At 49.0% G+C, this 115,343-nt stretch carries 95 protein-coding genes and 1 pseudogene (2 of these 96 running past the window's edge); 60 read left to right on the top strand and 36 right to left on the bottom strand.

The features are described from left to right. Positions 1–886, bottom strand: partial view of a M13 family metallopeptidase gene (locus tag BUB30_RS01765; protein ID WP_073130411.1) — the beginning only. The gene continues 1,178 nt to the left of window position 1, outside the view; the window shows 886 of its 2,064 coding nt (coding positions 1–886); the start codon lies at positions 884–886; the stop codon falls past the left edge of the window. Between the two features lie 261 nt (positions 887–1,147). Here BUB30_RS01765 and BUB30_RS01760 point away from each other — a divergent pair, with 261 nt between their 5' ends. The 4 genes from BUB30_RS01760 (at position 1,148) to BUB30_RS01745 (ending at position 5,522) form a co-directional block, all read left to right on the top strand. Beyond that, entirely contained in the window at positions 1,148–1,921 is a 774-nt protein-coding gene (locus tag BUB30_RS01760; protein ID WP_084137843.1) for a M15 family metallopeptidase, read from the top strand. Beyond that, the gene (locus BUB30_RS01755) at positions 1,921–3,123 is read left to right on the top strand and encodes a family 1 glycosylhydrolase (protein WP_073130407.1); all 1,203 of its coding nucleotides are present in this window, start codon (positions 1,921–1,923) and stop codon (positions 3,121–3,123) included. The genes BUB30_RS01760 and BUB30_RS01755 overlap by 1 nt, the downstream gene beginning before the upstream one ends. Before the next feature lie 107 nt (positions 3,124–3,230). Next, on the top strand, positions 3,231–4,373 hold the full coding sequence (locus BUB30_RS01750) for a lactonase family protein (protein WP_073130404.1): 1,143 nt from the start codon (positions 3,231–3,233) through the stop codon (positions 4,371–4,373). A gap of 114 nt (positions 4,374–4,487) precedes the next feature. Beyond that, positions 4,488–5,522 carry an acyltransferase family protein gene (locus tag BUB30_RS01745; protein ID WP_073130401.1) on the top strand — a complete coding sequence of 345 codons (1,035 nt, stop codon included), beginning with the start codon at positions 4,488–4,490 and terminating at the stop codon, positions 5,520–5,522. Between the two features lie 61 nt (positions 5,523–5,583). On the opposite strand, the gene BUB30_RS01740 is transcribed toward BUB30_RS01745, so the two are convergent. From BUB30_RS01740 to BUB30_RS01725, 4 genes are all read right to left on the bottom strand, one after another. Next, positions 5,584–6,252, bottom strand: coding sequence for an OmpA family protein (locus tag BUB30_RS01740; RefSeq protein ID WP_084137841.1), 669 nt, complete (start codon positions 6,250–6,252; stop codon positions 5,584–5,586). Between the two features lie 146 nt (positions 6,253–6,398). Beyond that, positions 6,399–9,293: a DNA gyrase/topoisomerase IV subunit A gene (locus BUB30_RS01735; protein WP_073130397.1), complete on the bottom strand. Its 2,895-nt coding sequence runs from the start codon at positions 9,291–9,293 to the stop codon at positions 6,399–6,401. Positions 9,294–9,339: 46 nt separating this feature from the next. Next, positions 9,340–11,211, bottom strand: coding sequence for a DNA topoisomerase IV subunit B (locus tag BUB30_RS01730; RefSeq protein ID WP_143164729.1), 1,872 nt, complete (start codon positions 11,209–11,211; stop codon positions 9,340–9,342). Between the two features lie 266 nt (positions 11,212–11,477). After that, positions 11,478–11,912 (bottom strand): hypothetical protein, encoded by a 435-nt coding sequence (locus BUB30_RS01725; protein WP_073130392.1) that lies wholly within the window; start codon positions 11,910–11,912, stop codon positions 11,478–11,480. 39 nt (positions 11,913–11,951) lie between these two features. On the opposite strand from BUB30_RS01725, the gene BUB30_RS01720 reads away from it, so the two are divergent. From BUB30_RS01720 to BUB30_RS01690, 7 genes are all read left to right on the top strand, one after another. After that, positions 11,952–13,202, top strand: coding sequence for a sterol desaturase family protein (locus tag BUB30_RS01720; RefSeq protein ID WP_073130390.1), 1,251 nt, complete (start codon positions 11,952–11,954; stop codon positions 13,200–13,202). Further along, positions 13,180–13,554, top strand: a complete 375-nt coding sequence (locus tag BUB30_RS01715; protein ID WP_073130387.1) for a hypothetical protein — start codon at positions 13,180–13,182, stop codon at positions 13,552–13,554. The genes BUB30_RS01720 and BUB30_RS01715 overlap by 23 nt, the downstream gene beginning before the upstream one ends. 64 nt (positions 13,555–13,618) lie before the next feature. After that, on the top strand, positions 13,619–14,512 hold the full coding sequence (locus BUB30_RS01710; protein ID WP_073130384.1) for a 3-hydroxybutyryl-CoA dehydrogenase: 894 nt from the start codon (positions 13,619–13,621) through the stop codon (positions 14,510–14,512). A 209-nt stretch (positions 14,513–14,721) separates the two neighbouring features. Further along, positions 14,722–15,681 carry a FecR family protein gene (locus tag BUB30_RS01705; protein ID WP_073130382.1) on the top strand — a complete coding sequence of 320 codons (960 nt, stop codon included), beginning with the start codon at positions 14,722–14,724 and terminating at the stop codon, positions 15,679–15,681. A 158-nt stretch (positions 15,682–15,839) separates the two neighbouring features. After that, entirely contained in the window at positions 15,840–18,353 is a 2,514-nt protein-coding gene (locus BUB30_RS01700) for an ABC transporter permease (protein ID WP_073130379.1), read from the top strand. Between the two features lie 390 nt (positions 18,354–18,743). Then, on the top strand, positions 18,744–20,240 hold the full coding sequence (locus BUB30_RS01695; RefSeq protein ID WP_073130376.1) for a flavin monoamine oxidase family protein: 1,497 nt from the start codon (positions 18,744–18,746) through the stop codon (positions 20,238–20,240). A 31-nt stretch (positions 20,241–20,271) separates the two neighbouring features. Then, positions 20,272–21,057, top strand: coding sequence for a c-type cytochrome (locus BUB30_RS01690; protein ID WP_073130373.1), 786 nt, complete (start codon positions 20,272–20,274; stop codon positions 21,055–21,057). A gap of 391 nt (positions 21,058–21,448) precedes the next feature. Here the strand turns inward: BUB30_RS01690 and mscL are convergent, their stop codons facing one another. Then, entirely contained in the window at positions 21,449–21,889 is a 441-nt protein-coding gene (gene mscL / locus BUB30_RS01685) for a large conductance mechanosensitive channel protein MscL (RefSeq protein ID WP_073130371.1), read from the bottom strand. Positions 21,890–22,014: 125 nt separating this feature from the next. Between mscL and BUB30_RS01680 the strand changes: the two genes are divergently transcribed. Together BUB30_RS01680 and BUB30_RS01675 are read left to right on the top strand one after the other, a co-directional pair. Next, entirely contained in the window at positions 22,015–25,149 is a 3,135-nt protein-coding gene (locus tag BUB30_RS01680) for a PAS domain S-box protein (RefSeq protein WP_073130367.1), read from the top strand. Continuing rightward, positions 25,139–25,546 carry a response regulator gene (locus BUB30_RS01675; protein ID WP_073130364.1) on the top strand — a complete coding sequence of 136 codons (408 nt, stop codon included), beginning with the start codon at positions 25,139–25,141 and terminating at the stop codon, positions 25,544–25,546. Before BUB30_RS01680 ends, BUB30_RS01675 begins: the two co-directional genes overlap by 11 nt. A gap of 29 nt (positions 25,547–25,575) precedes the next feature. On the opposite strand, the gene BUB30_RS01670 is transcribed toward BUB30_RS01675, so the two are convergent. Then, positions 25,576–26,397 carry a DUF3108 domain-containing protein gene (locus tag BUB30_RS01670; RefSeq protein ID WP_073130363.1) on the bottom strand — a complete coding sequence of 274 codons (822 nt, stop codon included), beginning with the start codon at positions 26,395–26,397 and terminating at the stop codon, positions 25,576–25,578. Between the two features lie 93 nt (positions 26,398–26,490). Next, positions 26,491–27,303: a 2,3,4,5-tetrahydropyridine-2,6-dicarboxylate N-succinyltransferase gene (locus tag BUB30_RS01665; RefSeq protein WP_073130360.1), complete on the bottom strand. Its 813-nt coding sequence runs from the start codon at positions 27,301–27,303 to the stop codon at positions 26,491–26,493. A gap of 29 nt (positions 27,304–27,332) precedes the next feature. On the opposite strand from BUB30_RS01665, the gene BUB30_RS01660 reads away from it, so the two are divergent. The 5 genes from BUB30_RS01660 (at position 27,333) to BUB30_RS01640 (ending at position 33,241) form a co-directional block, all read left to right on the top strand. Further along, on the top strand, positions 27,333–28,454 hold the full coding sequence (locus BUB30_RS01660) for a glycosyltransferase family protein (RefSeq protein ID WP_073130358.1): 1,122 nt from the start codon (positions 27,333–27,335) through the stop codon (positions 28,452–28,454). Between the two features lie 95 nt (positions 28,455–28,549). Next, on the top strand, positions 28,550–29,203 hold the full coding sequence (locus BUB30_RS01655) for a metal-dependent transcriptional regulator (protein WP_073130356.1): 654 nt from the start codon (positions 28,550–28,552) through the stop codon (positions 29,201–29,203). A gap of 9 nt (positions 29,204–29,212) precedes the next feature. Then, entirely contained in the window at positions 29,213–31,102 is a 1,890-nt protein-coding gene (locus BUB30_RS01650) for an Nramp family divalent metal transporter (protein WP_073130354.1), read from the top strand. A gap of 47 nt (positions 31,103–31,149) precedes the next feature. Beyond that, positions 31,150–32,517: a tRNA uridine-5-carboxymethylaminomethyl(34) synthesis GTPase MnmE gene (gene mnmE / locus BUB30_RS01645; protein ID WP_073130351.1), complete on the top strand. Its 1,368-nt coding sequence runs from the start codon at positions 31,150–31,152 to the stop codon at positions 32,515–32,517. 133 nt (positions 32,518–32,650) lie between these two features. After that, positions 32,651–33,241, top strand: coding sequence for a hypothetical protein (locus BUB30_RS01640; protein ID WP_143164728.1), 591 nt, complete (start codon positions 32,651–32,653; stop codon positions 33,239–33,241). A gap of 253 nt (positions 33,242–33,494) precedes the next feature. Here BUB30_RS01640 and BUB30_RS01635 read toward each other — a convergent pair whose 3' ends face one another. Then, positions 33,495–34,016 carry a GNAT family N-acetyltransferase gene (locus tag BUB30_RS01635; protein ID WP_073130346.1) on the bottom strand — a complete coding sequence of 174 codons (522 nt, stop codon included), beginning with the start codon at positions 34,014–34,016 and terminating at the stop codon, positions 33,495–33,497. Positions 34,017–34,421: 405 nt separating this feature from the next. On the opposite strand from BUB30_RS01635, the gene BUB30_RS01630 reads away from it, so the two are divergent. Beyond that, complete coding sequence (locus BUB30_RS01630) at positions 34,422–35,429, top strand: WD40/YVTN/BNR-like repeat-containing protein (protein ID WP_073130343.1); 1,008 nt, start codon at positions 34,422–34,424, stop codon at positions 35,427–35,429. A 69-nt stretch (positions 35,430–35,498) separates the two neighbouring features. Here the strand turns inward: BUB30_RS01630 and BUB30_RS01625 are convergent, their stop codons facing one another. The 4 genes from BUB30_RS01625 to BUB30_RS01610 form a co-directional block, all read right to left on the bottom strand. Beyond that, positions 35,499–37,154: a glutamine--tRNA ligase/YqeY domain fusion protein gene (locus BUB30_RS01625; RefSeq protein ID WP_073130340.1), complete on the bottom strand. Its 1,656-nt coding sequence runs from the start codon at positions 37,152–37,154 to the stop codon at positions 35,499–35,501. A 291-nt stretch (positions 37,155–37,445) separates the two neighbouring features. Continuing rightward, positions 37,446–38,057 (bottom strand): response regulator transcription factor, encoded by a 612-nt coding sequence (locus BUB30_RS01620; RefSeq protein ID WP_073130337.1) that lies wholly within the window; start codon positions 38,055–38,057, stop codon positions 37,446–37,448. Then, positions 38,054–39,916: a sensor histidine kinase gene (locus BUB30_RS01615; protein WP_073130334.1), complete on the bottom strand. Its 1,863-nt coding sequence runs from the start codon at positions 39,914–39,916 to the stop codon at positions 38,054–38,056. The genes BUB30_RS01620 and BUB30_RS01615 overlap by 4 nt, the downstream gene beginning before the upstream one ends. After that, positions 39,916–40,587, bottom strand: coding sequence for a hypothetical protein (locus BUB30_RS01610; protein WP_073130331.1), 672 nt, complete (start codon positions 40,585–40,587; stop codon positions 39,916–39,918). Before BUB30_RS01610 ends, BUB30_RS01615 begins: the two co-directional genes overlap by 1 nt. 403 nt (positions 40,588–40,990) lie before the next feature. On the opposite strand from BUB30_RS01610, the gene BUB30_RS01605 reads away from it, so the two are divergent. From BUB30_RS01605 to BUB30_RS01595, 3 genes are read left to right on the top strand one after another with little or no spacing between them, the layout of a single operon-like run. Continuing rightward, positions 40,991–42,091 (top strand): hypothetical protein, encoded by a 1,101-nt coding sequence (locus BUB30_RS01605; RefSeq protein ID WP_073130328.1) that lies wholly within the window; start codon positions 40,991–40,993, stop codon positions 42,089–42,091. Continuing rightward, entirely contained in the window at positions 42,091–43,170 is a 1,080-nt protein-coding gene (locus tag BUB30_RS01600; RefSeq protein ID WP_073130325.1) for a S8 family peptidase, read from the top strand. Before BUB30_RS01605 ends, BUB30_RS01600 begins: the two co-directional genes overlap by 1 nt. A 45-nt stretch (positions 43,171–43,215) precedes the next feature. Beyond that, a complete protein-coding gene (locus BUB30_RS01595) occupies positions 43,216–44,229 on the top strand; it encodes a hypothetical protein (RefSeq protein WP_143164727.1) in 1,014 nt (337 codons plus the stop codon). 286 nt (positions 44,230–44,515) lie between these two features. Here the strand turns inward: BUB30_RS01595 and BUB30_RS01590 are convergent, their stop codons facing one another. The 6 genes from BUB30_RS01590 to BUB30_RS01565 all read right to left on the bottom strand — a co-directional run bounded on the left by BUB30_RS01590 (position 44,516) and on the right by BUB30_RS01565 (position 52,683). Beyond that, a complete protein-coding gene (locus BUB30_RS01590; protein ID WP_073130319.1) occupies positions 44,516–44,860 on the bottom strand; it encodes a ribose-5-phosphate isomerase in 345 nt (114 codons plus the stop codon). Between the two features lie 5 nt (positions 44,861–44,865). Next, positions 44,866–45,855 (bottom strand): NAD(P)H-dependent flavin oxidoreductase, encoded by a 990-nt coding sequence (locus tag BUB30_RS01585; RefSeq protein WP_073130317.1) that lies wholly within the window; start codon positions 45,853–45,855, stop codon positions 44,866–44,868. Between the two features lie 87 nt (positions 45,856–45,942). Further along, positions 45,943–49,839, bottom strand: a complete 3,897-nt coding sequence (locus tag BUB30_RS01580) for a T9SS type B sorting domain-containing protein (RefSeq protein ID WP_143164726.1) — start codon at positions 49,837–49,839, stop codon at positions 45,943–45,945. 303 nt (positions 49,840–50,142) lie between these two features. Next, positions 50,143–51,468 (bottom strand): polysaccharide deacetylase family protein, encoded by a 1,326-nt coding sequence (locus BUB30_RS01575; protein WP_084137840.1) that lies wholly within the window; start codon positions 51,466–51,468, stop codon positions 50,143–50,145. 191 nt (positions 51,469–51,659) lie between these two features. Continuing rightward, entirely contained in the window at positions 51,660–52,034 is a 375-nt protein-coding gene (locus tag BUB30_RS01570) for a VOC family protein (protein WP_073130309.1), read from the bottom strand. Positions 52,035–52,113: 79 nt separating this feature from the next. Continuing rightward, entirely contained in the window at positions 52,114–52,683 is a 570-nt protein-coding gene (locus tag BUB30_RS01565) for a Crp/Fnr family transcriptional regulator (protein WP_073130306.1), read from the bottom strand. Positions 52,684–53,043: 360 nt separating this feature from the next. Between BUB30_RS01565 and BUB30_RS01560 the strand changes: the two genes are divergently transcribed. From BUB30_RS01560 to BUB30_RS01545, 4 genes are all read left to right on the top strand, one after another. After that, a complete protein-coding gene (locus tag BUB30_RS01560; RefSeq protein ID WP_084137839.1) occupies positions 53,044–53,823 on the top strand; it encodes an alpha/beta hydrolase in 780 nt (259 codons plus the stop codon). Positions 53,824–53,841: 18 nt separating this feature from the next. Further along, positions 53,842–54,657 carry an alpha/beta fold hydrolase gene (locus BUB30_RS01555; RefSeq protein ID WP_073130304.1) on the top strand — a complete coding sequence of 272 codons (816 nt, stop codon included), beginning with the start codon at positions 53,842–53,844 and terminating at the stop codon, positions 54,655–54,657. A gap of 25 nt (positions 54,658–54,682) precedes the next feature. Continuing rightward, complete coding sequence (locus BUB30_RS01550) at positions 54,683–55,480, top strand: alpha/beta fold hydrolase (protein ID WP_073130301.1); 798 nt, start codon at positions 54,683–54,685, stop codon at positions 55,478–55,480. Between the two features lie 147 nt (positions 55,481–55,627). Then, complete coding sequence (locus BUB30_RS01545; RefSeq protein ID WP_073130298.1) at positions 55,628–56,221, top strand: Crp/Fnr family transcriptional regulator; 594 nt, start codon at positions 55,628–55,630, stop codon at positions 56,219–56,221. A 205-nt stretch (positions 56,222–56,426) separates the two neighbouring features. Here the strand turns inward: BUB30_RS01545 and BUB30_RS01540 are convergent, their stop codons facing one another. Further along, positions 56,427–57,860, bottom strand: coding sequence for a thioredoxin-like domain-containing protein (locus tag BUB30_RS01540; protein WP_178376991.1), 1,434 nt, complete (start codon positions 57,858–57,860; stop codon positions 56,427–56,429). 273 nt (positions 57,861–58,133) lie between these two features. On the opposite strand from BUB30_RS01540, the gene BUB30_RS01535 reads away from it, so the two are divergent. Beyond that, a complete protein-coding gene (locus BUB30_RS01535) occupies positions 58,134–59,066 on the top strand; it encodes a hypothetical protein (RefSeq protein ID WP_143164725.1) in 933 nt (310 codons plus the stop codon). 210 nt (positions 59,067–59,276) lie between these two features. Here BUB30_RS01535 and BUB30_RS01530 read toward each other — a convergent pair whose 3' ends face one another. Beyond that, positions 59,277–60,707 (bottom strand): AMP-binding protein, encoded by a 1,431-nt coding sequence (locus tag BUB30_RS01530; RefSeq protein ID WP_084137838.1) that lies wholly within the window; start codon positions 60,705–60,707, stop codon positions 59,277–59,279. Continuing rightward, complete coding sequence (locus tag BUB30_RS01525) at positions 60,701–61,408, bottom strand: SDR family NAD(P)-dependent oxidoreductase (protein WP_245804014.1); 708 nt, start codon at positions 61,406–61,408, stop codon at positions 60,701–60,703. The genes BUB30_RS01530 and BUB30_RS01525 overlap by 7 nt, the downstream gene beginning before the upstream one ends. Positions 61,409–61,430: 22 nt before the next feature. Here BUB30_RS01525 and BUB30_RS01520 point away from each other — a divergent pair, with 22 nt between their 5' ends. The 7 genes from BUB30_RS01520 to BUB30_RS01490 all read left to right on the top strand — a co-directional run bounded on the left by BUB30_RS01520 (position 61,431) and on the right by BUB30_RS01490 (position 70,679). Beyond that, on the top strand, positions 61,431–62,204 hold the full coding sequence (locus tag BUB30_RS01520) for a YdeI/OmpD-associated family protein (RefSeq protein ID WP_245804013.1): 774 nt from the start codon (positions 61,431–61,433) through the stop codon (positions 62,202–62,204). Positions 62,205–62,886: 682 nt separating this feature from the next. Beyond that, positions 62,887–66,987, top strand: a complete 4,101-nt coding sequence (locus BUB30_RS01515) for a CHAT domain-containing protein (RefSeq protein WP_073130287.1) — start codon at positions 62,887–62,889, stop codon at positions 66,985–66,987. 30 nt (positions 66,988–67,017) lie between these two features. After that, entirely contained in the window at positions 67,018–68,196 is a 1,179-nt protein-coding gene (locus BUB30_RS01510; RefSeq protein ID WP_073130283.1) for a hypothetical protein, read from the top strand. A gap of 476 nt (positions 68,197–68,672) precedes the next feature. Then, complete coding sequence (locus tag BUB30_RS01505; RefSeq protein ID WP_073130280.1) at positions 68,673–69,152, top strand: DUF2975 domain-containing protein; 480 nt, start codon at positions 68,673–68,675, stop codon at positions 69,150–69,152. A 3-nt stretch (positions 69,153–69,155) separates the two neighbouring features. Then, on the top strand, positions 69,156–69,383 hold the full coding sequence (locus BUB30_RS01500) for a helix-turn-helix domain-containing protein (RefSeq protein ID WP_073130278.1): 228 nt from the start codon (positions 69,156–69,158) through the stop codon (positions 69,381–69,383). 133 nt (positions 69,384–69,516) lie between these two features. Further along, complete coding sequence (locus BUB30_RS01495) at positions 69,517–70,035, top strand: VOC family protein (RefSeq protein WP_073130276.1); 519 nt, start codon at positions 69,517–69,519, stop codon at positions 70,033–70,035. Positions 70,036–70,253: 218 nt separating this feature from the next. Then, the gene (locus BUB30_RS01490) at positions 70,254–70,679 is read left to right on the top strand and encodes an EthD family reductase (protein WP_073130273.1); all 426 of its coding nucleotides are present in this window, start codon (positions 70,254–70,256) and stop codon (positions 70,677–70,679) included. A gap of 145 nt (positions 70,680–70,824) precedes the next feature. Here BUB30_RS01490 and BUB30_RS01485 read toward each other — a convergent pair whose 3' ends face one another. From BUB30_RS01485 to greB, 5 genes are all read right to left on the bottom strand, one after another. Further along, positions 70,825–71,847, bottom strand: coding sequence for an LLM class flavin-dependent oxidoreductase (locus BUB30_RS01485; RefSeq protein WP_073130271.1), 1,023 nt, complete (start codon positions 71,845–71,847; stop codon positions 70,825–70,827). Positions 71,848–71,997: 150 nt separating this feature from the next. After that, entirely contained in the window at positions 71,998–73,920 is a 1,923-nt protein-coding gene (locus BUB30_RS01480; RefSeq protein ID WP_073130268.1) for a polysaccharide lyase domain-containing protein, read from the bottom strand. A gap of 128 nt (positions 73,921–74,048) precedes the next feature. Beyond that, entirely contained in the window at positions 74,049–74,696 is a 648-nt protein-coding gene (locus tag BUB30_RS01475) for a hypothetical protein (protein WP_073130265.1), read from the bottom strand. A gap of 73 nt (positions 74,697–74,769) precedes the next feature. After that, positions 74,770–75,615 carry a helix-turn-helix domain-containing protein gene (locus BUB30_RS01470; RefSeq protein WP_073130263.1) on the bottom strand — a complete coding sequence of 282 codons (846 nt, stop codon included), beginning with the start codon at positions 75,613–75,615 and terminating at the stop codon, positions 74,770–74,772. Positions 75,616–75,753: 138 nt separating this feature from the next. Continuing rightward, positions 75,754–76,227 (bottom strand): transcription elongation factor GreB, encoded by a 474-nt coding sequence (greB, locus tag BUB30_RS01465; RefSeq protein WP_073130260.1) that lies wholly within the window; start codon positions 76,225–76,227, stop codon positions 75,754–75,756. 234 nt (positions 76,228–76,461) lie between these two features. On the opposite strand from greB, the gene BUB30_RS01460 reads away from it, so the two are divergent. Then, complete coding sequence (locus BUB30_RS01460; protein WP_221408653.1) at positions 76,462–76,884, top strand: hypothetical protein; 423 nt, start codon at positions 76,462–76,464, stop codon at positions 76,882–76,884. A gap of 191 nt (positions 76,885–77,075) precedes the next feature. Here the strand turns inward: BUB30_RS01460 and BUB30_RS35015 are convergent, their stop codons facing one another. Beyond that, entirely contained in the window at positions 77,076–77,438 is a 363-nt protein-coding gene (locus BUB30_RS35015; protein ID WP_178376989.1) for a hypothetical protein, read from the bottom strand. Between the two features lie 398 nt (positions 77,439–77,836). On the opposite strand from BUB30_RS35015, the gene BUB30_RS01450 reads away from it, so the two are divergent. From BUB30_RS01450 to BUB30_RS01400, 12 genes and pseudogenes are all read left to right on the top strand, one after another. After that, entirely contained in the window at positions 77,837–78,874 is a 1,038-nt protein-coding gene (locus BUB30_RS01450; RefSeq protein ID WP_073130254.1) for a sterol desaturase family protein, read from the top strand. Positions 78,875–79,075: 201 nt separating this feature from the next. Then, positions 79,076–79,471 carry a (R)-mandelonitrile lyase gene (locus BUB30_RS01445; RefSeq protein WP_073130251.1) on the top strand — a complete coding sequence of 132 codons (396 nt, stop codon included), beginning with the start codon at positions 79,076–79,078 and terminating at the stop codon, positions 79,469–79,471. A gap of 94 nt (positions 79,472–79,565) precedes the next feature. Continuing rightward, entirely contained in the window at positions 79,566–79,964 is a 399-nt protein-coding gene (locus BUB30_RS01440; protein ID WP_073130248.1) for a putative quinol monooxygenase, read from the top strand. A gap of 157 nt (positions 79,965–80,121) precedes the next feature. Then, complete coding sequence (locus BUB30_RS01435; RefSeq protein ID WP_073130245.1) at positions 80,122–80,913, top strand: HAD family hydrolase; 792 nt, start codon at positions 80,122–80,124, stop codon at positions 80,911–80,913. A 188-nt stretch (positions 80,914–81,101) separates the two neighbouring features. Further along, positions 81,102–81,577, top strand: a pseudogene (locus BUB30_RS35535) (DEAD/DEAH box helicase family protein); the annotation flags it as partial. Next, positions 81,557–82,426: a helicase-related protein gene (locus tag BUB30_RS01430; RefSeq protein WP_394333997.1), complete on the top strand. Its 870-nt coding sequence runs from the start codon at positions 81,557–81,559 to the stop codon at positions 82,424–82,426. The pseudogene BUB30_RS35535 and the gene BUB30_RS01430, both read left to right, overlap by 21 nt. Before the next feature lie 351 nt (positions 82,427–82,777). Then, positions 82,778–84,358, top strand: a complete 1,581-nt coding sequence (locus BUB30_RS01425; protein ID WP_073130242.1) for an Ig-like domain-containing protein — start codon at positions 82,778–82,780, stop codon at positions 84,356–84,358. 286 nt (positions 84,359–84,644) lie between these two features. Next, positions 84,645–85,229: a dihydrofolate reductase family protein gene (locus tag BUB30_RS01420; RefSeq protein ID WP_073130239.1), complete on the top strand. Its 585-nt coding sequence runs from the start codon at positions 84,645–84,647 to the stop codon at positions 85,227–85,229. Between the two features lie 920 nt (positions 85,230–86,149). Continuing rightward, entirely contained in the window at positions 86,150–86,494 is a 345-nt protein-coding gene (locus BUB30_RS01415; RefSeq protein WP_073130238.1) for a PadR family transcriptional regulator, read from the top strand. Positions 86,495–86,511: 17 nt separating this feature from the next. Beyond that, entirely contained in the window at positions 86,512–89,166 is a 2,655-nt protein-coding gene (locus BUB30_RS01410) for an ABC transporter permease (protein WP_073130235.1), read from the top strand. A 186-nt stretch (positions 89,167–89,352) separates the two neighbouring features. Further along, complete coding sequence (locus tag BUB30_RS01405; RefSeq protein ID WP_073130233.1) at positions 89,353–91,164, top strand: ATP-dependent DNA helicase; 1,812 nt, start codon at positions 89,353–89,355, stop codon at positions 91,162–91,164. Positions 91,165–91,251: 87 nt separating this feature from the next. After that, a complete protein-coding gene (locus BUB30_RS01400) occupies positions 91,252–91,704 on the top strand; it encodes a hypothetical protein (protein WP_073134642.1) in 453 nt (150 codons plus the stop codon). A gap of 71 nt (positions 91,705–91,775) precedes the next feature. On the opposite strand, the gene BUB30_RS01395 is transcribed toward BUB30_RS01400, so the two are convergent. Then, positions 91,776–92,669 (bottom strand): LysR family transcriptional regulator, encoded by an 894-nt coding sequence (locus tag BUB30_RS01395; RefSeq protein ID WP_073130230.1) that lies wholly within the window; start codon positions 92,667–92,669, stop codon positions 91,776–91,778. 145 nt (positions 92,670–92,814) lie between these two features. Here BUB30_RS01395 and BUB30_RS01390 point away from each other — a divergent pair, with 145 nt between their 5' ends. The 4 genes from BUB30_RS01390 to BUB30_RS01375 all read left to right on the top strand — a co-directional run bounded on the left by BUB30_RS01390 (position 92,815) and on the right by BUB30_RS01375 (position 94,901). Beyond that, on the top strand, positions 92,815–93,342 hold the full coding sequence (locus BUB30_RS01390; RefSeq protein WP_073130227.1) for a GNAT family N-acetyltransferase: 528 nt from the start codon (positions 92,815–92,817) through the stop codon (positions 93,340–93,342). Positions 93,343–93,379: 37 nt separating this feature from the next. After that, positions 93,380–93,604 carry a YgjV family protein gene (locus BUB30_RS01385; protein WP_073130224.1) on the top strand — a complete coding sequence of 75 codons (225 nt, stop codon included), beginning with the start codon at positions 93,380–93,382 and terminating at the stop codon, positions 93,602–93,604. A gap of 98 nt (positions 93,605–93,702) precedes the next feature. After that, positions 93,703–94,248, top strand: a complete 546-nt coding sequence (locus BUB30_RS01380) for an alpha/beta fold hydrolase (RefSeq protein ID WP_073130221.1) — start codon at positions 93,703–93,705, stop codon at positions 94,246–94,248. Positions 94,249–94,250: 2 nt separating this feature from the next. Further along, positions 94,251–94,901, top strand: a complete 651-nt coding sequence (locus BUB30_RS01375) for a class I SAM-dependent methyltransferase (RefSeq protein WP_073130218.1) — start codon at positions 94,251–94,253, stop codon at positions 94,899–94,901. Positions 94,902–94,913: 12 nt separating this feature from the next. Here BUB30_RS01375 and BUB30_RS01370 read toward each other — a convergent pair whose 3' ends face one another. Both BUB30_RS01370 and BUB30_RS01365 read right to left on the bottom strand, forming a co-directional pair. Beyond that, a complete protein-coding gene (locus BUB30_RS01370) occupies positions 94,914–96,077 on the bottom strand; it encodes an acetyltransferase domain-containing protein (RefSeq protein WP_073130215.1) in 1,164 nt (387 codons plus the stop codon). 398 nt (positions 96,078–96,475) lie between these two features. After that, entirely contained in the window at positions 96,476–97,936 is a 1,461-nt protein-coding gene (locus BUB30_RS01365) for a chitobiase/beta-hexosaminidase C-terminal domain-containing protein (RefSeq protein ID WP_084137837.1), read from the bottom strand. Positions 97,937–98,216: 280 nt separating this feature from the next. Here BUB30_RS01365 and BUB30_RS01360 point away from each other — a divergent pair, with 280 nt between their 5' ends. The 3 genes from BUB30_RS01360 (at position 98,217) to BUB30_RS01350 (ending at position 100,779) form a co-directional block, all read left to right on the top strand. Continuing rightward, a complete protein-coding gene (locus BUB30_RS01360) occupies positions 98,217–99,644 on the top strand; it encodes an amidohydrolase family protein (protein ID WP_073130209.1) in 1,428 nt (475 codons plus the stop codon). An 87-nt stretch (positions 99,645–99,731) separates the two neighbouring features. Continuing rightward, positions 99,732–99,974, top strand: a complete 243-nt coding sequence (locus tag BUB30_RS01355) for a DUF1059 domain-containing protein (protein WP_073130207.1) — start codon at positions 99,732–99,734, stop codon at positions 99,972–99,974. Between the two features lie 169 nt (positions 99,975–100,143). Further along, positions 100,144–100,779, top strand: coding sequence for a hypothetical protein (locus BUB30_RS01350; RefSeq protein ID WP_143164724.1), 636 nt, complete (start codon positions 100,144–100,146; stop codon positions 100,777–100,779). Between the two features lie 51 nt (positions 100,780–100,830). On the opposite strand, the gene BUB30_RS01345 is transcribed toward BUB30_RS01350, so the two are convergent. From BUB30_RS01345 to BUB30_RS01325, 5 genes are all read right to left on the bottom strand, one after another. Next, the gene (locus BUB30_RS01345; RefSeq protein ID WP_073130201.1) at positions 100,831–101,196 is read right to left on the bottom strand and encodes a DUF2200 domain-containing protein; all 366 of its coding nucleotides are present in this window, start codon (positions 101,194–101,196) and stop codon (positions 100,831–100,833) included. Between the two features lie 45 nt (positions 101,197–101,241). Further along, positions 101,242–103,182: a hypothetical protein gene (locus BUB30_RS01340; RefSeq protein ID WP_073130198.1), complete on the bottom strand. Its 1,941-nt coding sequence runs from the start codon at positions 103,180–103,182 to the stop codon at positions 101,242–101,244. Positions 103,183–103,187: 5 nt separating this feature from the next. After that, positions 103,188–104,282, bottom strand: a complete 1,095-nt coding sequence (locus tag BUB30_RS01335; RefSeq protein ID WP_073130195.1) for a S8 family peptidase — start codon at positions 104,280–104,282, stop codon at positions 103,188–103,190. A gap of 6 nt (positions 104,283–104,288) precedes the next feature. Further along, positions 104,289–106,217, bottom strand: coding sequence for a hypothetical protein (locus tag BUB30_RS01330; RefSeq protein ID WP_073130193.1), 1,929 nt, complete (start codon positions 106,215–106,217; stop codon positions 104,289–104,291). 352 nt (positions 106,218–106,569) lie between these two features. Continuing rightward, complete coding sequence (locus tag BUB30_RS01325) at positions 106,570–108,681, bottom strand: PQQ-dependent dehydrogenase, methanol/ethanol family (RefSeq protein ID WP_143164723.1); 2,112 nt, start codon at positions 108,679–108,681, stop codon at positions 106,570–106,572. A 212-nt stretch (positions 108,682–108,893) separates the two neighbouring features. Here BUB30_RS01325 and BUB30_RS01320 point away from each other — a divergent pair, with 212 nt between their 5' ends. The 6 genes from BUB30_RS01320 to BUB30_RS01295 form a co-directional block, all read left to right on the top strand. Beyond that, positions 108,894–109,361 carry a (2Fe-2S)-binding protein gene (locus BUB30_RS01320; protein ID WP_073130190.1) on the top strand — a complete coding sequence of 156 codons (468 nt, stop codon included), beginning with the start codon at positions 108,894–108,896 and terminating at the stop codon, positions 109,359–109,361. Beyond that, positions 109,358–111,622, top strand: coding sequence for a xanthine dehydrogenase family protein molybdopterin-binding subunit (locus BUB30_RS01315; protein ID WP_073130187.1), 2,265 nt, complete (start codon positions 109,358–109,360; stop codon positions 111,620–111,622). The genes BUB30_RS01320 and BUB30_RS01315 overlap by 4 nt, the downstream gene beginning before the upstream one ends. 434 nt (positions 111,623–112,056) lie before the next feature. Then, a complete protein-coding gene (locus BUB30_RS01310) occupies positions 112,057–112,902 on the top strand; it encodes a PAS domain S-box protein (protein WP_143164722.1) in 846 nt (281 codons plus the stop codon). A 125-nt stretch (positions 112,903–113,027) separates the two neighbouring features. Then, entirely contained in the window at positions 113,028–114,110 is a 1,083-nt protein-coding gene (locus BUB30_RS01305) for a Gfo/Idh/MocA family protein (RefSeq protein WP_073130182.1), read from the top strand. Positions 114,111–114,184: 74 nt separating this feature from the next. Further along, positions 114,185–114,991: a heavy metal transporter gene (locus BUB30_RS01300; protein WP_245804010.1), complete on the top strand. Its 807-nt coding sequence runs from the start codon at positions 114,185–114,187 to the stop codon at positions 114,989–114,991. A gap of 72 nt (positions 114,992–115,063) precedes the next feature. Beyond that, a protein-coding gene (locus BUB30_RS01295; RefSeq protein WP_084137835.1) for a toxin-antitoxin system YwqK family antitoxin crosses the window boundary here: on the top strand, positions 115,064–115,343 show its 5' end (the start). It continues 584 nt past the right edge of the window; 280 of the gene's 864 nt are visible here — the first part of the coding sequence; its start codon is at positions 115,064–115,066; its stop codon lies off the right edge, out of view.

Below are 115,343 nucleotides of genomic sequence, written 5' to 3'. Positions count from 1 at the left end.
CCTTCATGAACTCGGGCTCGGTCACGATGATCGTGTCTTCGTGTACGTTCAACCCGTCAAAATAGGCTTTCCAGTTTATGGAGGGTGTTAGCTTGGCCAATTCTGCCAGCGTTCTGGGGTTGTATTGCTTCACGGGGTCGCGGCTGTCTTCTTTGCTGAGCGTGGCCTTTGCCAGGTCCGTTTCCAGGCGCAGCACCAGGGCGGCGTCGGCATTGGCTTTGGCTTCAGGCACCTGGGCCAACGTGAAAAGCTTGGTCAGGTATTCCTTGTATTTTTCGCGCGTCTCCTTTGACTTCGGGTCGTCTTTCAGATAATAATCGCGCTCGGGTAATCCGATACCCCCCGAACCAAGGTACGCCCCCATTTTCTTGCTGTTTTTCAGATCCGGCAAAATGCCCAGGCCGAAAAAAGCCCCGCCGCCGGTCAGCACGTCTTCCACGAGGTAGGACTGAATGTCGTTTTTGGATTTGATGGCGTCGATCTGGGCCATGATGGGTTTGATGGGCGTGATGCCCACGCGCTCGGCGAGGGTAGAGTCCATGCCGATCGAATAGAAATCGGAAGCTTTGCGCTGATCCGTGCCTTCGGGATAGAGCTGCGTATTTTCAGCCGCTTTCTTCAGCACTTTCAAGACCACATCGTTATTGTATTCGCGAAGCTCATTGAAAGAGCCCCAGCGACCCTGGTCGGCAGGAATGTTGGTCTTGGCAATCCAACCGCCGTTCACATACTTGAAGAAGTCATCCTGCGGACGCACGGTCGTGTCTACATAGGAAAGATTAAGCCCCACACCGTCGGGCAGCTTTTCTTCTTCCACTTTCCTTGTAGAACAGGACACCGCAGTGAGGGCAACTCCTGCGAGGACAACATGCACTAGTTTTTTCATAGGTTAAGAGTTTCGCGAATATAATCATAAGCCGTAAAAAGGCTAACGGTTGGATGGGTGAATGGTCGGCGGCAGGTTTGCCCACCGGCAAACAGCATTCCGTCCATCCCCCACGTTGCGTCTCCCCGGATTTAAGAGAAGGGCATTATAACCTTACGCCGGATGTAAATGTTAAAAAATTAACGGTATTCGGGTGATGAAAAATAGGACCCCAATCGTCTAAAAATCATATATTTGCCTGCTAAAATGTAGGATTAGTTGATGCGTACCGTTCTAAAACTCTCTCTTTCAGTAGCTTTTGTAGTGGCTGGTTTCTCTTCCAACGCCCAGATTGGCGACCTTTTAGCCCCCTTCGATTGCCGCAAACACGCCGAATGGTTCCACGAGGAACCTGTTGAGGATAATGTAGTTATACCCTACCGCAGAGGCTTTTCCGCCTCCATTGCCGACGTCATTGAGGCCATCGATACCGCGGAAGCCTGGAAAACCTGGAGCAGCGTTCAGAATTATACGTTCGGCAAGGACCGTGGCGCCATGGCCATGATCACCGATCTCGACGCCCTGCATCCCTATTTCCGTGATAAAATAAAACAACTCGTCATCGACTGCCGCGCCAAAGGCATCGAGCTGGCCATTGTGGAATCCTACCGCACCCATGCCAAGCAAAACGAATACAAGACCATGGGTAAGAAATACACCAACTCCGGCGCCGGCCGCTCCAAGCACCAATATGGTCTGGCGATCGACGTTGTGCCGATCGTGGACTCCGTTGCCGTGTGGGACAATGTGGCCCTCTGGCGCAAAGTGGGCGTGACCGGTGAAAAACTAGGTCTGCGTTGGGGTGGACGCTGGCGCAAGCCTTATGACCCCGGCCATTTCGAATGGACCGGCGGCCTGACCTCCAAGCACCTTACCGCGGGCATCCTGCCTTCTGTTCCCCAAACCGACTACCCCTGCCTCGAAGAGGATCTCCAGATGCTCCGGAAGTATTGGAAAGAATGGGAAGTCACCCAAAGCGCCATGACCCGCCGGTGATGAAGATCCAATTCCCGGACGCCTTCTTCTTCGGCACCAGCACCGCCGCCCCCCAGATTGAAACCGCTTTTGAACACGATTGGCAAGGCGTGAAAGCCCGCCACGGATTTGTCTTCGACCGCACTACCGACCACGAGAAACGCTTCCAGGAAGACGCCGGCATCATCGCCTCGCTGGCGCCAAACTACCGCATGAGCCTGCAGTGGAGCAAGCTGCAACGCGAGCCCTATGGAACATTCCACCGCGAGACCGCACAGGAATACCATGCCTTTATCCAGGATCTGAAAGCAAAGGGTGTCGACATCATGATGGTGCTCCACCATTTCACCAACCCGCTCTGGTTTTCCCGGTTGGGTGGATGGGAAAAAGAAGAGAACATCCCGTATTGGGTGGACTTTGCCCGCAAAGTGGTGGATGAGTTTGGCGAATATGTGTCGTTCTGGAATACCTTCAACGAACCCAACGTGTACGCCAGCTACGGCTGGATCACGGCCTTCTTCCCTCCTTTCAAGATCAATCCGCTCCTGGCCGGTAAAGTGGTGAAGAACATGGGACTGGCCCACGACCAGGTATACGATTACATCAAAGAAAAATTCCCCACACAGCCCGTCGGCATCTCGCACAACGCCACCGTTTTTTCGGCCGAAAATCTGTTGGGTTGGTTTCCCGCGCGCCTCTCCGACTGGTGGTTCATGGAATACGTGCCCAGCCATTTCGAGAAGGCGGATTTCTTTGGCATGAGCTATTATGGAAGGATCCCCCACGACCCGTTGCCCATCACTTTCCTGGAAACACCCGAAAAGATGAAAGCCCTCGGCCGCCGCCACGACGACATCTGGGAATATCACCCCGAAGGATTGCGCACCTGCATCGACCGGTATTGGAACAAATACAAGAAGCCCATCATCATCACCGAGAACGGCGTCTGCGACGAAAGCGACTTCCTGCGTTTGCAAGCGATCCAGGATTATGCGCTCATCCTCCACGAGGCGCTGCAAGACGGCATCGACATCAAGGGTTATTATTTCTGGAGCACGTGGGACAACTTTGAATGGCACCTCGGCCCTTCTATGCGCTTCGGTCTGTATGAATGCGACCCCGTGACCATGCACCGGCGCCGGCGCCCCAGTGGCGACCTGTTTGCTTCCTTGGCCTACACCAAAAAGATCAGGGTTGCCGTTCAAAAAAAGGTGGCCAGCTAACGCCTCGATTCTCCGTATCTTTCCACGCTACAAAACACCGTGTGCCGCGCTTCTGCTTGGCGGTTGTGAAAAGTTAGTTTAGTTTTGAAACGCTACTCCCCAAACTGATGAAAAGACTGATACCCGCACTCCTTTCGCTCTTGGTTTTCTTTACGGTCAGTGCCCAGCAGAAGAAAGAGATCATGTACGTGGGCACCTACTCCGTTCGTGGCAGCCAGGGCATCTACGCCTTTACATTCGACCGCGTCAAACGCACGTTCAAACCCTTGCAGACCGTGCCGGGTTTAGAGAGCCCCAACTTCCTGGCCATCCATCCCAATCATAAATTCTTATATTCTGTCAATAGCGGAAAAGCCGATGTGAACGATAGCGAGAAGGGCTCTGTGAGCGCCTATGGCATCGATCCCAAGACCGGGAGACTGAGCGGCCTCAACAACCGGTCGTCCTATGGCGACGGCCCCTGCCACATCACGGTAGACAAAACCGGCCAGTTTGCCTTCATCTCCAACTATAGCCAAGGCAACCTCATTGTGCTGCCCCTGTTTGACGACGGCCTGCTGGGCACTCCTTCCGATGCCAAACGCTACACGGGCAACAGTGTGAACCCCAAGCGGCAGGAAGGCCCGCACGTGCACTCCACGATGATCTCGCCCGACAACAAATTTCTTTATGTAGCCGACCTCGGCACCGACAAGATCTATGTCTATAACTTCGATGAAACAAATGGCACCCTACAGCCGGCCAATACCCCGGAGGTTAACATCACGCCCGGAGCCGGTCCCCGGCACATGACCTGGCATCCGAATGGCAAATTTGCTTACGTGGCAGAAGAATTGACATCGACGGTAGGTGTCTATGCCGTAGACAAAACCAGTGGCGCCTGGACAGTGGTGGAAGACACGGTCCGTTCCCTCCCCGTCACCTTCAAGGAGCAAAACACCAGCGCCGATATCCACATCGATCCGAAGGGTAAATTCCTGTACATGTCCAATCGCGGGCTCAATGCACTCAGCATCTTCAGCATTTCACCTACGACGGGAAAATTGACGTTCGTCGGCACGCAGGATGTTGGCGGAAAAACGCCGAGAAATTTCATGATGGATCCCAAGGGTGAATTCATCTTCGTAGCCAACATGGATTCCGACAACATTGTTACCTACCGCATCAATCCAAAGACCGGTAAGCTCACCGTGGTGGGGAAACCCCTAAAGGTGCCTTCGCCGGTTTGTTTAAAGATGCTGACACTGTAGTGCCAAAAAAAACGAGTGGATCGTTCTTATGAAGAAGACATTCGCTCGCTGAATAGGCCATCGCTGAATTTTTGCTACCCTTGACCTACAATCCGTTAAAATAGGATCGCCGGCATGAGCCTTGCTTCACACAAAAGAAACAATTTCGATTTTTTGCGTTTCCTTGCGGCATCCGCAGTCATCTACAGTCACACCTACGATCTTTTCGGTTTCCCAACCGTTGAACCTTTTTTTTCCTTTAGCCATCAACAGTTAAAGTTAAGCGAGGTGGGTGTCATGATCTTCTTTTCGATCAGCGGATACCTTGTCTTCGGCAGCGCACAACGGAGCACCAACCTATGGAACTTTGCCTGGAAACGGATGCTCAGGATCTATCCGGGGTTGATCTTTGTCGTTGTGGTGAGTATCGTCCTTCTTGCATTGCTGAGCACGCAAGAACTGGCGACTTACTTTTCGTCGCCAACCACCTACACCTATTTGAAAAATGCCGGCGGTCTTTGGATCCAATATGATTTACCGGGCGTTTTCGAAAATCATAAACACTCTATCGTCAATGGTTCTCTTTGGACCATACCGTATGAGCTTACCATGTATGCTGTATTGGGGGTGCTGTTCTTTACGATCCGGCGCAGGATCGTTACCATTCTCTGGTGCTGTTTTCTAATGCTTCTTCTGCTGCAGCAGGTCTTCCAGGTGGCCGACAATTTTAGTTTTCCTTTTATCTACCTTTCGGTGCATTACTTCATTCTCTTTGGGTATTGCTTTTTTTGTGGCGCTGCCATGAACGGATGGAAGCACCGGTTGTCGTCCTTCCCGCAGATGGGCCTGATCGCGCTGATCGTATTTGGCCTCTCCATTTTCCTATGCACCTATCATATTGTATTCCTGATCCTGCTGCTTCCGGCGGCAACGGTAATTATCGGTGACAGTGATTCTCCTGCGTTTACGGCAAGGTTTGGACGGTACGGCGATTTTTCATACGGCCTTTATCTTTTCGGTTTTCCTGTTCAACAGATTGTCTATGCCGCTATAGGGAATAGATTTTCCATACCGGTCACTTTTTTCATTTGCCTTCTCTGCACATTGCCCATAGCGGTGCTATCCTGGTTCCTGGTTGAGAAACGGTTTTTAAAGCTTAAGCGGGGCTAAGTTTAATTGCTTCTACGTATACGCTTGCACGTGTTGCTGCGTGATCGGGAAAGGCAGATCGTCAGTCTTTCAGAATGCGCATTTCGACTCTCCGGTTCAGGGCGCGGGCTTCCTGGGTCATTTCGTTGGAGAGGGGCTGACTGCCACCAAACGCTTTTGTCTTCACACGGTCTTTGGCGATGCCTTTGTTCACCAGATATTTCTTCACGGCTTCTACGCGTTCTTCCGACAGCGCAAGATTGGCCTTGCTGCTGCCCTGGTTGTCGGTGTGGCCTTCCAATTGGATGACGATCTTGGTGTTTTCCTTCATCATCTGAGCAACCTCATCCAACTCGCCAAACGATTTCGGGTCGATGGTGGATTTGCCTTGCGCGAAGATCAGGTGTGTCAAGCGCATGGTTTGGCCGGTGGGTGTCAGCGAGATGTCGCGAAGCACTTTGCGGTTGGCGTCGATGTCTTTGGGATCGACGATGACGGTGCGGGGATTGTAGCCGGTGGCTTCTGCGGTGATCTGGTATTTGGCGGTGCCAAATATGGGGAACGAGAACGTGCTGTCGTTAAAACGCCCGAAGATGCTTCCGGTGGGGATGCTGCTGTATTTGACATTGGCTTTGATGCCCTTGTTGGTCCGCGAGTCGGTGACCTTGCCTTCGGCGAGGATCTCCGGCTCTTGCGCCATGACGAGGGTGACAACCATAGACAAGCCAAAGGAAATAATGAGAGTCTTCATGCGAGCAAAGGTAGATAACTTTTATAAAGTGAAACGAAACACTCCGGTGAATACCGGAATGCTTCGTTATAAATCAAGATCAATCGTTTCACCTACACCAAAAGCCTTGCCACCTTCACGGTTGCTGCCCTGTTCACCTCTTTCTCTCAGCGTTTTTTCTTCGCTGCTTTCGCCGGTTTCGCCGCTTTCTTCGGTGTCGCTTTTTTGGCTGTCACCTTCTTGGCCGGGGCCTTTTTGGCGGGAGCTTTCTTCGCTGGCGCTTTCTTGGCTGCGGCTTTGGGCTTGGCCGAAGAGGTCTTGCTGCTCGACTTTGACTTTTGGCCGCTGGCTTTCGCCTTGCTGGTTTGCGGGGACTTGGTGTTTCGGCTTTTCGGGCTCGGCGAAGAGGCTGGCTTGCTCCCCTTCTTCGATCCACTGGTTGTGGTCAGGTTCTTCTTTTTTTTTTGGCCGCTTTCCGCTGCCTCCACGAGGTTGTTCTCCTCATCTCCTTCTTCAAAACCTGTTTCTTCCGGTTCGGCCACCAACGTCACATTCGTGACCTTGTTTTGACTGAGGCGGTTGCCCAGCGCCTTCCAGCCTTTTATCTCCACGATCTCCTCCAGGTTCACCGTGTCGGTCACCTTCTCTTTGTCTTTGCCTTTCACTTCGGTCACTTCAACCTCCGGTGTCTCGGACGTGGTGACCACCACCAGGCGCGAGCCGATGCCTTCGGAGATGAAACCGAATTCCTTGTCGGCGGTGCTGGTCTCGATGAGGAAACGCTTCACCATGAATTGCTTGCTCTCGCCGTCGACATATACTGCCGAGATGGGTTTCTCGGGATTGAAGCGCTCGACGAGCAACGTCTTCTCGGGTTCGTAGCGATTGGTGATCTCGTAGCCGGTAATCTTATAAGTGCCATTGCGACCAAAAGCGATGAGTTGGTCGTCGCCTTCGAATTTGCCGAGGTACTTGCCGCGCTTTTCCTTATTGATGCGACCGGCATCGGCATCGTACCAGAGGTCGAGCTTGCTCAGCGTGGAGCCTCCGGCCTTGAGGAAGTCTACTTTCCGCAGGGGGTATTTGGTGAGGATGTTACCCCTCGCCCCGCGGCCTTTCACTTCCAATTCCGCAAAATCAAATTTGAATATCTTCTTCCGGGCGCTGCTGGACTGCGACAACTTCACCTCCACTTGCTCGGCCTCGCCATTGGGGTTGCCTGATACATAGTAGAGCTTCGAGTTCGGGTTGCCCTGTGTGAGGTCATACTCCTTGTCGCGGATCATCCCCGGCAGATTGAAACGTTTCACAAAACCCTGACCGCTCTTTCCATCGGAATAGATCACGTTATAGACCATGCGCTCGTCGCCCTTTTTCCAAATGCCCACGAACAGGATGTCCTTGCCCATGAAGGCTTTCTCCTGGATGCGCGACACGAGCATCTTGCCGTCTTTGCGGATAGCAATGATGTCGTCGAGCTCGGAGCAATCGGCGATGTATTCGTCGCGTTTCAAGCCGTAACCGACAAAGCCATCGGCACGGTTCACGTATAATTTCTGGTTGTTGGCAATTACCTCCACGGCGGTCACCGACTGGAAGCTCTTGATCTCGGTCTTGCGTTCGCGTCCTTTGCCGTATTTGGTTAGCAGGTTTTGGTAGTAAGCGATGGCATAGTCCGTGAGGTTTTTCAGGTTATGCTCGGTCTCCTTCAACTCTTTCTGCAGGTCGCGCAGCATCTCGTCGGCTTTGAACGAGTCGAATTTTGAGATGCGTTTGATGCGGATCTCCGTGAGGCGGATGATGTCGTCGCGGGTGATCTCGCGGTAGAATTTCTTTTTGTGGGGCTTCAGGCCTTTGTCGATCGTCTCGATCACTTCCTCCCAGCTTTCGGCCTCTTCGATGTTGCGGTAGATCCGGTTTTCGATAAAGATCTTCTCGAGCGACGAGAAGAGGATCTTCTCCATCAATTCGCCTTTCCGGATCTCGAGTTCCCTTTTCAGCAACTCGACCGTCTGACGGGTGTTGTATTTGAGGATGTCGCCTACGGTGAGGAAGGTGGGCTTATCTTCGATGATCACGCAGGCGTTGGGCGAGATGCTGATCTCACAATCGGTGAATGCATAGAGGGCATCCATGGCGATCTCGGGTGACTGCCCGGGTTGCAACAGGATCTGGATCTCCACGTCCTTGGCCGTGTTATCGATCACTTGCTTCACCTTGATCTGTCCCTTCTCGCTGGCCTTCACGATGGATTCCATTAAAGAAGTGGTTGTCGTAGAGAATGGTATCTCTTTGATTATCAACGTCTTTTTGTCCATTATTTCGATCTTGGCGCGCACTTTGATCTTGCCGCCGCGAAGCCCTTGGTTATAGTCGGTAAAATCGCCCGTACCGCCTGTGGGGAAGTCGGGGTAGACCTTCGGGTTCTTGCCTTTGAGCACGTCGATCGAGGCCTTGATGAGCTCATTAAAGTTGTGGGGCAGGATCTTGGTGGATAACCCCACGGCTATCCCTTCCACACCTTGTGCGAGCAACAACGGGAACTTCACCGGCAGCGTTACCGGCTCTCTCTTGCGGCCGTCGTACGAGAGTTGCCACTCGGTGGTTTGCGGGTTGTAGACCACATCGAGGGCGAATTTGGAAAGCCGGGCTTCAATGTAACGCGGGGCCGCCGCGCCGTCGCCGGTGCGTACATCGCCCCAGTTGCCCTGGGTTTCTATGAGGATATCTTTCTGGCCGATGTTGACGATGGCCTCCCCGATGGCCGCATCACCGTGGGGGTGATACTGCATCGTGTTACCGATCACGTTGGCGACCTTGTTGAACCGGCCGTCGTCCATTTCCTTCAACGAGTGCATGATGCGGCGCTGCACGGGTTTGAAACCGTCTTCGATCTTGGGGACAGCCCGTTCCAGGATTACGTATGAGGCGTAGTCCAGGAACCAGCTTTCGTATAAACCGTCGATGGCGACCGAGTGCACCTCACCGCCGCCTTCTCCATCCTGTGGCGGCACGGGGGGTCTATAGGGGGGCGCGGCTTTGGGTTTTTCTTTTTTGCTCATGATCTATGGCTTCTTCTCACGTTAATGTCTTTTTTCAATATTCCACTTAAGCTTCTTCTTCCGCAACAACAACCTCTTCCTTGGCCTCCACCTTATCCAATTCGATGCGCAGGTTGTCGATGATGAATCCCTGGCGATCGGGGGTGTTCTTGCCCATATAGAATTCGAGGATCCGGTTGAGGTGTCCTTCCTTGCCCATCAACACGGGTTGCAGGCGGATGTCTTCGCCGATGAAGTTTCCAAACTCATCCGGCGAGATCTCGCCCAAACCTTTGAAGCGGGTGATCTCGGGTTTTGATCCCAACTTCGCTACTGCGGCTTGTTTTTCTTCTTCGCTATAGCAGTAGATGGTTTCCTTCTTGTTGCGTACGCGGAAGAGCGGCGTTTCCAAAATGAACACGTGTCCTGCCTTTACCAACTCGGGGAAGAATTGGAGGAAGAACGTCATCAGCAGCAAGCGGATGTGCATGCCGTCCACGTCGGCATCGGTGGCGACGATCACTTTGTTGTAGCGAAGACCTTCGAGGCCGTCCTCGATGTTGAGGGCGTGTTGGAGGAGGTTGAACTCTTCGTTTTCGTATACTACTTTTTTGGTCAGCGCATAGCAGTTCAAAGGCTTACCCCGCAAACTGAAAACGGCTTGTGTTTCCACGCTGCGCGACTTGGTGATCGATCCGCTGGCCGAGTCGCCCTCGGTGATGAAGATCATGGAGTCTACGCCCTTTTCGTTCTTTTCGTCGAAGTGGTAACGGCAGTCACGGAGCTTCCGGTTGTGGAGGTTGGCTTTCTTGGCGCGGTCGTTGGCCAGCTTCTTAATGCCGGCGATCTCTTTCCGTTCGCGTTCCGATTGCAGGATGCGTTTCGACATCGCATCGGCAGCGATCGGGTTCTTGTGCAAATAGATCTCGAGCTCTTTCGCCACAAAGTCGCCCACGAAGCTTCTAACGGTCGCTCCATCCGGCGCCATGTTGGTCGAGCCCAGCTTGGTCTTGGTCTGCGATTCGAACACCGGCTCCTGCACGCGCACGGCGATGGCCGCCACGATGCTGGCACGGATGTCGGCCGCGTCATAGTCTTTCTTGTAGAAGTCGCGCACGCCTTTTACGATGCCTTCGCGGAAGGCGGCAAGGTGCGTTCCCCCTTGGGTGGTGTTCTGACCGTTCACAAAGGAATAGTATTCTTCACCGTATTGATTGCCATGCGACAAGGCTACTTCGATGTCGTTGCCCTTCAAATGGACGATGGGATAACGAAGATCTTCCGCGTCGGTCTTTTGCTTCAGCAGATCGAGCAGACCGTCTTTCGAGAAATACTTATTGCCGTTATAGAGGACGGTGAGACCGGCATTGAGGAAGGCGTAGTTCCACATGAGGTCGTCCAGGTATTCGGGAATGAAGTGGTAGTTCTTGAACATGCTGTTGTCGGGCTCGAACTCCACCAGGGTGCCGTTCTTCTCGTCGGTCTTGGTGACGCGCGCGTCGTTGGTGAGCACGCCTTTTTTGAATTCGGCCAACTTGGCCTGCCCTTCGCGGAAAGCCTGTACTTTGAAGTAGTTGGAGAGGGCGTTCACCGCCTTGGTACCCACACCGTTCAACCCTACCGACTTCTGGAAGGCGCCGCTGTCGTACTTCGCGCCCGTGTTGATCTTGGACACGACGTCAACGACCTTACCCAGCGGAATACCGCGTCCGTAGTCGCGTACGGTCACTTTTTGGTCGGTTATCTTCACCTCGATGGTCTTGCCATGGCCCATCATGTGCTCGTCGATGGAGTTGTCCATCACTTCTTTTACGAGCACATAGATGCCGTCGTCCTTGGAAGAACCGTCGCCCAGTTTACCGATATACATCCCCGGGCGGAGACGGATGTGCTCGCGCCAGTCGAGCGACTTGATACTCGATTCATTATATTCTAGCATAGCCGAAGGTTTTTCTGCTTTTCCCATAACACGTTTCCGGAATAAGTTAAAGAATGATACAAGCTCAAAAAATCAATTCTTGCGTTTTAAAAAGTCGCGGAAATCATCTTTCCGGGGGCATTCCTGAACGTATTGATCAATTCGCGACGAATAAAACAATTTTTAAAATCAGTTCCAGCGTTTTTCATGTTTCTAATTTTCAAAAATACATTAACTGTATCACTATAAATTAGTGATATTCAAATACTTGAATACCTTGTCTTAATCTAAGATTTAGCCGTAAATTTCCTGTACAAGCTATACACCGGCCACGCCAGGGCCCAGACCACGATCAGGATCACACTTCCATAGATCGCGAAATCGATCCGGCTGTAGTCGAATTTCTCGTTGCTGTTATACAGGGAAATAAAGCTCAATGACATCACAAAAAAGAAGTTCAGCACCACCATAAAGCCATAAAACCAGGTCCGGAAGTCGGGCCGGTGGGCAAATACTTTGCCGATGAGGAAGACCAGGGCGTTGGTGAGGATGATGAAGGAGATGGCGCCGTAGAAGAACGGGTCGCGGCCAATGGCGGTCATGCCGGTCGCTTCCTCCTGAATGACAACGTGTTCCGGAAGGCTTGCATAAACATACAGGACATCTATCACCACTACGATCACCGAAAGAAACCAAATGCCCTTTAAAATCTTTAACCCCATGTTTGTTAAATTTGGGTGCAAATTAAACGATAAATAGCCTTGAACGTAAACCCCATTGTTCTATCCATCCCTATTTTTTTCATCCTGATCGGGATTGAACTGGTGGTGGAAAGATTCACCCATAAGGATCTTTACCGCTTGCCCGATGCTATTGCCAACCTGAGCTGCGGCATCACCTCGCAATTGTCGGGGTTGTTTTTGAAGATCTTCGCCATCGGCATTTACCAGGTCCTGTTCGAGAATTTTGCTTTTTTTTCGTGGAACCTGCAAACGATGCCGGCCAGTGGGAAGGTGTTGTATTGGCTCGTTTTATTCCTTTTGGTGGACCTGGCCTACTATTGGGCCCATCGCATGAGCCACGAGATCAACCTGTTTTGGGGCGGACATGTGGTGCATCATCAAAGCGAAGAATACAATCTGTCGGTAGCGCTGCGGCAAAGCTCGCTACAGGTGGTGTGGACCTTTGCGTTTAGTCTTCCGATTGCTTTTTTGGGGTTCGACACGCTCCATTTCGCCCTTGTAGGCGCCTTAAACACGCTTTACCAGTTTTGGATCCACACCGAGACCATTGGCAAAATGGGTTGGTTTGAGTACGTTTTCAACACGCCCTCCCACCACCGCGTGCACCATGGACGCGACCCGAAATACATCGACAAGAACCACGCAGGCTCGCTCATCATCTGGGACAAGATGTTTGGCACCTTTCAACCCGAAGAAGAGAAACCGACCTATGGCATCACCAAACCCATCAACAGTTGGAACCCGGTCTTTGCCAACGTGAGCCACTATGTAGAGATGGCCCACGACCTGAAGCGCATCCCCAAGTGGTATGACAAATTCCGCTACCTCTTCAAAAAGCCAGGCTGGCTTCCCGACTACCTGGGGGGCTACCGGCCGGCGCCCGCGGTCGATAAGTCGACCTATAAGAAATACGATACCCCCGCTCCTGCCCTGCTCAACTATTATGTGGTCTTCCAGTATGTGCTTTGCCTGGTAGGCACGGCGTTGTTTCTTTTCAATGCTGGGAAGTTTTCGTTGGGCGAAAAGGGCTTTATCAGCCTGTTGGTCTGCGTGGTAGTGGTCAATGCCGGGGTGCTGTTCGAGAACCGGGCCTGGGCCAAGTACCTGGAGTGGGTGCGTATTTTTGTTTTCCCCGGGCTGTTGGCAGTGCTTTGTTTTATGAATGGCTGGGCTTCCTGGTTATATTTGCTGGCCGCTGCCTACTTTTTGATCTCAGCGAGCTGGTTTTACTTTATTCAAAAGCGATATGCGCAGATGGCTTTGGCTTAGTGTGGTGGTTGTGGGAAGTTTGTTGACGTCGTGTGGCAAAGCCCTTCCCACCCTGGACGGTGTTGATCTTGCGGCCTGGAAAGACGATAAGAATGCCTGTGGCGACAAGCGAATGGCCATGGCCGCGTTGATCGAACAACAGAAGGATAAGCTGCTGGCCCTTAGTGAGGACGATATTGTGGCCGTGCTGGGCAAGCCCGATCAGAACGAGCTGTATAAGCGCAACCAGAAATTCTTTTACTATTTTGTTCAGCCCGCACCTGCCTGTGCATCGGCCAACCCGGGGACCAAACGGCTGGCCATCCGGTTCAATGCCATGGGCCTGGCCAAGGAGCTTGCAATCGAGGATTGATTTTTTCCGTTAGCGGCATTTGCCCATATTGCCTCCGTAATCAGGCACCCTAAATCCTTTTTGCATGAAGAACATTGCTGTTATCGGTTCGGGCACCATGGGAAATGGTATCGCCCACGTTTTTGCTCAATATGGCTATAAAGTATCCCTGATCGATGTCTCGGAAGACGCCCTGAAAAAAGCGGTGGCCACCATCGACAAGAACCTGTCGCGCCAGGTGGAAAAGGGCACGTTGACGGCGGAGAACAAGCAACAGGCATTGTCGCTGATCACCACGTTCACCGATCTGAAGGCGGGCATTGCCCAGGCAGAACTGGTGGTGGAAGCCGCCACGGAGAATGTGGATCTGAAATTGAATATCTTCCGGGAGCTTGATGCGCACGCCGCGCCCGATGCTATACTGGCGTCTAATACATCGTCTATCTCTATCACGAAGATCGCGTCCGTTACGAAGCGGCCGGGCAAAGTGATCGGTATGCATTTTATGAATCCTGTTCCGGTCATGAAGCTAGTGGAGGTGATCCGGGGCTACACGACAACCGACGTAGTGACGCAGACGGTGATGGAGCTTTCGCGTGCGTTGGGTAAGGTGCCGGTGGAGGTGAATGATTATCCTGGTTTTGTGGCCAATCGCATACTCATGCCTATGATCAATGAGGCTATCTGCACGTTGCATGAAGGTGTGGCCGGTGTGGAAGAGATCGATACGGTGATGAAGCTGGGTATGGCTCACCCGATGGGGCCGTTGCAATTGGCTGATTTTATTGGACTGGATGTTTGTCTGGCCATTTTGCAAGTGTTGTTCCAGGGTTTTGGCAATCCTAAATATGCGCCTTGTCCTTTGCTTGTGAACATGGTGCAGGCGGGGCATCGTGGGGTGAAATCCGGTGCAGGGTTCTATGCCTACGCCGCGGGTAGCAAGGAATTGGTGGTCGCGCCCCAGTTCAAAAAGGCCTAACCTCGTCGTGGCCATTGCTGCGGTGCATAAGAAAACCAACGGTTGGTCCGTCGTTTTTTTCGTATGAGCGGAGTGCCGTTGGGCTAGTTTGAGTCCGTCGACGCAAATTTTGAAAAAGAGGAATCAAGATTGAAAGGTGATTTTCCAACGCCCTTAAATACGCGATGAAAAAATGTTGTTAGATTATTGGCCTCTCTTCAAGAAAACGAATGGATAGACGTCAGTTGTCAAGGATGATTCAGCGCCTCAAGGCAGGCAGCGCGTCTGACGAAGAAAAACGGAAGCTGGAACAATTTTGGCAAGATGCTTTACAGGCTCCATCGGCTTTGGATGGTTTGTCCGAAGACGAGCGCGCAACGCTGAAGCGCACAATCTACGCCAACATCCAGGCCAGGATCAATCGCACAAACGAACGCAGTAATTCGGCTAAATGGTCGCCCTGGATGTGGGGAGCGGCAGCCGCGTTTTTGATGCTCGCTGTAACGGCTGGCCTGCTTTACTGGAATTTCAATAGGCCAACGGAGATCCGAACCGAATACGGGAAGCGCGAAAAGGTCATACTCCCCGACAATTCCGAAGTGACCCTCAACGGCAATTCAACTATCCGATATCAACACCGATGGAACGATGCGTCTACACGTGAAGTCTGGATAGAAGGTGAGGCTTTTTTCAAGGTGAGACACACCGCGAATAACAGGAAATTCATCGTCCACGTCTCTGATAGTTTTAACGTGGAAGTGCTGGGCACCGAATTCAATGTCAAAAACCGCGCGCATGAGATACAGGTCATGCTGGTAGAAGGCCGGGTGAAATTGAATATTCGAGGCGAAGAGGAGCAAAAAAACCATTTTCTGGCTCCAGGCGAGCTCGCCACGGCAATGGACAAACAACCTCTAGTCCGAAATTTCGTGGAGCACCGGCAATATACTTCGTGGCAAACTGATACATTGGTTTTCAATCATACCGCATTGCGAGAGGTGGCCGTCATGCTTAAAAACGTCTATGGTTTGGAGACAAGCTTCAAAAACGCTGCTCTGCAAGACAGGCAACTAACTGGGGAGCTATATTCTTTCAACGTTGATGAGATTTTATTGGCATTGGCTGAGACGTTCGATTTGGACATTGAGCGTAATGGGAATGAGGTTCGGATTTCAGATAAACTGAAGTGAAGCTTAGCTGGCGTCGTGGGCATGGGCGACCGACTGTGAACATCTATTCCCAAAACCGCGCGACGGGGGTTAAGTTTTTGCATAAATTCCTGCTCTGATTGCCGCTTTTTTTGTCTGGCATGATTTGGGCAAAGTTTTGATTTCAAGACCCATATCCTATGTTACGCTCCTACTTTCTCGTGTCGTGGAGGAATCTCCTTCGGAACAAGACTTTCTCCATCATCAATATTGCTGGGCTCGCCATCGGGATGATGGTGGTGCTGCATATTTATCGCTTTGTGACGGCGGAGCAAAGCTATGACGCGTTTCACAAAGATGTGGAGCGGATCTTCCGCGTTCCGCTCGCCTATACTGAAAATGGAGATATTGTCAGGAGTTCGGCGGCCAATTGTCCTGCCGTGGGCCCGATGCTGAAAGAAGATTTTCCGGAAGTTGAATATTTTACGCGACTCGCAAAATCGGAAATCGCCAGTCCTTCGCTGACGGTTTCATACACCAACCCTGCCGGGCAGTCGGTTGCTTTCAATGAGTTCAATTTCTTTTATGCTGATGAAGGATTCTTTTCGGTATTTAGTTTTCCTTTTGTCGAAGGAGATCCGCTGACCAGTCTGCAAAAGGCCGGATCGATCGTGCTGACGGAGCGAGTGAAGAAAAAATATTTCGCTGATGAGAGCGCGCTGGGGAAGACGATGCGACTGAACCAGTCGGCCTATATCGTTACCGGCGTGATGAAGGACGTGCCGGAGAATTCGCATCTTCAGTTTGATGCGATCTCTTCATTTTCCACCGTTGGAGAAAGGTTTCGTTATGATGACTGGGGATGGCCGGCTTTTTACACGTATGTCAAGCTAGCGCCCGGCGTAGATAAAGCCAACCTTGAAAAGAAATTTCCCGCGTTTGTGAGAAAATATGTGGGCAACCAGGAGAACGACGAAAACAGATATGCGTTCGATCTCCAGCCGGTGACAGAGATCCACCTGCAGTCCAATCTCGCCATTGAACAAAGCGTGAACGGCAGCGCCAGGACGATCCGGTTCATTTCGTTGCTTGGCATTTTTATCCTGGCCATTGCGTGGATCAATTATATCAATCTCTCTACGGCGAAGGCGATTGAACGTGCCAAGGAAGTCGGTCTGCGGAAAGTATCCGGAGCCAGTCGGAAGCAGCTGGTGATACAGTTTATTTTTGATGCCTGTCTTATTAATGCGATGGCGCTCGTGCTGGCCATCGTTTTCCTGACGGCCACTACTCCAGCGTTTGAACAGCTCACCGGAAAACACATTGCCACTATTCTTTTCACTTCAGGTGACTTATATACATTCTCCTTTTGGTTTTGGATCATCGCGACGGTGCTGACGGGAATTCTCGTTGTCGGCTTGTATCCTGCGCTTCTTCTTTCGTCATTCAATCCCGCGCTTGTTTTGAAAGGAAAATTCACAAAATCGAAATCAGGCACTGCGCTTCGCAAAAGCCTCGTGGGTTTTCAATATGTTATTTCCATCTTCCTCATCGCCGGTACGGTGGCCGTATCGCGCCAAATCAATTTTATGCAAAGTCAGGATCTGGGCTACAACAAAGACCAGGTGCTGGTGATGCGCGGGCCGTCTGTTTATGATTCTACCTTTTCTGCCCAAGTGAATTTCTTCAGGAACCAACTCAAAACGATCCCGGCTGTTGAGAACTTTTCTGCGAACAGTGCGCTACCCGGTCACCTGTTGCCCTACCCAAACACCATCCGTCGTGCTGACCAACCAGTGGATAAAAACACGAGCTATTACCCGGTTGGCATAGACGATAACTTTTTTACGACCTATGAGATGCCGCTTGTGGCGGGAAGAAATTTCGCGCCCAACGAGCGTTTTTATTACAGCAGTCTTCCTCGGATGACCTTGATGAATTTTTATCAGGCACCATCGGTCGGTGCGCATGAGGGCTCTGATAAGATCATTATCAACGAGAAGCTTTGCCAGCGACTGGGTTTTAAAACACCGCAAGATGCCATTCATGAGCGTGTGAAATTTCGCACGTGGGAGGAGTTTGAAGGCGAGATCATCGGCGTGGTGAAGAATTACCACCAGGTTTCGCTAAAAGACGGTTATAGTGCGATCGGATATTTTTATCCCAGTTACGATCAATGGAGTTTTTTTTCAGCGCGCATCAATGGTCATGATCTTCCCGGGACGATCGAGCAATTAAGAAAAAGTTATGCATCAGCCTTTCCGGGAAATGCTTTTGAATACTTTTTCCTGGACGATTACTTCAATAACCAGTACAAGGATGATCAGCAGTTCAAGCAGATCTTTACGGTATTGACAGCACTGGCGATCGTGATTGCGTGTCTGGGTTTATTGGGACTTGCGTTATTTTCAGTAAGTCAGCGGTTAAAGGAGATCGGGATCCGTAAAGTGCTTGGCGCTTCGGTGTCGTCCGTTCTTATTTTATTTTCAAAGGACTCGGTCCGGCTGCTGGTCATTTCCTATGCTGTGACGTTGCCGTTCATCTGGTTCGCCGTGGACTCATGGCTGAACAATTTTGCCTTTCATATCGGCATGGAGTGGATCATTTTTTGGGTGCCGCCGGTTTGCCTGTTGGTGGTTTCGCTGAGCACGGTTGTCGTGATCACGTTGAAAACAGCGTTGATGAGTCCGGTGATTTCGTTGAGGAGTGAATGATGTTGTGTCGGCGCCAAGATATGGTGGGGTTGCTGAATGTGAGTTGTTGGTGGGACACCAACAACTGGGCTTGTGGTCTTTTGAATAGAGGCGGTGAAGGATGGACGGACTTGGAATGGATAGCCCGCCCGAACGTACCGTGGGTATATTTCAATAGAGCGCTAGTCACACGTTCGGTACGGGCGGGCTCCGAGGGGGCCGCCAAATAAGGCAGGTTCCATTCTTGCAAAATGCCTGCCTTTTAAACAGGGGAACACCGTCCCCAATATAATTAATTGACCCTCCATCACGTCTTTCCTTATCTTAATCGTTATCCGGCTTGTGGAATGATGAGAAACTGGCCTTGACCCTCTCTAGAAAGAAGAGAAGGGATCACCTAATACTGCAACGATGAGCACTATTGAACGGAGGGAATTTATCAAAATGGCCGTGATGGCGGGAGCGGGAAGTATGGTTTTGAACGACGCCACGGCGCGGGCCTTGGATGGAGCCGGAAAAACTGAGAAACAGCCGATCGATCATGCTGGCGGTGCAAAGAAGAAGGTCATCATTGGCGGAGGTGGAATCAGTGGTCTTTGCTGTGCCTATGAATTGATGAAGGCGGGTCACGAAGTGGTGGTGCTGGAGGCCTCGGGTCGGTTTGGGGGATCGGTGCTTACGGTGCATGACGGACTGGCGGATGGACTTTATGCAGATTTTGGGGCAGAGAACTTCACGAAGCCGGGCTATAAAAACTACTGGAAATACGTAGACGAATTCAAGCTTACGGCCCTTCCCTATCTGCACCGGAAAGACCGGTTGACGAGAATAGACGGGAAATGGTATACGGAAGAACAACAGCTGGAAGCGCTCCTTGTGAAAGCGAAGGAGCTTGGAGGGTTTAGCAAGCGGGAAGTAAAATATCTGTCGTCGACTTCACCGTCCCACATCGAATCAAAATTGCAGTCACTATACCTGCAGCCCTACTTTGAGAAGTTCAAGGACGAATATCAGCCGTTTGGTATAGGTCTCGATCCGCTGGAAAAGATATCGATCCAGGACATCTATAAAAAGGAAGGTGCTTCGGCGGCGGCGCTTAGTCTGCTGGGGGACGGTGACTCGTCGGCGCTGTATGCGATATGGCAGGCTTACATTATGCGGAAGCGTGAGTATGATCTGGATTATGAGCTTTATCGCCTGAAGGGCGGTAATCAGGTGTTGACCAATGAATTTGGTAAACGCCTGGGAACCCGCGTGAAGCTCGATTGCCAGATTCAGGAAATTGAACACGGAGAGAGTGGCGTGACGATAAAGTACCGGGAGTTTGGTGAAGAGAAAACCATTTCCGGCGATTATTTCGCGAGCTGTCTGCGTCCGACGGCATTGCGAAATATTCCATTCAAACCGGAGCTGCCGCCGGAGAAACGTTTTGTTTTTGACAACATCGCGTTTGAGAAAACCACCCGCATTGTCTTCCAGGCCCGATCTGCCTTCTGGCGCAATGATGGTCCGGGTATTAACCTGACCTTTAATCATCCTTCGTTGCGAACCATCTGGCAGGTTGCCGATGAAGTTGAAACAGACCGGGTGTCGCTCATGGCCAAGGCTCCGGGTGGCACCAATCCGATGCGAACATTGGAGGCCTTTAAAGAATTGTATCCGGGAAACAAATCCAGTATTACAATCGAACAAACGCTGGTGAAGGATTGGTCCGCCGGCCCCTTTAGCGCCGGCTGTGAACGCGTGGGCTATTCAGCGCTTGGGAGTCTGTCGCAGTTCTGGCCCCATGTGATCACTCCCCATGGGAGAATCCATTTTGCCGGAGGCCATGCCGATAACCGCTCGTGGGGAATGGAAGCCGCCACCAATTCGGCGAATCGTGTGGCCCAGGAAATCAATAACGCCTGATCAAAATAGAAGATACCTGATTGTATTCCGTATGAAATTCACTTCTGTTTTCATCTTCTTTGCCGTGGTGCAATTCCTTTGTTTCATCGAGCCCTGGGCGAATGCTGGTAGCCCGTCCGTGGCAGCTGACACTGTTGCACCGGAAATGCCAGAGGAAACAATAATCAAGTCCGTCGAGGTGCATCAACCTTCTGAACCCAGGGTAGAAATTCTGACGCCCCATGAAAATGAATCCTTCACCTGGGGAAGTCAGGTCCGCTACGCGATCGCTGTTGCCGATGCCGTGGATGGCGCGTCAAAGTACGGCGAAATAACCGCTACTGAATGTCTGCTGGAAATAGAATACCTCCCGGCAACTATCGCGACAGACGTAAAAGCGATCGTGGCGAAAGCCGCATCAAGACCAGAGCCCCCGGGGCTCTCGCGGATGAAGATGTCCACTTGTTTTGGGTGTCATGCCGACAAGATCACACTGGCAGGACCGTCGTTTGCGGAAATTGCCCAACGCTATGGAAATCAAACCGGAAGCAGCAGGCTTCTTGGAAAACGTATTATCGAAGGATCCTCTGGTGTGTGGGGCGCGTCGGAGATGCCATCGCACCCCGATATCACAACGGAAGCGGCAGAGCAGATTGCAACCTACATCCTGGAACAAGGCGCTAAAAAAAACAGCTGGATTTATCCGGGATTTGAAGGTACGTTTCGCATCATCGACAAACCTGCAACGGATGCCAAAGGTGTCTATCGCCTAACGGCAAGCTATACGTCGAAAGCGCAGCGACGTGGTCAGCATTCCGTGGTGTTTAAAGTCGAATAGTGGGCACTTATCGGTGAGGATCTTTTAAGGCAAATCATTTCTTATTGTAAATTTTATCGTGACGATATACTCCCGGTCCCCGGTGTGTACACTTTTTTACGTCATTTGGTTAGACTACTCTTTCCATTTCCAATGCACTAAACTTGCCTGGCGCCCGCCGGAACGCACCGTGGGTATATTTCAATCGAGAGCTATTCATACGTTCGGTACGGGCGGGCCCGGCCAGGGATAGCAGTGGAAAGCCCACAGCGACGGGTGGGCCGGTGCGCGGGGCGAGGACTTGGAACGGATAGCCCGGCCCCGAGGCCTCCGAGGGGGGCCGCCCGGTAATACACCAGGACGGGGAATCCGCGTTCATCACGAACGATCCTCGAGGAGGTGTTTAAGGTTCCTAGGCTTTCGTCTTCAATAAATCCCGGATTTCAGTGAGCAGTATCACGTCTGCGGGGGGTGCGGGAGGAGGTGCGGGAGTTGTGGTCGCGTCTTTCCGCTTGATGGCGTTCATGCCCTTCACCATCAGGAAAATAATGAAGGCCAGGATCATGAAGTTGATCGCTACGGTGAGGAAGTTGCCCCAGGCGAAAACAGGCCCAAGCTCTTTTGCCTTGGCCAGCGACAGCTGGGGCTCGGCGGCTTTGGCGGCGATCACTTTTTCGCTAAGCGCGATGTAGAGGTTGCTGAAGTCAGCCTTGAAGACAATGCCCACCAGGGGCATGATGAGATCGTTTACAACGGAATTGACGATGGTTCCGAACGCTGCGCCGATGATGACACCAACGGCCAGGTCCATGACATTTCCGCGAAGGGCAAATTCTTTGAATTCTTTCAGCATGTGTGGCGAGGGTTAGGTTAAAGTGAAATTAAGCCTTAATGGCCTAACAACAAAATGATCGTTTCGTTACCACCTTTTTTGGGCCTCCGAATTTTGGTATCTTTTAGGCCGCGAAAGCAAACTATATGTCGAAGAAAAAGGGCGCTCGAAAAAAAGGCGGACAAGGTTCCGCTCTCCCCGGCAAGGCGCTGAAGAAAAAGAAGACGGCCCCTTCGCTGAAAAATACGGATAAAGCCCTGAGAAAGAGCCAGCAGCAATTGAGCCTGGCGCTGAAGGCCGCGAAGATGGGCCTCTGGGAATGGGACCTGCGCAAGGAAAAGATCCACTGGTCCCAGGACGTGCACCGGATCTTCTCTGTTTCCCAAAAAGCCTTCGACGGCTCCTTTGAAGGCTATCTCAAACTGATCCACCCCGACGACAAGGCGTTCCTGCTGGCCACGATAAAAGAAACCTTGTCGGAGCGCAAGAACTACTACGTCCGCCATCGCATTGTGCACAAAGACGGCACCGTGCGCTGGGTGGAAGCCCAAGGCGATGTGGTGCTGAACAAGAAAGGCAAGCCCGTGAAGCTTACTGGAACAGTACAAGACATCACCGACAAAAAGACGGACGAACTGGAAAAGGAGGACTGGAAAACGCGCTACGAACTGGTGGCGGCTTCTACCGGCCAGGTGATCTATGACTACGATACGGCTACGGGCCGGATTGCCTGGAGCAACAATATGCGGGCGGTGTTTGGCTATACGGGAAAAGAACTGAAGGACATAAAAAAGTGGGAGAGCCTCATCCATCCCCACGACCGCGAGCATGCCTCCCGCGAACTGGACCGGGCGGAAGCTTCGCTAAAACCTTTTGACATCCAATACCGCTTCAAAGTGAAAAGCGGCGAGTATAGGTTTGTTCACGACCGCGGTTTTTTCATCACCCTCCCCACGGGCAAAGTGCACCGGATGTTGGGCGCTATGGAGGACATTACGGACGATGTGAAAACAGAGGAGAGCCTTGTGCAGAGCAATCGCTTTAAGGAAAGCCTCGAAAGCGCCTTGCCCGGCATGCTCTATGTTTACGACCTGCAGGCCCAGAAAAATGTCTATCTCAACCGGAACGTATTCTCCCTTTTAGGCTACACGCCTGAGGAGATCCAGCGCATGGGTTCAAGCTTCGTGTCGCGCCTGATGCATCCCGACGACCTGTCGGCAGCACCCGTGTGGACGAATGAGCCTTTTGGTGTGGTGAAGGAAATCGAGTATCGTTTGCTCTCCAAGAAGGGAGAATGGAAATGGTTCATGGGGCGCGACACGCCCTTTCAACACGACAAGAACGGGAGGGTGACGCAGATCATTGGCATTGCCCAGGACATCACGGCCAAGAAGGAGAATGAGAACCTCATCCACGAAAGTGAAAAAAGCTACCGCGAGCTCTTCAACCTCCTGGGCCAGGAGATCTATGTGCTCACGGCCGAAGGCACATTCATCGATGTGAACGAGGGGGCGTGCCGTGAGTCCGGATACGAGAAAGACGAACTCATCGGCCAGACACCTGCCTTTCTGGGTGTGGACGACAAGAATAACAGCGCCTTTGCCGACGAAGTGTTGCGGCTGGCCAACGTGGGCATCCCGCAGGTGACCGATTGGTCGGGCAAGAAAAAGAATGGAGAAGCCTTTTTGAAAGAGGTGAGGATCGTGAAAGGGTCTTATTTTGGAAAAGAAGTGCTCATTGCGGCCGCATGGGACATCACCGAGCGGAAGCGCACCGAAGACGCCCTGCGCTACAGCGAGCACCGGTTCCGGAACCTGATCCGAAACCTGAACGTGGGCGTGTTGCTGCGCGGGCCCGAAGCCGAGGTGCTGATCGGCAACAAGTCGGCCTTGCAACTGCTGGGCATTTCGGAAGACCAGCTGATCGGCAAGACCTCCTTTGACCCCGAGTGGAACGTGATCCTCGAAGATGGGACCGACTTTCCCAATGCAGAGCATCCGATCCATGCCGTGATCCGAAACCACAAACCGGTGTTGGGCGTGGTGATGGGCGTGTATCATCCGAAAAAGAAATCCCGGGTGTGGCTCTATGTTAACGCAGAGCCTATCCTAAATGTGGATGGAGAGTTAAAGGAGGTGGTCTGCACCTTCACGGACATCACGGAGCGCAAAAAAATCGAAGAAGAGCTCATCGAAAGCGAGCAACGGTTCCGCACCATGCAACAGGCATCGTTTGGCGGTATCGGCCTGCACAACAAGGGGATGATCATCGACTGCAACCAGGGGTTGTGCGACATCACCGGCTATACACGCGAGGAGTTGGTGGGGATGAACGGCTTATTGCTCGTCGCGGCCGAATACCGGCAGGAGGTGATGGAAAAGATCGTGTCGGGTTTTGAGAAGTCCTATGACGTGGAGGGTGTGCACAAAGACGGCACGCGCTATGCGTTGGAAATACAGGCCAAGAACATTCCCTACCATGGCGAGATGATCCGCGTGACCGAGTTTCGCGACATCACTGACCGCAAGCTGGCCGCCGAAAAGATCCTGGAGCAAAACGCCCGGCTGGTCAACATCACCGAGGACATGAAACGGAAAAACGAGCAACTGGAAGAGTTCACCCAGATCGTGTCACACAACCTTCGTTCGCCGGTGGGCAACATCCTCACGCTGCTGAGTTTTTTCGAATCGTCGGCGAAGGAAGAAGAGCGCGAGGAGTACCTGGGACTGCTTAAAGAGTCGGGGGCCACCACCCTGCGGACGCTGCATGAGTTGAACGAGGTGCTCAAGATCAAACAAAACAAAAGCCTGGAGCGGCAGAAAGTGTCGTTCGAGGATGTGCTGCAGAACAGCAAGAGCATGCTCAGCGCCAAGATCGCCGAGGTGGGCGCCTTGATCCACAGCGACTTCGCCGGGGCGCCGATGATCTCCTACCCCAACATCTACCTGGAGAGCATTTTCCTGAACCTGCTCAGCAACTCGTTGAAATATATACGGCCCAACCTAAAACCGGAGGTGTGGTTGAAAACCTATTATAAAGACGGGAACATCGTGCTGGAGGTGAGCGACAACGGTTTGGGCATAAACCTGGAGCGCTATGGCCATCAGGTTTTTAAACTGCACAAAACATTTCACCGCCACCCGGAGAGCCGGGGTATAGGATTATTCATGATAAAAAATCAAATTGAGGCCATGGGTGGCGAGATCGCCGTTCAGAGCCAGGTAAACCAAGGCACAACTTTTATTGTTAACTTCGATAAGTACAATTTCAATGACAACTAATACTCCGATCATCGCGCTGGTAGACGACGACAAGGTTTTTCAACTCACCTCGTCGCGCACGCTGCGTGCCGCCAACCTCGCGAACAACATCCTGCAGTTCGAGAACGGAGAAGAAGCCCTGCAATTCCTGAAGGAACACGCCTCGGAAAGCGATGCCCTCCCCGACTATATTTTCCTGGATATCAACATGCCCTATGTGGATGGCTGGATGTTCCTGGAGGACTATGCCACGCTGAAACTCAATCTCAAAAAAGAGATCTCCATCTACATGGTGAGCTCCTCCATCGATCCACGCGATGTGAACCGCGCCAAGCAAGACAAAAATGTGCGGGAGTATATCATCAAGCCCGTGAGTCGCGAGAAATTTATCGAGCTATTGAACCGGGCGGCTGCCTGATCCTTTTTTATCCGACCGAAATTTTCAGATCAATCCTCCGGCACCAGGTTGAGGGGACTCTTCAACCCTGAATAGCCCGTGAGTTCCACTCCGGCGCTGCCGATGAACATGTTGGCATTGATCTTGACCGGGATACGATTCTTGTCGTCGGAGAACCACGCGGTTACGGAATTCTCTCCATCGAAAACTTTGTTGGCGGGCATCACGGGTTTGAAGACCAGCGCGCGCACCTTGCCGATTTTGACCTTGATGGTTTCCTTGCCGCCGTAGATGATCTTGAAATTGTAGAACTCGTCTTCAAAAAAACCCTTCACCGAGACGGTGTCCCCGATCTTGATCTTCGACAGGTCCATGTTGCGCAGAATCAGAAAGCCGGCCGCCATGTCGCGGACCTGGGGTGGGGCGTCGTAGTATTTAGGTTCTTTGAATTTTCCGGTCTCGTTGTCGAGCGTTTTTACTTCGATCTTTTTGTTGACCTGGTCGAAGTTGGTCCATTCGTCTTTTTTGTAGCGTCCTTCGCGAATGCGCCGGTAGAATTGGTGTGGTATGAGGGCCACGGTGTCGATGTAGGCACCCCACCGGTCGTCAACATCCGCGACCCAGTCGACCATGCCCACGGTTTTGCCGTAGACGTCGATCTTGAAGCAGTCGCGGTTGTTGATCCGGAAGTATTTGGGATGGATGTTGACGCTGCCTTTGCCGACGGTGAAGATGCCATAGGTCATCTTAAATTCGATGACCTCGCCACGCTTAAAGCTCTGGTTTTTTATTGGGGGGTATGTATCATTCTGCTCCGCGACAAAGCCGGACAGAAGGGCGACAATAAAAAAACTAAATGCTCCTCTCTTCATCGTTTATCAAACCAAATTTACACAATTACATCGTACGGTGATGTAAACGATTTATGAAATCCAAAGCGTGTGCCAACTCCTCTTCAGAGACGGCTAGACCGACACATTATTTTCGCGGAGCGCATCGTTCAGGGACGTTTTTTTGTCGGTGCTTTCTTTGCGCTTGCCGATGATGAGCGCGCAAGGCACCTGGAACTCGCCCGCGGGAAAGGTCTTGGCATAGGTGCCGGGAATGACCACGGATCGGTCGGGAACGAATCCCTTGTATTCAATTGGTTTTGAGCCAGTTACATCAATCACTTTCGAGCTTGCCGTCAACACCACATTGGCGCCCAGCACGGCCTCCTTCCCTACCCTTACACCCTCTACGACGATGCACCGCGAGCCGAGGAATGCGCCATCTTCGATGATAACGGGCGCAGCTTGTACAGGTTCCAACACGCCGCCGATGCCAACACCTCCGCTGAGGTGAACATTTTTCCCAATCTGTGCGCAGCTCCCCACGGTGGCCCAGGTGTCGACCATGGTGCCCTCATCGACGTAGGCGCCGATGTTGACGTAGGAGGGCATGAGGATCACCCCCTTGCTGATATAGGAACCATGACGGGCCACGGCGTGCGGCACCACGCGGACGCCGAGTTCCTTGTAGTTGCGTTTCAGTTTTATCTTATCATGAAATTCAAAAGGACCGACCTCGATCGTCTCCATTTGTTGGATGGGGAAATAGAGGATGACCGCTTTTTTCACCCATTCGTTCACCTGCCAGCCGGTGGCTACGGGCTCGGCCACGCGCAGCTCGCCCTTGTCCAGTTTCTCTACTACGGAGCGAATGAGCTCCTGGCTTTCAGCCTGTTGAAGCAACGTGCGGTCGTCCCAGATCTTTTCAATGCGTTCTTTCAATTCCATTGTGTTAGCTTTAAATGCTTTAAATCGACATGCAAGAAATAAAAAAAAGGAGAATAGTCCTCGCCTCCCTGTTGAAACCCGTGAACGACACGCGCATGTTTGAGAAGTTGGGGGTAAGCCTCGCCCGGGAATATGATGTGCATGTTATCGGGTACGAAGGGCAGGTGCCTGGCGGGGTGAGTTCGATCTCCCTGCATTCCCTGAAACCATTCCGAAGAATCGGGATCGCCCGCGTGCTTCGCGTCTTCACCGTGCTGGGCATCGTGTTGCGTTTGCGGCCGCACGTATTGATCATTTGTACGCATGAACTGTTGTGGATCTCGCTCGTGGCAAAAGGGCTCACGGGCTGTCGGGTGATCTATGATGTGCAGGAGAATTACGCGTTGAATATTTTGCATAGTCCAACGTTCCCCCCCCTGTTGCGTGCCTTTGTCGCGGGCCTTGTCCGCACAAAAGAACGATTGTCGAAGGGGTGGGTCTCCCTTTATTTCCTGGCTGAAGCGGGATATGAAAAAGAGCTTCATTTCCCGGGGAAACGCAAAATGGTGTTGGAGAACAAAGTACGCTCACCACAGACCAGCACACGTCGCCCGGCGCCGAACCGGGAAAGCGATACGATCCAGCTGTTATTCAGCGGCACCCTGGCAGAGACCACCGGCGTTTTCGTTGCGTTGGATATAGCGTCCAGGCTTCACGCGGTGGACAACCGGATCAGGCTGCTCATTATTGGGTATTGCTCGCACGCCGGTACATTCCAGAAATTACAGGGCTTGCTGAAGGACAAGCCCTTCGTGACGTTGCAAGGCGGCGACCGGCTGGTGCCCCACACGGCCATCCTGGACGCCATTCAAACGGCAGACTTCGGCATCGTGTCCTACCCTCCCAATCCCTCTACCGCGCACAGCACGCCAACCAAACTCTACGAATACCTCGCCTACCGATTGCCCATGTTGCTCATTGACCACCCGGACTGGGTAGCACGTTGTGCTCCGTATCGTGCGGCCGTGGCTTTCAACCCTGAAGACTTCAATGCCGGGAGCATCCTGCAGGCGTTGAAAACCGGTCCTTTCTATACCGTTCCACCCCATAACGTCTACTGGGAGGACGAAGAAAACAAGCTTTTCAAGGCCATTGTCCACGTTTTGATCTGACAGCCCATGCTTCCCGGCCCGCTCAAAACAATTTTGCCTGAATTATTTTTTAGACCAGTCTAAATTTTTACTTTTGTAAATCGATACCTTATGTCATGCCCAGCTTCACGGAAGAAAACTATCTGAAAGCCATCTATCACCTCTCCGGCAGCGGATCACAGGCCGTGCTTACCAATGAAATTGCTGAGGTGATGCACACCAAAGCAGCCTCGGTGACCGACATGATCAAGAAGCTGTCGGCCAAGAATTTCATTTCCTACGAAAAGTACTATGGTGTGAAGATCACCAAACAGGGCAAGAGCGAAGCGCTGATGGTGATCCGCAAGCACCGGCTGTGGGAGACCTTCCTGGTGGAGAAGCTTCGCTTCAACTGGGACGAGGTGCACGAGATCGCTGAGCAACTGGAGCACATCCAGTCGGCCGTGCTCATCCAGAAGCTGGACGAATTCCTGGGCTTCCCCACCACCGATCCGCATGGCGAGCCCATTCCCGACAAACACGGCAAGATCGCCGTGCCCTTACGCCAGCCGCTGCATGGCCTGGCCGCGGGCTACACCGGAACCATCGAGGCGGTGCACGATTCGGATTCGAATTTATTGAAGTACCTCAACCGCATTGGTGCGGTGCCTGGCAAAACGATCAAACTCATCGGCAAGGAAGAATACGACGAAAGCCTGGAAGTGGAAGTGGATGGCAAGCGCCTGACCATCAGCAAGACCGTGGCCGAGAACATTTTAGTAACTGCGTAACAAAAGAAAATGGAAACCGATACTTTACAACAGCGTAAATCACTTAGCGAGGTCCACGCCACCGTGGACACCCAACGGAAAGGCTGGCGTAAGATGCTGGCCTTTATGGGGCCGGCCTACCTGGTGAGTGTGGGCTATATGGATCCGGGCAACTGGGCCACCGACATCGCGGGCGGGAGCAAGTTTGGCTACTCGCTGCTCTGGGTGTTGCTGATGTCGAACATGATGGCGTTGCTGCTTCAAAGCCTGAGCGCCCGCCTGGGCATCGTGCGCCAATTGGACCTGGCGCAGGCATCGCGTACGGCGTATAGCCGTCCCGTAAATTTTTCTTTGTGGATACTGGCTGAAATCGCCATCGCCGCCTGCGATCTCGCGGAAGTGCTGGGAATGGCCATCGGCCTTCAGCTTCTCTTCGGGTTGCCGCTGATCTGGGGGGTGAGTTTGACCGTGCTGGACACGCTGCTCTTGCTCGTCCTGCAAAGCTATGGCATGCGCCGCATCGAGACTTTTATTATTGCGCTGGTCGCCATTATCGGCGGCGCCTTCCTGGTGGAGATGATCCTGGCCAAACCGCCCGTGACGGACCTGGTTCGCGGCTTTGTACCCTCCCTGCCAAACGAACAAGCCCTTTATATCGCCATCGGCATTATCGGCGCCACGGTGATGCCGCACAACCTATACCTGCATTCATCGCTCGTGCAAACCCGGCGCTACAACACCAGCGAGAAAGGGATTTGGTCGGCCATTAAATATAACTTTATCGACTCGGCCGTGGCCTTGAATGCGGCGTTCTTTGTGAACGCTGCCATTCTCGTTTTGGCGGCCGCCACATTCTTTAAAGCCGGATTAAATGACGTCGAGCAAATACAAGACGCTTATAAATTCCTCGCTCCCCTGCTGGGCACGAAGTGGGCTTCTCTCCTCTTCGGCATCGCCCTGGTGGCCGCAGGACAAAGCTCGACAATCACGGGCACGCTGGCCGGCCAGATCGTGATGGAAGGCTATCTCAACCTGCGCATCGCTCCCTGGCTGCGCCGGCTCATCACGCGGTTGATCGCCATCGTACCCGCCCTGCTCGTTATCATCATTTATGGAGAACAGGAAACCGGTGCGTTGCTCATTTTCAGCCAGGTGATCCTGAGTTTGCAACTGGGTTTTGCTGTGATCCCGCTCATCCATTTCAACAGCGACAAAAGCAAGATGGGCATCTTCGTGATCAAACCCTGGCTGAAAGTGACCGCCTGGGTCATTGCCGCCGTCATTGTGGGATTGAATGTGAAGCTCGTCATCCAGGAAATTACGGGTTGGCTGGCGGTGGCCGGCGATTCGGCATGGATCATTTGGATCACGGCCGTACCGGTTTGCGTGGCCGCCGCCGGTTTGCTGCTTTACATCACCCTGAAACCCCTCATCGAACGGCGCGCCGCCGAACGGGATGCCCGCGGACCGCATGGCCAAGCCGTTACGCTGGACGTGAACCACGACCTGGTCTACAACCGCATTGCCATCACGCTCGACTTCAGTGACATCGACAGCCTGACCATCCGCAGTGCCCTGGCCCAGGGCGGCAAAAACGCCCGCTATGTTTTGCTGCACGTGGTGGAAACGGCCGGAGCCATGGTCTATGGCGCCGACATTGCCGACCATGAGTCGCACACGGATGCCGCGTCGCTGGAAAATTATCGCGCACAACTGCTGGAGCGAGGCTACAGCGTCGAGATCAAAGTGGGCTATGGCAACCCGCGCCGTTGCATTCCCGAGATGGTGGGTGAATTCCAGGCGGATCTGCTGGTGATGGGGGCTCACGGTCACAAGTTCTTCAAGGACCTGGTGTTTGGCACCACGGTGGATACGGTGCGGCACCGGGTGCATATTCCCGTGCTGATCGTCCGGGCTTGAGGAACGGAAAGCCTTGCGTCGTCGTTGACAAGCCGTAACTTGCGCCCATGTCCGTGCACACCGAAGATACCATTGTAGCGTTGGCCACCGCCCCCGGCATTGCCGCCATTTCCGTGATCCGCTTGTCGGGGAAGGAAGCCATTGGCATTACCCAGAAATGTTTTAAGGGGAAAGACCTGCTATCACAGGCCACCCATACCCTGCACTTTGGGACGTTGCACGATAACGGCAGGACCATTGACGAGGTGCTGGTGGCTTTGTTCCGCGAGCCGAATTCGTTTACGAAGGAGAATTCGGTGGAGATCTCGTGTCATGGATCCCCTTTCATTGTTAAAGAGATCATCAAGACGTTGTTGAAAAATGGCGCACGTCTCGCCGAACCCGGTGAGTTTACGAAACGTGCATTCTTTCATGGTCGCTTTGATCTGGCGCAAGCTGAAGCGGTTGCCGATCTGATCCATGCCGAAACCGATAATGCACGCCAGGCGGCGCTCAACCAAATGCGCGGGGGGTTTTCGAAAGAGATCGACCGGTTGCGGGAGGAGCTGATTCATTTTGCCTCACTGATAGAACTTGAGTTGGATTTTGGAGAGGAAGATGTGGAGTTTGCACAGCGCGATGATTTGAGGAATTTGATTACGCGTATCCGATCCGTTTTGCGGGCCTTGATCGATTCCTTTGACCAGGGGAATGTGATCAAAAATGGTGTGCCCACCGTGATCGCTGGAAAGCCGAATGCCGGTAAGTCCACGTTGCTGAATACATTGTTGAATGAAGAGCGAGCCATTGTGTCGGACATTCCCGGCACTACGCGCGACGCCATTGAAGACGAGATCGTTTTGGGCGGTATCAACTTTCGTTTTATCGACACCGCCGGATTGCGCGAAACCAACGATGTGATCGAGGCTATTGGTGTGGAACGTACCCGCGACCGGATGAAGAAGGCTTCGTTGATCATTTATCTCTTTGATCTGGCCAACACCACGCTGGAGGAAATTGAGACGCAACGCCAGGAGCTGGCTGCGCTCGGCATTCCGCACATTAACGTGGGCAACAAGTTGGATAAGGCTGATCCCCTATTGCTGGAAAAATTGAAGACAGAAGATTTTACATTCATATCGGCTGCCGCGCATACGAACGTGGGCGTGCTCAAGGAAAAGTTGTTGGCGAAAGTACAAGTGCGGGAAGTGAAGACTGGGGATGTGATGGTGACCAACCTGCGGCACTATCAAAACCTTTTGCAGACATATGATTCCCTGGGGCGCGTGCTGGATGGGATGAGTCAGGGCGTTACCGGGGATTTTTTGGCGATGGATATCCGGCAATCGTTGCACTATCTCGGCGAGATCACTGGGGCGATTACCACGGATGATTTGTTGGATAATATTTTTAGTAAGTTTTGTATCGGGAAGTGACCACATATGTTGTATTATATGTTTGCAACTCCGTTTTGTCTGTGCGTTACAGAAATTACAAAAGACAAACAGCCAGCGCAAAGCAAAAGCCAACACAACGACAACAGAAAACAAAAATATTAAAAAGACAAAAATGAAAACAACACTAATCGCACTTTCGACATTACTTTTTTCTTTCACCACTATTTCCGACAACCCCGTTGACAGGCTTGGTGTGAAAGGACCTTTGGAGTTCAATAAAATAAATTTCAAGTTGGCATGGACAGACAAGCCCAACGACAATTATTATATCCAAGAATATTTACCCGATGGTGAAAAGCCAGAAAGTTTTAACCAAATGTTGACTATCCACCTTTTTGATACTGACATTAAAACCGAGAATGCCGTAGGACAAAAAGTAAAGGAATTGACTGCAAGGAAAAAAACGGATGCTGTTTGTAATTATCAAGTTACCGAAAGCCCTGACGGCAAAGAGTTTATTGTTGACTTTTTACTCGGAGAAAGTAAGGGCGACAAAATGACTATCGTCGAATTCAATTTTTATCGCTACAAACAAATAGAGGTTTCGAAAAAGAAGAAGGCACTTGTTGTATATGCATATTCAAGGCGAAGCTATGGTGACGACATTACAACCTTTTTCAAAACCCTCAAAGACGACAGGACAAACTATTTAAATCAGATGATTTCGGCAGACATTCCTACAGTGACAATTGAAAGCAAATAATTCATAACGGGATAAAACGCCCTATAACAGCACCTCGCCAAAATCGGGGCTGGAGTGCGAATATTAACAGTAAAGCAGTTGACAAACATTGGTGCTCCGAAAGCCCCGCCTTCGGCAAGGTGAAAAACGTTATCATACTGTTTTCCAAGTTTCATTCAGTTCGCCACAGCCTTCAATGTGCTTCGTTTCTCAATTGAAAGAACTTGCATGTATCCACTGCTCTTCGATCATCAGGCTTCAAATCCCTCTCAAGTTAACGAATCAAATTTGAGACATCATGCCACACATACCGGCAGGCAACGGCACTAGAACCGTCTTCAAGCTTCTTTTCAATATTTTCTACATGAATACCACCTAGTCGTTCATAAAAAGATTTCGCCTTTTCATTTTTCTCAAATACCCAGAGATACAATTTCGATGTGTTGCTGCTCAATAGTTGACGGGCGCATGTTTCGATCAAGGATCTACCAATACCTAAACCATGATGCGAAGCGACGACGTGCAGGTTGTCGAGCAAAGATCCAAAAACCGGATCGTCGTTTAAAAATAAACAAGCAAAACCTACCAGCGCATTGTCGTGTATAGCGACTGTAACGCGTTGATTTTCAAGCGGAACGCTCATCCGTCGATGCCATAGTACCCATCGATTCCGCTCGACTTGGTTATTCAAAAAATATTTCGAAAAAATTCCACGATAATGCTGCTGCCAACTGATGGTATGAAGGTTAGCAATAGCAGGATAATCATCGAAGATAGCCGGTCTCATTTCGAGCATCTCTCAAGCAGTTATTTTCATCTTTGGACAATTTATTTTGAGTGCGGTGAATTCTATAACGGTGATCGATCAACGACTGAATTATCCTTTAGAATTCTTCGCGCGGGCGCCGATTTCAAAAATCGCATTGGAGATCATTTACTTACATCGCCGTTGCAAATGAAATAACCTTTAAAACCGATTTTTTCGACTTCTTTGTTTTCCCATGTGCTCGTTATGGATTCGACATTGCAATTTTTACATTTCGTTAACATTCTTTTACAAGCCTTTAACTCATGGACGCGTAGGAAGCTCTAGCTTTGGGTACTTCACGAATAAAAATAACGCACGATATCGCGTGATGGGCGTGCGCTGTAGTGAAGGCAAATATTTTTACGTTAATATTTCACCAATCCAGTTAAAGTCATGAAAACATACAGCCTTGTTTTTTTCGCATTCTCTCTATTTCTCGTGGTATTCAATCAGGCATCCGAACTTATGCCATCCGATTCAGTCATTCGTGTCAAACAGAATTCTACTCGCATGAAGTCGGTGACTGCAAAAATCGTTTTCAAATCGGTTGATGGCGGACGGACATGGCAGGACATTACCGAAGGACTTCCCGACGATTCGGGTCAAGAAGGTTTCATGATCGGTGGAGGCTTTGCTACTAACCATGGCTTCTATTTACGCGCTGGAGATGGGTTGTTCTTCAACAAACAAAATTCCGCAGTTCCTCATTGGAGCAAAGAGATTTTATCCGACAATCGAGTCGGTATGTTCCCTAGCAAGACAGGGATATTGGCATTCAATTATAATGACGGGCAAATTTTGCAGACGATAGACGGAAAAGATTGGTTGCCGATATATCGGAATTTTCAGCCTAAAGACGTACTTACGTTTTTTGAAACTGACAACAGCACAATTTTCATCGGAACAAACACAGGCTTGTTTAAATTAGTTGACGCTGGGAAAGCTTGGAAGCAGGTCTTTTCCACATCCAAGGGGGTCAGGAAATTGGCAGAATCAGGGGGTGTACTCATGGGGGTAACTCAGAAAGGCATAATACGGTCTACAGATAATGGCGACCACTGGAATTTGGTAACAAGTGAAGGTGACCGCGGTGTGGATGCACAACGAATCAATGGCGGGTTTGCCGCTATAATTGAGTCTACGGAAAGAAGATATCGGGTACGAACATCGCATGACGGCGGAAACACCTGGCAATCTATTGATGCCGGACTTCCTGTTCAAGTTTTTAGTATTGTTGAGGTTGGTGAAAATTTATTTTGCAGCCACCAGAACGGCATCTCAGGTTCATCAGACCATGGAAAGACATGGAAGCTCTTGCTTCCTTCCGTTGACCATGACATTTTCAACTTATCGGTTTCTGGCAATGTGATTTATGCGACGCGTAATGTAGGTGGGTGCTAAGGTTAATGTCGTTAAGCTTGAAGACGTTTGTAGTCAATCGTCTAGTACGAATCATTAGCAGGGGGGAAATTATTTCCCCCCTTCCTTCGTCCAGGTGTCCCTCAACGTCACTGTACGGTTAAAGATCAATTTATCCGAAGTAGCATCAGCATCGAGGCAGAAATATCCCATGCGCAAAAACTGGAAATGCTCGCCTATTTTCGATTTGGCAAGTTCGGGTTCAGCATAAACCGTTTTCAGAATCTGCAAGGAATTAGGATTAAGGTGATTTTTAAAATCATCCTCGATGGCATTCATATCTTCCGTTACAAAGAGGCGATCATACAAGCGAATTTCCGCGGGTATTGCATGTTGCGCACTCACCCAATGAATGACGCCCTTCACATGAATTCCTGATGTATCGGAACCGCTACGACTTTCGGGCACGTAAGTACAACGCAGCTCTGTTACCGTTCCAGTCGCGTCTTTGATGAACTCTTCGCACTTGACAATGAACGCGCTCTTCAAACGCACCATTTGGCCTGGCGCAAGGCGGAAATATTTCTTCGCCGGAACCTCCATAAAGTCATCGCGTTCAATCCAGAGTTCTCGCCCAAAGGGAAGCTCGCGGGTCGAATCTCCTTCAGGCAGATTCTCGCTTCTGAGCAATTCAGATTTGCCGTCGGGGTAATTGGTGATTACCACTTTCAATGGATCGAACACCACCATTCGTCGCTCAGCGATCTTGTTCAGGTGTTCTCGCAAACAGAACTCAAGCAGACCGATATCAATCAGATTGTCGCGTTTGGCCACTCCAATTCGATCGCAAAACTCGCGAATAGCCTCGGGCGTGTAGCCTCTCCTGCGTGCAGCACTTAACGTCGGCATGCGAGGATCATCCCAACCCGTTACATGCTTCTCATTCACCAATTGCAAAAGCTTGCGCTTACTCATCATGGTATAGGTCATGTTGAGTCTGGCGAACTCATACTGATGCGAAGGGTATATGTCGAGTTTCTCTATAAGCCAGTCATACAATTCGCGGTGCGGAACAAACTCAAGCGTGCAAATGCTGTGCGTAATCTGCTCGATAGAATCACTTTGGCCGTGGGCAAAATCGTACATGGGATAAATGCACCACTTGTCGCCTGTTCGGTGATGATGGGCGTGTTTGACGCGGTAGATCACCGGGTCGCGCATGAGCATGTTGGTGTGAGACATGTCTATTTTGGCGCGAAGGACTTTTGACCCATCCGGGTACTTACCATCCTTCATCTCTGTGAAAAGCCTCTTGTTTTCCTCAATCGATCGACTACGATAAGGGCTATCTGTTCCTGGCTGAGTAGGCGTTCCTTTTTTAGCTGCCATCTCTTCGCTTGTGCTGTCATCTACGTAGGCCAGTCCCTTATCTATTAAAATGTGAGCATAGGTATACAGCTGGTCGAAGTAATCGGAAGCGTAGAGTTCTTCGGACCAATGAAATCCCAACCACTTCACGTCCCCTTTAATACTCTCCACATACTCGGTTTCTTCCGTCACCGGGTTAGTATCATCAAAACGCAGGTTTGTTTTGCCTCCATATTTCAAGGCTAGCCCAAAGTTCAGGCAAATGCTCTTGGCATGGCCCAAATGCAGGTAGCCATTGGGCTCCGGCGGAAATCGCGTAGCGATGTTCTTGTATTTTCCATTCTTCAAGTCGGACTCTATGATCTCTTCCAGGAAGTTCAAACTCTTTTCTTCGGCCATATTGAATTCTAAAAGGTCGCTAAGATAGAATATTGTACCTTAATTAAACAGACTGGGGGCCACGGAACTTGGTTTTTTTCCGTCTTTTTCGGGTTTGTTTATGTCCTTCCAACGATGCCTAGGCAATTTTTGGTGGTCGTTTGTTGCGCGACCTACCTAACGTGTTGACGTTCTGTATTGAGCAGATTTTGTATTGGGATGTAACGAACCGCGACATCTAACCAACGAGTATGTCAATGACAGTCGTGACGCGCACATCATAAGGGAACGTATCTAATTTCCAGATGGGATCTAAAACTTGTACTTGCTTTCTAAGGCGTAGCGAAGCAATTCCCCGGCGCCTTTAAGATTGAGAATTCGGATCATATTTTTCCGGTGCGTCTCCACCGTGGTCTTTCCAATGAATAACTGATCGCCGATTTCCTGATTTGTTTTGCCGAGGGCGATCAATTTCAGAATCTCAATCTGCCGCTTTGTGAGAAGGGCCTTTTCTTTTTTTTCGCCCCCTGAAACCGTAATGCCGGCGTCGTAGTAGTAATTGTTCATGTACACCGTCCGGATGGCAAACAACAGCTCACTTAAATTTGAATTCTTCAAAATGTATCCTCTCGCTCCGGCCTCCAACATTTGCTGAACGGCGTCGTCCTGATCAAACATCGTAAAAGCAATCACTTTTGTATTGGGATCGGTCTTCAGAATAAGTCGGGTCGCTGTGATGCCGTCCATAATGGGCATGCGGATATCGGTAATGACAACGTCCGGCTTTTTAAGCTTTACCAGATCGCACAATTCGCGACCGTTGTTCGCATACCCCACAAATTGAATATCCTGCTCGTGCTCCAAAAGGAGTTTGACCCCATCGATAAGGGCATTGTGATCTTCGGCAATGACGAGTCGGATCATGTGGTTAGCGGGACATCAATGATGACGGCAGTTCCTTTTTCGGCGATGGAATCGATCGTTACCTGCCCTCCCAAATTTTCGATTCTTCTTTGGATGGAGTACAAGCCCATACTTTCTCCAGGCTTTATCAAGCCGATGTCAAAACCGATTCCATTGTCTTCCACCATGATATTGATCAGGTCTTCGTGTTGCGTTAAATGAATAATGGCCTCGGTCGCCTGCGCATGCTTGATGATGTTGGTGACCAATTCCTGTATGATTCTGAACATGGTGATCTCCAGTGAGCTCTCCAGTCGTCCTTCCATTCCATGTTCTTCGACCTCGATGACTAATTCATTGCTAATAGAAATCTTTGCGGCAAAGGTCTTCACCGCCGGCAGCAGTCCTTCCTGGGCATTGACTCCCACGTTCTTGCTGTGGGCCATGGCGCGCACTTTTTGATAGGCCTCATCAATGAGTTCGTTCGTTTTCTGCAGCAGGTGATCCTGGTCGGGTTCCAAACGGTCTTTCTTCGTTTTCAGGCTCTGAAAATGAAGCTTCACCGTAGCCAGAAGGCTTCCCAGATTGTCGTGTAAGTCGTTGGCTATGCGTTGTCTTTCCTTTTCCTGACCTTCAATCATGGCATCGATGCCAAACAATTCCTGATCTTTCAGCACCTTCGCGAGTTTCATCGCTTGCACTTCTTTTTCTTTTCGTTGTACCTTGTTTTTAGATTTTTGATTTGTGTAGGCCAAATAACTCATCAAACAAAGAATAACCGCTCCACCCAGAGCGAAAATTAGCGTCGTCCTGCTTTCGCGTAATTTCAGGTTGGCATTTTCCTTTTCCTGGGTCTCCAACTCCACCGTCAGCCTGTTTATGTCGAGTGTGTTCCTTCTGAAATCGAGTTGAAAATCCTGTTCATACGCTTTCTTCAACAATCGATAGGCACTGTCATTCTTGCTTTCAGCATGCAATAACAGAGATCCATTGATGTTCATATAATAATTGGACCTCAGCGTATCGGCTTGGTTTACCTCGAGGCTTGCCTGGTTTAGATAATTCCTTGCATCCTGCAGATTCCCTTGTTTAATGGCAATCTGCATCAACTTCATCAACGACAGAAATCGTTCAGTGTTCAGAAAGGGATGCTGTGCCGACTGTGTAACCGTTTTCTGATAATAGCTTTTCGCGTTGTCGAGGTCATTGCTTAAATAGAATTTAAGCGCCTTTTCATAAAATAGGCAAGCTAAAAGTGGGCTATCTTTGTCGACACTGCTTTCGTACTGATCCAAATTCAAGGTGAAGTACGCTCTGTCCAAACCATTTATTGACTTGGAGTAGAAAATCATCCTATAGAGGGTGAGCCAAAGATCATCAATGCGGTCACTTCGGAGACGCTCCAAAGATTTCACGTATACCAGACAAGAATTGCTATTCTGAGCGATCTCAAATCCATAGTACTTTAAGAACGCGTAGACACTTGCCTTGACCAATGCTGAATCATCCAGTTTCTGCGCCTGATGATTTGCCTCGTAAAAACTCTTGTAGGCATTTCCCTTGAGCTGATCGTAAAACAAGCTGTAGTATCCCCGATTCAGGTTCCTAAAAATCAATATCCGCTCCTTGTTCACACCTGATGGGGCGCTCTCCGATGGCACAAAATATTTCTTGTCTCTCTGCCCCGCATAAAAGAGCAAGTCTGCAAGCTGAATCATCTCTATCCGCAGCGCGCTATCCTCTTCCAGCAGCGCGACGTGTTTTGCCTCGTTGAATTTCAGTTGTTTGAGAGCGGAGAAATAGGGCTCGAGATCATTACCACGGGCGATCGTCAGACCCGAGAACACCAGGAGCGCTATCCATCCCGCTCGGCGATCCATCAGATGTATAGCTTCACAACACTTTGGCTACAACGCGGCGAACCGAGTCGATTATTTTTATCTCTTAGATTCTCCAAGGTCACTTTTTCATAACCAGCCATGCCCGGCCGCAATGGATTCAGAAAATAATCCACGCCGCTTCTTCCATGAAACTCAGGGTCAAAAAACATTCCATCTGGAGTGGTCACATTAGACGGCTTCCTGTATATTTCTCCATCATTTGTGTTGCCAGGTGGCGGCGCGTTAAACCCTGGAAGGGCATAAAGTATACGGCAGAATGTAATTGTACAACGCGTTCCTTTCACAACGGGCAAGTATGGTTCGATGGGCGCACGTGCCTCGCGCAGACTACTCATTGCCGTGACACCAAAATAAATTCTAGCCTCCTCGCCCGATTCTTTATTGATCGTCGAATAGACGGGCTCTTCCCCCGTAAATCCGATGTTTATAACACCCTGGTAATTCAGAAGTTTAAGATTTACTGCCTTGAGCAAATAGTTGTCTCCATCCTTAGTGGTTTCAAATCGCCCATAGATTGCGAAAAGGACGCTGCCGTACAATTGAGAAGCGTATACAAATTGATACACTGGATGCTGTTCTGTTCCCGGATTGTTAAGATCGAAACCTGTTACAAGCTCAGGAATAACGTCGGTGGTGGTGTAGGTGTTCATTTTGAAATAATTTGGTTTGTTAAATGATATACATCAAAATTATCGATATCGCCCAGCGTAAACCATACCCATGGGAGGGTATTTATCCAGAATGAAATTCTCTTATCAATTTATAAAGAAGAACGCTAAGTTCAAACTAATCATGAACAGGATTCACGAATTGGGATGACGTGTGAGTAACCCTCTCCCTGAAGAAAGCACAGCCATCGCGTGAAAATCCCCACGCATGGGTATTCCCGTGTCCATCCATGGGCAATACATTTGACCCAGGTAAACGCAGCGACAGACCTTTTAAGTTTTCTAAAATCAGTAGTGCTCCATGTTCAGACTATTCCAGTCTGATTGAGCTGCCATCGTTTACCTCTCGACGGTCTTATTTTACTATCGACTAACACTAACCTTTATGACAGGATCAGTTGCATTAGATATCGTGATCAGCTTGGTTTTCATCTACCTGCTGTATAGCCTGCTGGCAACCATATTACAAGAAATCTTGGCTGCCCAAATTATCCGCCTCCGGGCTGGCATGCTTAAAAAGGCTTTGACGCGGATGCTCGACGACGACACCGGCACCGCGCTGTTGAGCAAGCAATTCTTTAAGGCGCCCTTAATAAAATACCTGCAGGAACAAGCGGACAAATTCCCTTCTTACCTGAGTTCAAAAAATTTCAGCGAAGTGGTCATCGACATCCTTCGGGGTGAATCTCCGAAACCAGGCGAGGATTTCAGATCCAAAATCAATTCAACATTAAACGGCGACATCGCACTTAAAGGAGAGAGCCTGGATGACACGAAGAAGTTGTCGGACGGAGAAACGTTCCAATATTTAAGATCCCTTTGGGCGACTTCACAAGGAGACATTGAAAAATTCAAGCTCGGTCTTGAACAATGGTTTGACGATACCATGGAGCGCCTGTCCGGATGGTATAAAAAGAAAACACAGATACTGTTAATGGCGGTCGGCCTTTTGCTGGCGGTTATTTTCAATGTCGACACCATCGTCATTGTCAGCAAGCTCTCCAGCAATCCAACGCTCACGGCACAAGTGGTTCAGCAGGCAGCCAATTTCCTGAAAGCTCATCCCGATCTTAAACGTGAACTCGAAGAGCAGCAAAACGAAATCGACAAGCTGATAAAGACAGATTCAACAAAATTAAAGGAAAAGGCTTCGCTGGAGAAAGCCGCTACAGACGCCAACAAAGCTCTTAAAGAGCAGCAGGAACTACTCATAGCGGAAGCCAACGAGCTGAATTCGCTGCTCGGCATGGGGATTCAGAATTACGAATGGAGAGGCGACGACTTCCTTTGTAGGGTGGGTTATTTCCTTCTGTCAGTGCTGGGTTGGTGTATCACGGCTCTTGCCATTTCCCTTGGCGCACCTTTTTGGTTCGACCTACTGAATAAGCTCATGAAATTGCGCACCTCCATTGCGCCTGCACCCGCGGAAGACACCGGCGCCAAAAAGAAGGCAGATGACAAAAAACAGATTAACCCCAAAGGCTGATGAAGGTAACCGTAAAAGACTATTTGAATGTCAGGGTAGGTAAGCCCAGCGTAAATGCACCGACTTATCAATATCTGGCACCGGGGAGCGAACTGGAGGTTGAAGAGCAACTACACCAGGGCGACAAATTTGAGGGCGTCACTACCTGGCTCAAGGATGCTGCCGGCAACTACTATTGGAGCGGAGCTACCAGCAGATCCGAAACCACCGGCAATCAATGGTGGATTGGAGACTATGGTATAGACCTGGTCTGGCCACATTCCAAGGGCGAAGGGGTTACCGTGATACTGTTGGATTCTGGAATCAGGGAAGATTCACCGGATCTTTTTGGCAAGACTATGACCAAGCGCTCCGTCATTGGAGACGATGGCACCGATACTTTTGGACACGGAACGTTGATGAGTTCCATCATTCTTGGCAGCGGACGGTCAATTCACGGCGTCGCCCCAGGGGTCGAATTGATTTCCATAAAAATAACAAATGATGGAGGTATTCGAGGCCAGGATTTTTTAGAAGGTCTGAACGAAACGGAAAAAATCTTAGACGCGGACAACAACAAACAATTTGTTATCAATTGCAGTCTTGTTTCGTTTGGCTTGGGCCAGCAGTTTGAATTGGACGCCGTTGCCTCCATTAAACGGATTTTATCACACGAAAATGTCGTGCTCTGTGCTGCCGCAGGAAACAATTCCTTCAGAAATCCTCACTTCGAAATTATACCCGCTACCGTCGCCGGAGTTATTGCAGCGGATGGACTGATAAAAGTTAACGGAAATTACGAACGTCTCTTGTCATCCAATTACTGGCCGGCTGTGAATGTAACTGCGCCGGGCGAATATCCTATCGAGGCTCTTAAAGATCTTTTTCCCCATGTCGACCCTCAAGGCACCTCCCACGCATGCGCTTACACCACAGGACTTGTAGCCTTATTTGCATCGATGGCCACGGCTAAAGGAAAGAAATATAATCATCTCGACGCAGCCTCACTTTTAGCTCGAATTACATTCAGGGATACCGGCTTTCCCCCTTCAACCCAATTAATCCGGGAAAAGATTATAAATACCTCAAGTGATTCCTAGTTTCCTTATTCACAGCAAAAGAAATCCTCCAAAACACAAATCCATATGAAAACAATCGCATTACAGCTATCACTCCTTTTATTGATCTGCCTTTCCTCGAAAGCACAAATAGTTTTCGACCTAAGCGATAAAACGGTTACCACAGAAACGATCGACCTTAAGACAAGTCCTTTTTTACTCGTAAAGAGTATGCTCACGCCCGACAAGCAAGATTACAAGATCGAAATCATGCTGGAGGAAGAAGAAATTCCGAAGCTTTCATTTAGTGGCCTTCAGGGTCAACCTTGTTCTCAGGATGACGAAACCAAGCCCCTAATAGAGGCGGTAACCGGCCTGATCGCTCTAACCGACGAGACCAACGTGCCGAAAACAATAAAAGCCATCGAAAACGCGCGCGATAAACTCGATAAAAAGAAATATGCAGCCTGTATCGCCTGGGCAAACACGAACATTGCATCAACAACTTTTACAAAACAGCTTCTGTTCAGCCTCCGGCCCAACCAGACGATCACTGTTCGTATTACGAGGGGAACTAACAAATGGGAGAAGACTTTCAAAACCATTGAAAAGTCCCCCTGGCTGGTTCATTTCGGCCTCACCTACCAACCGAATGTGATCAGCAAGTATGACCAATACTATTCACAACAAATCGGCAAGTCGGATTCATTCTATGTGGCCAAGAAACACACAGACCAATCCAAGTTCTGGGACAACCTGAGCCCCACTGCCATGTTTAATTATCCGTTCACGAAGCCAGGACCCGTCCAACTCGCGTTCACCGCAATTGCCTCAACCAATTTCACCACATTCTCCGGTGGTGTTGGACTTTCTGCAATCTTTGGAACGAACATAGCTGTCGGCACGGGAGTTAATTTTAGCCAAAAATATGTGCTACGCGGCGAGTACAAAACAGACGGCACTCAAGTGGTGAAGTCTAACTTGGGATATGAACAGTTGCACGAGAAAAAGTGGGGACCGGAGCTCTTCATCACCATCGGGTTCAGACTTGACAAGAATCCTACAAACGGCGACGCCAATAAAGACGCCAAATCAAAATAATCACCAAAATCAGCGTCTGTAAACTGACGACATCAAGGCCGCCAATGTGCACAGGGTTTTCCTGCCTCTTTCTCAAAATCGTCGTCAACGAAATTAGAGCCGACGTAAGATCGTCTGTCCAACGACATTGCGTCGGCTCTTAGTTTCTAAACACCGAATTTGAGAGCCTTTGCACGCTTAAATAACGAGATTACTACTACGCGACAAAAAGAAATGCTCTGTGAAGAAATCGCGTGCGACGTCTTCTGTATTGAGCACATTTTGTTGGGCAAGTTTCCACCAGCGTTCAGTTAAACCAAACGGCATAGCCCTGTCTCCTCAGGTCCCAGGCAAGTTTTTCTTCCATTGCCAACGCCTCTGCCCTTGTCATCGGCTTTATGTTTATATGCTCGTACAAGCTCGGCCGTAGATACCTCCCGTATTTCAGTACAATGTTGGCGGATAGCTTGTGCCCTTTTTTGTTGACGTATCCGGTTCGATGCTGCATGAATCGCTCCGCTGGAGTCTTACTCGTCATGCCGACATAAAGACATTCCAGTACACCGTTGAATTGTGGATTGGCAGCCCGGAACTTTGCGTTTTCAGTAAAAACTTTTCGCGAGAGCTCAATTACGTAAACCCTATACCTCATAGGCACTAGCTTTTGCGATGCAACACGTTAGGTGCCTCATTCGAAACGTCATCAAATTGTCGTGTGATCGTATTTATAATGTCCGCTATCGGCTGTACACGCTTTACGTGTTCAATGGCAGGGCCAGCGCACCACACCGTTTTATAGGTAGCTCCGAACGCAGCTTTTTCAACCGCTTTCATCCCACGGAAAGCAATGAGCATTTTAGCATACTTCTTTAAGGTCTTGTTGTTATTGAGAATCAACTCCAGAAGATTAGCTTTTGTACCGAGCTGTTGAACGTAGGGTGTGTTAATGACCGTGAGCGGTGAGCCCGAGAGCTTCGTTGTCATGACAATGTCTTTTTCGCCATAATCGATCATCGCCTGTTTGTATTCCGGTGTGATATCCGATTCTTCGCAAGCGATAAAAATAGTTCCGATCGATGCTCCCGCTGCCCCCCAATCGAGCACTTGTTTAAGATCTTTCCCTGTCGCGACACCACCGGCGGAAATTATTGGAATGCTGCAGTTATTCTTTAACAGTGTTACCAGATCATAAGGTGAAATTGCTCCTGCATGTCCTCCTGCCCTGTTGTTTACCGCAATCAAGGCGTCTGCACCCAGCGCCTCAACTTTTTTCGCGTATTTCAAGTCAACGACATCACAAAAGACCTTTATTCCTAACGGCTTGCATTGCTCAATTACTTCCTGGGGGCTACCCAGGGAAGTTATAATGAAATCAATTTTTAACTCCAGCAACGTTTTGAGTTGTGATTTGTACTTAGGGTTGGAGCGGTTTACAATGAGATTCACACCAAACGGTTTATCTGATGCGTGCCTTATCTCACGAATGGCAGCTCTAAGCTCCTCATCCGTTCTATAATTAAGCGCCGGAAATGCCGCCGTGACACCACTCCGCAATGCAGCGATAATCATTCGACTGTTAGAGATGAGGAACATCGGTGCTAAAATGATGGGATACCGGATTCCCAGCAGCTTGTCAAGGGTTGTCATTTGTCAAATATAGCAAAGCCACGCTATGTTAGCGATCTCAATGGGTCTACGATCATGAATTCTTTGTCAGGGCCAGTACAACCAGCCTCATCGGACCAGATGCACCCAGCCTTTCGATTCTTTTTCGCTATCGCATCCTTCATAGAGCAGACGCCAGTAGTACACTCCCGAAGGAGCGTCGCCTCCATCCCATTGCCCGCTGGAAGTCAGGAATATTTGGTCGCCGTAGCGATTGTAGATGACGAGTGAGTTTATGGTTGCTGTTGTCTCTACCCTGAACACTGGATTTTTATCGTCTCCATTAGGTGTAAAAATATTCGGGACGAATAAGGTGTCCTGTGCGAACTGTATGAGGGCCGGAGATGAATCGAACGAGCAAAAGCCGTATTCACCCTTCACTTTATAATAGCCGTCTTCGCTAACGGTTAGTCGGTCTGATGTTTGTCCGTCGAGCACCTGATAGCCATTTCCATCAATCGCCTGGTGTTGCCATGTGTACGTTGTTCCTTCTCTCGCCGACACAACGATGGTGAATTCTTTGGCGTTGCAGATGGGTTTCAATGCATCTGAAAGCTCGTATGACAGATTGGTGCCGAACCCGACTTCAATAATATTGCTTGTCGTTGAACATTCACCGTTGGTAGCCACGGTTTGATAGTATCCCTGGACGTACACCGGGACATCACCGGCCAGCATACTATTAACTGAAGTGAATGTTCCACTCTGCGTTTCTTTATAATACCAGGTGTAGCCCAACGCGCTGTTGGAGGGTGACGACCGGAGCAGCACCGAACCCGTTTCACAAAAATCATTCTCCTGCTGCGTGACCGTGACCGGAGCTACGACGCTTATCTTTATGCTGTCTTTTAATGCCACGCGGCATCCCAACGACGTGGTGATGCGGTACGTCAGCGCATGAAATCCATTGGCGAGCCCCGACGGGTTGAATTGATTGTTACTGACACCGGCTCCCTCCCATACGCCGGTTTTGTTCGAAACCACAAGTGAAACTGCATTCGCGGGGGAGCAGATGATTGGCTGTGGTCCCACGGTGACGGGGAAATTCTCAATGCTGATCCTAAACAAGGGAGATTCCGCCGAGCATTCGGACGACACGACGGCTTTGTACTCACCGGGATTGGTTACCGACAGTTTTTCCGTTCCAGATGTCAGCAACACAAACGTAGTCGCTCCCTCCGGCCTGTAATACCAAGTGAAAATTGCTCCCGGTACCTTTTTAAGCTCAAGTTCAACACTTCCTTCCGAACACATCGTCACATCCGCGGGCGAAAGTTGTTGAATGATAACAGGTGGCTTTACTTCGATTTGGACAGTACCCTGCTTATTGCAGTTGAGTGTTGTGTAGGTCAACGTGAAGACACCAATACCAACGGTCGCAGGATCAAACTTTCCCGACTCGTCGACGCCCTGACCGGACCACTTTCCCCCGAATGGATATCCCTGCAACGAGATTGGACCGGATTGCGCACACACCGGCGGTTGAAGAAAAATAACGGGTGGCGTAGGAACATAGTACACGGCACCGGAGAATTTCCCGGTATCGGTGTTCTCGCTTCTTGCGCCGATATAAAAATATTCCTGATCGAGGGCAACATACGACCCAAAATGATCCCGCTCATTGCTGGCGTAGCGATCGCCCTGAAGATTGAGGTACTGGACAGTATTCACCCAGAAGTAATCACTGGTCTGGATGACATACGTATTACCCGGAATTGTACGCACCTTACTGTCGAAGGTGAGAAACATTCCTGGCGCTCCCACGACAAGTGTATTTCCGATGGCATCGAGTGATGATCCGAAGAATGCTCCTTCAATCGGTATGTCAGGAGCAATCACTGCTGACGGCTGCATGTCAGACCTCCACGATTCTCCCGGGAGCTTTGTATATACCAGCACTTCGCCGGACCGGTAAACGTTATTGTGATCTTTTCCAGGTGCACCAATAAAGAGATGATCACCGAGAAGTTTTATTCCGCCACCCATACCCGAGAAAACGTCGCCGGAAAACGATGCCGTAGCTGCCCACTGCGCTGTTCCAACATTCCGGTTGAAAATCGAAACGCCGCCGCCGAGTGTAAAAAATTCTCCCACGGCAAGTTGTTCGTTCTCCAGACTGAGATTCACGGAAGGCCATGATTTGTCAAGCGGCTTTCCCAAGGTTATCAACTGTTTATACGTCCATTTGCCACCCACCTTCTCAAACACCGCCACAGCGTTGGTATGTGCACCACCAAGATTGTTGTACGCCGATGCGAACAGCAGATGGTCGTTCATAGCGACCGTTGCGCCGACGTGGTTCAGGTCAAGATCGACGGGTACAATCAAGGAGTCGTAGAGCGTTGCCGTTTTCCAGCTCGACGATGTTCGTCTATATAAAAAGATCTTTCCATAATGCCCGGGCGCGTAGAGAAAAGAAGGTGCTCCGACAGCGATCTCGTCGCCGTGTACGGCGATGCTATACCCGAAGGCCGCATCGGACCCTCCGCCTGATCTTCGCGTCCGCCGCGACGGATAAATTGTATGCATCTTTACATAGTCTTCGCCGCTACGCTCATAAATATACACTGCCCCGGCACCAAACCCTGCAGTTCCGTCGTACGGAGCTCCCGCGAACATCACCTCCGGTGTTTTTACAATACTCGTCCCGAAATACATATTGCTGCTCGAATTACGCGGCAGCGAAACATGTTGAAGGCTTCCCCAAAGTCCCCCGCTCTTCGTCATGCTGAGTATGGAATTACGGTTTCCGAACACGGCACTCTTCTCTACTGCCGCCATCATAAGGTCCGAACCATTCCACACCAGATCATTGCTAAACTCTGAAGGAGTCCAGAGCCCTTTTTCTTCGAACAGTGTGGTTACGGAAAGATCCTGCCATGATCCGTCGGTCGTTGTCGCTTCCACCACTTTGCCCGTATAATATTCGCCCTCCTTGATCAGCATCGCTGCCGCGATGGTCTTCGGAGAGGTAAGTGCAATCGAATATGGAAACTTATCCGACCACAGCCCAGAGAGCTGGAACTGTGCGGTCTCATTCATATCCGTCCATTCTCCCGACTTCCGAAAAACGAAGAATCGCTGCGTGATCGAGCCGGAGACGAAGGCAAGTCCGGTGGCGACAATGGTGTTACCCAGCAGGGTAATATGCTCTCCAAAATGACCGAGCTCGGAGGCCGGAAGCGATGTTGCCAATTGTGCGATCTTTGAATAATCGCCACCCATTTTTTTATATACAAAAATGGAAGGATTCCCCTCATTGCTGGTGGTCGCATAAATGTAATCGTCCTGAATCGTCACGTCGGACCCCAGCCAGATACCCTGTTGTCCCTGGCGTTGTTCCAAAGCGTGAGGCTGTTGCGAACTTGACCAGCCCGTGACGGGCTTCTCGAGCACAAACAGCATAGCATGGTTTGTCATGGGATTAGAAACCGCGATGGTTGCGCCATCGTCGCTGATGTCAAGCGCCGAATTAAATTCGAGATATTCCGGAAACTTGATGTTCGCAGTTTCGTGCATAGTTTCCCATCCCGAAGCCGGCATTTCAAAGATGTATGCGCCACCTTTGTTGTAGTTCCGGTTGATGACCACGATGGTATTTCCGGTTGCATCAATGGCTACCCGGTTTCCAAAGAAATCATATTCATCGGGGTCCGACGCCGTCAACATGGCACGGTATGACCAACCCGCAACCGTCTTTTCAAAAACGAAAACTGCGCCTGCGTAAAGTATGCCAAGGGTATCGCTGCTCTCGGCAGCGACGACCATATATTGTCCGTTAGCGGCGAGTGCACTTCCGAGTCTGTCGTCGTTATTGACCGAAGCTTCCGGAAGGAGTTTATTTAGCGTGGTGTTGCATTGCCCGCGGACGTTGAAGTTAGCGGTTAATAAAATCAGCAGGATGCAAGGGATAGATATCCTTAGGATGGAGGAAAGGATAACGGAGGTTTCGGGATGCGGGCGCACTTGGTCAGACAACTTTGATAACAGCTGTGGTCAGCTTCAAAGATATGAATTTCAAGATTTCAAAATCGCAAAATTTTCAAACTAGAAAGATTTTCAAAATCAATCTTATCTGAGGCAAAATATCATTTAGTACTCGAATCAGTAGACACTCTGCCTGTCAAGGAAGGGCACATTTTTGCATTGGGAAATAAGATCCCTGAATCCTAAGAAATCAACTTAACCTATTAGAAATCAGTACATTACTCAAATAAAATCGGACTTGCTCAGCAGGGCAGCATTAGCAATATCTGGACATCGATACATCTAGTCAACCGAAGCTATTTCAATGGCAGTATCTCCAGGCATGGCAGGATATAAAACATAAGCACCTGCTTGATCTGTTTGTGGCTTACGCGTTAAAGATTGATTACCCTGCGTTATTTTCACCTCTTTCCAATCGCTCTTGACATAGGTCTTCAAGGTGAGCGGAACGTTATACAGACTTTTGTCCAGTGAATGAGACAACGTTACCCTAATCTTTTCGTCCTGATTTTCCGCTTTCAAGGAAGCGCTCATACGTTCACGCATATATTTTGTTACATCCTTAAAAGTAGCAATCCAAAGTTTAGTTTCGTGCAGTTTCATGTAGGCAAAATATTCTCTATGCTCCTGGTGAGGTTTTGCCTCCCAACCTATACCATCGACCCCGTGAAATGTAAGTACCAGCCAAACGTTATTATGTGTAAGCAATGTATCCACCCACGATTTCATTTCAGGCACCCCGTGTTTTTTCAATGGACCACGTTGCCATTGAACATATTCTTTTCCATGGTCTATTCCCGGAAGCTCCGTACTTGAGCGATTCAGTTCAACGAGAAAAGGTTCGGGCATACGGTTTCGCAATGCCGGGTGAATTTTATGGGCATACTCCATAACGCGTTCATTTTCAGTTCCGAATGGACACTCTGCCGAGAATGTATGCTCCGGGCCAAGTTGATTGAATATCTCTTCCTTCCCTTTTTCCAACTCATACAACAAGTTGGCTTCAGTCAAAACGGCCAGGCGAGGATGCGAGAGGGTATGATTTCCAAACTCGTGTCCGTTCTTCGCAAAATTCCTGATCTCGTCCCAGGTGATCATTTCCCCGGTTAGTAATACCGGCCGCACTTCACGACCCGAATTTTTCCTTCTCGCTTTCGCGAAAGCCTCGTCAACCACCTTAAAAGCTTCATCTGTTTTTCCTTGTTCAAAGAGCGCGCCGGCACTGTTATGGGCTTCAATTGCATTTTCGATATCGAGAAAACGCAATGCCGAAGCACGTTCAAAAAGGTTATCCAGCGTTGTTGGGGTTTTCGCGCTTTCTTTGATGATATCGATAAGCGGTCTTCCAAAATATTTGGGTGCAAATTGTGAGCCTGGGATATCTGTGGTGTTTATATAGAACGTGGCCTTGAGTCCCAACGAATCCATGATCGGAAGTACTTTTCGAAATTGGTTGATGGTGGCATCATCGTAGGTGATGGAGATGGCTGCGGTTTTATCGTCTTGCCATTTGGTTATCTGCGTTTCTCCGAAAGATCGATCGGTATCTCTTGAGCAAGATGCCAGAGCTAACATTACACCAAGAGAAAAAATAGCAGTGCGGCTCATGGGGGAGTTGATTTTATTATTTGTTAAGGTAATTTAGAACAAGGCATTTTTCAGGCAAGTATATGACCTGCGAAGAAATCAAAAATAATGTTTGTTTCTCTGTGATGCGACGACTTTGGATCGAAAAATTACCGCTTATAAAGAATCTACCCGCCTTCTCTCTTGTACGCGCCCAAATTTCTTTTAAAGATTCACCATTGCTGAATAATGATACACACCTGGTTATCCCTCAATGCAAACTCTTTTGCTCCCCAGGGACGAAGCGTGACTTTACTGAGATTTGGATGCAGAAAATCGGGATGTGATGAACTTATTTTTTTGTATACTTCATCGATATTATTCGTTACGAGTCTGAATTCAGGATTGTGTTCCTTTGCTAGTTCCTTATTTTCGAAAAGATACATTTGCAAGTTGTTCTTTTCGAGCACGCAAAAAGGATTTTTTGATTTCAATTCATCATGTCCGATAGTAAATTCAAGACAGTCAACAAATAGCTTTAATCCGTCTTTAATATCTAAATAATAGACGTTAGGAACTAACTTGGCAAAGTTCATAGTTGATTTCATTTCGACCGATTTTCGTAACAAATCTTTTCACAAAGATGTCTTTTCTTTTTATTTGTCGCACTTGATTACAATCAAGAAATCACTTCATTCGAGCCCTCACTCTACTTAATGTCTCAGGTGTCATTCCCAGGTATGAAGCAATTAGCATTTGCGGAAAGCGATTCACCCATTGGGGGTGCTTCAATAAAAGTTCCTTGTATCTTTCGTCTGGGTTCTTTGAGCTGATGGTTGCTATATACGATGTCGGAATTGTTAAGTCGGACAATAACCCGTTTAGCATCCGAAAACAAGGATGACTGTCCATAAGCATATGAATGTCCCTTAATGTAATAGAAGCAATTTCTGAATCCTCGATGGCTTCTATGTAATTTTTGGAAGGTTGTTGTGTCAACAGGCTTTCAAGGTCTGCCATCCAATTGTTCTCAACAAAAAACTTTATTGTCAATTCCTTATTGTTCGATTTTTTAAACACCCGAAAGCTACCCGTCAGAATAAAAGCGATACCGTCTGACACCTGGTTTTCTTTTATAAGCAGGTCCTTCTTCTTAAGACTATTAAAAATCACTCTGTCAGTAAAGAGACTTAGCTGTTCCTCTGAAAACTGGTGAACACTTAAAAGCGATCTTTTTATCTCGGAAACACCTGTCATATTACTCTGAGTTGCCTATTCATTTTGCAATGGCGACTAACGTTTCACAATTTATTAATATTCAAATAATACTCCAACTCATCTTCGCGAAGAACTGAAGAAATATCATGCTGAAAGAGTGTGCTGCCTATTTCTTCGCGTTGGGTGTTTCATCTTATACTCCGTTTGCCACACCCAACGAATCTGACATTGCAAGCTTCCATGTGTCAAGTGCTCTTGTAAGAGGCAGTCTCCTCTACTTGTATATCCAACAGTCTGGCCGTGGCAGAAAAAAAAGACTCAGGCTCATTACTTGCCATAGGACAAGTGGAGCCAGCTTTATTCCCCCTTCCTTTGCACCGTAGGACCAAATAATATAATATGGAAAACGGCGGAAAAAATAAAGAAGCGGACAAAAGTCCCTTATCATTTAAAGGCACCAACACTGTAGTAATTCTCCACGGAGCGTGGTCGTCTGCAGAGGATTGGAACCATGTGGTCGGACATCTTACCTCCGCCGGAAGTAACGTAATCACCGTAAATCTTCCTGGTCATGGCAGCGATAAAACGCCGGTTTCATCCATTAGTTTACAACTATATGTATTTGAGGTTTTAAAAGCTATTGGCGATAAAACTGACATTACACTGGTCAGCCACAGTTTTGGCGGCATAGTCGCCAGTGAAGTGGCCGAATTGATTGCTCCTCAAATCAAAAAAATAATTTACGTTGCAGCCTTTGTCCCGAAGAACGGGGACAGTTTATTATCTCTGGCAAAAACTGATTCAGAAAGCCTTGTTGGTAAAAATCTTATCGTAGATGAGAAGGCCGGAGTTGCCAGTATAGTAAAAGAAGGCATTGCAGAGACCTTTATGGCTGATGCTCCAACACCAGTTGTCGAACATGTGACCAATAACCTGAGGCCAGAGCCTTTGGCCCCCCTTGCTACGCCGGTTACTTTAACGACCGCTAACTTCGGGCAAATCGCAAAGGTATATGTCCATAGTCAACATGACTGTACCGTAAGCTATTCATTCCAACAACGGATGGTTGCAGATGCGGGTATCACTAGAACGTATTCACTGCCTTCAAGCCATACTCCATTTATAGTCTTTTCCCAGGTATTATCGGCCATCCTATCCTTGGAAGCAAGCAAAAATTAAAATGTAACTAAACCTATCATGAAACATATTAGATTACTCCAGCTTCTTGTTGTTGCCTGTGTCTTTATCTTAACATCCTGTTCAGACGACGACGCGGCGCCACCATCCAAAAATTATGTACTGGTTCATGGCGCATGGCAGGCTCCGTATGTTTGGAATGCGGTAAAAGCTAATCTTGAAAAACAAGGCCAGAAAGTTACCGTTATCGAATTGCCAGGACATGGAAACGATCAGACAGCCCCTGACGAAATAACGTTGGATCGCTATAAAGAAAAGGTAATTGAGGCCCTTTCGACAATCGACGGCAAAGTTATTTTAGTAGGTCACAGCCTTGGGGGCATGATCATTTCCTCCGTAGCGGAAGCGGTACCTGAAAAAACCGAGAAACTGGTTTATGTTGCCGCCTATTTACCCGCCACTGGCCAGACATTGAATGAATTGGCACATACCGATCCCGACTCCCAACTTGGTGGCGATGGTATCCTGATCTTCAACAATGACGGCGTCACGGTAGATGTAAAGCAAGATCAAATTGTCAATCTTTTTATCCAGGATGGCACTTCGGAGGTTCAAGACCTTGTATTGAAAAACTACCGTTCGGAACCCTTAATTCCATTTATAAATCCTGTGTTGCTCACTGCCGAGAATTTCGGATCGGTCGAAAAAGTCTTCATCAAGACGCTAAAAGACCATGTGGTGTCTCCGTCCTTACAAGATCGGATGATTACGTCCGGTGGTGTTAAATCCATATACAAGATCAATACAGGCCATAGCCCCTTCCTTTCCCAGCCTGATTCACTGACAGCACTTTTAATCAAAATATCCCATAACTAATTATCAATTTTTAATCTATAGAATAATGAAGAATCTAGTTTTATCAATAGCAGTGCTATTGACAACAACGTTTACTGCTTTTTCACAGGTTAATAAAGCCCAGAGCACAAGTACCATTGCCATTATTCACGGTGCCTGGTCATCGGCGAGTGACTGGAAACAGGTTACCGAAGATTTAATGGCCGCTGGCCACCAGGTGATTTCCATTAATCTTCCCGGACACGGAAGCGACAATACCGCTATTACCGGGATCAGCTTAAAACTTTATGTTGACGAAGTTAAAAAAGCCATTGGCGTCAAACAAAATGTTGTATTGGTAGTCCATAGTTTCGGAGGTATTGTAGGAAGCCAGGTAGCGGAACAAATTGCACCACAGATAAAGAAGATCATCTATATCGCAGCTTACGTCCCCAAGAATGGAGAGAGCCTGCTATCCCTTGCGCAAACGGACGCAGAGAGTCACATTGGAAAAAGTCTTATCGTGGATGAAAAGGCAGGGATTGCCACCGTACGTAAAGAAGGCGTTGCAGATGTTTTCATGGCCGACGCTCCCGCACAGGTGGCCGACTATGTCAGCAATACTATAAAACCTGAACCGCTGGCTCCACTGGCAACGCCAGTCACGCTGACCGACGGGAAGTTCGGAAAAATCAATAAAGTTTTTGTTCACAGTCTAAATGATCATACCATCGGATACTCCCTACAACAGAAAATGGTCAAAGATGCCGGTATACAGAGATTGTATTCCCTTCCTTCAAGTCATACGCCTTTTATTATGTTTCCACATGTACTGGCGCAAATCATAGCCGTGGAAGCCAAATAAAGATCATTAACCAGAAAGTTTAACAACCAATATCACTAATTTTGATTGATCGCCAAGGGTGGCGATCAATCAAAATTTAAAGCGTTTTTGCCGCAGAGTAGTCTTTACCAGCGGGTGAACAGTATACATTAACACGATATAATACAGATGGATAAACAGGGGCTAAAAAATTATATCCTACGAAATTTAACATTCCCGGACCGCACGTTAGACCATGTGGTCGAGTACTTCGAAGAGATGACCATTACCAAAAATGACTTCTTTCTCAGGGAAGGAACGGTGAATGACCGCTATTTCTTTTTACAGAGCGGTTTCATGCGCGCCTTTACCTTTGACAGTAAAGGCAACGAGATAACCACTAATTTTTACCAACGAGATAGTGTGGTCTTGGAAGTTTCATCGTTTTATTTAAAAACAAAATCCACAGAAAGCATACAGGCCGTAACCGATTGTACAGGCTATTCAATTACCTATGACCAATTAAACATGCTGCTGCATGCTATCCCTGAATTTAGGGCTTATGGTGTAGCGATGTTGGCCAAAGAATATGTTTTATTTAAAAAGAGGTCATTGGACCTAATCAACCTTAGCGGTGAAGCGCGGTATGAAAACTTTATCTCTTCCAATAAAGAGATCTTTCAGCATGCCCAATTGAAACAAATTGCATCTTATCTAAATGTTACCGATACTTCATTGAGCAGGATCAGGCGTGAGTTTTCAAAAAAAAATAGTAATAAATAAGCAATGCCCCTTCAATGGCATGCAGGAGTATAAACACCGGAGTAAAAAATATCCGATGCTCTATCAAGCAGTTCATAAAACAGTGTCTGAAATTCTTCCGTCTTTACACTGAATTTACTAAGCGACTCAACCCAAACACCCCTACTATACACCTGACCCTCTCCAAGAACCCGTAGAAATTTCGGCATCAACAAGCACCGTTCACCTACAACTTCTGCGTCGCCTTTGCTTTCTGGAATTTCTCGTAGTGGGTGAAGAAGTCTTCCAGCTTCTCGGCGGGTATCTTCTTGCCGATGATCTTCTTTTTGTCATCGAGAATATACAGGCTGGGCGTGGTGTTTGCATCATAGTGATCCTGGTAGGGACCCACGTAGGTGCGCGGCCCGTTTACTGTAATCCACGGCATCTTCATCTCCTTGATGTAGTTGCGCATTTTAGCCATGCTGGTATCCGCATTTACGGCATAGACCTCTACGTTGAATTTGCTCCTGAGCTTGTTGTAGAAGTCTACCAGCTTGGGTGTTTCCTTTTTGCAGTGCCCGCAATCCGGGTCAAAGATGTAGAGTATGGTGTATTTGTTCTTGATGTCATACATCGAGCGGGGCTTGAAGTTGGAGTCCTGCATGATGAGGTTATCGCCTTTTTTGCCCACCAGGCTTTTGCGCAGGCGGTCGGCCTGCTCCTTTAGGGTTTTCTTGAAGGTGGCGTTTACCCAGTAATCCATCTGGCCGGACGCCACGTATGTGTCATAGATCTTGACGAACACCTCGTCCAGACCCATGATCTCTGGCGCCCAGTATTTTTGAATGAGGATACGAACTATGTACTGATAGGTGACGGAGTTCTTGCTGGCCGTGCCCACGATCTTCTCTATGGCCTGAAATACCGTGTCGGGCTGAGGGGCATAGAGCTTGTCGAGGTACTCGTTCACCTTCCGGCTATACTCTGGTTGAGGCAGGCGCGTGAGCATGTCATTCGCCAGGTCGAAATTATCGAAGAAGTGGGCGCGGTACCACCGGAGCTGGAAGGTGGAGTCTATACCGCCGTCGGACTTTCTGGGCGCGTCGGGCACCTTTACTGGCTTACTCGATTTCAGAATAATGGCAGTAACTGTCTCGGGATTGCCAGCGATGAGCTTTTCCTGGTACGCGATCACCTTTTCAGTTATTTTACTGTAGGAATCGCGGGCAGATTTCTTCTGCTCCTCGTTAAGCGTAGAGTCTTGCAGTACCTTGATGTAAGGCTCGGCTTCTTTTTGGCGCTCCATTCTGAGCATCAAATTGTCGAAAAACAGCTTGTTGTCGACATCGTTTTTCACGACCATGTTTTTGATATAGTCAGCCGTGGAAGTCTTCAGGCCAAAGTGCTGGTTCTTGCCCACAACGAACTCCATGACGCGGGTCTTGTTCACGACGAGTAGGTAGATGCCTTGTTGGATGGGTTCCTTGCCGGTAAAGGCAAACTCGCCTTTGGAATTTACCCGGGCCGTGTCCTTGATGTAGGTGCTCTCACCAAGGTAGTAGGCGAGGTAAGCCGTAGTATCTTTAAGACCCGTAACTTGAAAATGAATATCGTGCCCCAATTGAGCAAAACAAGATTCACTAACCAAAAAGGCAACAGCAATAAGGATAAAACGCATGATATAGCTCATTTTAAGACCGAAGCAAAGTTCTGAATTTCAAGATACATTTTTCAATGTCAATTAATAACCCCTATAGGCATAGGGTGACCCCTCTCCACTCCTCTTCCAGCACGCAAAATAGCTCCTGTATCGAGAAGTAAGAATCTTAACATGGCGAAATGGATTTCAAAGGTGATCCCGTAAACCAGGGATCATATTATTTCACCACCCCACCAAAAAACTATTTAACTTCCATATACATTCAAACCCTTCCATTTAATATGTAGAAAGATGAAAACGACCATCAAAAACCCTCTCCTCTCAGGCAGTCTGATGATGTGCCTTGCGTTATGTTCCATTATTTTCTCCGGGTGCGAGGACCACATGCCCTGCCAGAGATGCGATGCCGCGTTCGCGCGCCAGCGAAAGGTCAAGCAGATCGTTCACACCGACCCATCGCTTGTTATAAAGGAACGGTTCAGATTCTTTTACCAGAGCAATCTGATCGACAGCATTGTCAAAGTGAGCTATTCCGGCGCGGCGGCGCGCGGCGATAGTACGGTTACCCGCCTCAAGGTTTACTATGGCGGCGACTGCTTGCCGTCGTCATACGTGGCAAAGACCTATGCCACGGGTGCCCCGGTGTCGGTGGAGAAAGCCTTCTTCACCTACGGCGCATCGGGCATCATCAACAAGCACCTGGCGTTCTATCCCGATGAGAATTTCCTGGTGGTGGACAAGACTGCCGACATCGACTATACGAACAACCCTTCGGGGCAAGTGCTGACCCGTAAAGGCAACGACTATGGCGTTCTCGTATATCCGAATCCGTACGGGAACGAAAACTCGTATACGTATACCGGCAGCAACATTACCAAAGTGGTGACCTGGAAGGAACAGGCCGGGTATAATCTTACCAACGTTTTTGACACGCGCAACAACCCGTTCAATATCCAGGGGGGTATCCTGTATTACCTGTCGCTTACCTCCTATCCGGACGAAGAGTTTTACGAGACGATCTGCAGAGATCAGAACAACCCCACGTCCATGGTGTTTAAAGGCACGGATACGGCTAACAGCTTTGTGACGATCACGTCTACCTTTACGTACACCTATGATGGGCTGAGCTATCCTACCAAGGTAGGTATCGTTCAGGCCACGGTTGACGAGGTGCATGGCAACAGTAACCTGAACCTGGGGACGTATCAGTTTTCTTATTATTAACCGGGTTGGCGCCCTGATCACCATCGGGCGAAGCCACAGCGAACCCGACACTTCCAGTAAAAGGGCCTATAGGGCCCTTTTACGGTTTTCTTTAAACTGAATTGTTGAATCACAGCGTAAACTTCATACTCGTTAACGAGTTGCTCTCCTTCCACTAACTCATCCTTGCATGGCTAATCTTGATGATCTCCCTGGGGATATGGGTTTGTTTTAGGTGTGCATCAACTTGACATGGTGATCGTCGGCTTTAAACTCAATTACGGCAGGCAAAAACTTTGTGCCATATTGTTGAACCCACCAATCCTTAAATTGCATTTCATCCAGGGCAAGGGTGTCTTTAGCGGATAAGATCAATTTAATTTTCTTGAAACCTTGTTCGTTGGTAAAAGCCCGGACCTCGGCGTGTTGAACTCCATCGTTCCGATACGCCATTTGTAGCAGCTCGTTGGGATATACATTAACGCCATTGATCACGATCAGATGATCGGCCCTTCCGTGCAAAGCATACCAGCCTCTCTCATCTACTGCTGCGATATCTCCAGTCCTTAAATATCCGCTGTGCATGGCAAAACTGGATTTTACATAGAGCACGGGATTTCCGTCTTCATTCCGCAGTTCGAGTTTACAACCCTTGATTGGGCGGCCTACGGTTTCGGGTTTCACCGCCAGCATGTCGGGTGTTGCAACGGTAGCAAGCCCTGTCTCGGATGTGCCATAAAAATTGAAAATGATATCGCCGAATCTGTTTTTTGCAGCCTGAAAAACCGTTACCGGAAGAACGTCGGAACAGCTAACGATGCAACGAACCGTGCTCAAATTATAATTCAAAAGCCTGTAGATCATTTGCGGGATGAGGATGGCTACTTCGACTTTATAGCGTTCAATCTCTTTTGAAACCTCCGCTGCATCAAATTTATTGACGAAGACCAGCGTTTTATTCAACATCAATCCCAGGAACAACGACGACAATCCGTAACTGTGATATATGGGAACCGGTAGCATGACCGTAGTGTAGCGTTGCAACCCCACCGTCTTTACAACGTCCGAAATGGCATTCAGATACTGCCAAAGGGTGTTGCTTCTTTTAGTTCTTTTTGCAATCCCCGTGGAACCGCTGGTGAAAATGGATATGGTCGTGCGCATCCTGACAAAAGGTTTATACGCGCGGTGACCTATCGCTTCCGACCAGGTCGTAGTTATCGAGCGAACCGGCATCGTCTCGTAATACCTGTACCTTTCCGCAAGGCCGGAAAAAACAAAATCGTAGCTTGAAAGATCCACGGTAGCTCGAAACTGATGTTCGTCTTTCATGGGAGCCATAATATGAATGTTACAGCCAAGTGCCGATAATGCCAACAGCAAAACAACGGAAGGTAAAGCGTTATCTACGATGAGCAATACGGCGCTTCCCTGCTTAACGTCAAAGGTTTCATATAAATATCCGCTTACCGAAGCCGTTTGATTAAATAATTCTCTATACGTAACCTGACTGTTCCCTTGCCTGATGGCAATCGAGTCCATGTTCGCACTCATGTGCATTACGTTGCCCAGTTGAACCCCGTATCGAAGTACATGTTTCACTAAACGCACTATACGTCCCGGCGTAAATATCCCCGATGTGCATAAATCCGAAACTAACATAAAGTTCGGTTTTCTTGACCGATCCGTCTCTTCCAAACAACATTCCAAAAAGGGCTCGCCAAAAACAAGATGATTTGAAAGGGAACATGCCACCAGGGTTTAAAGTGATATTTCCGGTTTAAAAGTCCCTTTACAATGATGCCAACCGCTGTATTCATCGACATGGCAGGGGTGTCTTTGTAATTCTCGTTGGCATCCTTCATTCTGCTCTCCACCAACGGCAAATAGATGTTGCTCACCGTGATGTTCATCATTGCCATTTCCGGCACGTTGCTTTCAATCCAGCTGTGCATTGCTTTCTTGGACGCAACGTAGGCACTCCATTTCGGCGCGGCTTTCATTAATACGTTGTAGGTGCCGACGTTGACGATGTGAGTTTGAGCAGCGCCAAAGCTTTCCGTCAATGCAGATATCAACTGTACGGGGGCGAGATAATTTACCGCGATCGTCCTTTTATAATCATGGAACCGGCCTGCGGATGCCTCGAACGACCGCATGATGCTCTTGCCCGCATTTGATACAAAATAGTCGATAGGAATGGACTTCACCTGGTTGCATAACGCAGTCACACTTTCCTCGCTATAGAAGTCACAACTTATCGTGGTCACTTTGGCCGCAAACTCTCGCGATTCATTTTCGAGTTCGGACAATTTCTCTTTTGTACGGGCGACAAGGATCAATTGCACATTATACTGGAACAAATGCCTCACCAAGGCTTCGCCTATGCCAAAAGTTGCACCTGTGATAAGAATGGTTTTCCCATCCAATTTATTTGAAGCTTTGCTCCTGTTGAGTGTAATCGAAGGAAAAAGAAACCGGGATAGCACAGGAATAGTCATGATCAAAGAAATCAACAGTTGGCATAAGTTAACGATATTTCGTTACTTGGCGTTGCCGGGGCTTATGCCTTCTCACGCAATGACTAAATTAAATACTCTTCCAACAGTAGCATTCAAAACAGCCAAGGCATTTGAAACCTGGCTTACAAAGAATCACGATACCTCAAATGGGCTTTGGCTCAAAATATTCAAGAAAGACTCGGGAAAAAAGACCGTCAGCTATGCAGAAGCACTTGATGTAGCGCTTTGCTTCGGTTGGATTGATGGTCAAAAACAAGCCCATGACGAACACGCCTGGCTGCAAAAGTTTTGTCCCCGAGGCGCAAAAAGTATTTGGTCCAAAATAAATACAGGACATGTCGAACGGCTAATCAGTGAAGGTAGAATGCGACCTGCAGGATTAGAAGCTGTGGAAAAAGCCAAAGCAGAGGGTAGTTGGGGAAAGGCATACGATTCCCCAAGCAAAATGACTATACCTGAAGACTTTCTAAAAGAACTTAGCAAAAACAAAAAGGCAGAAGCGATTTTTAGGGGTCTCAATAAGACCAATCTTTTCTCTATTGGGTTTCGCCTTCAGACCGCGAAAAAACAAGAGACAAGAGAAAAGCGCATGAAAGAAATTATTGAAATGCTGGCAAAAGGTGAGAAATTCCATTAAATAATTCTCCAGCGTTTCAATCGGTTTATTTCGAAGCAATAATGAGGGATCTCAATGGGAAGAGCAAAGCAAAAAAAAGTCCCTGCCTCCGGAAGAAAACGGGACTTGAACGAAACTTATACTTTTGAAACAATTATTTAATGCGCAGTTGGTGAAACCACCGTCAACCCATAATTCTGTATTAAAAATATTCATAATAACAAATTGATTATCAGGTATTTACATGCCATCGTATCTTGAATATTCTGAAATACCAAAAAAGCGTTGCCGGCTTATTTAGGCACCTTTCGACTGTCATTCTTAGGTGCATTTGCTACTCCTGTTACTCCGTTATTCATAACGCAGCGAAATTTCTAAGCGAGCATCAGCGAATCAAACACCAAAACGGTGGAAGGTTTAGTGTTGAGTCTTTTTAGGAGGAGAAGAATAAGTTTGAGGACGCTAAGGAGGCAGGTGGTTGGCATCGTGACACAAAATTTGGATTAAACGATAAAAAATGCTTCTGAAGCTTCCTATATTGGATTAGTAAGTAGCTCATTTCTCCTTTTGCAAAGGCAAATGGGTTTCGCTATTATCGATAAGCCCATCTGCTTGAAGACCTCCTACCGTGCCGGTCGTGCGCAAATGGCGTTAAAATGGTTCTACTGTCAGGTCCAAATTTCTAGGGCTAGGTCTAAAGGATATGAACGAGTCAACTGCTGCCGAATTTGCTTTATACGCTCTTAATTGCGGATTAAAGTCTTCATTGACAAGTTCTACCATAACGTTTAAAAACGGAAGGAGACTAGATGGATATCCAAATGTACTGGAGCTCGGAAGTGGTTATCCTCAAGTTTTTTTGATCAATCGGCATAGTCAAACAGCATTAGATTTCGAGGAGATCCTCTCAATCAGTGTAGTGACAAGAGACGGAAAAGTTGCAGTCTTTAGATCATCCGATAATGATGATCAGGGAATCAACGGAGGGAATACCGAGGCCGACTCTTGCTCATACTATGAATATCGTGGTGCTCAGCTTTTGGTTGCAAATCGAAAACAAGAAGCATTGGAGAATTTTCTCGAGGCCGTTCGCCTAAACGAAAAAGCATGGAACTCGTGGTCTAACCTGGGAATGCTGTATTATGAGCAAGGGGAACGAGAAAAAAGCCTGTACGCTTTCGAAAAATTCATTGAATTTTCACCCGACAATGATGCTACCCTAGCGTTGAAAAATTTCGCCAAAGACGAGTTAAAGAAAAATAACCGATCAATACCGGCAACAAGAACGGTGTCACCAAAGTCAACACGGCAGATAACGTTGAGTATTTCCAAGGACGGAAAAAAAAGCTTGATCTTCCTGGAAAACGACACTGATAAGGATGCCACTCAAATCCAGGAAATGATCTTTGAATTTATCGAAAAGAATTCCTGGATTGATGCATTTCTGTACCTCAGAGATAACCCGGATCTGTTAAGTATTGTTGTCTCGACATGGCTTGAGGTCCTATACAACTCGGAGAGCGATGAAGAGAGGAGAAATGTATATCATGAAAACCTAACCTTATTACGAAAATGCTCCGAATCTTCACCGGTCGCAGTATTTTCAGAAGCTATGTCGATACCTCCAATGGAACTTGAGCTGGTTGCCTACGGCATTAGGCATATTCAACCTAAGTTAATGGAGCTCTTCTCCGTTACTACACTAGAAGAGAAAAAAGAAGTAATCAGAAAATTCCCCGAATTGCTGCGTGATCATGCCACGCTTCCTCTCCTTGCTTACACGAAAGCCATCCAGCAGGATGAGGGAGCTATTCAAGAATTTGATTGGCACATTTGGTTAATTCGTCAGCTACAAGAGCATGGGCTCGATGCCATTGTTTCCGACGACGATTCCGGGAGAACTTTGAAGGACGCCAACACGCTGCTTACTAACGCTTTAGAATTACTTGATTACGGTGTTCAAACAGACGATGTCAATACAATCAACAAATCCATTCAGACTTTTGAAAGCTTGCGCAACCGTCCGGGCCATGACCAAAAATTTCACGAAAACGTCGACATTCACATCGCTATCGGCCTGATATCCAAATATAAAATACGGCACATTGGCGAGGATTGGGACAAGGGCATCCAACTGCTCCTTCAATCGCTCCGGAATGTTGTCAATGGATCGTGGGACCACGTACTTACGATAGTCAACATTTCTACTGCGTGCATATACCACTTCGAAGTGACATCGGATATAGCCGACCTGAACAATGCAATTAACATCCTAGAAGATGCATTGCGAAAGCTTCCTGTCGACGTACCTCATTATCCAAAAATACTGAACAACCTGGGAAGCTTGCTTTTCAGGCGCGGTGAGTTCCTGAAAAGGATCAGCGACGTCGATCGTGCTATTGCTATATACAAACAGGCCTTAAATCAGAAGTCTGAAGATTCCCTTAGCTTTGCTCAGACGCTAAACAATCTCGCCATTTCTTACCTGGAACGATTCGAAGTACAACGACGTGTAAGTGATTTAAATTCAGCGCAGGAATGCTTCACAAGTATGAAGAAGAACGACGGTCTCTCTAAGAATGATTTAACTAATATTGCTATCGGGCTTGGCAGGACATTCCGGCACCAGGCCTCGTTATTAAGCGATCCCTCCATCCTTGACAAATCGATCGCACAATACTGTGAAGCACTAGCGTATACCGATAGCAGCTCAAGCTCATACTTTCTCACACATAACAATTTAAACAATGCATACCGGGATGCATTCCAGTTGACGGGAAATATTGAGAACCTGAATCAGGCAGTTCTATCAGGAAGAGAAGCTACAACATACGTGAATAGCCGAACACACTATTTCGCGATGTACCAGGAAAATTTGGCCAAGTCGCTGACCCTTCGCTACGATGCCACCGATTCGGAAGCTGACTTAAACGAAGCCATATCCCTATACCAATCTATCCTCAACAAAGCCAATTTGTCAAGAGTAAACACCTGCACTTGCTGGGCGAATCTGGCGATAGCCTATCAATGCAAATATATGCGATCGAGAGCCGTCATCGATCTGGAGAAATCCATCAAAGCTTCCCACCAAGCGATGATGGAGGTCAATCCTCTCGAGCAGTCGCACGACGCTATTCAAATCTGTTACAATCTTGGCAATACGTTCTTTTTGCTTAACGAGTGGGAAGCATGTGTCAACGTACTGGATAAAGCGCTTTACGCACTTGACACGATATATGCCATGCAGGTTACGATGAACGACCAGGAATCTGCTCTACAGCAAAGCTATCGTATTCACAAAATGGCTGCATACGCGATGTGCATGATCGGTCGGGAAAACGATGCTGTTGTTATCGCTGAAAAATGGAAAGCGAGAATTCTTAAGCAATCCCTGGACTTGCATTATTCAAATGTGTATACATTACTTGAAAAAGGCCATGTTTCTCTTGCCGAAAAGTATCGCCTAGCTTCCGAAAGCCTAACACAGTTGATTGGTTTAGGCAATCGGGAAACGGGCAACAGCCACATAACTGCACGAATTGAGGCGGCACGGCGAAATCTTCATCAAATTATCGATACCATTCGATCGCAACCGGGCCTGGAAAGCTTCTTTTCAGACTTGACAATACACGATATTTATGGTATAGCTCATGATACTCCGTTGCTTTATACAATTATCAGCGAACATGGGGGGTTCGCCCTGATTGTTCCACAGGATCAGCATCTGCTCATAACAAAAATATTTCTGCCTGATCTAAAATCACACGTGATTGATGCAAAAGTGAACGACTATCTTAATGCCTACCAGGCATGGCAAAAAAATACCGGTAAGCAGTTTTTTCGGACATGGCTCCAACAGCTGGAGGAATTAACCCGCTGGGTCTGGGAAAGTCTTATCGGAGCGATATTACCATTGGTAAAAAATTATCAAAAGCTAGTTGTAATACCCAGCGATCTGCTGGCTTACATCCCACTTCATGCAGGTTGGTCTGAAGCGGAAAAAGGCAGGACATATGCGACGGATTTGCTGGACTGGCGATTTGCGCCGAGTGCAAAATCATTGAAAGTCTCGCTCGCGCGAAAATTCGTTTCAAAAGAAGACTCCTTAATGATCGTTGAAAATCCAGAGCCGAGTAGTGCACCTTTCCTTCCATATGCATCGCTTGAAACTTTCGTGGCCAAGAGTGTTTATACGAAGCCAGAACATTTAAAGGGTCAGGGAGCTCAGGTGGAGGACGTTGCTGAGTGTATTCAAAACAACGCTGTACTCCATTTTTGCTGCCACGCGTTCACTAATATTTCGGAACCGTCGGAAAGTGGTTTAGTTCTGGCAAACGATCGCGTACTAACACTTTCCAAGCTCTCAGCTTTAAATCTGTGGAAGGTGCGATTAGTGGTCGTTTCGGCTTGCGAGACCGGCGTGGTCGGCTTCAAGCTTCCCGACGAAGCATTTAGCTTGGCCACCGGCTTTATCAGTATCGGTGCGGCTGGAGTTGTCGCCTCTCTTTGGAGTGTTTCCGATTTGAGCACTTCCATTATCTTCATCAAGTTCTACTCCTTATGGAAGACAGAAAATCATGAACCTTCAAAAGCTCTTCAATTATCGCAGCTATGGCTGCGTGATGCAACCAACGAAGTGCTGGCAGAATTCTTTGATGAGTTAAAGGATAAAGTGCCTGCTACGGAAGAAGCTGCAGGGTTACTCGACCAAAAACGAAAGGAATACATCCTCAAGGAAGATCAAATGGAGCGACCGTTCTCACATCCATTTTACTGGGCAGGCTTTATCTTTTTAGGATCGTAAAATAGGAGCTTACTGATTTCACAAATAACTATGAAAGAAACACCCCTCTATCCCTCCATCGGAACAAATTCCGCCCCTTATTTTATTGCTTCATCCTCCGAACCTGAAATTACGCATACCGATCAGGGTTACCTTTCGGTTCAGGTCTACAGTGCGCAAGCTGCGTTTAGTGGCCCGTGGTGGATTGGAGCGCGAACATTATCCATTGTCTCGCAAGTAAATTTACACCTGGATGCTTCAAATGACCTATCAAACCAGGATGTTCGTTCAATTATTCAGACACGGGAAATCGAAAAAGACAATGCGGTTCAGCTTGGTTTTAGTCCCATGCTTGTTGATTTCATTCCCGCCAAAATGAAAAAATTGTCTGTTTCGATAGAATACCTGGTCAACGCTCGAAACTATCTTCGTGATCTGGCCGGCTTGATTGCCGACAAATCATTGCTTTCTACAATTTCATTTGCTCCTGGTAGCGCAATGGTGGCGAAGACCTTGAGCGGTTTGAGTGAAAAGATCTTAGCTTCGTTTTTACCGGCTGAGGAGCGAAAACCAATCTTACAATTCAGCGGTGACTTTAACCTGGCGCTTGACGGTATAAAATCTGGGTACTATGTTATCCTTGGCTCGCATTCGTCAAAAAATCCAATACCCACCGATGGATTAAAATTGGAAATTGGCGACGGAGGTATATTAAAGAACAATGGAGAGGTGGTCACTCAGCTGTCGTATGTAATCCTTAAAGTGGGCTGTGTGAAAGCCATACGGGACCGCATATCCGGTCAAAGTGAGTGGCGAAGGAAACTACGCGAAGTGAAGCAGCTTGTGCAGGATTATTCGGAGGATCCCTTCGTAGAAAAAGAGAAAAATCCCCGAAAAGAGTTTTGGGAAAAGAGTTGTCTGCCGAAGCTGAGGGACATTAGCGCATTGCTCAAAGCAGATCCCAATTTCCTAGATGAAGAAATCGACCTTATCTATCGCCAGGCATACAGAGAATGTTTGGAAATCATCAATAAAGAGAGCCCAACCGTTCGAAGCGGGCTTAAACCAATGGTTACGACAACCTGGCAAATCGACACGCAAAATGATCTACAATTTTTGGGTATTCCTGTGGATGAAGATATGGAACCCAAGTTAACAATGTATGCCGACCGTTTAGGCAAAGCCAAAAGAGTGTTTAGGGAGTTCGGCCCAAATAATGAAATTTCATAAATTGCGATACGCTTGATAACATGATGAAATTAGTAAAAATCGAAGGTGCAGGGAGCTCGCTAAATATGTCGAACCTTGCTAGCACATTCTTCAGAAATGGCGCCGTTCCGTCCCTGTGACCTGTATACTTGAAATCAAAAGCTCGGGAGGATACCTACCATCGTCCAGATCATTGACAATTGTCGCCAACCTAATCCCAGCGCAGCATGCTTTAAAGCCTAGAGTTTCCGTAAGTAGCGTTCAAATCAGATTATAGTATCCAAAAGCGCCCCAACTTCCAATTTTGTTTGGGCGCGATCCTCCTCCCATATCTCCTTAACGGAATAACTATGAAAACGCTCTTAATTACGCGAGAAGGTTAGAGACGTTAAAGCAGAGCTGCACTTTTCTAACTTTCTTATATATAATAAATATTTATTGTTTATCAATAAATATTTATTATGTTTGCAGTAGAATTTTAAATCACAAAATCAGTTATGAAAAGAATTCCAACCCTGTTTCTGCAGGCCGTCATCGTGCTTATCGGCCTTGTGGTGCTTGCCGCTTTGATTGGGCTTCCCTTAACCGAAGGAAGAGCCACGAACTTAGACTTGTTCAGCATTTACGCTGACCCGTTCATCTTGTATGGATACACAACATCCATCGCTTTCTTCGTTGCGCTGTATAAGGCGTTCAAACTACTGGGATACATCGGACAAAATAAAGTATTCTCTCCGGACTCTGTCGGGGCTTTGAAGAGTATAAAGTATTGTGCCATTGTATTCAGTATTTTAATCGTGATGGCAGGCCTATACATAAGGATAGCCCATCATAAGGACGATGATCCTGCGGGTTTTCTGGCGATTTGTATGGTGACGACCTTTGCTTCTATCGTAGTGGCCACCGCTGCAGCCATATTTGAAAAAATCCTACAGAATGCGATCGATATGAAATCTGAAAATGACTTAACCATTTAAGCTATGCCAATCATTGTAAACTTAGACGTGATGATGGCAAAGCGAAAGATCTCTCTGAATGAACTTTCCGAACGGGTTGATCTGACATTATCTAACCTCTCTATCCTAAAGACAGGTAAGGCGAAAGCCATTCGTTTTAGCACCTTAGAGGCAATTTGTAAAGCATTAGACTGCCAGCCCGGTGACATTTTGGAATACCTAAATGACAAAAAAAGAACAACGAATCGCTAGCAAAAGCCATACGTCGTTCTTGGTCCATCCTTATTCAAAATAGTCGCAAACAGCCTGCTTTTAGCCGCAAATGACCTTGGCATGAAAGGCCGACGGCTTTACTTTTGCTCAACACTTAACAAAGAGAACAACTATGAGCAAAATCAACGACACCCTCGCTAAACTTGAATTCGCACAGATAGGTTGGGTAGTACCGGATATTAATGCCACGGTAAAATTCCTGGAGAAATCTTTAGGTGTGAGCTTCCCCGAGCCCTACCGTTATAGCGCTGAGGATCTAAACATAAAATATTATGGTAAAGTTGTGCCCAGTGACGGATTAACGACTCAAACTTACAATGGTGGTTCTTTCATCGAACTCATTCAGCCGCTTTCCGGCCAAAGTGTGTTCCATGACTACCTGGCTAAAAATCCCGCCGGCGGCGTACAGCATCTCGCGTTTCAATTGCCCGTGAGTGGATTCGAACAAGTTGTTGACGATCTCATCCAACAAGGCTATTCACTGATTGGCGAAGTAGACCACCCCATTGCGCGGATGAAATTCTTTGACACCTACAAAACCATGGGTGTTGCCACCGAGATCATGGGCATTACGCCAGAGGGAAGAGCGGCCATCGACAAAATGAAACAGGACACCGTGAGAAAAATTTAAAAATGCAAAGCGAGGAGTGATTACTTCGCGTTGTGCTCAACCTAAACAAGTCTTTGGTATTGGAACGTTACGCTCTCCTTTCGACAAACGGCAAGGAAGCCTTGTCAAACTGCACACGCTATCGTTTTGAAAATAGAGATCTTGTGATGACATTTGGATTCTGACATTTTCGAGCTGAGCTGCCAGACGATTTAAATTCAACCCTAAAAAAATCAAACATGAAATTAAGCCTCATCGCATCAACTTTACTTGTGATCACCTGTTTTGCGTCATTTGGTCAAGACAAACAATCTGCAAAAGCTAAAAAACCTTCGACTGCCGTGGAAAAAGGATTGGTTAAAGTTTCTGTCATGTACCCATTTGCTGAAGGCAATACCTTTAACATGGAGTATTATGAAACGAAGCACATGCCCATGGTCGCGGCCTTTCTGGGTTCAAACCTGGTAAAGTATACCATTGAAAAAGGGCTTGCCAGCGGCATTCCCAACCAGCCCTTGCCGTATATGGCTATCGGAACTTTCTATGTAAAAAGCCTTAGTGACTATCAGGCGGCCATTGCTCCGAACAGAGACGCCATCAGAGCTGACTTTGTGAACTACACGAATGCAGCTCCCCTAATTTTGGTGAGTGAAGTGGTGAAGTAAAAAAACAGTGTGAGTGTGAGTGTGAGAGCGGGAGCGAACAGACTCATTCTGTTTTTTTTCTTCGCTCTCGCTCTCGCTCTCACACTCACCCCTACTCCCCGGCGAAGCAGATGCCGGAAAGTATTCTCAGAGGTATCATCCCAAACTACCGCCAGCCCAATCCGGGTGCGACATGTTTTAAAATAGAAGACAACACGTGAACATTGTAATCCACCCCCAACGTATTGGGTATCGTCAAAAGGAGCGTGTCTGCTTCCCTGATCGCTTCGTCCCCAGCCAATTCCTTGATGAGCTGATCCGGTTCCGCAGCATAGCTTCTTCCAAAAATAGCACGTTTGTCACTTTCAATATAGCCGATTTGATCTGCGCTTTTGGTGTCCTGTCCAAAGAAATACCGGTCTTGATCCGTGACCAATGCAAAAATGGATCTGCTTACCGAAACTCTTGGCTCGCGTGTGTGCCCCGCCTTTTTCCAGGCTTCTTTGTACAATCGGATCTGCTCCGCTTGCTGCACATGGAAAGGCTTTCCGCTTTCATCAAATTTCAGAGTAGAACTTTGCAGGTGCATTGCGTTTTCGGCTGCCCAGACTGCTGTAGCATTCGAAGCAGCACCCCACCAGATCCGGTCACGCAATCCCGCCGAATGAGGTTCTAAGCGCAACAAACCTGGCGGATTCGGAAACATCGGGTATGGATTGGGTTGGGCAAATCCAACACCCTTTAACTTATCCAAAAATTCCAATGCTTTACGCCGGCCCATGTCCGCATCGGTTTCTCCTGCCTTGGGTTCATAACCAAAATAGCGCCATCCATCGATCACTTGTTCCGGCGAACCTCTGCTGATCCCCAACTGCAACCTGCCCCCGGAAATAAGATCAGCCGACCCGGCATCTTCTATCATATAGAGCGGATTCTCATAACGCATATCGATCACGCCTGTTCCAATCTCTATCTTATTTGTTTTGGCACCGATAGCGGACAATAAAGGAAATGGAGACCCCAACTGGGCCGCGAAATGATGCACCCGGAAATATGCGCCATCCAAGCCCAGCTCTTCAGCAGCAACCGCCAGATCAATAGACTGAAGCAAAGTGTCGCTCGCGGTACGGGCTTGATAGCCTTGGCGATTGGCCCAATGTCCGAACGATAAAAATCCTATTTTCTTCATAAGTTTTACGGGTTGAAATAGCCCTGCAAAGATAAAAATTACGGTCACTTTTGGCGCTGGAGTTTGTTGTGAAGACCAGCAACTTGCAGGGGAGATTCAACGCGTACGGTATACTAAAGTATAGTGAGCAGCAAGCCTTTGGCGGTCGCTCTATTTTCTCGGTCCGTACTGTGGCGCGGCCACTCCCGATTCGAGCGCGCCGAGATCCGGTGCTTTGCCGGTGAATCCATCGGTGATCGTGGGCAGCAGGCATCCGGCATCGATCGCCTTGGAACCGGGCTTTAGCCTGAAGTCGTAGCCTGCCACCGGGTACACATGTCCCTTTCGTCGCGGATCGGGAAGCGGAACATTCTCGAAGATGGCTTTTTCGAGTTCTACTCCGTGTACTTCATATCCGGTCTTCTTCGTGAATTCGCGGAGCGTTTTAAATTCTACCCACCCAAGCTCTTTTTCATCGGCGTGGTTCAGTGAATCGTGTTGCGGATACCGCCAGCGGTAGTTGGTCTGGTTTTCGGGCTTCTTGCGATAGCCATCATAATCCAGTGTAGTGTAGTTGGTGAACGTGGTGCCGCTCAGCGAAGGCCTTGTATCATCCGGGCCGATAAACAAGTTGTTCCGGAAATGTCCATTGGAGAAGGCGCTGATCGCGGCGTCCGCAACAAACGTGTTTTGATAGGTATAGATCCCGGAGGGCCGGACCATATATTTTAATGCGTTGCCCGGTATGTTATAGCAGATGTTACGGATGAAATAGACCGGCCCGCCGAAAACGGGTTGTGCGCTTAATGCTGAATGATAGGCATTGAACCCGCGGTTCTCGAATACGCGGATGTTATGCGAGCCTCCATCGGCCTCGATGAAGTCGTCGGCGACGTTGAAGATATCGTTGCGATAAAAATCGATGGAAACACATTTCTTCGCGCCCTCGGGCAAGCCATGGGTATCGACGCAGATGCCATCGTGAAAGTAAGCAATGGAGTTGTGGCAGACCACGTGCCCCTGTCCGTATACCTTGATGGCATAATACGAAGTTAAGGGCGCCGGCTTTTCGAGTCCATACCAACCGATGAGCGTATCCGGCTCATGCCGGCCGACCATGATGTTATCGGCGATATAGAAGTCCCTGGAGTCGGCACTATAGGTCATTACGGCAATGCCGATGTCTTCCATTTTGCAATGCTTGACGGTCAACCCGCTACAGCCCATCACTCTTTTCAATCCCCCGTAGAATGCGACGTCTGTATTCCGGATGGTGAGCCCTTCGAAGTAATGGTAGTCGGCGGCCATCACGTCGAAGAGCCGGTAGGAGCCATCGCCGTCGAAAATAACTTCTCCGTCACCGGCCGCTTTTATGACAATCGGTTTTTCGGCGGTGCCTTTTTGGGTGAGCACATAGGCGCCGTGGAAATCGAGCGCCAGGGAGTCGGCATACCTGAGCCGGTGTGCTTTATAAAGACCGGCATGAACCAGGATCACATCGCCGGGCTGTACGCGAGGCTCAGGAACATTCCACCAGTCGCCGGTATTGCCGGTGCCGTAATAGGCTTCGTTCAACCCTGTAAACGCAGGACTTTGTTTTGCTCCCTTATAACCCGGGGGATAGACGTGATAGACTTGCCCCAGCGCATAGGGCTTGGGTTCTGTTTTGGTCTGAACGAATACGGTTTGCATGGATGGCCCTTCGATGCCATCCAGATCGGACAACTGGAAACGGCATTCGTATACCGTTCCCGGTTCAAGATTGAAAAGACTTCCTGCAAACAAGTTGGGTGTGGTATAGACCCACGGCTGATCATGGCCATAGATCTTTTCTCCACCCACACGCAACAAGGGTAGTCCGGTCCGCCACTCTCCCCTATCTTTTTTGCGATAGGAAACCGACACGGTGGCGTTCCGGTTCTCATCGCCGGAGATGACCCACTCAAAACCTGCACACAACAGGGTTGGCGGCTCGACGATGAACTCCGCGGTCTTGGTTTGATTCCTGACGAGCGACTTTTCGAGCCCTTGTGCCGTGACAACGCCCGTGATACTCGCGGCAAGAATCGATACGATAATTATGGTTTGTTTCATCACATTCAGATTACATCCCCGTCGTGTTGAAACAAGGGCATGAGCTCGCGCATAACGTAAGATAACAGAAAGCGGGAGACAGGCCAATAGAAATTACTCGGATAACGGCAATCGCTCCGGTGACCCCGTCAGGTCAGGATAGCCACGGTCCACACCAAGAGAAACCACACAAATCCCAGGCTGCTAACCCTGTGGATCTTTCTGGCGGTGGTCCAGTCGTACAGGAAAAGGGAAATGAAGAAGAGCGTCCAGATACAAAAAAGCGTTACATCCCAAGTGATCGGGGCCGTTACTGGGATCAGTGTGTCCAGGATCGAGTGGCCCATGGCCCTGCCTAAGATCGGAGCCAACATGTACAGTGATGCAACATACATTAGCCGTTTGTGTGTCTCGGCGGTCTTTCTATTGCGGTAGCCCAGCCAAACCAGTAAGGCAAAGCTCGGCAAAAGGAACCTGTTGCACCTGGCGGTGTATTCCATCTTGTGCCAACCGTCATAAATAACAATGAAAATGTAAATCGTTGTGACGAACACGCCGATGGCCGCCACCATACCGGCAACTCCCAGGTTGATGTGGGCACGATAGCTCCCTTTCGTGATGTAGGTGGTTTGAATGACCAGGACAATAAACCAGGCAAAACAGAATAATCCGTGTATGATGAACTTGGGATCGCTATTACTTTTCTGCCCCACATCGGTTACCAGGTTGTCGGAAAAGCCCCAGAGCGAGAGAAAGAGAAGCACGATGCTGGCGAGTAGAAAATAGTATCTCTTCATACTTAATTTAACCTCTCTTTAAAGAATGACTAAAGTTGTTCATTCATAGTGAATCGGTCATTGTAAAAAATCGTCAATTATGGGATGCCGACTCCAGGAAAAAGGGGGTCAGTACTTCTTCGCTTTGATAATAGAAAGACGGCGAGTGCCCTGTGAAATGTTGAAATTCTTTGATAAAGTGGGCCTGGTCTGTATAACCGCAGGCCTCTATGATCCCCATAACATCGGTGAGCTTCCCCGCGGCACCCAATTGCCGGAAGGCATGCTTGAAGCGAATGATCCTTGAAAAGTATTTTGGAGTAAGACCGATTTTCTCGGAGAAATGGCGCTCCAATGTTTTCACGCTCATGCTGGCCTGGTCGCACAATTTTTTGAGGTCTACATCGCCAAAATGGAGATCGATAAAGGCCGCCACTTTGTCGAGATTGCGCGTAGAGTGGCCGCTAGCCTTCAGCTTGTTGGTCAGGAAGGTTTCGAGCACGCTCACGATCCTTGCTGGATCATGATGTTGGAACATGCGTTCGCGACATTGGCGCAGATCGTTATACCACATCACCGAGGTGGCATCCGTTGAATAACCGCCGGCAACAATGTTCATGGGGACGCCGCTGAGGCGAAACAGGCCCGTCACCCGGAACAGGGCCACCACACTCCGGGACGGCCGGTGGAAAACTGTTTCGCCTTTCTGCGTCATCTGCCCAACGATAGCGATATCAGGCGCTGCCAGAAACGTATCGGCTGTCGCCGTCTTGTTCGAATAGCACCGAGATTGGTCGGAAAAGCACAAGGTTGTGATGCCCATCGGCAGTGCTTCGTGCACCACGGAAAAGTCGTTGTTGTCAACTACGTCCGACACCAGGTAGCAGTACAGATGGTTCCGCAATGCCGGCGAAGGGAGGAACGTTTGGAAATTGAGCATGGCGGAAGGGTTGGCCAAGCTAATTTAATCCATTCGCATCATGCCTGCAATGCGGCAGGAGTGAAAATACAACCAGTTTTCAGTGACGTGCCGTTCAAGAGGCCGAATTCATGTAGCACCGTCACCCGCCAACAAATGTTATTTCTGGTACTCAATTTTGGTAATACGCCAGACAAATTCGCCCGCCCCGGTTTTCACGACGGCTTCGTCACCCACTTCTTTTTTCATCAGTGAAATGGCCATGGGTGAGTCTATGGAGATGTAATCTTTGGTGTCAAAAATTTCGTCATACCCGACGATACGGAAACGTTTTTGTTCGCCTTTGTCATTTGCAATTTCCACCCAGGCACCAAACATGACTTTGCCCTCCTGGAAGGGTGAATAATTCACAACCTTCAGATCATCGATACATTTGCGCAGATAGAGCACTCGCCGGTCAATTTCGCGCAGGCGCTTTTTGTTGTAGTGATAATCTGCATTTTCAGAACGATCACCCAGGCTTGCCGCCCAGGAAACCTTTTGCGTGGTGTCGGGCCGTTCAACGCGCCACAAATGATCCAACTCCGCTTTCAACTTTTCTAAACCTTCCGGTGTAATTAAAGGCGTTTTCATGGTTATTTACTGATTACGGAGCAATGCATGCATCCGACTTCTACGTTTATAAAGTTGTTTGTTGGCTTCTCTTAATACTTTCAAAAAAAGTTCTCTCAAATTCACTTAAGTGAAATTTCCCCATTCTTTTTCTTTAAAAATTTGCAAGAAAACTAAGCTATGGGACTATCAAATTTAGGCATTTTTCACACCATCATTGGTGTAATGGCCATTGGAGCAGCGCTAACATCGTTTGTGAAATTTGGCAAGATCAATCTGGCTGAGCTATCCGGAAAAATCTATTTCTACGGAACACTCATCACTTCGCTGACCGCTTTGGGGATTTCCAAGCATGGTGGCTTCAATCCGGGACATGTATTTTCGCTGTTCATCGTGATACTGGTGGTGATTGCTTCTTATCTTTTTTACAAGAGGAAAGGGAATAACAAAGCAAGGTACTTTGAGAACTTTCTCCTGTCTTTCAGTCTTTTCTTGTCGCTCCTTCCCACGGTCAACGAAACACTAACCCGGGTGCCCATTGGACAACCCCTGGCTAAAGATGTGGCTGACCCTGTGATTGTCAAAACGTTACTGACGCTTTTTGTACTGTTTGTCGGAGGCTCCATTTATCAATTTATCATGCAGCGAAAAATCAACAACAACCCGCCTGCCATTTAGGTACAGGTCACGCCATAGTGGTCGACAACTTCGGTGGTTTTGGCTTTTTCTATTGGTTCGGCCTCTGCTTTGGCTGGCAAAATAAGCCATAAACGAATCAAAATATCCTTTCATGAAAGAATTTAACGGGCGGACCACACCCACTCACTTTTGTGGTAGACTTTTAAATTCGTGCGCAACGACTTAACTTTCTAACCAAGTCCGGCCCTGAAATGATGCGGATACCCACCCAATCCGGCCTTGCCGGTTGCTTGAAAAACAATGAATATGAGAGATAATTTTGAAGTGTTAGAGGCGCATCTCTCCAATTTTGCTGCACTGACCCGTAAAGATATCGATGCTGCAGGCCGTTCTGGAAACCACGGAAGATCGCCAAGGGTGACTTCTTCAATATGCAGTACGTGGTTTGTAACGATCTGGGCTTGGTCGTTAAGGGTATTTTCCGGATTTATTACGCAGACCCTGAAACAGGCACGGAGAAGAACCTCTTCTTCTTTTCGGAACATCAATTTCTGGTGTCCTTCCGCAGCTTCATTAGTCAAAAAATCTGCCATTATTTCATACAAGCCATGGAAGATTCGGAGATCATGTATATCTCTTACAACGACCTAAGCCATCTTTACGATACACATCCTCAGTGGGCAAAATTCGGGAGACTGCTTGCCGAGTTATTTTTTACGTATTCACAGACCCGCGCTGAAGAATTGCTTTTCATCACGCACGAAGAACGGTACATCCGTTTGCTTGAAGAGCACCCAAACATTATCCATCGCATTCCAGCATATCATATATCGTCGTATTTGGGTATCACCAATCCTTCACTGAGCCGGATCCGCAAAAGGATAAATCGATAGCCCGTTGATGCTGTTGTGGACCGGATGGAGAAAGTAACGGTCCTTTTCTATTTCCCCTGAAAATCCTTAAGTTTGGTTTTACCAAACCCCTTCCTGCCTTGGAAATACTGGAAACATTACGGGACGAGATCGTCGGCTTCTTCTCCATCAACGGACTCGTTGAGATCATTCGCTCCGGCGACTACCATTCGCTGCGCACCTGGAGCGGAATTCAGACCGTTCTTTCGCCGCTCATTCCGTTTATCGTGATCATCGAGATCCTGCTGGCATTTGCCCATAAGAATTTCAACCGGGCGGAGTATAAGATCCCGTTCTTTATTTACATATTCAATCGCATTATCGGAAAGTTTATCTCGTTTGGCGTCATCGCGTTTTGTATCGGTTTGTTGTCGCCCTACGCACTGCTGCCGGTTTCCCTTACCTGGTACTGGTTCATCTATGGTTACATTGTCTGGGAGTTTGCACACTTCATCTATCACTTTCTTGCCCATAAGGTGAGGTTGTTCTGGTGTCTGCATTCGTCACACCACGCTCCCGAACAGATGAACCTGTCGGTTACGTATGCTCACTTTTTCCTGGAGGGGCCCTACGCCGATTTTATCCGGACCTCCATTTGTATCCTGGCGGGCGTCCCTCCCGTCATGCTGTTTGCCATCATGTTCATTGACGGCACCTGGGGTGGATTTATTCATGTGGGTGAGAACTTCATGAAAAATGCGCGCTTTGGTTTCCTGGGAAAATTCATCCTCACCCCCTCCCACCACCGCGTACACCATGCACGCAACCCGCTCTACATGGACACCAACTTCTGCAACCTGCTGAACATCTGGGACCGGGTGTTCAAGACCTATCAGCCCGAACAGAACGACATCACGATCCAGTATGGCATTACGCGGAGTATCAATGCCGGAAATTTTTTCGATGTATACTTTGGCGAATTTTACTACCTGGCGAAAGATGTCGCCCGGGCTCCCGGGATAAAGAATAAATTCCTCTACCTGATCATGCCACCGGGTTGGAGTCACACGGGCAATCATATGCTCGCGAAAGACATCCGGCGGCAATATATGAACACACATGCCGGAAAGTCTTTGATGGATTCACCGCCCGGCGGCGACCAGCGCAAAAGCGCATAGGTTGGTGTATACACTGTGCTTCATCATAGGAGCATCGTCTACCCTTTTCCATTCTTGATCCTGAGTGACATTCCATCCACTGGTTAACAAACTGGGATAAGTTTGTATCGAGAAATGGCCCGTATCAATTCAAACTTCTGTACGCGTTCGCCCATTTGACAGCATTAATGACGAACTTAGCAGAGTAAACCCAGCAATCCTATGCAAATAATAAGAAGTGGATCACAACCCTCCGGAAAAGGTCCGTCGGAATATTTCACGGGCACGGTGCGAATCGATCCCTTGATCAATCCCCCGGAGCCTTCTCGTGTTGCCATGGCATTGGTCACATTTGAGCCCGGTGCGCGCACGGCGTGGCATACCCATCCCTTTGGACAGACCTTGATCATCACGGCTGGAGCCGGCTGGGTGCAACGTGAAGGCGACTCTAAAAAAGAAGTCCACCAAGGAGATGTTGTTTATTTTTCGCCCGGTGAAAAACACTGGCATGGGGCGACCATCACCACAGCGATGAGCCATATCGCCATACAAGAAAAACTGAACGGATCACCGGTTGATTGGATGGAACAGGTGTCTGAAGAAGCGTATCGCGAATGACAAGTAAAAAAATACCTGAATCAATAATTCGTATAACCCGAAACGTATTGGGCGAACACGCAAAGACCAGACTAGCAAAAAAAATCAAATCATCATGAACCTGAGAATATTCACCACTCTCCTATTCGCAATTATGGCTTACAGCAATCTCTCCGCGCAGGAAAAAAGCAAACAAATGGTACGTCTCGCCCGAATCGTTATCGATGCCGATCAGTTGGAGCAATACAAAGCGATTTTGAAAGAAGAAGCGGAAGCCTCCGTGCGAATAGAACCAGGGGTGCTCACCTTGTTTGCCGTTCAGGAAAAGGATAACCCAACCCACTTCACGATCCTCGAAATCTACGCTGACTCGGCCGCGTACAAATCGCATTTACAAACGCCACATTTTATCCGATATAAGACGGGCACAAAGGATATGGTGAAGTCGCTCGAACTTGTCGAAACCACGCCATTGATCCCTGATATGCAAATCAAAAAACCGTCAAAGAAATGAGCCATAAAAAAAATGGTCAGCGGATCTGAAACAGAAGCCGGGAACTACCCATGCGCTAAGTTTATGATGGAAGTAGTACGTAGGTGTTAAAGGAGTTGTTTATCCCCCTAAATTTTAGTCTCTTTACACCCGATTCCTTTCACCAGGGAACGTGGGTATGGATTTTTCATCAGTAAGACTTGTCGCCTCCGATATGGATGGCACCCTTCTCAACACCAAACACGAATTAAGTCCCGATTTCTTCACGGTATTCAATCGAATGCGGTCGAAGGATATTTTATTCTCTGCCGCCAGCGGAAGGCAATACCAGAATCTATACAACCGTTTTCCCGGCATCCAGGACGAGATCATTTTCATCGCCGAGAACGGCAGTTATGTGATGCACCAGGGCAAAGAACTTCACCTGCAGCAAATGGACCGGGATCTTACCCGGGACATCCTGAAGCGCATAAAAACACTTCCAAACGTACTGACGATCCTTTGCGGCAAGAAAAGCGCCTACATCGAGAACGACGATCCCATCTTTGTTCAACGTCTCTCCATGTTTTATGACGAATTCGCCATCGTAGACAGCCTCGTAAACGTCGATGACGATGAATTTCTCAAGATCGCCGTCTGCGACTTATCCGGCGCCGAACAAAACAGCTACCCGCTCTTTTCGGAATACCAGGACGATCTACAGATAAAAGTCTCTGGCAATGTATGGCTCGATCTCTCCCACAAGCTAGCGCACAAAGGAAAGGCGCTGGATGTCGTGCAGAAAAAATTCGGGGTCGCCCGAGAGCACACCATGGTATTTGGCGACTACCTCAACGATGTTGAAATGATGGGCGAAGCACACTTTAGCTTTGCCATGGAAAATGCCCACCCCGAAGTGAAGCTTGCCGCGAAGTTCATGACCCGCAGCAACGACGATCGTGGGGTATTGCATGTGCTGGAGCAGCTGTAACCCCCCCCGGCCCCCCTTCCTGATTTATCCACGCCTGAAATTTTTTTATAACAGGTACCATCTCCATGACCAGGATTTCGATAGGCCGTTAAAAGATACTTATTGAGCACAGAAAGAAGGGCATTAATAATCCCGGTAATAATGAGGCCAGTTGATCCGGGCCCATCAGATTACCGTACCTTTGCCCTATGCAAACCACCCGTAAGGCCACCCAGGCTGACTACTTGAAAAATATAGGCATCGACACCCTCAACCCGATGCAGAAAGAGACCATCGCGAAGACGGCAATTAACCCGAATTTGATGTTACTCGCGCCCACGGGGTCGGGCAAGACCCTCGCTTTCCTGTTGCCGGTCATCGAGGCCCTGAGACCCGGAAAGGATGAGGTGCAGGCGCTCATCATCGTGCCTTCGCGGGAATTGGCGCTCCAAATCGAGCAGGTGTTTCGCAGCCTCAGGACAAATTATAAGGTTTGTTGCTTCTATGGCGGCCACGCCATGAAATCGAAGAAAACAGCCTTGCCACCGCTCCGGCGGTGATCATCGGTACCCCAGGGCGCCTGGCCGATCACATTTCACGCAAGACTTTCGACACCCGGACGATTCGCTGGGTGGTGCTCGACGAATTCGACAAGTCTTTGGAAATGGGGTTCGAACCTCAGCTTGCGGTCGTTTTCAAGTCGCTCACCGGCAAACAAAATCATTTGCTCACGTCGGCCACGACGCTGGATGTACTACCGTCGTTTATTCCCTTCTCGCAGCCCGAACGCATCAGCTATCTCAACGACACCGCACCGACCCGGCTAACACTCAAGAGCGTTCACACCCTAAGCACAGAGAAAGTGGAAACGCTCATGCGCCTTGTCGCGGGTTTCCATCAGGAAGCGTGCCTCGTGTTTTGCAATCATCGTGAAGCTGTTGATCGCATCAGCGCGCTTTTCAATGATCATAACTTTGCGCATGGCATCCTGCATGGCGCCCTGGAGCAGATAGACCGTGAGAAAAACCTCATCAAGTTTCGCGCTGGGGCACACCATGTTCTCATCGCCACCGACCTCGCCAGCCGCGGCCTCGACATTCCGGAGATCAAACACATTGTCCATTATCAATTGCCCCTCCAACGTGACGCATTCGTTCATCGCAACGGCCGCACCGCACGCATGCACGCCGAAGGGCAGGCGTATTTTGTCCTCGCCGATGATGAGATGCTTCCGCCCTACATGGACGACAATATCACCGAGGTTAAAATCAACCCAAAATTCGCGCTACCTCCCCCACCGGAATTTGTCTGCCTTTACATCAGCGCCGGTAAAAAGGATAAGATCAGCAAGGGCGATATCGCAGGGCTGCTCATGAAGAAGGGCGGTCTGAATGCCGATCAGATTGGATTGATCACCACGCTCGATCACGCTTCGTTTGCAGCCATCCGGCGCACGCATCTGAAACAGGCATTGACCGGCATTAAAAATGAAAGGTTAAAAAAGATCAAAGTAAAGATCGAAGAAGCCAGCTAATCTCTTGCGGAGAAATTAGACAACCCGGTGTCACGCTTTCGCCCGCCCCTGAAAGTGGGGATATGACTTTTTAGCCTGTTCGCTGTATCAACTGATTCCCAGCAAGTTGTGATCTCCCATGTTCCAAGATCAGGTTGCTTTCTATAACTGTTGCGCTATACACTACCAACTCCACCGCTAGACAAATCGCGTTATTCGTGTTCAAACGGACTCAGTGTTCTGTGAATGGCGAGAACCCGTAAAGTATCAAAAATTGAAACTAAAAGTTACAACGTAAGGTCTATCGTGCTACTGCACTTTTTAGCCCTGAACAGGCCTCTAATTTTGAGGCAAACTTATGGTACGTTATACATGAAAAAAAACCACAAAACATTATCGTTTCTTGGCAAATGCATGCTCATCGGATCTCTTGTTTGGATCCAATCCTGTAGCAAGGATGATGAAGTTCCGCAGAACATAGATTCGCAAATCACATTTTCAAACATTACACCGACGATGCCGGTGTGGAACAATGTTCCCATTTCATTGGAGGCATCGGATGATATGGGAATTGCCTCCGTAGAGGTTCTCGTTGACGGCGTTTCGATTGGCACCCTGACACAGGCGCCTTATACCGTGACCTGGGATGGCACCAATGCCACTGACGGCGTGCATACCATTAAAGCTATTGTTACGGATAAGTCGGGAAACAAAACCGAGAAGGAAACTACCGTAACGCTTCAGAATACCTTGCTCACCGTTGATATCGCGGCCAATCAGTTGGATGGTGATGAGCGCGGCTTTGTTTTTCTTTCCGATGAAACTGGCAACCTGATCGCCTCTACGGAATACAAAAACAATAACGATGTCGTATTGAAATCCCCGACCTTTGCGGGAACAAAGTTCTTTCTCACCGAAGTACTGGTGACCGATCACAGCGGGCAAAACGAGGTAAGACTGTGGACGTATCCCGAAATTGAAAGAGGACAAGCCTGGAAAGTTCTCGATGATAGAAACACGAATGACGATGTTAATGTCGGGTTGGCAAGTCTCACGTTGACAAACGCGGTGACCAACTCCATTTATGATATCTATTCGAATGCGCGGGAGCAGACGGGTCTGGACGACTCCCGTACCACCGGATCGATCCACCTGGGGACAACGCCGAGTAAGTTATACGTTACGCGTCGCGCGAAGGACAGTGGAACGCCGCTTGCCTATGGCTTTTTCTCCAACGTAGTGGTGGGTGATAATACCCTTAACTTAAGCCAGGTGAATCAGTCCGTGTCGAAACTGACGGCTACGATGCCGGAAGAGATGTCCTACGCTTCGGTCTACGTGCGGGCCTATTCGACGTCTAATGACTACACTTATCCTTATGTGTTGGGAACCTTTACCAACGGCGGCAGCAACAGTGGTATCGAGTCCTTTGACATTTACTATCCGGGAACGGCATTCGCGACTTACTATTCTATAATCGAAATGGGCAGTGATGATCTCAGCTATTACGGCGGAAGCCATACCAGTCTTTTTGACGTCACCGAGATCACCAACACGGTTTCCTTTGGTTTTGCCAATGACAAGCTCACGTATAGCGCAACGGGCGATTTTGCTTTTATCTCGACCGTGTTTGAAACAGACAATTCGGAGTGGTTTTTGGTCCTTCCGGAAGGAAGCAATAAAGTGGTGCCGGCCTTAAAATTGCCCGATCCGTTGAAGGCTTTTGAGATCCCTGTTTTTGGCTCACCCGAGTCATATGACGCTTATAAGTTTGATGGTGTCGCCGACTACAACGCCGTAAAAACGTTTATCAGCACCTCGTCATACAGCCTGGATGAGTTGTTTGATGACGGCAAGAATTTCACGGAAATTACCTATTGGAATCTTCCTGCCAACGGCCGATCGAAGACGGCGCACAAAAAACATTCGTTGGGCACTGCGTTTAGAAAATAGCATCATGTGCTAATCAGCCCCATGCTTCGCAAGAGATGAAGCTGGGCAAGCAAGTCTGCGACGGTGAGGACCTTATGGAAGGATCTCACCGTCGCACTCGTTTTTGGGTATGCCGCTTCTTGCTAACGGCCGTGGTATACGGCGAAACCTGCAGTCATCGCCACAGCCATCGCATCAGCTTTGATTTTCCATGCACTAAACGCAATTCCCCCCTTGAATTGTCGCTTTGACACCCGGTGAGCCCCAAAAGGGCGCGGTACCTTTGTAAAAAACAAATCTCTTAGCTATGCGAAAATTGATCGTAAAAATGTCGATGTCGCTCGACGGTTTTGTAAGTGACGTCAATGGGAAAAACGATTGGATCTTTAAGACCGGCGACGAGCAGTCACGGGACTGGAGCGTGGATCAAATCCGAGAGGCAAGCCTGCTGATCATGGGCAGGACGTCGTTCGAGATCATGTCGCCCTACTGGCCGACGGCGACCGGGCCTTTTGCCGCGCCGATGAACACGATCCCCAAAGCTGTCTTTACCAAAAACGGATTTGCGGGGATCCCGCATAGTTCGGAGCAGTCACCGGCTGCAGCCTCCTGGTCCGATGCGCGGATTTTCGACGGCGATCTTGCCGAGGAGATCAGGAAACTCAAGGCCGAGCCGGGGAAGCCGATCGTCGCCCTTGGCGGAGCGAGATTTATACAGAGCCTCATCGCCACGGGTCTTATCGATGAATTCAACCTGGCTATCCACCCTGTCGCATTAGGCTCGGGGTTGCCCATCTTCGCCGGCCTTGCCAGCCCGCTTTACCTGAAGTTGGCGGATGTAGAGACTTTTCCCGGCGGAACCATTGTGCACTCTTACCGTGCAGAAGGTTGATGCGTAAATAGATAACCTCACTGCCGCGTTTTCTTCCAGCATAATTAACACCGCTCTCCAAATTCCTAACTGGCCAGTCTTTGAATAAACTGGACTTCTCAAACTCCGTAGGAGTTTCCCATCATAACCCCGGGTTTTAACCCGGGGAACGGACGAAAAAAAAGCAAAAGCGCCATAGGAAAGTCTGATCGAGCCTCGCACGGTTTGGCGCGCAAAGGCACGTTGCATCCGTGCGCAGCGCGGTGTGCGCCATGAACGTGGCATAGTTCTATTCTCGTGAGCACGTGGCGCAGGCGGATCGCGGGTTCGCATACGCCGGGTTGGCACCCGGTGTTATGATTCTTGCGGTATAACTAGCACTACTCTCCCGGTTGCTTAACTCGCCAAGTCTTTGAACAAATTGGCCCTCTCCAAACTCCGTAGGAGTTTTCCCATCATAACCCCGGGTTTTAACCCGGGGAACGGATGAAAAAAAGGCAAAAGCGCCATGGGAAAGTCTGATCGAGCCTCGCACGGTTTGGCGCGCAAAGGCACGTTGCATCCGTGCGCAGCGCGGTGTGCGCCATGAACATGGCATGCTTCTATTTTCGTGAGCACGTGGCGCAGACGGATGGTGGGTTCGCATACACCGGGTTGGCACCCGGTGTTATGATGGAGAACTCCTACGGAGTTGAAGTTTTGGGGCGGTGACTCGTTAAGAGGCAAACACTTTCGACGCAAGTTCGAGTCTTTAAGACGACTTTGTTGAGTCTAAAATCAACAACAAGCTGCATGGTTGCCTGCATCCCTACTATTCATTTCCAAGTCCGCCACCCCTTTCCTCTTTAATTCATTTTGCGAGGCGGCCTTTTAAAAAAACAACGATCACCAACAACCATTCCCCAGCCTCGCCGTACACATACATAGATTATCTATGTAATATGCTTACGAAAGGCCTCATGGCGGCGTCTACCAAGCCGCTGATCCTCACCATTCTCGCACGCGGAAAAAACTATGGCTATGACATCATTCAGCAGGTAAAATCTGCTTCCGGCGGACAGCTCGTCTGGGCAGAAGGCATGCTCTACCCTGTGCTGCACAAACTGGAAAGCGAAAAGTTGATCGTCTCGGAGTGGATCGTCAAAGACGACCGCAAGCGAAAATATTACAACCTCACCGATAAGGGCCGGAAAGAGCTCGTCTCCGAAAAACAAGCCTGGCTCGAAGTGCACAACACCCTCATGCGCCTCTGGGATCTTCCGGAAGCAAAAATCTCCATCACGTAAAAGAATAAACGCTACTTATGTTCGATCTGCAAAAACACATTGCCGCCTGGAAAAAGAAAATGCAAACCGGGGCTCGCCTGGAAGACGGCGACGCCGAAGAGCTTGCGTCACACCTGACCGACAAAATTCAGGAACTCATCCAGAAAGGCGTCGCGCCGGAAGCTGCATTTCACCAGGCAGTAGCCGAAACGGGCACGCCTGAAGAACTCGGCCAGGAACATCTTTTTGCCCGCGAACGCAAAACGTGGCAAGTGACCCGCAGTTTTCTGCCGGCATTGTTCGTCAACTACCTGAAGGTCCTCGTGCGGCAATGGGGTCGCCACCGGACGCACAACTGGGTCACGGTCGGCGGACTTTCCGTTGGGATCGCTTCGTGCATGCTGATCGCGTTCTATGTGCTTCACGAATTTTCGTACGATCAAAACTATAGCGGCAAGGCGATCTATCGCGTGGTCAATAAACAAGTGTCTTCAACGGGTATTGAAAACACCGGCGCCGGCGAACCGATTCCCCTGGGCCCGGCGTTGAAAGACGAATTTCCTGAAGTCGTCTCCTCGGTACGCTTCTGGAGCGCTTATATGCCCGTGCTGCGGGTGAACGACAAAATTTTCCAGGAAGATAAATTCCTCTTCGCCGATTCCAACGCGTTTCGCGTGTTCGACTTTGAGTTGATCCGTGGCGAACGCACGTCGGTCCTATCGTCGCCCAGCGCCATCGTGATTTCGGAAAAAGCGGCAAAGAAATATTTTGGTGACAAGGATCCTGTCGGGGAAACCATCCAGTATAGAGGGGACCCGGGAAATGACCTCTCGTTCATCGTCACCGGCGTCTTTAAGGACCTGCCCTCGAACACGCACTTCAGTTTTGATTTCCTGGCATCGTTCCAATCGATTACTGATCTGAGTCATGGATGGGGGTCCTTCAAATCGATCTGGACGTATGTTGAACTTCGTGACACAAAAGCCGCCGCGTCGCTCGAAGAGAAATTTCCGGCCTTTGTCAAGAAATACGTCCCCGATGAGTTTGCAGCAAAGCAAAATAAGAAATTCGCCTTTGCGCTTGAGCCGGTTTCAACGATTCACCTTGGTTCGAATGCGGGAAGTGCTATGAAGCCCGTTGGAAGCATGGCGCTGCTCCGGATCATGATCTTTACGGGTTTGCTCATCCTGGTCATGAGCTGCGTAAACTTCATCAACATCTCGCTCGCGAAAATGACGAGCCGGCTGAAGGAAGTCGGCATGCGAAAAGTACTCGGCGCCGTGCGCGGACAGCTGTTGGTTCAGTTCATTGCTGAAGTGGCGTTTGCCTTTTTGCTGTCGCTCGTTGGTGCCGGATTGCTGGTCGCCACCTTGTCGCCGGTGTTCAGTGAAATTACGGGCATGTCCATCACGTGGCAAAGCCTGGTGGACTGGCATTTCGGGGTGGTATTGGCGGGCATCTTTCTTTTCGTGGTGGCGGTCGCGGGCTATATTCCCGCGTGGATGTTGTCGGGGTATGGCATTCTTAATGCTTTCCGCAACAAGCGCGTGCAGGCGTCGCTGCGCAGTCCCTTTAGCTTCCGGAACGCGCTCATTTTTGCGCAGCTGGCGATCTCGGGGATCCTGATCTTCTCGGCGCTGATCGTAGCGGAACAACTATCATTTATCAGGAAGAAAGACCTTGGCGTAACCCTGAACCATGTGGTCGCGATACCGTTCTCTGAAAACCCGCAGGTATTTGAAAACCGGTTGCGCGCATTGCCGGGAGTAGAGTCGATCGGGTATTCGCAGCGGCTCCCGGTGAACACGCTCAACTTTGACCGCCGGATCGTCGAGCTGCCCGGCGTACCCGATGCGATCCAAGTGGAAAGTTCCTACATCACACAAGGATTCACCGATACCTACCGCATCCGTTTTATCAGCGGGCGAAATTTCAACAGCGAGCTCGCATCCGACTCCGCGGCCTTTGTCATCAACGAAACGGCAGCGAAAACCTTTGGGTGGACACCCACCACAGCCATCGGCAAGGAACTCAAATGGTCGACATACCTCAAAGGTGAAGTGATCGGCGTTGTGCAGGATTTCCACCTGGAGTCGGTTCATGCAACGATCCGTCCCATGGTCATGCTCGACGCTGTACACGACGACCGCTGGGCGCGTAACTTTATTTCGCTGCGTCTCCAGCAGGGCAACGAAACCGACACCCGCGCGACGATCGAAAAATTATGGCGCCAATTCAATCCCGATGGAGCCTTCATGCTGGTGCAAATGACCGACAGCTTCGACCAGCTTCACGCCGACGACAAGATCTTCTCCGAGATCATTTTCTACTTCACGCTGGTCGCGATCTTCATTTCGGCCATCGGACTTTATGCCGTGTCGTCCTACACAGCGGAACAGCGCCGGAAGGAGATTGGGATCCGGAAGGTTCTCGGCTCCAGCATCGGTCGCATTGCCTGGGGACTCACCGCGCCCTACATGGCCACCACGGCCCTTTCATTTATTCTTGTCGTCCCGACAGTTTACTATTTGATGAATCTCTGGCTGAGCACCTTTGCCTATCACACGGGCATCGGCTGGCAGGCCTTGGCGATGGCGGCGCTTGCTATTGCTTCCTTAGCGTTTTTGTCGGTCCTTAAGGAATCGTTGCGGGCGGCGTTTGTAAATCCTGTAAAGTTCTTGAGAGAGGAATAGTGTGGATATCCACTTTCCTGGATACTGGCTTGCAGGCTTTTATGTGCGCTACGGTTTCATATCATTAAGTTTGGTACTGAAAAATAACCCATTCATATTTGACCCTCAATCTCTGCCGGAGTTGGTTAATTTCAGTCAAATGCCTATCTTCATTATGAACGCGCGCCCGCGAAATCACGATTGCAAATGGCTAAGAGCTACAATTATCGAAAGAAGTGGATCGACAATTTCGCAAAATGCCCCCTCGTTGATTTGGACAATAAAACCTATCTCCATAAGACCGCACACCAGTTGTTCTACGGAAAGAGCACCGACGACTATCCCCCAGAGTATCCTTGTGACTTTAAGGCCTTCCACAACACCATCTACTCACTGGAACGAGGTGATGTATTAGATGAGACATTGAAGTTTCTTCATTTCATTGGCCTAACGCTGTCCAGGGAAGCCTTGGATGCGCACCTGCAATACTTCCCGGAACAGTATCACCAGTTCATGAAAAAGGCTTATTATATCCTTCGGACGATCGCACATCAGAATGAAGATTTTGATTACTTTAATCCGTACAAGAATAACATTAATGATCTACTGTACTTTGTTGATATTCAAACGGGGCGATCGCAACTCTTAATTTTTGAGGACTATGCTCTACCGGAATTGTATAAGCGCGACTTCAAGATCCCCGATGGCTACGAAAACGACGACGTGGTACAGGGCCTTTTCAATCGAATAGAACAATCCAACGACAGTTTTTTTATTACAGGTAAAGCAGGAACGGGTAAATCCACTTTCATCCATTATTTCTCTCAAGCGACAAAAAAGAAAATTGTGAAAGTAGCTTTTACTGGCATCGCGGCGATTAACGTAGGTGGATCCACCATACATTCCCTTTTCAGATTTCCGACAAAGCCACTAATGCCTGGCGACGAGGAAATAAAGATTTTTGACAAAGATCATCAGACCAGAAAGCTTTTTGAGGACCTGGACACCATTATCATCGACGAAGTCTCAATGCTCCGATCTGATGTACTTGAAGCCATTGATTTTTCGTTACGAAACAATGGAGGCAATCGGGCTCAGTTATTTGGAGGCAAGCAAATTCTTTTTGTCGGCGACATATTCCAATTGCCGCCGATTACTGTTAACGATGAAACGGAGCGGACTCTGTTTTCAGAGGTATTCAGAAGCCCGTATTTTTTCGACTCTGAAGCTTATCGTGAGCTATCAACCACCCTATTTGAGTTTAAGATTCCAAAACGTCAGCGCGAGGATCTCGAATTCGTCGAACTACTTGATCGCATCAGAACTTGCGATATTTCCCAGGAAGACTTAAACAAAATAAATCGAAACGTTGACCCGACGTACATTCCAAAGACGGATCAATTTGAAATCATACTAACCACAATCAACGCAATTGCAGACAGAGAAAACGAGCGCCGGCTTAACCAGCTTCGCGAACAAAAGTTTGTCTTCTATGCTGATGTGAAAGGCGACTTCAATGATGACCGGTCTCCGTCAAACCATACATTGGAGTTGAAACGCTATGCACAGGTAATGTTTGTTAAAAACGACCCCGAGCGGCGCTGGGTGAACGGAACCATCGGAAAGATCGAATTTATTGCGAATGACTTTATTGAAGTCAAACTCGCCGACGGAAACGTGCATGTTGTAACCAGGGAGAAGTGGGAACATCGCGGGTACAAATACGATAAAATCAAACGCCAAATAACATCCGAAATAAAAGGAACATTTCTGCAATATCCATTGCGACTCGCCTGGGCGATCACGATTCACAAGAGTCAGGGCCTCACCTTCGACAATGTTGTTATCGACCTTGGCTCGGGCGCTTTTGTCAACGGACAACTTTACACCGCATTGAGTCGCTGCCGCAGGCTTAGCGGGATTGTGTTAAAGCGGAACGTAAGGAAAGAAGATGTGATTCCAGACCAGCGTCTTGTGGAGTTCTGGAACTCAATTAGTAACCCGGCAAAACAGGCCTAACTTTAACTTTCTTCTATATCCTCCGTTTTCTCCTGACATACCCTTGTCAGGAGAACTTCGGAGTATTGGGTCATGAATAAAAAAACAATGAAAAACGATTTTCAGTCAAAAAAGGTAGCCGCCGTATTTGAAAGAACGCCTCCTGCGATCCGGAAAAGGCTCCTGGTGCTGCGGAAACTCATTTTCGAGGTGGCTTCGAAAACCTCCGGGGTCGGCCCTCTCGAAGAGACCCTGAAATGGGACTCCCCCAGCTACCTCACCAGCGAAACGCAAAGCGGGACGACCCTCCGGATCGATCGCGTTGGCTCCCAGGAGGGGATGTACGGCATATTTGTTCATTGCCAGAGTAACGTGGTGAACGAGTTCAAGCAAAAAGTAACGACGCCGCTGACGTTCGACAGCACGCGGGGAATTATCCTCGACGCAAAGGATGACATTCCCGAGGAAGTCAGCTATTTCATCTACCTGGCCCTCACCTATCACCTGCGCAAGAAGAAAGGGTCCGTGAAAGAGGTCTGGAACCAGGGCTGGATGTGTTAGCGGCAAAAACATCTTCACCTCCTTGAGTGACATGTAGGGGCGTAAAGAACGGTGTGCACGACCTTGACGGCTCAGCTGCTTCGTATCGCTCTGAAGATCTTCAGGAAAAGCTCGATGTATTCTTTCAATTCTTCTCCCCGCTCCTTCGACCAGACAAATCGCATTTCAACTTTTGAAGGTATATCCGTAAGCTCGAAATGTTTTATATTCAGATTCACCCCATTCACAGCCGACTTTGCAATGATGGTCACTCCTAGCCCCTCGCTTACCATTCTCAAATTCGTTGATGCATTTGGGGATTGAAAAACTACCTTGGGCGTGAATCCGTTTTTTTGAAAAATCCGGTATAACAGATCATGGTATACCTGTCCATCTTCCCGGGCGGGTAAGATCCAATCGGCATTTGCCAGGGGTTTCAGGTCGCCATTTTTCTTGAGACTTATTTTCAAATTCTTTGGCATGACCACCACAAAATTCTCTTTGTACAGCATCGCGGATTCAATTCCCCCGGGACCAACTTCGTTTGGCACGATTCCAAAATGGAGCTCGCGATCCAGGATCTTCGTAAAGATCATGTTGCAGGAAGTTTCTAAAAGTCCAATTTTCAAGTGAGGGTAAGTCGTCTTGATCGTCTTTAAAAAATAAGGCAACAGGGAGTACATGGCCGAGCTCACATGTCCAATCGCTATTTCCCCGGCTTCACCCTGGTGGATCTGGCTAGCCGTTTTTTGTGCCTGCCCTAAATGTTTAAGGATCCGCGTAACTTCATTTTTGAAGAACACGCCAGCCGCCGTAAGTTTGATCTGCTTTTTTGTCCGGTCAAATAACTCAGCACCCACCTCATCTTCCAGATTTTTTATCTGCCGGCTCAACGCGGGCTGCGCGATGTACATACTCTGGCTTGCCTTGTGGAAATTCAACACTTCGGCTACGGCAAGGAAGTTCTTCAGTTGATCCGTGGTCATTTCAATTGATTCATTATTGTTATCGATCAATGCAAATTAAGTATTTTTTATTATCATACAATTTACCTTGTTTTAGGTGTCGAAAGGAATTCAACGGGATGTTTTCGGGAGACATAACTTGGAGATTAAATAATATGGATCACAAATGATCATCAAAGCAACGCTACAACATGCGGAAGTGCTGCACGAACTGGGTGCCAAAACCTTTTACACGTCCCACAAGGACAGTGCACCCGCACATGAAATAGCTTCTTACATGGAGAAGGTATACAACCTCGCTGCGATAAAAAAGGAACTGACCGACCCTGCAAACATTTATCACGTCATCCAGCATGAGGATACCGTGGCCGGATTTTCCAAAATAGAGCTTTCTATGGAGCACCCGGCAATTGCGCTGGAGCGTGTTTCAAAAATGGATCAAATCTACCTGCTGGATTCTTTTCACGGCCTGAAGCTGGGCGCGAAGCTCATGCGTCACAATATCGATTACTCAAAATCGCGTGGACAAAACGGAATGTGGCTGGTGGTGTGGTTAAAAAATACCAAGGCCATCGCCTTTTATGAAAAATTTGGCTTTCGGATTGCCGCCACAGATCAATTTCAGTTGACTGAAACGCATCTCAACCCTTGCTATATCATGCTGTTAAATTATGCAAGCAATGAAGTCCGTTAGCACATTAGGGTACCATGAATCTTAAAAATATTATGCAATGACAACTGCTTTAGGTTTTTTAGCCCTTACCCTGAACCTGACCTCCATGACAATGAAAGACATTCTGCGTCTGAGGGTTTTATCGCTGCTGGCAAACACCCTTTACATCGTTTATGGTTTGCTTATGGGTGCTGTCCCCATTGTCATTGGGAGTTTTGTCGCCGTCGTCATTCATTCCGTGGGTATCTACAGGCTTAGGCACCCAAAGCAAATTACGTTGTAAATAAATCAGGGCTTGAGGACGAAGGGGCACCCTACGGCGTATCACAAAACAGTCTGAAATCATTCTTGTTAATTTTTTTAAACCGCAATCACAATGCTATGGCAAAACACGTATTATTCTTTCATGGGAGTGGATCGGAGGAGGGCTATGACGCAGACGCGAAACTTGCCGCCTCGCTTACGTTAAACCTGGGCTCCGGATATTCCGTTCGATATCCCCTACTGCGTAGCGATGGAACACCGGACCTCGGGAGACGCAAGCAGATCGGCCGGGAAATTTCCACCAGCGAAGACGGCATTATCCTGGCTGGCCACTCGTTCGGAGCCTCCATGCTACTGGCATGTCTTTCCGAACTGGAAATCAAAAAAAAGATTGCCGGTATTTTTCTTATGGGTACACCCTTTTGGAGTGGTGATGAAGATTGGGTTCAAGCCTTTAAGCTGCAGCCAGATTTTGCTGAGAAACTCAATAGGAAAATTCCTTTGTTCCTCTATCACTGTCTGGATGACGAAGAAGTACCGTTCGGGCACCTGGCCATTTACAAAAAGCAACTCCCCTGGGCTACCTTCCGCGAAATTCCAACCGGTGGACATCAATTTAACAACGATCTGACCCTTGTCGCTAACGATATTAAACTGATTTAAAAATGCAGCCACAGGAAAAAATAATAAAGACCTACAATGCTACAGCCGAAAACTATGCCGCCACCCGCATTGACGAACTTTCTAAAAAACATTTTGATCGCTTGATCTTGAAAGAGTTTGCACGGCTCAATGAAAATACGGGCACCTGTGCTGATCTTGGCTGCGGACCTGGGCAAACCACGAAATTTTTATTTGACGCGGGCTTACGGGATATCATTGGAATGGATATTTCGCCGGTAATGGTGAAAGTGGCCCGGAGAATATTCCCCCTTATCAAGTTCGAGACCGCTGATCTTCTTGCCTTACCCTACCGCGAAAATTACTTTGGATCGGCGGTAGCTTTTTATGCCATTGTGCATTTTGACTACCATCAGGTTGACCTGGCTTTTAAAGAAGTGAATCGCGTTTTGAAGAAGGGCGCCCATTTTTTGTTCTCGTTTCATGTGGGAGAAGAAACGATGCATTTTGATAAGGCAAACGAGATCGATGTGGATATCGATCTGCACTTCCTGCAAACAGACCGGATATTGAAATTACTCGACGACAACAAATTCAGAATCATCGACACCCTGGAGCGCCTTCCCTATCCGGATGTTGAGTGGGCCACCAAACGGGCTTATGTGTGGGCTGAGAAGGTTGATGATGCCGTTTGACAGGTGCCGCCTCTACAGATAAGATGTCCACCACGCCTTGCTTTTTGCTTTGTAATGGCCATACCAGCGGCATGGAAAATAGAGCGCGCTAACCAGCAGCAACCATACGAAATATGCCCGCAACAAACTCGGGTGATATGCCGCAGGCCAATCTTTGGCGGACGAAAAGGACAGGTTAACTCCCTTGCCGAATGAAAAGTAAGTCCATAAAAAGGATGTAAGACTGATGAGTGCAAGGTGCGCGATAAAATAGAACAACGGCACCCGCCCATAGGTGATCAGAATTTCTTTTGCCCGGGCCGGAATTCGCTCCGCTTGCGACAGGAGTATACATGCTATTCCAAGTGTTACCGACAGGAATAAAAGTGATGGCGGAGATTTTGACACCTTGAAAAATGAAAGTAAAGTAAAAATCCCACCGCGTTCCTGGATGCTCCAGGGCGATGGATCGCCGTAGCTATTTAAAAACCTCAATACAAAAAAAAGCGCCAAGGCGAAGAGGCCCGTTCTTTGCAATACTTTATCCCGCGCCGTTGGCGGATAGAAAAACCACGAGCCGATGCCATACCCCAGAAGCATCACGCCAACCCAGGGAACAATGGTATAGGCGACTAAAATGGGTGGCTCGCTTACGAAGAATGGGGAGTTATGCAAAAAGGCAACCAGCATGTTATCGGCCGACACCTTATCAAGCGTTGGAAGGGCGTTATGTCCGGCAATCATGGCCAGCGAAAGCGCGATCTGAAGCCAACGGGGGAGCCAAATCAGGGCGGCGAGTAAAATCATAGAACACCCGATCGCCCAGATCACCGAGAGCAGTGTTAGTTGATATCCTTGGGTCAGTATAAAACTAATTAACAAAACCTCTACCACGATCAGCCATAGCCCGCGGGTTAGGAGGAATAGGCTTGTTTTTCTTAGGCTATCAACTCTTTTGTAGAAGAGATAAATGCCGACGCCGGAAAGAAAAATGAAAGTCGGGGCACAAAGATGGGTGATCCAACGGGTGAAGAACAAAAATGCGGAAGCCTGCGTCACATCGTCCGGGCGATAGGTGGTGTAGCTAAAAAAGTCACGGACGTGATCCAAGGCCATGATCACCATCACCAACCCCCTCACGATGTCGATGGATTCGAGACGATTGCTATTCTGGGAGCTTTCGATTGATTTGAGCATGCGTGAAGATAGCTGTTGCCGGCCAAAAAATAGCTGCCATGGATTGGGGGATACAGCGGCAGGAGAACACGATGACAACGTTCCTTCTAAGCATTTTGCAAAATTTTGACCTCATTCAAGATACTCTACAAATTAGAAGTGCAAACCAAAAGTAAGATTCTGGCCGGTGAAATATCTGCGATGTAGAAAAGGTTTTTGCAACAAACTACGATCTAAGGGTTCGGCTGGACAATGTGAGCCGGGTATGGCCGCGATTTTTAGCGCCAGCTATCCGGCGGGTGATGCACTCCGCTGAGAGAAATCGCTGGGCGACTGCGGCGATACGTTGGACAATATGCCAGAAAGCTTGGAGCGGCAAACAAATCCCGATCAACTTCAACAGCATCATTGTCCGCTGGCTAGCGTTTAACAAAAATCTGTGAGTTCTGCTGGTTGTTCCCTTTTGTAATCAAATAATAGACGCCAGGATTAAGCGCCTTCGTATCAATTGCGATACTGCTTTCGCTTGCATCATGATTATAGACAACTCGTCCCAGGTTATCCAAAATGGAAATGTTCACCTTCGGATTGTTCGTACCGAAACTGACGGTTAATTGCGTCGAACATGGATTCGGAAAAATTTCAGCTTCTATCCTGGCTTCCTTTTCAACCCCGGTAACCGAATTGACCCGATAATATCCCGTATTTATCTTACTCTGTTCGCCCTTGTCATTCACGGCAATGGCATTGATGAGCGTGGTTTTGTCGATGGACATGGCGTTTGAGTAGAGCGAAGAACTTGTTGTGGGGAGTGTGCCATCCGTTGTATAATATACTTTGGCAGATTTATCCCGGGCGTGAATTTCCAATGAAACGGGTTCAACATACTCACCCGGAGGCGCCGTAAATTCCGGGTACGGCAAAGTCTCCAGGATATTCTCGAAGACATTACTTTTTATAAAAACTCCTCCCACGCCGGTGTTATACTTATAGTATTCTGTCCCTGCCAGTAACGACGTACCTCTCCGGGCCAGGGTGGTCACCGATGCGTCGGTGCCGATATCCATATTTGACCAGTTTGCACCGTTGTCAATGCTGTAAATTCCGCTGGAATAGTAGGTGCCCACCCAAATTGAATTTCCGAAACTATAGATGGAATACCCGAAGCAGGCGCCTGTTGCCGGGCTGGCATTCACCCAGGTCGCCCCAAAATCTGATGATTTCACTATTGGGGGACATCCTTGTGATACACCCGCGTAAATCTCGTTCCCGATAATAGCGAGGTCAAACGTTTCATAATCGTAGATCTTTTGCCAATTGTCTTCGCGAATGGAGGTGCTATACATGCCAACGCTGGTTCCCAGGTATAAAAAATCATTATAGAAAACCATGATCTTATTGGCCTTGTCGAACGCCAGATTTTTATTAAACGATTTCCAGTCATATGTGCCTTTCTCACATTTGTAGATCCCGGCACTGGTTCCGATAAAAAGCAGGTCGTTCAGAACGCAAATGGACGCCACCGAAGGATACAAACCAAAATCGGACGGTAAGTTGGCATTGAGACTCTGAAACGACTGTCCACCGTCATTTGATACATAAACACCGCTGCTGGTGCCCAGGTAAATCGCGTTATCGATATCGATGGTCATTGATAAAATGCTCAATCCATCCACGCCGTTCTGTAGAACATTCCAATCCGTCCCATTGTTGCTGGTCTTGTAAAGAGCATGATCGGCCACCGCGAAAATGGAACCATCGGTTTGATTGGCGCCCAAGGCGACAACGGTTTTACCTTGAAGTCCGATGGGGGTCCACTGACAGTACCCGGGGCGGCTCATTAAAAATAAAATGGCAGCTAAACATGTAATGCGTATCATGACTTAAAAATAGGATTTATCGGCTTATTTTTCAATAGGTCATATCTTATACGCAGAACGCCAGCGTGTAGCGTCATCGTAGCCCTTCGAATACGCAGACTTCCTCATTTCAACCTGGAGAGGGTTATCGCCCGACAGCATGATAACCCTCATTGAACCAGTCGTTCCGTGGTCTGAGTAAGTTGTTGTGTTCAAGCCCAGTGTCGCGCCTGCGCTAAAGGCGTCGGCAACAAGATTCAGGCATCCTGCTATCTTTGTCTTTAGGTACAAAGTCTATATCGTGAAAACCACCGTCCTGCTTCTCCTCATCGGCCTCCTCCCCTTGCCGGGATTTGGCCAGGGCGACCTGCTCATCTATAACGTCAATATTGTCAATGTGACCGATGGCAGCCTGCAAAAGAACCGCGCTGTGCTGATCGGCGAGGGCAAGATCAAGGGCATTGGAGACGTGAAGAAATTGTCGCGGAACGTATCGAAGGAGCAACGCATCAACGCCAACGGGAAATACATGATCCCCGGCCTGTGGGATATGCACGTGCACCTGGAAGGCACGCAACTGGTTCCCGACAACGAGGCCTTGCTCCCGGTCTTTCTTGCCTATGGTATCACCACGGTGCGCGACTGCGCAAGCGACCTGGGCCGGCAAGTGCTGGTGTGGCGCGACGAAATCAACAAAGGCCAACGCATCGGCCCCACCATTTATACGGCAGGCTTAAAGCTGGAAGGAAAAAATTCCATTTGGAAAGGCGATCTCGAGATCGAGAATGAAAAAGAACTGTACCAGATGCTCGATAAGCTCGACAGCATGAAGGTGGACTTCGTGAAGATCACGGAGAACACGTTGAAGGGCGACTTGTTTTTAGCCAGCGTGAAAGCGGCAAGGGCACGCGGATATCGCGTGTCGGGTCATGTGCCTTATGATCTGACGATCGACGAACTGGCGGCCGCAGGATTTACCAGCATCGAACATGCCACCTACCTGCTGCGTCTGGGCACCGATGAAAAAACGATCAAGGACGGGGTCATCGGCGGCACGCTGACCAAGCCTGACGCAGAATCCCGGTACACTTCGTTGTTCGATCAGCAAACGGCCACGGCCAACTATAAGGCTTTAGGTTCGAGAGGCATGTTTGTCTGTCCCACGCTGATTGGGGGACGGCAGCTCGCCTATCTCGATCAAACCGATCACCGCGGCGATGTGTTCCTGCAGTATCTTACTAAACGGTATGTTTCCAACTATCAATGGCGGATCGACCGCATGGCCAATGAAACACCGGCACAAAGCCAGCAACGCAAAGACCGCTATCAACTCCTGCTGAAACAAATGCCCCTCATCCACCAGGCCGGCATCACCATCATCGCCGGCAGTGACGCTGCCGCGCTAAACACGTATGTGTACCCTGCCGAATCCTTGCTCGATGAACTGGAAATTTTTCAGCAAGCCGGATTGACGCCGTTGCAAATCCTGCAGTCGGCCACGATCAACGGAACCCGTTACTTTGGGGTGGAGGACAAAACCGGTACGGTGACCACCGGCAAGAATGCCGATTTGGTGTTGCTGGATCAGAATCCGCTGACGGACGTCAAAGCCTTGCGCGCCATTTATGGTGTGATTGCCAAGGGCCGGTATTATGACCGGCAAATGCTCGATGCCATGTTGCATCAAGCCCACGAGAAGAAAGTGAAACTCGACGAAGAAAGACGGTAGGACTCCCCATGCCGGGTATCCCCTGTGAGATACCCAGCAACCCAACATGGCTCCTTTTTATATCTTTGTCAGAAAACGCGAAACACCATGAAAACGATGACCTGTAAACAACTGGGCGGAGCCTGCGGTCACACCTTTAGTGCAAACACCTTTGATGAGATCGCCATGATGGTGAGCAAGCACGCGCGCGAAATGGTCCAGCGAGGTGATGCAGCGCATATCGAGGCGATGAATGAAATGCGCAACAGCATGACCTCCCAGGAAGCCATGGATGCCTGGATGGAAGAAAAGAGAAACGCATTCAACAGCTCACCCGACGACAAGGGATAACCTTCCTCTAATCGCCTGGAGTCTGATGTCCTTTCCTCCAGTCCCCCATTTTCTGATCATGATTTTTTTAGAAGCTCGCTGGGAATTTTCGTTATATTATATACATTTATAAATAATATAGCCGGAAGGAACATCCGGGACGCATATGATGCCTATAAATCCAAAACAAATGATACGACGCTCTTCTTTGATCGCCCTGCTGCTGATCGCGACGAACACCTGGGCCCAAACACCCGCCAAGGAATTTGACGCCGAAAAATATGATCCTGCGTATGCCCTTGCTATTCCCCAGGGATGGGGTGTGGAACGGATGGGTATCCCGATCGAATTCGCTCCATCGATTCCTTACAAAGGCGTCGAAGACCTGCGTTTCAATCCGGGTTGGTCGGACCCTAAATCCAATGGCTATTGGACGTATGCTTTTTTATGGCATCTTGAGGGTCGCCCGGAAAGCAGCCCACAGACCATTGAAAAAAATCTGACGGCATATTATAACGGGCTGGTTGGGAGGAACATTGAGAGAAGGAAGATTCCAAAGGAAAAGCTTGTACAGATCAAGGCCAAGATAAAGCAAATCACCACCGATAAAGGAGATCTGCAAACCTATTCCGGCACCATCGATATGCTGGACTATATGGCGCAAATGCCGATCACGCTTAATTGTATCGTTCACATCAAGTTGTGTCCCCAGGAACAGAACAATACGTTCATGTTTTATGAACTATCGCCACGGCCACCCGCCGACGACATTTGGAAAGAGCTTCAGAATTTATGGACGACATTTGAGTGTAGTAAGGCAAAATAGATCTGGCGCGATGGCTCCAAGCGTTCACAGCGCCCAACGCTTCATAACGCCCTACGCGCCACGCAAAATCTTCTCCATCTTTCTACCCTTCGCCAACTCGTCCACCAATTTATCCAAATACCGGACCTGTTGCGTCAAAGGGTTCTCGATTTCTTCCACACGATAGCCGCAGATCACCCCGGTGATGAGGTTTGCGTTGGGGTTTAGCGACGCGCGCTCGAAGAACGTTTCGAATGTTGCCTTCTCCTTTATGAGTTCCTGCAGCTTCTTGTTATCAAAGCCTGTTAGCCACGCGATGACCTGGTGCAATTCTGCTTTTGTCCTGCCTTTTTTCTCTACTTTTTGGAGATACAACGGATAGACCGAGGCGAAGGTCATTTTTGCGAAGCGCTGATGGTGGGTGTCGGAAGTGTTCATACTGGCATTCTTTTGTACAGATCTTATAGATAAATATTGGCTTACTTATTTTTTGCTGTCCTTCCGGTTATACAAATTAAAGATGGGGATATCCACAGCGATGAAACCACCCGCGCGAACGTAGTAGTCTTTGTTTATGTCGGCCACTCCGTTGGGATCTACGTCCCGTAAGGCGGGCCCCATCTGCACACCGGCGCCAATCGATATGGGGCTTTTGCCAAGGCCATAGATCAGAAATATACCGGGCGCGACGATATCTTTCAGCTGTATATCCGATGAAACGGTGGTGTTGTCGTCTTTGAACCGGAACGACGCTAGTGTGCCCACGTCGATCACCGATGCGAACAGGCTGAGCGACTTCCCTCCTTTTTTTGCATCTTTCCCCTTCAAACTACCCATACTGAACGCAAATCCAACCGGGGCAAACAAACCCACCGAAAGGCTGTTCTGTTTTTCAGATGCGGGCATATGCTCGTTACCTGCGTAAAACCCCACGTAGGCGTTGAAGGAAATATTGGCATGCGACTCCCGTTTAACGCGATAGCTACCGGGCGGCAGTGCCACCACCTCGATGGCCTGTTTAACTTCCTCCGAAGTTTTGGCAGTAGCCACTGCGGCCATAAAGGTTCCATATTTGATGACACCACTGACCAACGTGGCGTCCACGTTCATGGTTTGCAGGATCAGGGAGAACTCAATTACACCCGCACTATAGCTCCGGGTTCGTACATCCGCCAGTAAATTTGCTGTATGATTAAAGAGGAACTGAGCGTTGTCGAGAGTGGCTGCGGGAAGCAAGGTTACACCTGCCGACGACAGCAGGGATGTATGAGTGACCTTGGCAATCTCCAGGATGCTATTTCCCAACATGACGTAGTTCTCGGCGATGCCACGCTCGCTCTGTCCTTTAATTTCCGAAATCAGTTGGTCCGCCTGGACGAGCAAGGGTTTTAGCGCCCCAACGAATTGTTGCCCCCGGTCAAGACCGGTAGCCAGGGTTGTAAATACGGCTGTCAGATCGGTGCGGCCAATACGAATGTTAAGCTCCTCGGCTCTTTTGTACAGCAGCCCGAGATAAAGCCGGGTAAAGGTGATATCCTGAAAGGAGGCAAAATCCGTTTCCGAGATCCAATAACGTTCCGGATCAACAGACCGGAGGGATTGCGAGAACAGGTTGGCGGTTTTCAGTATCGATCCAAAGTCGCCCCACACGGCTGTGTCGCTGAAGTCCCTTCCCGCAAATTCATTCAAGATATCGCCAGGATGCTTTCCGCTCTGGATATCCACCGCCAGCTGCAATGCCAGTCGAAGATATGGATACAATGCAGATCGCTGGATGACGGCCACGATCGTGCCGGGCGGGCTCTGGTTGATCCAGCGATTCGTGTTGGACAAGAGCGCAGCAAGGTCTTGCGCGAACGCCTCGCGCAACGACTGCAGATACATCTGGTAATTGTAAATTTCACTGCCAACAACGCTCATCACAGAATGGGTGTTTGGAAAAAGCACCTGCAGGTCGTGTCCGTAAGTGCTGTTTTCCAGAAATTCCTTGAACCTTTCAAAAAAGTACACATCCAATTCCGCCTTCGTTCGCTCTACCAGGAAACGGGCGATCCCGTCGGCGACGGTGGTGACATTCAGTCCACCCAACTTGCTGGCGGCGGAAGAAATGGTTTGGGCAACATCCGGAGTCGCCCCCGTAGCCGTAATAAGCGGTTGAATTTCCGTACCGAAGAAAGGATTGGTTACAAATTGCCTCAGCACCTGATCCTCTACCAGAAGCGGGTTGCTTCTATCCGTTGCTTGCAAATAGTTTTTCAGATGCCCTACCAAAATATGAACAGACTCGTTGTCATTATTAAATGCGAAAGTGGGAGGCGTAATCGTGACACAGCGCTCCCGAATGGCTTTGGCATCCTGGAACGCGATCTGGGCACTAGCCGAAAGAGAAATAAAAATTGTAATAACGAGAAGGGCTTTTTTCATAACACTTATAGTTTAGTAATTGCATTTCTTAAATTCAGTAGTCCGCGTCCGCTTCGAATATCCCTTCCGATCGTCGGGCCGATATCGTCGCACGTGGAGAAGATCGCTTCGATACATTTATCTTTGCTGGTCTTTCCCTTTGCAGAAGCGAGCAGCAAGGCCAGGCAGCCCGCCGTAAATGCGGTCGCAATGCTGGTGCCGCCGCCAAAACCGCGGCCGTTGTTCAGGGTGGTGGTCAACACCGATAAATCCCCGGGCGCCAATAAATCCAACTGTGGATTCCAGTTTGAAAATGGAACAATATTTCCTGCCGGGTCAAAGGCCCCAATGGCGATCACGTTATCGTAGCACGCTGGAAAAGTATTCACATCGGGCCCTTCGGGGATGCTGATATCCCTTGCGTTACCAATGGCTGCGATGACCACTTTCCCTTTCGCGTGGCATTTGCCAATAGCCGTCTTCAGATCGGCATCGTCAGGGAGAACCGTGCTGAAAGAAATAATATCCACGGCAGCTATATCCGCCGCGTAGTCCAGGGCCTTGGCAAAAAGTTTCACATCCCCACCCCGTTTGTGCTCAGAAGCTTTCAGAATTAACAACCCGGCTCCCGGTGCCACGCCGAATACTTTGCTTTTTCCACTGGCGCCAATGATCCCTGCCATGGTTGTACCATGACCATCGGTATCGTTGAAATTTCCCGCGTCACCAACAAAGCTCTTTGACAGCGGATTGATTTTTGTCGCCAGATCCTCGTGGTGCGTGTCGGCGCCGGTGTCGATCACGGCGACCGTTATGCCCTCCCCTGTGGTCTTCAGCTTGTTCCATATGAACGGAAGATTATACCGTTCGTGCCCCCAGCTCATTTTCGCCGGATCGAACTCCGTGGGCGTTACAATTTTCTCCACCGCGAAACCGCCACTCCAGTAGTAGTTGTTCGCGGCATCCTTGTACCAGGTGTTTATTTTTTCAAATTCCCCGCCTTTGTATAACCGTCCATCCACCTCCACTTCGCTTCCCGGCGCGAGGTACTGAAAGCTTGGCGCATTGACATTGGGGTCTCCTACCCGCACGTTCAGAAAATCCTTGACCACTAGTTTCATGATGGCTTACCCTTTTCGGTTTAACGGATGGGCAGGATCGGAAAGGCCTGTGTCTTTCGACGCTGTGCCGCCGGCTACCTGGGTTTGTGTCGGCTCTTTTACAGCCCCCCGGATCTGAATGAGTTTATTCAACATGTCGAACCAGAATGGCGCGCCCAGTGAAATGGCTACCGCCGTGAGCAAATAACCCCAGAACGCAGCTGAGAAAATATTACTCCACAGGTAAAAAAAATATCCGCCAAAACTATTGTCGACCGCGATTTTTGTTCCGGTCGTATTGGCGCCCGTGAACACCTCAGCACTACTCCAAACGTCTCGCTCCTCCAGACAACTCAGTACCCCTGAGGTCATCCCCTGCGGAAACTTCAGGATCTTCCTATTTACCGAATCTCCGACCAAGACATCGACGACCGCATAATCAAGGAACCCTCTGTTCTTCAACTTGCGTGCGCTATCTTCCGCTGCGGGTGTCCAGGGTACTAACGGAAGGTTGTCCGGGAGATCGACCCAACCACTCCCAAGCAAGGAGTTGGCATCGTCAAGTTGTTGCTGCACTTCACGCTGAATGGTCTTCAAGGAGTCCAGCCTCGCCTTTTCATTCGCCTCGGTCGCGGCCGTATCGCCAAGCTTTCCTGCCTTGTCGACGTTCAACTTTGTTTTGGGATCGCTCATCGCGCGCGTTGCCCGCTCTACCATTTTCTCGCGGGCATCCTTGTCTACGGACAGTTTATGGACGATGGCCAAGGTGTTGGCATTAAAGCAGATGGCGATGATGAACCCCACGATGAGCAGCACCACCTGGATCTTTTGTTTATACCATCCCGAAGCCCGGTCCATGGTGTCCTCGAACCATTGCTCGAGGTGAAGCTTGAACTTCAGGAGGTCGTTGTTGGCATCCTTCAGGAGAGAGGTCAGGTGACTTCGGGTTTCATGCCCAAATAAATTCAGCATTTCATCCACGCGATACACCGCCGCCTTTTTGTCTTTTTCGCTCTCCGCAGACCCCATTAACTTTTCAATTTCATTCAAGACGTTGCGCTGCGCCGTGTCCAAACTTGAGACCTTCTTATCGTTGCCTGCTATCTTTTCTTTCAACGCATCAAAAATCGCGTCGTAATCTTTGTCGACCGCCTTTTTGTCTTTATCGCTCTTCGCAGACGCCATTAACTTTTCAATTTTATCAAAGATGATGCGCTGCGCCTTGTTTAAACTTGAGACCTTCTCATCGTTGCCTGCTATCTTTTCTTTCAACGCATCAAAAATCGCGTTGTAATCTTTTTTGTCGTCCGCCTTCACAGACAGCATTAACTTTTTAATTTCATCAAAGATGATGCGCTGCGCCGTATCCAAACTGGAGACCTTAATATCTACGCCCTCGATTTCTTTCTTCAGCGCATTAAAAATCACGTTGTAATCTCTTTTGTCGCCTGGCTCATACGGCTTTTTAGTGTCAGAGTTGATATCGATGGCATCCTTCAAGGACTTGAGCACTTCCGTGTGCTGGATCTTCCCTTGCAGAACGTTTTGAATTTTCTCCAGATCACTCAGGTCATCGCCGCCGCCATAGCGTCGAAATATTTCAAGGACCGCTTTTGAGAAATTCTGTTTCGTGATGTAAGCCGGCTTACTATGGAAGGTATTCCGTGCGAAGTATTTGATAATGGGGAGATGATAAAACACACAGGCCGCCGGGCCCATGGAATTCTCAAACATTTCAGAGATCGACAGGCTCACTTGTTTGCCAAATGCGACAACCTTATTTTCCGAGGTTTCCGGAAAGTCCTCCAACATTCTGCGGATCGCCTGTTTCAGGTTCCGTTCGCGAATACCCAATTGCACAGCGATGATCTCACAAATAATGGTGGCGAACAGGCTGTACAACAAATAAATAAAAACCAACCCGATAACGACATCTAATGCAATGGCTCCTGTCATAAAAAAGTGTTAACGATTTGTACTGATTGAAGTGATGTTATTTTCGATTCAAAATCTCCTGGACGATGCGTGCCGTGATGTGATAATAGCAACATCCCTCCCCGAAAAATGGGAACCCAGAACTTTGCTACTATACTAAGGATTAGGTCAAGGAACCGGAAGCGAACAAACAAAAAGCCCAACTATACACTACCAGTATCTTGGTAGTAAATAGATGGGCTCTGATGACGAAGTTAAACAACGAAGCTATATTTTACAATCAACTGAAAACAATATTTTCAGTCGGGTCAATAATCGTCACAACGCATAAGTCTGAACTCCAAAACGGAGACACGCTAACGCAACGGAGAAATCATTTTGATTGGGATTTAGTATACAGCTCGGTCTGTTTTTTTAGCAAGAAACTGTGAATGGCTTCCACGTCGGCTTCACTCAGCGAATTGCTAAAGCTGGCCATTCCATTTTGCGACAGAATACCCTTTAACAAGATATCATTGAACAAAAGGTGCTTGGCTTCCGGCAATTTGGACAAGTCGGGATGCTGCGACAAATGACGGTCGCCAAACTTGCCGTGGCAAATGTCGCAATAGAAATTGTAGAGATAAGCTCCCCGCTCGATCAGGTCTTCCCGTATTTTCATCGCGGGCGGCGCGGGTGTTTCTACGGGTTTCTTTTTTGGTGGTAGCGGTGTTTCTCCTCCTCCCAGTTTGAAGGCGATGATCCGCGCTTTGTTTTCGTATTGATAGATGACGGCATCCGGCAAATAGCCGCTCGTCTCCGCTCCTCCATAGGCTGCCATCACGGCAACATACTGTTCGCCGTCTATGCTATAGGTTGTGGGGGCTGCCATGATCCCGTTGCCCGTGAAGATCGACTTCAGCTTCTCTCCTGTTTTTGCGTTGTGCACATTGAAATACCCGGTCCGTGTTCCCTGGAATACCAGTTCGGGCGTCGACATGGTCCCACCATCGGGACCGCCGTCGGGAAATTTCCAGGCAACCTGTTGCGTGACGGGATTCCAGGCCAGCAAACTTTCTGTGCGAATGGTGTCTTCTGAATTTTTCACCTGGTCGAGAACATGCTTCCGGAATTTATACATCTCTGCATAGTCCAGGTTCGTGTTGTCTACGTCGGGCAGCCATTGGTAGGTGTCGAACGTTTTGAACACCTGGGGCACCGACCGCTCCGGCAAGTAAACCAATCCCGTGTTCGGATTGAAGGACATCGGCTGCCACACATGTCCGCCGCCCAGGTAAGGCACGACAAGTTTTGTTTTGTCCTTGTACCATTGTCCTTGTTCGGTCAACACTGGTCGCCCGGTCTTCAAATCGACATGACTGGCCCAATTGACCCGTGTATATTTTTCTGCTGAGATCAGTTCACCCGTGGCTCTATCCAACACGTAAAAGAAACCATTCTTGGGTGCCTGCATTAAGATTTTCCGGGGCTTGCCCTTTATTTCGACATCGGCCAGCACAATATTTTGCGTGGCCGTATAGTCCCAGATCTCTCCGGGCGTGGTTTGATAGTGCCAGACCAATCTTCCCGTGTCGGGGTTGATGGCGAGGATGCAAGCCAGATATAAATTGTCGCCACCGGATGGGCTTCTGAACCAGATCGGGTATGGGGCGGCATTGCCGGTGCCCACATAGAGCAAATTAAGTTCGGCATCATAAGCCGATTCGCCCCACGACGTCCCTCCTCCTCCACTTTGCCAATGCGATTTAGGGTCCCAGGTTTTGGCCGCGATCTCCATTTCGGGGCTTTCATTGCCGTTGGCCGGATCGCCGGGCACGATGAAGAAGCGCCATTTTTGTTCACCGGTTTTCAGATCATAGGCGGTAACGTAACCGCGCACGCCAAATTCAGAACCGGAATTGCCGATCATCACGATGCTGCCCGCGACCTGCGGCGGGCTGGTGATGGTGTAGGCTTTGGTCCTATCGGTAAACGTATCGGCACTCCACAGCACTTTGCCGTCCTGCGCATCGAGACAAATGAGAAATCCATCCAGCGTGCCCACATATACTTTTCCTTCCCAGACGGCGACGCCGCGGTTCACCACGTCACAGCACGACCGGCGAACATATGAGGGATCTACTTTTGGTTTGAATGACCAAAGCTCTTTCCCGGTTTTGGCATCCAGCGCAAACACGGCTCCCCAAGCGCCGGAGGTGTACATGATCCCATCCGCCACAATGGGCGTGGCCTCCAGACCGCGCGGCACATTGCCAATGTGTGAACTGGCGTCGTATTCCCAGGCAAACCCCAGGTCTTTTACATTTCCTGCATTGATCTGATCCAGCGGAGAATAGTGCTGCATGTTTTGATTGCCGCCGGTGGTCAGCCAGTCGGCAGCCTGGCGGTCTTGTAAACGAGCCTGATCAATCCAACCTTTGGGTTTCTCGTTTTGGCAGCTGAAGATGACAACGAAAAGCAACAGGAAGTACCATTTGTTTTTCACAGAATGTGGTGTGGGGTTTAGTGGAACAAAGTGAAGATAGTATAATATTTGAAGTTTATCCAAATTCACGGATGACGGCGTCACTGCTATCGATTGAGTAATGCTCTGCTCACCCTAAAAAATTTACACTCCCAATCCGCTTTCTAAATCCGCCGATCGTTTTGTACCGTTCTCTTAATTTCATTACCTTCAAAAAAAACAATTCCTTCATCATGGCAACTTACCAACTCGTCGTCAACGGCGAAAATCGTGAGGTGGAAGCCGTCCCCAATACGCCGCTGCTTTGGGTGCTCCGCGACAACCTCAGTCTTACAGGAACAAAATTCGGTTGTGGCATGGCCCAATGCGGAGCCTGCACGGTGCACCTCGATGGCACGCCCGTCCGGTCATGCTCCACGCCGGTGTCGACCATCGGAAATAAGAAAGTGACCACCATCGAAGGGATCGCATCGGCAGACAAAGTCCACCCGGTTCAGCAAGCCTGGATGGATGAGAATGTTCCGCAATGCGGGTATTGTCAAGCCGGCCAGATCATGTCGGCGGTAGCGCTGCTGGCCAAGAACCCGGCGCCAAATGACCAGGATATCGAAACCGCCATGTCGGGAAATATTTGCCGGTGCGGCACCTATGAGCGGATCAGGAAAGCCATTAAGCGGGCCCCTAACACAACAGCCAAATGAAGACAGCATTAAACGAGTCCACGATATTCAAAGTCAGCCGCCGCGACTTTCTGAAATCCACTTCCATGAGTGTGTCTGGATTGTTGCTGGGCATCAGCTTCAGTTGTTCGGATACCACAAAAAAACTCACGGGCAATCCGGATTTTGTTTTTACGCCAAGCCTGTTCATCAGTCTTAACGGCAATGGCGACGTTACGCTCATTGCCCACCGGTCTGAAATGGGAACGGGAATACGCACCAGTCTTCCTCTCGTCATGGCCGATGAAATGGAAGCCGACTGGAACCGGGTGAAGGTCGTGCAGGCCGTCGCCGATGAAAAATACGGCGATCAAAATACCGATGGTTCCTATAGCGTGAGAATGTTTTTCACCCCGCTGAGAAAGGCGGGCGCAACGGTGCGCCTACTCCTGGAGCAGGCCGCCGCCAAAGAGTGGGGCGTGGACGTCTCGGAATGCAAAGCACAAAATCATGAGGTAGTCCACAGCTCCGGAAAATCGCTTGGCTTCGGTTATCTCGCCGAAAAAGCGGCCGCATTACCCATCCCCGCAGAAAGCAGCGTGACCTTGAAATCGCCAAAAGATTTTAAGTACATCGCCAAGCAAAGTTCCATTGTCGACTTGAAAGACATTGTAACAGGCAAAGCCAAGTTCGGTCTCGACAACAATCACCTTCCCAACACAAAGATCGCCGTGATCAAACGCAATCCCGAACCCGGCGCCGGGTTGAAGTCTTTTGTTGCCGACAAGGCCATGGAAGTGCCGGGTGTGCTAAAAATTTTCACGTTGGACCCGCCCGGATTTCCCACCACCTTAAATAAGCCCCTCGGCGGAGTCGTGGTTGTTGCCGAAAATACCTGGGCCGCGTTGCAAGGCCGCAAAGCGCTCGAGGTCACCTGGAATAAAGGCATCAACGCGGACTACGACTCACACACCTACAACAGCGATATGCTGCGACGCGCCAAGACAAAAGGAAAAGTAAGAAGAGAAAATGGACAAGTCGATAGCGCCCTGAAGAATGCAAAAAAAGTAATCGAAGCCGACTATATGGTGCCGCTCCTTTCGCATACGCCGATGGAGACGCCTTGTGCCCTGGCGCATGTACACGATAATGTGTGCGAGGTCTGGGCCCCGGTGCAGGATCCCCAGGGGGCAAGGAAATCGCTGGCCGAAGCATTGAAGCTCGATATCAAAGCGGTGACCGTGAACGTGACGCTGCTGGGCGGTGCCTTTGGCCGCAAGTCAAAACCGGATTTCGTTGTCGAAGCCGCGCTCATCTCCAGGACGATGGGCACCCCCGTGAAAATATTATGGACCCGCGAAGATGATATCCAACATGACTTCTATCACTTCCCGGCTGCCCAGCATTTGAAAGTCGGCATCGACGAAAACAACAAAGTCACGTCCTGGCTCCACCGGTCTGTCTTTCCTCCCATCGATGGCACTTCGGATAGCAAGGCCAAAGAGGCCAGCGGAGCAGAGTTGAGCATGGGCATGATCGACATGCCCTTTGCCATTGAAAATGTATGCTGCGAAACTCAGGAAGCCACCGTCAAAACACGGATTGGATGGCTGAGGTCGGTGGCCAATATCCATCACGCCTACGCCGTAGGCTGCACGTTGGATGAAGTGGCCCAGGCCCGCGGTGTTGATCCGATCCAAAATGCCCTCGACTTGCTGGGAAGCGACCGCTCTATTGAATTCAATTCGCTGACAACAGAATTCTGGAATTATGGCGAAAAACTGGAGGACTTCCCGTGGAGTACGGCGCGTTTCCGGAAGGTGATTGAAACGGCAAGGGAAAAGTCAAATTGGGGAAAAAATCTCCCGAAAGGAAGTGGCCAGGGCTTCGCGGCACACCGAAGCTTCCTCACCTATGTTGCCTGCGTGGTGGAAGTCACTGTTGATGCCAATAACAAGATCCGGATCCCCAAGGTGGACTATGTGGTCGACTGCGGCACTCCCGTTAACCCGGAGCGGATCAAAGCACAGTTTGAAGGCGGCGCCGCGTTCGCCGCGAGCCTTGCTTTGAAAAGTGAGATCACGGTGACCGGGGGAGCTGTTCAGCAATCCAATTTCCACAACTACCTGGTGGGCCGCATGAGCGACTCGCCCTACGAGACCGCCGTGCACATTATGGAAAGCAACGACAAGCCTACGGGCGTTGGCGAGCCGCCTGTGCCTCCATTCATACCCGCACTGTGCAACGCCATTTTTGCAGCCACCGGAAAACGGATAAGACAGTTACCTGTACGACTAACATAAAGAAGATAAGCAGCTGATTTTTTCAAATGGTTAGGTCATGCTCTAACGGATGATCCAGCCGTGCACCCTCCATTCTTCGCAACTACCCACACACCCTTCTGCCTCCGAAGCGGTGTGAATGACGTTGCCGGGTCTACGTTGCTGTTCCTAACCGGGGTATCCGGAAATGGCCCCGGACCCGGATCCCGATTTGCCGTTCTAAATTCCACCGAACACACCCCTGCCAGGTTGCTTAAACCAGCGCGTAAGGGGCTGAAAAGCCCGCTTTTTGGATCAATTCCCTCTTAAAAAGTTACCCCGGCAACCAGAATCACGCGAGGTAATAATTATCAGGATTTTGATTTTTTAGTTGGGAAAACTCTTCCTAACCTTATGATTGGCTTTTATCTGACCCCCATGAACCAGGAACCTACCAGTCCCTTCGTTACCAAAGTTTGCTGCGACAATCGATCGGCTCTGTGCGATTGGTCATCGCGTTGTTTTCCGTTACCGCCGCCGTGACCAAACTGCTGTATGACCGCTTCCTGCCGGAGCTGACCGATCTGGATGCCGTGCGCTGGACGATCATTGGGCTGGGATCGGTAGCTTTTATCTCCACCTATTTCCGGTTCAAGCGGGCCATCACGGTCACCTACTTTTCGCTTTTTCTGTATCTGTCCACCCTCTTCTATGTCATCGCGTTTGTGGTGATCAATCGGTTCGATCCCAATGCGGTTATCATTTTGATCTTAGTGGTGGGCGCCAGTTCCGTGATCATCAACAGTCTCTTCTACTACGGGGTGCAGAGTGCCATCATCTTACTAGCATCGATGCTGGCCTATTCGAGTTCGCATTTGGGACATGAAAACCTGATGGCATTCCTGAATCTGATCATCGCCCTTGGCGTTTTCGGTATTGTGATCGCCGTTCGATTGAAACTTATTTCGAGTGTAAAAAAATCTCATTCCACGCTCGAAAAGCTGAACGTCCTTTCCATTGTCGCCAACAAGGAGGGTGACATTGTTTTTGTCAGCCCCTCTGTACAAAATCTTCTGGGATACGACCCGAAAGAGTTGGTGAAGGAGGGCTGGTGGAGCTCACAGAATTTACGGGACGGATGGATCAGTCGCGATTATATCTTGAATTATCCGAACATTCTTCCAAAAGAAATCATGTCCATGGAAACCAGTCTTATAAGCAAAGATGGAAAGAAGGTGTGGTTCAGCTGGGTGAACTCCATGTTGCCCAACGGCAACTATGTGGGCGTTGCGCTGGACGTTACGAAGTATAAGAACAATTGATCCCTGTTTCTTCGGACAACCGGACCGCTGCTCATCGCTATCCTCCAAATTTAAAATAGTGACAGATCCGTTTTAATATAACGGCATTTTCCGCTAAAATTGTCGCCTGTCCAATACATCCCATCATGTCTGATCAAACAAAATTGTTAAGGGTCCTTGTTGTCGGCTGCGGCAATATGGGGGCCTCCCATGCGCAGGCTTATCACACCATGAAAGGCGTCGAGATCTGCGGCCTGGTTTCCAGTGGAAAAAGTAAGGAAGTGCTGAATGCGAAGCTCGGTGGCGGCTACGCTTTGTTTGACAACTATGAAAAGGCATTGCAGGCGACCAAACCTGACGCGGTCTGCATCTCAACTTATCCCGACACACACGAAAGCTTTGCCATCCAGGCGCTGGAGCAGGGATGTCATGTGTTCATTGAGAAACCCCTGGCCGATACCGTGGCCGGTGCAGAGCGCGTGGCCGAAGCGGCAAGGAAGGCAAAGAAAAAATTGGTGGTCGGTTATATTCTGCGTCACCACCCCTCCTGGGAGCGATTTGTTCAGCTTGCGCACGAACTGGGCAAGCCGCTCGTCATGCGCATGAACCTCAACCAGCAGAGCCATGGCAACATGTGGACGGTGCACCGGAATCTGATGGCAAGCCTGAGCCCCATCGTGGATTGCGGCGTGCATTACATCGATGTGATGTGCCAGATGACACGCTCCAAGCCGGTGCAGGTGAGCGCTATTGGCGCCCGGCTCACGGAGGAAATCCCTGCCGGCAACTATAACTACGGCCAGTTGCAGATCCGTTTCGAAGATGGATCGGTGGGCTGGTATGAGGCGGGCTGGGGTCCTATGATGAGCGAGACGGCCTTTTTTGTAAAGGATGTGATCGGCCCCAAGGGTTGCGTGTCTATCGTGGCCCGCGAAGCAGGCGGCACGGGAAAATCCGATTCTGTGGAGTCGCACACCAAAACAGAATCACTGCGATACCACCATGCGGCACTCGACAAGAACGATGAGTTCCAAAAGGCAGACGAGTGGATCAACCTGAAAGATGAGCCCGATCACCAGGAGCTTTGCAATCGTGAGCAGCGCTATTTCCTGAAGGCGATCCACGAAAATATCGACCTCACCGACCATGTCCAGGACGCTGTGAACAGTCTTCGCATTGCCTTCGCCTGCGATGAATCGGTGCGCACGGGAAAAATTGTGGCGCTTTAAATTTCAGGACAGAAGAATTTCCCTCCGGAAACGCCCATCACGAGGAAGGAATGTGCTTAAAAAAATCGCTGCTCATGATTTGTCACTCCCTGAGCAGCAGCACATTGGCGACCGTCGTAGCACAACCTCCCGAAATAAAAAAATACTATTTAACTCATATTTTTTCTTATAATCGCACCCAAATTATTGTCGATTATTTAGAAGGCATCATGGGAAAAATCATTCGTCCAACCTATCCGGTAGAATTTAGTGTAGGGCTTTTAATACTGATCTTTGTTTTATCGTTCTTTTTGTCGTCGCAGCTCTTCCACACGCATTGGCGCGAACTGATGGAAGGCACATCAAACGCTTACTTCGGCATGTTTCTGATCAGTGCGGCGGTCATCATTATGGTGCTGGTGCTCTGGGAAGAATTTTTGTTCCCGATCAGAATAAAACCCGGCAAAGACGGTGTGACCTTCAGGAACCACAGGACCAAGCTCAAGACACAACTGCTGATCTACTGCATCATACCGGCGATCTTCGCGTTTGTCTATTTCAATTTCGACGTCCATATCGTTCGCTTTATCATTTGGGCGATCCTCTGCACGGTCATACCCGTCGCTATCAAATTAGTTTCCGGTATCAATAACTACAACGATTTCCTGAAGCTGACCGACAACGCCATCGAATACAAGAACAACCAGAAGTCGGGTGTCTTCGCGCTGAAGGAGATCCAACGCCTTACGCTCATCCGGGACGAAAGAAATGTCCTTCACAAAGTTCAGGTGTCAACCAACAAAGAAAATCTGATCATCGACCTTGACGAGATGGAATTGGATGCGTTCCTGGATTCCATTGATCAATTCATCACATCGCACTATAAAACGCTGCTGGCTTAGATTGGGCCGGGCGACTCCCTCGCTCCTCCCAGCATTGCCGGAGACATTTCACGACTGAACCTGGATACCCGCATGACGATCGCCATTAGACTGACCGTAATTTTCCTATTCGCAGGCACTTCCATTATGGCACAAGCGCCGCGCTATACCGTTAAGCATTTGAGAGAGTCGAACGATGGGACCTTCAAGAACGTGAACGACGGCGTAAAGAACGGAAAGTCGATTACATACATTAAAAGCAGCGCGGTGTTGTGGGACATTGATGACGACAACGTGACGACCATAAAAATTGCGGGACCTGTACTCTTGTGTTTTGAAGCTCCCTGGAAAAACGGCAAAAAGGAAGGACAAG

The organism is Chryseolinea serpens (assembly GCF_900129725.1).
GTDB lineage: Bacteria > Bacteroidota > Bacteroidia > Cytophagales > Cyclobacteriaceae > Chryseolinea > Chryseolinea serpens.
This window is presented reverse-complemented; position numbering and strand designations above follow the sequence as displayed.

Coding starts and splice junctions, on each gene's coding strand:
- BUB30_RS01515 (WP_073130287.1), top strand. CDS start 62,887: ATGAACGAGTCAACTGCTGCCGAATTTGCTTTATACGCTCTTAATTGC.
- BUB30_RS01550 (WP_073130301.1), top strand. CDS start 54,683: ATGAAGAATCTAGTTTTATCAATAGCAGTGCTATTGACAACAACGTTT.
- BUB30_RS01725 (WP_073130392.1), bottom strand. CDS start 11,912: ATGGGGTTAAAGATTTTAAAGGGCATTTGGTTTCTTTCGGTGATCGTA.
- BUB30_RS01575 (WP_084137840.1), bottom strand. CDS start 51,468: ATGAGCCGCACTGCTATTTTTTCTCTTGGTGTAATGTTAGCTCTGGCA.
- BUB30_RS01315 (WP_073130187.1), top strand. CDS start 109,358: ATGAAGACAGCATTAAACGAGTCCACGATATTCAAAGTCAGCCGCCGC.
- BUB30_RS01490 (WP_073130273.1), top strand. CDS start 70,254: ATGAAATTAAGCCTCATCGCATCAACTTTACTTGTGATCACCTGTTTT.
- BUB30_RS01610 (WP_073130331.1), bottom strand. CDS start 40,587: ATGAACACCTACACCACCACCGACGTTATTCCTGAGCTTGTAACAGGT.
- BUB30_RS01330 (WP_073130193.1), bottom strand. CDS start 106,217: ATGACAGGAGCCATTGCATTAGATGTCGTTATCGGGTTGGTTTTTATT.
- BUB30_RS01600 (WP_073130325.1), top strand. CDS start 42,091: ATGAAGGTAACCGTAAAAGACTATTTGAATGTCAGGGTAGGTAAGCCC.
- BUB30_RS01380 (WP_073130221.1), top strand. CDS start 93,703: ATGGCAAAACACGTATTATTCTTTCATGGGAGTGGATCGGAGGAGGGC.
- BUB30_RS01470 (WP_073130263.1), bottom strand. CDS start 75,615: ATGCTCAATTTCCAAACGTTCCTCCCTTCGCCGGCATTGCGGAACCAT.
- BUB30_RS01410 (WP_073130235.1), top strand. CDS start 86,512: ATGTTCGATCTGCAAAAACACATTGCCGCCTGGAAAAAGAAAATGCAA.
- BUB30_RS01615 (WP_073130334.1), bottom strand. CDS start 39,916: ATGGATCGCCGAGCGGGATGGATAGCGCTCCTGGTGTTCTCGGGTCTG.
- BUB30_RS01585 (WP_073130317.1), bottom strand. CDS start 45,855: ATGACAACCCTTGACAAGCTGCTGGGAATCCGGTATCCCATCATTTTA.
- BUB30_RS01570 (WP_073130309.1), bottom strand. CDS start 52,034: ATGAAATCAACTATGAACTTTGCCAAGTTAGTTCCTAACGTCTATTAT.
- mscL (WP_073130371.1), bottom strand. CDS start 21,889: ATGCTGAAAGAATTCAAAGAATTTGCCCTTCGCGGAAATGTCATGGAC.
- BUB30_RS01425 (WP_073130242.1), top strand. CDS start 82,778: ATGAAAAAAAACCACAAAACATTATCGTTTCTTGGCAAATGCATGCTC.
- BUB30_RS01375 (WP_073130218.1), top strand. CDS start 94,251: ATGCAGCCACAGGAAAAAATAATAAAGACCTACAATGCTACAGCCGAA.
- BUB30_RS01390 (WP_073130227.1), top strand. CDS start 92,815: ATGATCATCAAAGCAACGCTACAACATGCGGAAGTGCTGCACGAACTG.
- BUB30_RS01520 (WP_245804013.1), top strand. CDS start 61,431: ATGCCAAAAGTTGCACCTGTGATAAGAATGGTTTTCCCATCCAATTTA.
- BUB30_RS01340 (WP_073130198.1), bottom strand. CDS start 103,182: ATGAAAAAAGCCCTTCTCGTTATTACAATTTTTATTTCTCTTTCGGCT.
- BUB30_RS01300 (WP_245804010.1), top strand. CDS start 114,185: ATGATTTGTCACTCCCTGAGCAGCAGCACATTGGCGACCGTCGTAGCA.
- BUB30_RS01735 (WP_073130397.1), bottom strand. CDS start 9,293: ATGAGCAAAAAAGAAAAACCCAAAGCCGCGCCCCCCTATAGACCCCCC.
- BUB30_RS01440 (WP_073130248.1), top strand. CDS start 79,566: ATGAACCTGAGAATATTCACCACTCTCCTATTCGCAATTATGGCTTAC.
- BUB30_RS01385 (WP_073130224.1), top strand. CDS start 93,380: ATGACAACTGCTTTAGGTTTTTTAGCCCTTACCCTGAACCTGACCTCC.
- BUB30_RS01395 (WP_073130230.1), bottom strand. CDS start 92,669: ATGACCACGGATCAACTGAAGAACTTCCTTGCCGTAGCCGAAGTGTTG.
- BUB30_RS01655 (WP_073130356.1), top strand. CDS start 28,550: ATGCCCAGCTTCACGGAAGAAAACTATCTGAAAGCCATCTATCACCTC.
- BUB30_RS01640 (WP_143164728.1), top strand. CDS start 32,651: ATGAAAACAACACTAATCGCACTTTCGACATTACTTTTTTCTTTCACC.
- BUB30_RS35015 (WP_178376989.1), bottom strand. CDS start 77,438: ATGGCAGATTTTTTGACTAATGAAGCTGCGGAAGGACACCAGAAATTG.
- BUB30_RS01430 (WP_394333997.1), top strand. CDS start 81,557: ATGGGGTTCGAACCTCAGCTTGCGGTCGTTTTCAAGTCGCTCACCGGC.
- BUB30_RS01675 (WP_073130364.1), top strand. CDS start 25,139: ATGACAACTAATACTCCGATCATCGCGCTGGTAGACGACGACAAGGTT.
- BUB30_RS01350 (WP_143164724.1), top strand. CDS start 100,144: ATGATACGACGCTCTTCTTTGATCGCCCTGCTGCTGATCGCGACGAAC.
- BUB30_RS01355 (WP_073130207.1), top strand. CDS start 99,732: ATGAAAACGATGACCTGTAAACAACTGGGCGGAGCCTGCGGTCACACC.
- BUB30_RS01695 (WP_073130376.1), top strand. CDS start 18,744: ATGAGCACTATTGAACGGAGGGAATTTATCAAAATGGCCGTGATGGCG.
- BUB30_RS01705 (WP_073130382.1), top strand. CDS start 14,722: ATGGATAGACGTCAGTTGTCAAGGATGATTCAGCGCCTCAAGGCAGGC.
- BUB30_RS01690 (WP_073130373.1), top strand. CDS start 20,272: ATGAAATTCACTTCTGTTTTCATCTTCTTTGCCGTGGTGCAATTCCTT.
- BUB30_RS01510 (WP_073130283.1), top strand. CDS start 67,018: ATGAAAGAAACACCCCTCTATCCCTCCATCGGAACAAATTCCGCCCCT.
- BUB30_RS01650 (WP_073130354.1), top strand. CDS start 29,213: ATGGAAACCGATACTTTACAACAGCGTAAATCACTTAGCGAGGTCCAC.
- BUB30_RS01625 (WP_073130340.1), bottom strand. CDS start 37,154: ATGGCCGAAGAAAAGAGTTTGAACTTCCTGGAAGAGATCATAGAGTCC.
- BUB30_RS01435 (WP_073130245.1), top strand. CDS start 80,122: ATGGATTTTTCATCAGTAAGACTTGTCGCCTCCGATATGGATGGCACC.
- BUB30_RS01335 (WP_073130195.1), bottom strand. CDS start 104,282: ATGAAACTAGTGGTCAAGGATTTTCTGAACGTGCGGGTAGGAGACCCC.
- BUB30_RS01545 (WP_073130298.1), top strand. CDS start 55,628: ATGGATAAACAGGGGCTAAAAAATTATATCCTACGAAATTTAACATTC.
- BUB30_RS01680 (WP_073130367.1), top strand. CDS start 22,015: ATGTCGAAGAAAAAGGGCGCTCGAAAAAAAGGCGGACAAGGTTCCGCT.
- BUB30_RS01535 (WP_143164725.1), top strand. CDS start 58,134: ATGAAAACGACCATCAAAAACCCTCTCCTCTCAGGCAGTCTGATGATG.
- BUB30_RS01485 (WP_073130271.1), bottom strand. CDS start 71,847: ATGAAGAAAATAGGATTTTTATCGTTCGGACATTGGGCCAATCGCCAA.
- mnmE (WP_073130351.1), top strand. CDS start 31,150: ATGTCCGTGCACACCGAAGATACCATTGTAGCGTTGGCCACCGCCCCC.
- BUB30_RS01670 (WP_073130363.1), bottom strand. CDS start 26,397: ATGAAGAGAGGAGCATTTAGTTTTTTTATTGTCGCCCTTCTGTCCGGC.
- BUB30_RS01700 (WP_073130379.1), top strand. CDS start 15,840: ATGTTACGCTCCTACTTTCTCGTGTCGTGGAGGAATCTCCTTCGGAAC.
- BUB30_RS01565 (WP_073130306.1), bottom strand. CDS start 52,683: ATGACAGGTGTTTCCGAGATAAAAAGATCGCTTTTAAGTGTTCACCAG.
- BUB30_RS01755 (WP_073130407.1), top strand. CDS start 1,921: ATGAAGATCCAATTCCCGGACGCCTTCTTCTTCGGCACCAGCACCGCC.
- BUB30_RS01530 (WP_084137838.1), bottom strand. CDS start 60,707: ATGTTAGTTTCGGATTTATGCACATCGGGGATATTTACGCCGGGACGT.
- BUB30_RS01555 (WP_073130304.1), top strand. CDS start 53,842: ATGAAACATATTAGATTACTCCAGCTTCTTGTTGTTGCCTGTGTCTTT.
- BUB30_RS01365 (WP_084137837.1), bottom strand. CDS start 97,936: ATGATACGCATTACATGTTTAGCTGCCATTTTATTTTTAATGAGCCGC.
- BUB30_RS01415 (WP_073130238.1), top strand. CDS start 86,150: ATGCTTACGAAAGGCCTCATGGCGGCGTCTACCAAGCCGCTGATCCTC.
- BUB30_RS01750 (WP_073130404.1), top strand. CDS start 3,231: ATGAAAAGACTGATACCCGCACTCCTTTCGCTCTTGGTTTTCTTTACG.
- BUB30_RS01345 (WP_073130201.1), bottom strand. CDS start 101,196: ATGAACACTTCCGACACCCACCATCAGCGCTTCGCAAAAATGACCTTC.
- BUB30_RS01730 (WP_143164729.1), bottom strand. CDS start 11,211: ATGCTAGAATATAATGAATCGAGTATCAAGTCGCTCGACTGGCGCGAG.
- BUB30_RS01760 (WP_084137843.1), top strand. CDS start 1,148: ATGCGTACCGTTCTAAAACTCTCTCTTTCAGTAGCTTTTGTAGTGGCT.
- BUB30_RS01320 (WP_073130190.1), top strand. CDS start 108,894: ATGGCAACTTACCAACTCGTCGTCAACGGCGAAAATCGTGAGGTGGAA.
- BUB30_RS01405 (WP_073130233.1), top strand. CDS start 89,353: ATGGCTAAGAGCTACAATTATCGAAAGAAGTGGATCGACAATTTCGCA.
- BUB30_RS01595 (WP_143164727.1), top strand. CDS start 43,216: ATGAAAACAATCGCATTACAGCTATCACTCCTTTTATTGATCTGCCTT.
- BUB30_RS01745 (WP_073130401.1), top strand. CDS start 4,488: ATGAGCCTTGCTTCACACAAAAGAAACAATTTCGATTTTTTGCGTTTC.
- BUB30_RS01665 (WP_073130360.1), bottom strand. CDS start 27,303: ATGGAATTGAAAGAACGCATTGAAAAGATCTGGGACGACCGCACGTTG.
- BUB30_RS01560 (WP_084137839.1), top strand. CDS start 53,044: ATGGAAAACGGCGGAAAAAATAAAGAAGCGGACAAAAGTCCCTTATCA.
- BUB30_RS01630 (WP_073130343.1), top strand. CDS start 34,422: ATGAAAACATACAGCCTTGTTTTTTTCGCATTCTCTCTATTTCTCGTG.
- BUB30_RS01420 (WP_073130239.1), top strand. CDS start 84,645: ATGCGAAAATTGATCGTAAAAATGTCGATGTCGCTCGACGGTTTTGTA.
- BUB30_RS01590 (WP_073130319.1), bottom strand. CDS start 44,860: ATGAGGTATAGGGTTTACGTAATTGAGCTCTCGCGAAAAGTTTTTACT.
- BUB30_RS01605 (WP_073130328.1), top strand. CDS start 40,991: ATGACAGGATCAGTTGCATTAGATATCGTGATCAGCTTGGTTTTCATC.
- BUB30_RS01710 (WP_073130384.1), top strand. CDS start 13,619: ATGAAGAACATTGCTGTTATCGGTTCGGGCACCATGGGAAATGGTATC.
- BUB30_RS01540 (WP_178376991.1), bottom strand. CDS start 57,860: ATGCGTTTTATCCTTATTGCTGTTGCCTTTTTGGTTAGTGAATCTTGT.
- BUB30_RS01505 (WP_073130280.1), top strand. CDS start 68,673: ATGAAAAGAATTCCAACCCTGTTTCTGCAGGCCGTCATCGTGCTTATC.
- BUB30_RS01305 (WP_073130182.1), top strand. CDS start 113,028: ATGTCTGATCAAACAAAATTGTTAAGGGTCCTTGTTGTCGGCTGCGGC.
- BUB30_RS01660 (WP_073130358.1), top strand. CDS start 27,333: ATGCAAGAAATAAAAAAAAGGAGAATAGTCCTCGCCTCCCTGTTGAAA.
- BUB30_RS01635 (WP_073130346.1), bottom strand. CDS start 34,016: ATGCTCGAAATGAGACCGGCTATCTTCGATGATTATCCTGCTATTGCT.
- BUB30_RS01715 (WP_073130387.1), top strand. CDS start 13,180: ATGCGCAGATGGCTTTGGCTTAGTGTGGTGGTTGTGGGAAGTTTGTTG.
- BUB30_RS01620 (WP_073130337.1), bottom strand. CDS start 38,057: ATGATCCGACTCGTCATTGCCGAAGATCACAATGCCCTTATCGATGGG.
- BUB30_RS01370 (WP_073130215.1), bottom strand. CDS start 96,077: ATGCTCAAATCAATCGAAAGCTCCCAGAATAGCAATCGTCTCGAATCC.
- BUB30_RS01400 (WP_073134642.1), top strand. CDS start 91,252: ATGAAAAACGATTTTCAGTCAAAAAAGGTAGCCGCCGTATTTGAAAGA.
- BUB30_RS01445 (WP_073130251.1), top strand. CDS start 79,076: ATGCAAATAATAAGAAGTGGATCACAACCCTCCGGAAAAGGTCCGTCG.
- BUB30_RS01475 (WP_073130265.1), bottom strand. CDS start 74,696: ATGAAGAGATACTATTTTCTACTCGCCAGCATCGTGCTTCTCTTTCTC.
- BUB30_RS01500 (WP_073130278.1), top strand. CDS start 69,156: ATGCCAATCATTGTAAACTTAGACGTGATGATGGCAAAGCGAAAGATC.
- BUB30_RS01740 (WP_084137841.1), bottom strand. CDS start 6,252: ATGAAGACTCTCATTATTTCCTTTGGCTTGTCTATGGTTGTCACCCTC.
- BUB30_RS01495 (WP_073130276.1), top strand. CDS start 69,517: ATGAGCAAAATCAACGACACCCTCGCTAAACTTGAATTCGCACAGATA.
- BUB30_RS01480 (WP_073130268.1), bottom strand. CDS start 73,920: ATGAAACAAACCATAATTATCGTATCGATTCTTGCCGCGAGTATCACG.
- greB (WP_073130260.1), bottom strand. CDS start 76,227: ATGAAAACGCCTTTAATTACACCGGAAGGTTTAGAAAAGTTGAAAGCG.